We start from the raw sequence: 115,343 nt of genomic DNA, 5'->3' as shown, positions 1-115,343 counted from the left end.
GGCTGCGGGGCCCGCCCGACGGCGTACAGGAACAGGCGGGTGGTCTGGAACTGTGACATCTCCAGGGCTTCCGCGAGAAGGTACAGCTTCTCGTCGGTCCACTCCTTGAGCGTGCCCCGCTCCCAGTTCCCATAGGTGCGGGCGTTGATGTCCAGCCGGGCGGCGATATCTTCCTGGCTCAGTTCAAGGTAGTCGCGCCGCCCCTTGAGGAAGTACTGCAGCCGCTTGGCGCGTATCTCCGCAGCCAGGACCTCCCCGGTGTCTGCCAGGTCGGCCACTTGCACACTGGTGTCCACTGCGGTTCCCCCTTGACGTTGCGGCTTGTTGCTCGGCCGCCCTTGCAGCCGCTGTTGGGGCATGTGACGGGCCGTGCGGTCGTGAACAGCCCCAGTCCATCGCGTGTGTGGGCGCCGCCCCAGCGCCTGATCCGCCATCGCGAACCACCCTTCGCAGTACTTGGTCAGCCTCTGGTCTGCTCCTCGGCACAGACAGTCTTCTCCGCCCTTGCGGTCCAGGACGTCATGGCCGTGCAGGGCTGGAACTGCCTGCCGTCTCGGCGTTCGTACGACAGCGAAGGCCGTCCGCGCCAGGGACGTTGCAGGCGCGGATGGGGGGCGTGTTGGGCCTGCCCGGGTTCGGATACGCCGGACCTCGACGGTCTGCAGCACCCCTGGGGAGCGCCACGGCGAGGCCAGCACCCGGAACCACCAGCGAACCATCCATGATCGGATACCGATTCCGGCGAACATGGAGCGCCGGTATCCGAGACGATGTAAGACTCATCCGTGTCTCCCCCGTAAGGCGATGGCGCCCGGCCTCGTCACTGTCGGCCGAGGAAAGCGGCCGGCCGGGCCAGGCTCAGTTCACATCCCTGTGCGACGTGAACCCGGGCAACCGTGAGTGACCGAAGGTGGAGCCAGTCCACCGGCCGGAGGACGAAACTCCGCCCACAAGCAGCGATCCTGCTGCACCAAACCCACTGGTGTCAATTGTCACCACGACTTTCGTCCTGGACCCTGCGTCAGCTAGAAATGTCATCGCCCCTGGTGTGAGGAAGCACTCTCGGGCGCTAATCTGCCGTCCGCCGCACATGCGGGTTTGCCGACCGAAGAGCAGGAGACCGCCCGTTCATGGAGAACCTCACCGCCCCGGAGGGCGTTGCGGCCGCCCTGGCGGCAGTCAAGGCGGAGCTCGAGGAGTTGGGTCACAGCGTCGACGTGATCAACTTTGATCGTCTCGCGTACCAGACGGGCATCGCCGAGTCCACGATCCGCAAGCTGTTCGCGGGTGAGTCGGTCAGCCCCGCGGAGGTCGACCCACCCTTCAAGGACCGCCTGCGGTTCCTCATGGAAACACGGCTTCATCCGGAGGGCCGGCGATACAGCCGCGCTGAGATCGCGGCAGCCGTGAACATCGACAAGTCGATGGTTACGAACCTGCTCAACGACAAGCGGCGGCCGGGTTTCGACACCAGCCGGGACCTGGCGACGTTCTTCAAGGCTCCCGGCTTCTTCACCATCGCTCCTGCGCAGGCCCTCCTCGCCGCCCTGGAGCCCGTTCTGGAACAGGCCCGCCTGATCGCCGAGCTCAAGGGTCAGCAGGTCGAGCGCGTCGCCCTGCGGGGGAGCCTGACGGCCGGCAGCGACGAACTGTCACGGGAACTGCAAACTGCCATTCAGCAGGTTCTGGCGACCGCACGGGAGTCTGACGACGACCCTGAGCTGCGCGAGCTCACCGATACGGTGCGCGCCTTGCCAGCGAGCAGCCGTAGGGGCGTGATGGGCATCCTGCGCGGTGCGGTGGGCCACGCCAGGAGAAACGATTAGGCCGCGCGACGGCGTGGTGCCTCTTCTGTACGCAGCGGCCCGGAGCGTGGGCTACCGCGCCTGCCGCTGCTGGGCCCGCGCAAGACGGGACTGACGGGCCAGGACACGCAGCGAGGCGAGCCGTGCCGGTCCCGCCTCTCGGTGCAGGAGTTCTCCGCCCGCACGCCTCACCGCGTCGAGTCGGAGCTCCTGGACCGCGATCAGGGCCTCGAGGAACGGCCGGTGTCCGGCTGCGACGAGAGCGGGAAGCTCCCGGCATTGTGCGAGCGCGGTCTCCGCGCGATCGGTCTGCGCACGGACCAGGCGCTCCAGCGCGGGCAGGCAGGCCTCCGACTTGCTTCGCAGGTCCTCGAACTTCAGGTCGTGCCGTGCCAGTTCATCCTGCGGAATGCCTATTCGGCCGTTTGCGGCATCCTCGGCTAGGTCGGCCAGGAAGTCGCATCGCTGCCATCCTTCGATCAGTGCTCGGCAGCCGCGAACGAACGCCTCGAGATCACCGGCGCCGGGAGGAGGCGCGATCAGTGAGGCGGTCAGCATCAGGGCGGGCAGTGAGTAACTGTCCACGTATGCCTGGAAATCATCCTCCATGTCGAAGCCGTTCCATCCGGCCTCGACGCGGGCGCCGTCAAGGAAGTCACGCACCCGTGCGGCCATGTCCGGGTGACGGCGCACGGTGTCCCAGAGGGGTACCAACGTGGCCTGGTCCGGGAGGCTGCTGCTCTCGAGGGCTGCTGTGGTTTGGGTGCCCCAGGATCGAAGGGCGGCCTGGCGGACGCTCAGGTCGCCGGCGTCGATCAGCTCGTCGGTCTCATGCATGTACGCCACCGCGGCGACGACGGAAGGGTGGAGTTCGGCAGGCAGCAGCAGCCGGGCCGCCAGGTATTCGGGAAGAGCGAACTTCCGCACGGATTTACGCTGATCGTCATAGGCCTGCCGTAGATGCGGATCAGTGATTCCGGCCCTGGTCAGGGCCGCCGTCCAGCGGATCACAACGCTCCTTGCCCTCGATCGTTCGACATGGATCCGAGCCTTCAGCGGTTCATGAGCACCCTGCCTGTCCGGAGAAGGACGCCGGGACGAGAGAGGGTTCTCGGGGGCTTCCGCATCTGGACTACGTCCATGAACGCGCGGTTGAGCTCGGCGTCGCGCAGGGACGCCGAGATGATCGTGTCGCCGATCCGGCGCAGAAGGGGATAGGCGGGGGGATATGGGCCGGTGACGTGAGGCTGGGCCAGGTCCGCGGTTGTCGACAGATCCCATGCGGCGTTGACGAATCCCGCAGCCCGGCGGAAGTAGCCCCAGGCCGGAGAATGGGGCGACGCTCCAGATCGCAGATACACGGCGAGTGCCGAAGCCTGCAACGCCGCGAGCGTGAGTCCCTGCCCGTAGATGGGATTGACCGAGGCCACGGCATCGCCCACTGCCACCACACCGCCGGGGAACCGATTCACCTGGCAGAACTGGCGGCGCTGGCTCTCACGGAAGTGGAAGGTGTCAACGTCGCCCTGCAGAGCACCACGCTCGGCGACTTCTCGCAGCGGGGCAACGCAACGTCGCATGCGCGCAAGGAACGCCGCGGCGTCCCTGGTCGGCCGATGGCCGGCGTAGCCGGCCAGCACGACCATCCACCGGTCGTCTTCAACAGCTGCCAGAGCTCCCGGCTCGCAGATCTCGGGCTGGTATCCGCTGGCCGGGCCCGGAGCTGAGTGGGCGATCACCGTCCCAGGCAGTTCGTCGCCCCGGCGGAACGTTGCCGTGGCGTAGCCGAGGTCGATTCTCATTCGGTCCAGCGGCGGCACCGGCCACCCTTGTTGCTGGAGCCATGTGCTGAGCCGGCTCGATCGGCCCATGGCGTCGACGACAAGGTCGGCGTCGATCGACACGCTGGCCTCGTGCTCGGCCGGGACGTAGCGGACGGCGCGCACGCGATCCCCGCTGATGGTGAGCCCCTGGGCGCGGCCCGCGAAAGCCCGCACGTTGGGAAGGGACATGGTGCGGCGCCGTACGGCATTCTCGATGAACGGACGCGAGGCACCGAGCATTTCGAGGTCGGGTATCGAGGGGCGGGGCACACCGTCCACGTAGAACTGAACGGCCTCGCCGCGCCCGAGGAGCGCACCACCTGCGGTCATCTCGCCGGTGATCCCGGGGAACCAGCGTTGGAGCTGGAAGTGCCCCATCGCGAGCAAGGCATGCAGCTGGTGCCGGTGCGGTGCGCCTGGACCGGTGGATATATCCCCGCCGAGGTCTGGTTCCACGATGACGACGTCTTCGGCTAGGTCGCTCAGTACGCGGGCCGTCAACAGGCCGGCGTAGCTTCCCCCGAGAACAACTGCCCGCTGCACGAGGCTCCCCTCCCGAGCCCGTGTCGGCTCAGCTTCGATCTTGAGGCATTTCCGCCGCTGCCGGCAGCGGCGGCAGTGTGACACTACCTTGCCTCTGCAACGCCCTGAGAGGCCCCATCACGATCGCCGGTGGCGCGGACCACCTGCAGCGATGCGTCAACCAAGGGGTGGTGGAGAGCCCGCGCCACCCGCACCAGCCGGGGTCGTTCTTTGGAGGCGGGCGTCTCCTTTCCAGGCACCCTCAGCAGGGAACCGGCGGAAGCCGTGCCGAAGGGGCGGCCCGCCTCTTCGTGGCCGTTCTCCAATCGCTCGACCGCGTCACGCAGGACCGCTGCTGTGACGGCGGCCTCCAGCTCCAGCGGTGAGAGCCCCTTTCTTGTGAGGCCGTATCGGCCTCGGAGATTGTCGCTCTCCAGAGCCTCCTTGTGCAGAGCCACGACTGCCTGCGCCGGGTCTTCGCTGACCCAGGCTCTGCGCTCCAGTTCCCGGATGCCGTCGAGGATCTCGATCACCCTGCGGTGAAGCGTCCAACGGACGTTGAAGAAGCGATTCGGTCTGGCCTGTCCCGGGCCGGCGGGAGGCTCCTCGCCAGTGCTGCCCGGCCTGTCGCGCGCCGAGAGGGACAACTCCTCGTCGACTCCGGCGACGACGAGATCCCACAGTGGCTGCAGCACCACGATGTCCCGGCGCTCGCCCAGCCATTTACTCACTGCCGCGCCAGAGACTCCGTAGGCGGTCCCGAGGGACCCCAGGGCCCCGAAAGTGGAGCCCAGCACCCCCAGATGGTCGAGTTGGTGATGGCCGGTCGCCGCGGCGGCGATGGCGGGGGCGGAGCACACTACGTACCCGAACGTCACGAGCATGCTGCCGCCGAACCAGCGAAGGGCGTGCGTGAGTGTCTCGTCGTCGAGTCGGGCGCGGCGTGAACGGCGCCACGTGTTCACCGTTCCGCTGGTGAGCGTGACCAGGAATACGGTGAGGAACACAACGACTGCCGGCTGATCCACCTGCTCAGTGTTGAACTTCAGCGGATCGGCCGGGCCGCCGAGGTCAGCGCGGAAGAATGCGACGATCATGATCAGAAGGGCGCTGACGTAGGTGAAGGCCCAGCCCGTGACGGTGCGACGCATATTTTCTGGACGGGAAGGCGTCCACAAGATCGTCAGGAGGTGGATCGTCCCGAAGCACAGCAGAATGCCCAGGTAGATCGGAAGTGTCGGGAACCAAGGCTCGCCGACCGCTGCCCCTGTGCGCCGGTATCCCACCGGGGAGGCCATGCAGTAGACGATGGCGCCCACGGCAAAGCAGGTGGTCATCAGGGCGAGGGTGAGGGTGGGCTCTCGCAGCAGTGCGAGTCCCTTCCATAGCGCCACTGCCAGGAAGATTCCAGCCACGAACAGGTAAGCGACATTCGAGGCGCTTTCAGACACCGGTCCTCCGGTGGGTGAATGTGGAGGTGAGGCCGTTCGTGTCGGACTGGCGCAGCGCGATGTTGCGTTCCAGCATCACCGTCGCGAAGGCTTCGACCTTTCGCTCGATCCGTGAGTTGTAGTGGGAGCGCGTGAAGAACGAGGTGACGGCGTCAGGGTCGAGCGCAGGTGCCAGCTGCTTGGCCAGGTCTTTGGGCAGGGGGCTGTCGTCGCCGTCGGCCAGTGGCACTTCGGCTCCCTCGGAGACGTCAAAGAGAAAGTGCCCCAACTCGTGGGCAATCCCATTGATTTGCGTCAGCTCGTTGGCGCCGACGTCGACGGCGATGAAGTCGCGCACGGGAGTGGCGATGCAGAAGGCGCTCACTCGTGACGGCAGGGCGAGGTAGAGCACGCTGATGGGCTTCCCGCGGCGCCGGGCCACCCACTGCACCAGGCTCTCGATGTCCTGGACGTCCGAGAGGCCGAGGTCCCTGCGGATCATTCTGGCTGCCGCGTGCGTCTCGCGGAGTATCGCTAGCTGTTCGAAGAAGCGGGTGCTCCAGCGGCTCCGGCCAGCTTGCCTGCGGCAGGTCCGCAGCATCGAGCGCATGCTCAGATTCCCCTTTGGCTCGGCCCGCTGCGCCTGCTCGCCGGTCGGCCCCCTGCTGCCAGACACCCGCGAAGCGAACGGTGGGAACGTACTGTTTCGCGTACCCAGCGAGGTCGGCTGCTGGGCACGGCTGTGGCGAACGACAGCCGCAGGGTCCACACGCGGCCGGCACGGCCGGGATGACCGAGGTGCGGGGCGGCGTCCACCCAGAACCAGGAAGAGAGCCGTCGCCCACCCGCACCGACTTTCTCGCCGGAGGGAAGATGCGATCGCTGGAACGGCACGGTGAGGAAGTGCCGTGCTCCAACCTGTCGCAGATACGCCTGACCGCGAGGACCGCGCCGTGGATGGCGGGCAGATGCCGCTTCGGACTGCCGGTGGGGAACATGCCGCCCTTCGAAACTGAGCCTGGCCCCCCTGGACGTGCCATCGCCACGCGTCCACATCGCTCTCGCTCCGTCGCACATTCGGGGGCACCACACAGTCATCCGAATGCATGTTCGATGATGCGTCAAACCGTCCGGCGCGCCAAGGCCGTACAGGCGCGAGCCCTGGTCCTGACCAGACCCGCAGTTGTCGCTGATCCGTGGAGGGAGGCAATAAAGAACCTGAGGGGGCAATCCCCCTCGGGCTGGAGGCTTCGCCGCCTTCACTGCTCCCGAACTCCCTTTGCTGACTGGACGGTTGACGGAAAGATGGACGAAGATCGAAACCTTGTCCACTCGATGCGATGGGCACGACCATAGGTGCCAGCCGACCAACCTTGTCAAGTTCATTGGACGGATGCACAGGCGAATGGTGAAATGCCTAACAGGGTTGACGCATAGTTAGGGAGTAGTGATTCGGTTCATGGGTGAACGGACACCCGACAGCAAAGGGCTGATCGCCGCTCGGCTGGACCAGCTGATTCGCACCCGGCATCCGGACGGGCGCGGCCCGGGCAGCGAGCGGGAGGTCTCCCGACTCAGCCGCGCGTATGCGGAACGACACCCGGGGGCGCCGACCATCAGCCATCAGAGCGTGGCCAACATCCGCGATGGAGCCGTCACCAACCCCGGGGTCGACAGCCTGCGGGCCCTGGCCAACGTCTTCGGCGTCAAGCTGAGTTATTTCCTGGAGGAAGAGGAGCCGGCAACGCGCCAGGCAGATGACGGCAGTCCTGCGCCCGCGCAGCCGACGGCTACCACTCTCGAACTCGCGACCAGGCTGAACCGCCTGTTCACGACGCTGCACCCCCGGGGACGAGACGCCTACACCTCACAGGAAGCAGCCGAGGCCATCACCGCGCGCGGCTACAAGATCACCGAAGAGCAGGTCGAAGCCCTGCGCAACGGATCCTGGAACCCCGCCGGTCTGCAGGGCTTCGAGGCGCTCGCTACCTTCTTCGGCGTGTCGGTCGGCTACTTCGTCGACGATGACGTCGCCGCACAGGTGTCCCGGGACCTCGGCCTCGTGGACCAGCTGAAGGAGCAGGGCATCGGGCCCCGCCAAATCGCTCTGCGGGCGGTCGCCGATCTGGACGAGGAGTCACTCGCCGCCCTCGTCCCAGTGATCCAGCACCTGCAGCAGGCAGACAAGCGGCAGCGGATGTGAATGCTTGGTGCAGGGCGGTCAACTTAGCCGCCCGTGGTGAATCAGCCAGGCTGACTGGGATAGGGTCTTGTGCCTTATGCGGAGCCTCCCGCTCCCGACCGGAATCAGGACCACCGGACCGTCGGAGCGGGGAGGGACCGGCATGACCTTTGTCCAGTGGCGGTGGGCGGCCGACCAACCGGGGGGTGTGGGGATGAATGACACCGAGCTGCGTCGCTACTGCACTGACCTCGTAAAGCAGCTCGACCTCCCCGAGCCGTTCGACATCAACACTCTCGTCGATCAGCTGGAGCAGCGGCGCGGGCGGGCTATCTCCCTCGTGCCGATGGCGCTGCCGCCAGACCGCGGCCCCTGCGGCCTGTGGGTGGCAATGCCCGACGTGGATTACATCGTGTATCAGCAGAACACCAGGAAGGCCCATCAGGGCCACATCGTCCTGCACGAGATCGGTCACATCCTCTGCCAGCACGAGTCCACGCCTGCCGAACAGGACGAAGTCTCCCGGCTGCTCCTGCCGAACATCGACCCGGCGCTCGTCCGCGTCGTACTCGGCCGCACCAGTTACGACAGGCATGAGGAGAAGGCCGCCGAACTGGTGGCCTCGCTGATCCCCCTTCAGGCCGCCGGTTCAGCGCCCTTGCCGGAGACCAAGCTCCCACCGGGCATGTCCAACCTCGTCAGCCACCTGGAGCGCTCTTTGGAGCGCAGCTCCGAACGAAGGGCATAGCCGAGTGCTGTTCAACGTCGTCTACGGGGTCCTCTCGCTCATCACCTGGAGCGCCTTCTTCTTCAAGGCGAAGGACCTCGCCCGTGACTGGGGCAACAAGGAGCTGCAGCTTCTGTGCCTGGCGATCAGTACGTTCGCCGCCCCGTTCGGCTTCGCCGCGCCCGCGGTCTACGTACGCGTCGATGCCCTGCTCGGCATACCCAACATCGCCACGCTGATCATCTACACCTCCGTGGCGATCTGCCTCACCTCGTTCCTGGCCCTCCTCGTCAGCTGGTCATCCGCCCAGTCCAACGTCCGTCTTCGTCACCGTCTGATCGTCGGATACGCCATCGCCACCATCGTGGCGATGACCACCTTCTTCTTCCTCGGCACCGTCGACGACGCGGAGCACGCGATCGACTTCGACGTGCACTACGCCCAGACTCCCTACATCTCGGCGTTCCTCCTGGTCTACCAGTGCCTGTTCACCGTCAGCATGTTCGGTCTGATCGTCCTGTGCTGGCGCTACTCCAAGATCGTCGACAAGCCCTGGCTGCGCCGCGGCCTGCGGGTCGTCACCGCGGGAGCAGTTGCCGGCCTGGGCTACTGCCTGCCCAAGGTCGCCTCCCTCGTCTGGGACATTCTCGGCACCTCGCCACTGGACTTCGTCAACTCAGTCGTGGCGCCCATGTTCGCCAGCCTCGCGGCTGCCCTCTTCGCAGCCGGATTCACCATGCCTGCGTGGGGCGTCGGCCTCGGCAAGACCACAGCCTGGGTGTCCAACTACCGCACTTTCCAGCGCCGTTACCCGCTCTGGCAGGCGATCACCGAGGCCTTCCCCGAAGTCGTCCTCGACGCTCCACCCGCGTCCCGCAGGGAACTGGCACGCGACCTCGAGTTCTTCCTCGGCCGCCAGGTGATCGAGCTCCTCGACGGCGAGATGCGCCTGCGGCCCCATTACACCGAAGAAGTCAGCCGCATCGCCCGAGAAATCGCGGCAGCTCACAACATCACCGGCAGCAAGGCGGATGCCGCAGAAGAAGCCGCGCAGATCGCCGCGGCCCTTCAGGCCCAGTCCGCCGGTCACGAGCCGCAAGCCGGACGGGGCACAGACTTCGACGACAGCGCCAACGGCGACCTCGGCCAAGAAGGCGCCCGGCTCACTCAGGTTGCGGAGGCCTTCCGTAACTCCGTTGTCGTCCCCGCTGTTCTCGAACGGCTCCGGCCGGCAACAGCAGACGCATGAACGCCGGATCGCAGACCAACAGCATCCCGTCCCTGTTCGGCGAGGCACTCCTCACCGACCCGCACGGCATCTACGCCCGGCTCCGTGAGAGCGCCCCGGTCCACCGCACCACGACCCCCGACGGCGAACAGGTTTGGGTGATCACCCGGTACGCCGAGGCCCGTGCCGCCCTGGCCGACGCTCGCCTTTCCCTGAACAAGGCCAACGCACGCACCAGCGGCGAGTACACCTCGTCCATGCCGCCCGAGCTGGACGCCCACCTGCTCAACACAGACCCGCCCGACCACACGAGACTGCGCCGCCTCGTCTCCAAAGCCTTCACTCCGCGCCGTATCAAGGAACTCCGCGACCGCATTCAGTCCATGACGGACGACCTCCTCGACGCCGCAGCCGGGCCACCCGTCGATCTCATGGCTGCCCTGGCGAACCCGCTGCCGATGGACGTGATCTGCGAACTGCTCGGCATCCCGGCAGGCGATCGCCGTGACTTCCGGGCCTGGACCAGCGCCCTGCTCTCGCCCCAGCCAGGGGCCTCGACGGACTCCCGGGCAGCGATGCGGAACATGTACCGGTTCCTCGTCGACGTCATCGCGGACAAGCGCCGCCGTCCAGCCGGAGATCTGCTCTCGGCAATGGTCGAGGCCCGCGACGAGCACGACAGGCTCACCGAGCCCGAACTGGCCTCGATGGCATTCCTCATCCTGTTCGCCGGCTACGACAACGCTGTTCATCTCATCGGCAACGCGGCCCTGGGGCTGCTGATCCACCCGAAACTGCTCGGCGCCGTCCGCGACGGCAGCATCACCGTCCGCGCGGTCGTGGAGGAGACACTGCGCTGGAATCCGCCTTTCCCCCTCGGCGTGCGCCGCTTCGCGCTCGAGGACCTCACCATCGGCGGCACGGACATCCCGGCCGGCGGCCGCGTCTGGATCTCGCTCATTGCGGCAAACCGCGATGAGCGGGAGTTCGTATCCCCCGACGACTTCGACCCGGCCCATCCCCCCGCGCACCTCTCGTTCGGCCACGGCATCCACTACTGTCTCGGCGCCCCGCTCGCACGGCTCGAAGCCGAGATCGCCATCGGCAGCCTGCTGCGCCGCTTCCCCCAGCTCAAACTGGCGGTGCCAGCGGACGAACTTGCCTGGTGGCCTTCCTTTCACAAGCGCGGCCTGCAACAGCTGCCCGTCTGCTGGTAGCGCTCGTTGACGTGAACAGGCGATCTGCCCGTGGGATGGACCAACAGCGGCGGCGTCGGTTACACCGCGTCGGAAGCCGAGAGTGAGGGCTGTCGCACTACGGGACCACACCGCCGCGATAGCATGGCCGCTGCGGTACACGTACCGCGCCCCCGCACACCGGGGGTGGCACGCCCGCGGCTTCGGCGGGCCAATGCCCGGCACGGCTGCCGGGGTGAGGATCGCAACGCAGCATGCTCCCCTGCCCTTTGGCAGGGGGACCAGATCGCTGACACCTCACCCGCCCTGGCACGGAGAGCCCATGGACACCTTCAGCAAGCCTCTCGCCGACGGCCGTACGGCATACGTCACCCCGCTGATCACCGTCTTCGGCGCCATCAGCTACGAAGCAGTCGACGGCGAGGGCCAACGCATCGCCGACGGCTGGCTGTACGACGCTTCCGAGCGCGGTGTCCCGGACGAGAAGAGGCCGCCTGGGTGCACGCATATGATTCCCGCCTTCCCGGCACCGTTGTGGTTCACCCCAGAGGAGGTCACACGGCTGACCGCGCTGGGCGCGGCAGCCAAGGCCGTCTTCGACGGCTCGCCTGAAGGGCAGCAGCTCGAGGCGTGGCGTGAAAGCCAGGCCGAAGAGCGAAGGGCAATGGCCGCCGAAACGGCAGTCCTGCAGTCAGCGGAGGGGAAGGTCCTGGTGTCGGAGCGTGCCCGGCTCGCGGCCGCGGCGGGGGCTGTGCTGGATGCCGGCGAAGCCCAGCGGGAGCGTGCTCACGACGATGAAGGCGGAGACCCCGGGGCTTACTACCGCGATCAGCAGCCCAGGAACGAGGCCGCCTACGAACGTGCCTGTGACGCTCTTGCCGCGTTCGACGCCGAGCACCCCGAGATCATCGCAGCGCTGAACGCGCAGGAAGCCGCTGCCGTCCGCCGCCGTCTGGAACTCGACTGACGTGTGCGCGCGGTGGCGCCACGCCAGCGCCGGCGTGGCATGGCGCGGGAGGAGTCCGCGGTTGGACCATTGGCGCGAAATCCGGCGCCTGCGGGAGGAGTCGACTCTCCCGCAGGCGCGGCACGGCCAAGAGGGGCCTGTGAGCGTTACAGGTCCGCCTCCGCGGGCGGGAGCTCGGCATCGCTGCGGTTGTGCAGCCAGTTCAGCAGCTTGAAGCCGCGCTCGCTCTGCTCAGCGTTTCCCCACAGCGCGGCCGAGAAGGCTGCGACGGTGAGCGCCCCAACGGTGCCGAGCACGAACATCTGCGGGCCGGTGAGCTGGGGCTGGCTTGGGGTGTCCATCGGTGTCCTTCGTGTCGGGTGATGCAGCTGATCCAGCGTAGAAGCCGCTCGGGTCGGGGCGTGCAGATTTCCGATGGAATGCCCTTTGCCGGACAAAGGCGTTGCGGTCAGGGGGAGCCGTCGCTCGGCAGTGCATGCGCCAGGCGTGGCCGTTCCCGCGGTTGGTCCACTGGGACCCTTCAGGGTCCTCACCATCAGGGCCGCGGGCAACGGTCTGACTCTCACCGAGGCCGCGCACGTCGTGATGTACGACCGCCCGTGGAACCCGGCCGTCGAGGACCAGGCCATCGACCGGGCCCACCGCATCGGGCAGATCAAAATCCGCACCGCCTCTTGCCAGCGAGTTCAGCATTGAGGGCCGGATCGACGCGCTACTGGAACACAAGCGGGCGTTGGCGGACGCGGTCCTGTCCGGCGGGGAGAGACGGCACGGACCGAGCTGACCGCCGCCGAACTAGCCGTCTCGCCGCGTTGGGAAAGCCTCGCCCCGCCCGCCGATGATCCGGCCACCGCCTACCGCGCAGCCCTAGCGGCGCGACGTTCGCGTGCCGCCTCGTGGGCCTGACCGACCACGTCACAGTCTGTATGCTGTGCTGCGAGTGGCCGTCGCGCCGGCCCGATGCCCCGTCCCCGCGTCCACGCCGCTGAGGGACCCAGAGGCCAAGAGTCTCCGACTCGCGCGCCACTGAGCATGCACTCTTTGCAGAATTTGACCTCTCAGCGGCCGGTGCGCGTGGAGCACTCCTGGCTGCGGTGAGGATCTTCATGGCCAAGAACACCACCCGTGCCCACGACCGAGCAGTGCGGGCCTATCAGGCCACACACGGCGTTCCTCTGAGCGAGGCACGGCGTGCGCTCGCCGGGCCAGCGACGTCCTCCGATGACCCAGAGGCCGCGGCCTGGGACGGCTTCACCCCCAAGGAGCGCCAACGGCGGGCAGGGCTCAAGCTGTCGCATCTGGCGACGCGGCAGGAACTGCGCCTGCTCGGAGAAGTCGCCGCCGGGCTCGGTTCGTCCATGTACGCGTTGGATGTGGTGCGCTGGAACGACGAGCCCGTGGTGCTGGCCGAGCTCGATGCCTTCGACGATCACGTTGTGCCACGGCTTCCGCGGTGCAGCGACCGCCAGGACCAGGCATGGCGAGCTCGGATGGCCCGTGCCTTCTGCGACATCGCCGACGACCTAGGCGCCGGAAAGGCTCCGATCGCCCGATGCCACGCCGAAGACCTCGCCCTGATGATCGCGGCCAAGAAGGTCCGGGAAATCGTCGACCAGGCCAAAGACATGGGCGGTGACCCGCTCGCGGTCAACCCTGGGCAGAAGCCACTGGACGCCGCAGGTCACCTGGCCGATTGGTTTCCCGGCCTGGGCCGGGTGAGCCTACGACGTCGCGACGCCTTCACCTACGAGGCCCTGGAGGAAGCCCTGCTCGGTGAGGCCGAGGTCTACCTGTTGTGGGGCGACGACCAGGGCTTCGAGTGCCCTGACCATCCTGTCGGCTGGCAGATGATGGGCGAGGACATGCGCGCCGAGCGCTGGTTCGACACGTTCGCCACCACCATTCCCCGTGATCCGAACCGCGGCTTCCCCGACGACGTGTGGTCCCAACTCACCGACCACGCGCGCCGATCCCTGGCACAGGAGCCCATCTGGCTCGGCGCTGATGAACCGGACCAGCCGGAGCCGCAGGAAGGGTCGGCGGTGTGCCGCATGCCCGAGGAGGGTGCTCCGCTGGGGACGGTGTCTGCTGCGCACTTCCTGATCGCTGCGTGGCGGCAGCAGGTCCTCAACTTGATCGGCGAGGCGATGGGCGGCAAGCACCATGTGTGGCAGGTCAAGAGTCCTGACCAGGTGTGGGAGCTCGATGGTCGTGTCGTCTTCAGCGATATCCCCGCCGTGGCGCTCGACCAGGCCCGCCGGCTGCTCCCGAAGGCGGTGCCCGGCCAAGAGGGTGAACTCGTAGAGATCTACTGGTCACGCCCCGCACCGCGCGGACACTACTACGAGCCGCTGTGGTTCCGGGTGAAGGTCTGGAAGATCGAGGAACACTCCTCGGGGCCCCGTGATGTCCCCTGGATGCGGGTGCAATGGGCTGACGGCAGCCTGTCCGGCATGTCGTTCACCGACATTGTCGCGATGGGTCGGCCCACGGGCCTGGACCTCTCCCCTTGGGCCCCGGTCTCGGGCAAGCTCCACCCGATGCCGAAGCTCGAGGACTACCGTCGGCCAGAAGACGACGAACTCGGCAGTCTCGGCGCCGGCTGAGCTGGCGACGACGCGGGGTGGTCCAAGCTGCTTCTCCGCGACGCTGCGGCGTACACGACGATGGCGTGCCGGGTCCCGGTCCAGGCGTGCGCGCCCTTCTCGACGAGGCGAGCCCCGATCGCCCGGCGCACCCGGCGCCCGGCGTTGAATCCCAGCGGCTGGGGGGCGGCCTACGAGGTCGGCTCGGGACCGTCCTCGCCGAACTGCTCGCGCCAGCGCTGAAACTCGATGCTCTGCCACGTCACACCGGCCTCGATCTGGTCCGGGGATAGCCCGGTCTCCTGCGCCAGGTCCTCCTCACTGATCCGGCCCCCGTGCTTATCCAGAGCCCTGGCGATCTTCCCGGCCCAGAGCTGGGGCTCGATGAATGGCCGGTGTTTGTACTGTTTGACCAGCTCGGCCAGGTGCTCTTTCGTGCAGCCGACGACCATGCGCTTGCCGTCGAGCTTGGCGTCGACCGCGTGAATCGACGACGAGTCCGGGACCAGGGCATACCACTCGGTGCTGTCCGAGACCACGGCCCCGCACAGGTCACACAGTTCCGGCTGGCCCTCGCCCTCGACGCCACTGCCGGGCTCGCTACTGTCCGTCACTCTTCATGTCTATCTCTCCATGGCGGTCGCGCCGTCCCGACGCTCCGCGTTGCGGACCCGCCCTCGGACGAGTGCCGTTGGCCCGGGCCATGATCGCGACGTCTGCGCGATCGGGCCGTGTAGTCCGGCAGCCTCTGCCCCGGGCCGCGTGCTCGGGCTGCTCCAGGAAGCCGCGCCAGCGATGCCTGCGGCCGGGGAAAGGCACAGCGCCGGGGCCCTGCGCGGCCCCGGTGCTGTACACCCACCTTGCCTCAGCGAGCGTCGGTCTGGGCGTAGCGGTAGTCCAGGATGTCGGGCTGGCCCTTCTCGGGCAGGAACACCAGGGCTTCGCCCTGGAAGACGTCGACCGTCAGCGGGCGCGGCGACTTGTCGTACACCGAGCCGACCTTCCCCGGCGTGATCTGCAGCCCGGGCCGCAGGACGAGGCTCTCCTCGTTGTGTGCCAGGGGCACGATCGCGAGGACTCCGTCGCGGGTACGCAGGGTGTACACCCTCTCGTGAACCGGAGTGGCGGGGAAGAAGCTCACCTTGGCCTGCGGACCCAGGCTCTTGCCGCGCTCCTTGTAGGTCGTGAGGACGCTCTTGACGTTCTCGCTCGCCCGGGACAAGGCGGCGCCCTGCTTGGCGCCTCCGGTGGCGAAGAGGTCCTCCACGGCCGCGGGCACGCCGTCCGGCGCGAGCGCTCCCACGGGGTTGGCCGCCGGGGCGGTGCGGGCCACGCCGTTCGGGGTCTGCACCGGCGGCAGGGCCTTGGCGGGGAACAGGGACACGACCTTCTTCCACGTGTTGCCGGTGGCGGGCGACTTCTCGAACACCATCACCGTGTGATTCTTGCCGGTGGTGGTCGCCTGGGCCGCGAACCAGTCACCCCCCGCAGGGAGGTAGAAGGTGCGATCGGTGAAGGTGAACGGCTTGACGTACTCCTTCTGCTCCCTCTCGCTCAGCGTCCCGAACTGCTCGAACTCGGCCTTGCTGCGCGCGTACAACTGCCCTGCTTCCACGGTGGCCAGGAGCTTGGCGTCGCGGGTCGCGTTCGCGCGGTTGTTCACAGCCTGGTACGTGTCGAGGATCTTGTTGGCCTCGCTGAGGGTGACGACTCCTCGGGGCACGGGGCTCGGGCTCGCGGTGGCGGAGGAGGAGTGGGAGGCCGGTGCGCGGTCGCTCGCGGGAGCGCCGCTCGCGCAGGCGGCCAGGGTCAGGGCAGCGGTCAGCCCGACGGCGGCGGCCGCGGCCCGCGCCGCGTAGGCGCGCAGTTCGGCGGTGTGGGGCATGCGGATTCTCCTCGGTGGCGGCGGTGGCTCCGAGCAGCCTCCGGCCACCCAAGCCCCGCCCGCCGCCGGTGCCCCGAGCATTCCCGCACTGCGGGAAACGGGATGAACTCCTCTCCCCGAAGGCGGACTTACCGCACCCCGCACCGTCGCGCCCCTCGCGCTCGCCCCGGCCCGTATTCGGCTCCGTCAGCGCGGTTGCTGAGGAAAGGGACTGTGCTGCGGGTAGCCGGGTGCCGTGTCGTAGCTGTGTGGTTCGGCCGGCTGGGGCGGGTAGGGGTAGGCCGCCGGAGCGGCGGGAGGGGTGGGCGCGCGGGTGGCGAAGCCTTCGGCGACGAGCGTGCACAGGTCCAGGTAGGCCTCGCGGGTCCGGGACCGCATCAGGTCCAGGTCCACCTCGGCGCCGGTGGCCAGGTGCTCGTCGAAGGGGACCGAGACGACGCCGCGGCACCGGGCGGAGAAGTGGGCCACGATGTCCTCCACCTTGATCATCCTGCCCTTCTCCCTTACGCCGGAGACCACTGTCAGTGCCCTGCTCACCAGGTCGGCGTAGCCGTGAGCGTTGAGCCAGTCCAGGGTGGTACTGGCACTGGATGCGCCGTCCACCGACGGGGTCGCGACGACGATCAACTGGTCGGCCAGGTCAAGGACTCCGCGCATCGCGCTGTAGAGCAGGCCGGTGCCGGAGTCGGTGAGGACGATCGGGTACTGGCGGCCCACGAGGTCGATGACGCGGCGGTAGTCGTCGTCGTTGAAGGTGGTGGAGATGGCGGGGTCGACGTCGTTGGCGAGGATCTCAAGGCCGGAGGGAGCCTGCGAGGTGAAGGCGCGGATGTCCATGTAGGTGTTCAGGGTGGGGATCGCCTGCACCAGGTCGCGGATGGTTACTCCGGTCTCGCGCCGCACCCGCCGTCCGAGCGTGCCGGCGTCCGGGTTGGCGTCGATGGCCAGGACCTTGTCCTGGCGTTCGCTGGCGAGCGTGGCGCCGAGCGCCGTGGTGACGGTGGTCTTGCCGACGCCGCCCTTGAGGCTGATCACGGCGATCCGGTAGCAGGCGTGGACCGGTGTGCGGATGAGCTCCAGCTTGCGCTGCGTCTCGGCGTCCTCCCGCGCTGCGCCGAGGCGGAAACGCGAGGGTCGGGTTCCAGGGCGGGTGCTGCGCGGCTTGGGCGGGGCTCCGCGTAGGAGACGCTCGGAGGACAGCTCCGTCGCGGCGCTGTGCCCCAGCGGGGCTCGAGCCGGGCCGGGAGGGGTCTGGCGCGCCGGCATGTACGCGGGGGGCGGGGCCGCCGGTGGCGCAGGGGCTGGCGCGGCGGGTGGCATGGCGGCCGGCGCGGTGTGCTGCGGCGGCCAGGCGGTGGCCGCGGGTGCGGGCCCGCCAGCAGTGAACGCGGGCGCGACGGGGGCGGGGTGGGTGACGGCGGGCGGGTATCCGTATGCGGCCTGCGTGGGCTGCGGCCCCTGCTGCGGATATGCGGCCGACGGAGGCGGCGCTGGCGAGTGCGGTGGAGGGGACTGGACCGGCTCCGGGTGCGCAGGGTGCTGGACGGGGACGGGCTGGACGGGCCAGGAGGTGGGCCCGGCGGTGACGGGGGCCTGGTGGGATTGAGGAGGGGCCGCGCTCGGCATCGCGGGCGTGGGGGGCGCAACGGGCTGGGGAGCGGTCTGGCCGTACCAGTCCGGGCCCGTGTAGGTGACGGCGAAGGGCCCGTGGTCGGGAGCAGCGTCGTCACCGTTGGTCGGGTGGCTCTGTGCGCTCGGGACCCAGCCCACGTCTCCCCCTGCCGGCTGGTGGTCCATGGAATCCTCCTGATCTGAGCAACCGCGGCGTGGGCGGTGCTGTTCGCGGCGTCGAGCCGGGGTCGGACGCGAGGCCAGGAGGTGAGCGGCACTGCGGATTTGGCACACTGGCCGGCCCCCTTGACCGCGGCTTGTGCGCTCACGCCCGCCTGCTGCGACGTCTCCCCTTCTGGGCGGTTGGTCCGGTGCGGTCAGGGCCAGCGTGCCCGAGGAGATGCGGGTGATCGGCGTGCCGGCTCGCTTCTTCCCGGCTGGAGGAACACCAGTTGCGATCGGATCCCGCCCGGTGCCACCGGACGGACGGGGAGGCTTTCCTGGCCGCCCGGCGCATGGGTAGGTGGGGGGCGGGAGATGCCGCCCGGGTTGCGGCGGCTGCCGAGATCCGGGTGGGGAGGCACGGGATGGACTGGGTGCGCAGGCGCCGCAGGCTGAACGTCGCCGCGGGCATCGCCCGGATCGAGTTGGTGTGTGCGCCGTCGGTGTGGTCGGCGATGGTGGCCCGATGCTCCCGCCGGCACGGCACTGTTCACTTTTCCGAGGACATGCAACAGCGGGCAGGCGCCGGACTTGTGTGCGTAGCGCTCTCCGGCGTCGAACTGTCTGAGCTGATGGATGTCGCGGCGCGACGGGCCCGTTGGTGGAGCCGGGAGGACCCTCCCGGCCGCGCGCTGTGCCGCAGCGTCTATCGGGCCGCCGTCGCCGTCGTCGACGAGCTGGGTACCGGCCACCGGGCAGGCGTGCCGATCCCGTCGATTACCCTCTCCGCGGGTGCCTCTCCCTGACCAACTCCCCCGCCGCACGCGCGCTTTCGCCTGATTCTCCCCAAATGCTTGTGAAGCTGCTGGAGCGGCGGACGCCATCGGCCGGTCTCGTCGCAGAGCGGACCGAAGCAGCAGAGGCCTACACCAGTGGCCTTCCCTTTTGAGGCGAATGCCGGATTCTATAGACGCGCACCTTCCCTTTGAGCGCACATTCGCACGCCTGTCGACGACTATCTATCGACATTTCAAGCCGACAGAAACGTGAAATTTTCCCCACATTGTCACTCACAGTGGCGACCTTGAAGGCACAGATACCCGCCTATTTCCGCCACATTCTCCTAGCTACTTCTCACACTCCGTCACAGGAAGAGGGTCTTCCGGAAGGGGGTGTTCCTGGTCAACCCCACGTGTACCCAGATAGAGATCTTGTGTACCGACCAACAGCACCAACTGCCCCGGCTGACGTGCTGATTTGGCGCAACGGGGAGGGATCGTGGAAACCGGCACACGTAGTTCGCATCAGCGCAGGGAGCGCGACCGCACGAACGCAGTACTCCATGCGCTGCTGCAGCTCGGCCCAGGCCCGCACAAGTCCCGCGACATCACCGCCCGCACGACCATGGGCGAGGAAGAAGTCCGGCGGCGTCTGCTCCAGCTCTTCAAGGCCAAGGTGTGCTGCCGCCCCCGCTACGGATACTGGGAACTCCGCCCCCTCACGGACGCCCCGACTGACCTACCAGGGCTCGTGCATCCGAACACCACTCCCCTGCTGGACGCCGCCCTCCTCCTCGAAGACCTTCACAGCCGCACCCAGCAGGCCGTGCTGCTGCACACCTACTCCCCTGTCACCGGCGAGCGCCTGTGCATTGCCGCGGCCGGGGCCCACGACGTGAGCCTCCGCCGCGAACTGGCCTTCACCCCCGGCGCCGTGGACCGACTCAGCCGGGCCCCCCTCGATGCCGACGCGCCGGGCCTGGTCATGCTCGCCAACCTCGCCGGCCACGACACCCCACTACGCGAGGACCTGCGCCGGATCCGGTCCACCCAGGTCGCGCTCACAGAGTCACCGCTGCCCGGCTGGATCCTGGTCTCCGTCCCGCTCCGCCGCCTGCCCGGCGCACCGGCCATTCCCGGTGCCGAGCCTCGCGTTGTCGCCGCCGTCAGCATCCTGGCCCCCGACAACGCACAGGGCGATCCCCTGGTCGCCTACGGACGGCTGATGCGCAACGCAGTGCACGCGGCCATCAAGACCAGCGTGGTCATCGCCCGGCCCCGCTTCGCAGCAGCCCAAGCCGCGTGACCCAGCCCCGGGCTGCCTGCCCACCAGCCATGCAGCGGCCCCTCCGACGCCCGCACAGCGGTCCTCGCTGTCGGGCGCAAACGCATGTTGGCCTCAGAACAGGCCACACCGAGCCAAGGAGGACGACATGTCAGTCAGGAACGGCAGAGAACTACACGGGGAGCATCCGATGACCTAGCTCCCCGCGGTCCCGGTGCTGTCTGCCAATACACACCGGGCCCGGCCCTGCGTTCGATGCGGTGTGCCACCACCCCATCAACCGCTGGCCCTTCGTCATCGCCCGACCTGCCAGTCGAGCGAGTCCCGGCTTCTCCTTGCCGAAGGAGCCGGGCGAAATCACTCCCACTCCGGAGCTCGCGCCCCTGCCAAGGGGCCTCGACGTTCCACAACACCGGGAACGGATCACGTTCATGATGCAGCACACTGCTGCCGCTTGTCACCCACCCCTGCCCCAATCATCCCGTTACGCCCGCCGCCCAGGCCACCGTTTCGGCCCGCCGCAGGGACGTACCCAGTGCGCAGCCGGAACGCCCCAGACGCATCTGCAGGCACTCCCCACTGCCCCCTCATGGACCCCTGGGCGGGTGCTGTGATCACGGCCAGTGCGATCACCGCCAACCGCGAGACCGGAGCACCGCCGGTTCTTCCCCCACCCCGCCACTCCCCCGTCCGGACTGCCGCTGTGCACGCGCCGCAGCCCGCCCGCGGGACCCACGGGCTACCGCAGCCAACTCCGGGCCTCAGCGGTCACCGAGCGGAGCGCCCGCTGCAGAGGACCGGGCTCCTCTCTGCCCTACCGCCCCTGTCCTCGCGTATGCACAAACTCCTCGTCCTCGGGGACCAGGACGCCGCGTACGCGAGAGGCAACCTCCAACGCGGCGGGAAGAACACGGCCGCATCCGACCACGCGTGGGCGATGACTCGCGCCGTGGCCGCCGACGCCGTCCGCGCGGGATGGCAGCGCTCTTCCTTCGTCCAGGTCATGCTCGACGGCCCGTACAAGGCCGGACAACACGCCCGCGCCCTCCAGCACCGCCGCGGCTACGACAAGGCCGCCGCTTGGCTCCAGCGGGCCTGGGACGGCGCAGCGCACTACGTCCGGTCCACCGATCCCATCAGCACCCGTCAGGACTTCCACGCCGCCCTGGCGGCCTTCCGCTCCCGCATCGAGTGCACCCCCTGGAAGGGCGTCGCCGGCAAGACCGACCTGCGCAACCTCATCGCCCGCATGGAGATCTGCGCCCGGGCAGGAAGCTGGGACCACACCGTTTCCGAACGCGACCTCGCCGAGCGGATGGGCTGCAGCCGCACCACCGCACACAACTCCAACCAGCGCCTACTCCAGGCCAAGCTGCTGCGTCAGCTCGACAACGGCTCACCGACCGAAGGTGCCCGCTGGATGATCATCTCCCGTCTGCCTTCCACGACGTCTCACCACTGGTCCACCCCTAAAGGGCCGGAGGCTGGGGGGGCCATGTGTGGCCCAGGCGTGAGACGGCCCGACACCGGCGCCGACATCGACTCCCGAGCAGCCGGACAGCTGATGCACCTTGACGCCTTCGCCCACCACGGCCTGGGAGGAAGTGGACTCGCCGTCTTGGCGGCCCTGGCTGAGCGAGACGGCCAGAGCCTGACCGAAATCCGGGCGAGCGCCTCCATCTCCCGCCCCACCGCCTACCGACAACTCGGAAAGCTCAAGTCCCTCGGGCTCGTCCGCCACGAGGGAGAGCTCTACCACCTCGCCCCCACCGCCCTGGAGGGCATCGGGACAGACACCGAGGACTGCGACACCCCCGTCACCGGATGGCCCGAGACCGCCAAGAGGCTGGGCACCGCCGGAACGGGAGAACGGCGACGCCGACACCACGAGGCCCAGCGTGTCCACTGGCACCACGAGCAAGTACGCCTCGCCGAGCGCCGCCGGGCCGCCCGTCAGGCTCCCCTCCCCCACCCAGCCGTAGCGCAGGCGCAGTACGTCGGCGCCGACGGCTGCGCCATCGACCCGACCACGGGTGAGGCCATCGTGGGGCTTTACGTCGCCTTGGATGGCTGCTGGGTGTGGGCGGAGGACGAGGTTCCCCAGCGGCAACTGGCAGGCATCCGCTCAAGGAGGGCTCATTTGGACGGGGAAGAGCATCCCTCTGCCCGGGATGTGCGTCGGAGCCAGCTGTAGGTCAGCCGCTACTGCCCGCGGGCCGTTCCTTGCGCCCTGGCAGATACCTGTTCAGGCACATGGCGACGAGCTTATTGCGATCGGGCAGCCCAGCCTCTTCAGTTGCTCGGTCGAGCTCAGCCACCGTCTCCTCGTCCATACGCATGTATAGGCTTTCGGAGCCCGTACCCACGTAGTCGCGATCTTTCAGCGGACGCCCCCCGCCGAAGCGCGATGCTTTGCGCTCGGGCACCGAGGCCTTGACCACTTCCTCCCAGCCCTCCTCAGCCCCCGCATTCAGTGCCTCAAGGATGAACTCAAGGTGTCCCTTGCGAGTGCGGGTGGTAGTCAGTGCCTGAGCTTGAGCCTTGTCCAGGCGCCGGCGTACTCCCTCCGATACTTGGAAGCTGACCGGCACGCCGGTGGCTTCGTCATTTGCTGGGCGAGGAGCCCTGGCCCGAGTAGTGCGCCGGGGGCGTCGCTGCGTCCTCGCCTTCGAGGCAGCGTTCGCACCCTGAACGTCGTCATCGTCAAGGGGCTGGCCCACGGGCCCGGCGGTGTCCTCGCCTTCCGCATCAGGCGCTTCGGGCTCGGAAGGGCGCGCGGTAGGAGGCCCCGCAGTCTTCCGGCGCCCGCTCAGCGCGGACAGCGACGGCTGGGGAAACAGGTCTCCCTCTCCCCCATCGTTCGTGGTGGTCGGCTCAGTCTCGGTCGCCATCGTCAGGACTCCTCAATCTGCTTCTTGATCTGAGCAGACCGTGCGATCACCTCGTCGGTGAGCATGCGATAGTCCTCATGGACCGACCGCACGGTCTCTGGAAGGCTGTTGTCGCCGCCTTCAGCTCGATCGAAGAGGGCCACCAGTGGCTCGCCCTCGACGTCGCGGGACTCCTGGGCCACCGCCTCGCTATGACCGATGTTGGTGCGGAATTTGAAGTAGCGGGCTCCAAGGATCTCCCGCAGTCGCTTCTCGGCCTTCTGGTGGATCTGAGTCGACTTTCGCCCCGTGGCGAACAGCACGACCCCGAGGAGGGTCAAGAGCGGATTGACCTTCCGCACCTTCCGGAACTGCTCACTCATCTCCTTCACGCCGTCGAGCGAGCCGTTGTCCGTCTTGGCGGGGGTGATGATCCAGCGACCCGCACCCATCGCGAGACGCTGAAGCGGCGGGTTCTCCGGAGGGGTATCGATGAAGATGTAGTCGTAGTTTCCAGCGATCGGCAGCAGGCACTGGAGCAAGCGGAGATCGGCGTTTGCGTCGTACTTGTCCCGGAGCCGGCGATACAACTGAGCCACATCGTCCTTCAGCCACTCGCCACCCCCAGGGACGAGGTCCAGACCGGGGCGGACGGTGACTGGCTTGAGCGGCGAGCCGCCGTGAAGAGCGTCGTAGAGCCCCTTGCCATGGTCGTTCTGCTCTTCAGTAGCACCAAACTCGTGCACAGTCAGATTGCCCTGCGCGTTCAAGTCAATGACCAGAACCTGTGCGTCCGGGTCACCAGGGATGCCCCGGTCAGGATCGCCGCGGCGCAGCTTCTTGAGGATCATCAAGGCCAGGTTCGCAACGGTTGAGGTTTTCCCGGCTCCGCCCTTGTCGTTCGCCACGACGTAGACGTGCCACAGATCCAGCCAGGGCACCTCGATTGGATCGTCCTTGTCGTACTCCCTCAGCACGACGCTCTCGGGCAAGGTCAGGCTCAACTCGTCATCCTCCGCTCAGGTCTGGAGCGGTCCCGCTCCACTCAACGAACCTGCTAGCCCAGGAGCATCCAGGGCATCGCTCCGGCACGCAAGACGCATTGAACCACGATGATCAAGTCTCCGTGGTAACAACACGCTAAGACCATCGACACAGCCTCGGGTGGTCAGCCGTGAAGTACAGCATCAGCAGCGCCCTTGCTTCGTCCAGGGGAGCAACCTCCTGACACCACAGGTGACTACGTTGTGTAACGGCAAGGTTGGCCGTTCGCTCCCCTGCTCGTAGGCATGGTTAGCGTCCAGAACATCTAGACGTTCGGCAAAAGTTTCTTTGCCTCTTAGGGCACCTGACCTGCACAAACCTCCATCATTACTTCCTTCGCAACTTCCTTCATCCCTTCCTTCGTTACGTCTGCTAGATCATGCTGATCCGATCAAGGTGAGAAGCAGGTTGAAGCCACCTCACCCACTGCGAGACACCCATGACGGTTACAGTGTGTAGCTACCAGCGCTCTCCACCAGGGCCAGATCTCCGGTGACACTTACGTTTTCACAGACTTTACGTCCGTCTTGTAGATGTCGATCGGCATGTTCGCATAATTATCAGTTCAACACCTCGCTTTCCCGCCTGGAGCGAGAAACGGTTGCTCCTGAGCTTGACCATGCACTTACCCGTCGTTCTCATCCTGTGGTTTAGCATGCGCTCCTACTACCAGCATAAGTGGAGTTGCAGCCAACTTAATGAGGTTGATCGTCACTCGTTGCGAGCGATCCATTGTCATGCATGGGAACACGCGGAGTTGAACGTACTCTCAGACGGGGGGTAACCACTACGTGGAACACAATATTTACCCGCAAGACCAAACATGGGACAGAAACAAGATCTCCACTCATGCCGAGAAATACGGCAAACCTTCGCTTTCACCACCCTTGCCAAAGCGAGTCACAACCTAGCGCTCACACTAGTGATGACACAGAGCTCAAGCAGCATGCTGCTAAGGTTTCTTCTCCTATGGTTTAGCGTGCGCTTGAATTTATAGTGTCAACGCACTTGCAGCCAACTTAATGACGTTGGTCTTCACCCGTTGCGAGCAATCAGTGGACATGCATGGAGACACGTGGAGTTGAACGTGCTCTCAGACGGGGGGTGGCCACTACGTGGAACACATTATTTAGCCGCAAGATCAAACATGGGACAGAAACAAGATCTCCACTCATGCCGAGAAATACGGCAAGCCTTCGCTTTCACCACCCTTGCCAAAGCGAGTCACAACCTAGCGCTCACACTAGTGATGACACAGAGCACAAGCGCAAGGTGAATCAAAGAGATAGCCTCAGATTGAGCACGCAATGAACCATTGTGTATCCTCCAATTTCCAACCTGTTTGGCTGAAAGACTGGTGCACATGCCGGTGCAAGGTTGAATCGCACATGTTTTAGATCAAGGGTCCCACTGTGTGTTATCCCAGCAATACAACTTCCTGATCTCCCTGCGCTTGCCTAGCTGACTTTCACGGATGGATCCAATATGTTCCCTCCTGCGCTTTCCCTTCAGGTAAGAAGCAGACATCGGAGTCGATTGGACTCCTGTCGACTGTGCAAAATGCACCTTTTCTGAGCATTCGCGGCACGCCGAAAACATGCCCTGACCTGCGGAAATGCGCACAGGCGGCCGAACTCCGTCGCGCCGGGGTGAATCCCTTTGGTGGGACGCGAGAGGGCCTCAGGCGGGCGCACAGGGCCGCCATGGCATTCATCGAGGACCTCAGGGAGCGGTGAGACCACCATGAGCCGCCTCTAAGCCATGGCTCGGCAGGATCTGCCCGAACATCTTCCGAGATTCTCACTGGATGCCTGAGCCTCGACTGGAACATGTGCGTGGCACGTCGATGCGCGAGGCGTCGACTCCGATGACCGCAGCCTGCGCATCCCCGTGCCCCCCCTCGGACTGAGGGGGGGAATCCTCACAGCACGCGCGCCACCGTAGCCTGCGATGCCATCAAAGTTGCGAAGCCGTGGGGTTTCTGCGATCTCATATGCACCCGAGGCCCCACCCGGGGAGTAGGACTGCGCTCAAAGTGGCTAGCGGAGCGGTCATCCTCTTGCCGGCCGGGGGGGGGGCACTATGGTTGAGGGCCCGCATCCGCAGGGTCCCGGAAAGGGAAGTGCGACTCCACGAGTCGGCCTACCTCGATTCCGCTCCAACTCTCTCGGTCGAACCGTCGAAGGTCCGCTTCAGACCAAGGCAGACGCCCGATGCTCATTCGCTTGGTACACCGCCGCCACCGCGCGACTAGGTATCTGCGCAGCCTCGCCGGCCCTTCACCTCCGCCTCCAGCACCGGCAGCACCGCTGTGACAGCAGAAATCCGAGCTCGGCAAGGAGAAGACGGTCTCGCGAAGATCCTGCGAACACAGCCGCAGCGGGGGAGCAGCTTCCAGATCACAGCACCCGGACCGGCCGGGGGGCACTATGGTTGAGGGCCCGCATCCGCAGGGTCCCGGAAAGGGAAGTGCGACTCCACGAGTCGGCCTACCTCGATTCCGCTCCAACTCTCTCGGTCGAACCGTCGAAGGTCCGCTTCAGACCAAGGCAGACGCCCGATGCTCATTCGCTTGGTACACCGCCGCCACCGCGCGACTAGGTATCTGCGCAGCCTCGCCGGCCCTTCGCCTCCGCCTCCAGCACCGGCAGCACCGCTGTGACAGCAGAAATCCGAGCTCGGCAAGGAGAAGACGGTCTCGCGAAGATCCTGCGAACACAGCCGCAGCGGGGGAGCAGCTTCCAGATCACAGCACCCGGACCGGCCGACCAGCCGCGATGCCAACGGTCAGTGCGCTTTCCTTCTGTGCTCTGTGAACGAGGGTGCCTCATCCGAGCTCACCTCGGTGGGGCCGAGCGAGGAGGATCAGCGGCGCGAATGAACTGGGCCTACGCGCTCCCCTCGTCACCGACAGATTTCGCCGCACAACCCGAGCGAGGTGGGGCATTGGCCACCTGTGTAGCGGAGGGGGGCCAGCAATGGCACCACGGACCACACGGGAAGATTCGGCCGCGTCAACGTACTGGCTTCAGACACTCGTCGGCCATGGGTGACCTCGCTGAGGGCACACGATCGACAGGACAGCGGCGCTGAGCCGCAGCGAGCGCTCCCAATCGCCGAGAGCTTAGGTGAGTGCCACAAGCCTCTGGATGATGACGCGCACTGCCGCCTACCTGATGGGCCGGTCCTGGTCGCCGTTCGGCGAAAGCGCGGCAAGAGCTATGGGCGGCCGCGGTCCCTACTCGCTCTGGGCGAGCCCAGCTTCGGACAGCTAGATCTTCCGGTCAAGGTTCTGTTGTTCGAAACCCGAGGTCCCAGCACCGGCTTCAGCGGAGGGCTCACATCAGAGTTCGATTGACCGCTTTGTGCCTGTTTATGCATAGCGTCGCACGGCCCCTGACCTGCGCTTTCTCCGCCAGCTGGCCGATCTCGGTGTTGCCGGACTGATTGCCCATCCTCGGAGTGAAAGGCGCTCAGAAGGCGATCTACGGCTTTCAGGGGCCTCTCTAGGAGCACTATCAACGGCGGCTGAGCATCAAAGGGGCGGTGAAGAGGGAGGAACGGCTGTCGTCGGGTGCCCTCGGCTTGGCCAGCGCTGCCGCAAGCTACGAGTCTGCGGGGGCAGTGCCTCAGTTGGACTGGGCGCGGCTTCCGGCAGTACACGGCGGATCACCTACCTGTCGCAGCGCCGGCGCCCGGGAACGGCACAGTCCGTCGACTCCTCTCGGTGTACTGGCTCATCTGCGGAGCCCTGCAGCCTGCACTGCAGAGGCCGGGCGTCACTCGTCCGGGGCCGTCTGATAGCCAGCAGATCATTGGACCGGTGCGAGTTGTCCAGGGTGGCCGAATGCCAGCCTGCAGCGCCGCCGCAGGCGCCCTTGACCACTCGGAAGGGTCCTCACACTTCCCAAGCGGACGGCCCCGGCACCCGCGCCGACCGGTGAGCCAGCACCGCTGAGCGCCGTGCACGACCTTCTGGTCACCCGTTGCAGCATCTACCCCGAGCGCTACTCGGCGAATGAGGGGGGTGGCACGTATCGGCCTAGGGTCGATGCCCGCCACCCCCTCATTTTGCGTTGCTGGGGAGGATGGGGATGACGCCGAAGGCACCGGTGCCGAGGCTGTTTGGCGTACGCCTTCCGCAAGCGGCTCGGCTCACCCGTCAGCTTCAGCGAGAGCGGCATGGGAGAGAGCGAGGCAATTGACGCCTCAGTGGGGGTTGGACTCTCCGCGAGAACCAGTGGGGGAGTGGGACCTGCAAGCCCAACTCGGGTCGTCGGTTGCTCGACCAGCGGTGTGCGCGCAGAGCTGCACAGAACGCCGTGCACTTGGTCAGGTACCGGTGCAGGCCGGCCACGCTCCTCACGCTCCCCGCTGATGCGCGGAGGGAGCGGCGTGCAAGCACGCGGCTGTCGTCATCGTCAGCTGTGTCCATCGTGGCGATGATCAGCGCGGGTTCGCCACGCGAGGCTGCCCCGGACAGGAACCTGTCGTACTCCTCGGCACCGTGACCGGAGAAGTGGCTCGGATTGAGGGCCACGGTGCACGCGCTGATGTTCATGGCGAGCCAGCGCGACTCAGCCCCATGCCGGCATGAGGCCGAACCGGTACGGTCCGGTCTGCTGTATGGCAGCGGCACCGAGCTGGTCGCCGCGGTGGCCGTCGTGCTGCGCGCCGCTGGGTTCACCGTCACCGACCTGGACGAGGAACTGGGCACCCAGTCCGCGGACCCACTCGCCGTGCTGAACGGCTCCACCTGCCTGGTAGAGGTGAAGGCCGCCGCCGGGGCAGCAGGGGAGAAAATGGTCTCGCAACTCCGCGGCCACCTGGAGACCTGGTCCGAGCTGCGCCCGAACCAGCTGGTCACCGGCGCCGCCTTGATCGTCAACCATCAGCATCGTCTCGACCCCGCCGAGCGCACTGCCGAGGTGTACCAGCGCAACGGTCCGCGTCGACACCCTCCCTTTTCCCGTACTCGCCTCCGGCGACCTGTTCCGCTGGTGGTGCGCGCAGGACTGGCTCGCAGTGCAGGCCGCGGTACTCGGCCAGGCGCATCCAGGAGGAGAACAAGGTGAACGGACGGCGGGCGGTAGCAGGAACCCGGCGGTCGGCCTCAGCCGGTGCCGTCTCACCAGCGCGCGCACAAGGCTCCGCGGCTCAAGAGGGGCTGGCGGCTGGCGATCGCTGCAACCGCCCAGGCCACGAAGGATCCAAAGCTCCACGAGCTCGGAAAACCTCCGCCAGACAGTGGCCAACATCTCATTGCTCACCACGGTCCGCTGAGGCAAAACCTTGAGGCCGACATCCCCGGCCGTGGACGGCACACCGCGCATGGACGGACCCATCCATGCTCTGATCTGGGTGTATGGGGCGGTGCTCCATACAGGCCGCGATCACTGTGGTCTTCTGGATCCGGAGGAGTGTGCTCCAAGGAGCGGAGCCTCGTCGCCCTTGTGGCCGATCCTGTACCTGCGGGCCCCTCGTTCGCCGGTATAGTGGACTTACAACTTGTTGTTCAGGCATGGAAGCCCCGCCGTCGTTGACGGCGGGGCTTCCGCATTCCCTGCACGGGTCGCTCAGGCGATCCGCAAGTCTGGCTGTGCGCCCTCGGCTGGCGGCACAGCTTGGTACTCCGGGAGGAGAAGACCTGGCAGCCGACCTTCTTTCATGTCTGCAAGTGCTTTTGTGAAGGCAGCCGTCATCTCGTCCATGCTGCTGTATTTGGCAGCCAGAGGGTGGAGCCGGTACCGGTTGCCGCCCCGCTCTCCACCCCCTGAGCGCAACACAAGGTTCCGTTCAAACAGCGGTTCCATCAGCGTGCTGAGCGTCGATGGCGCCACTTTGTACTCACGCGCCATCTCTCGCTGGCTGGGAAGTACGCCGCCGGAACCGCTGCGGAAGACCAGGTACTGGAAGAACTTGACCGAGGCCGCGCCACCGGGTAGCGCCCAGATCCGGTCAGCCACGAGTGGGGACATCACTTCAAGCCCGGCCATCAGGGCTTTCCTCTCTGCTCAGGACGCTCCATGCTTCAGTTCACCCAGTGCGCCGCTTACGGGCAGGCTCCATCGACTCTCCATCCAGGTTAAGGTCCAGAGCCTCCTGATGGTGCACGATCTCGGGACCGATCCGGTCTGGGAAGCTGACCGCGGGGTTCTCGTCCTTGTGTACTTCTGCGATCTCCGCCAGGACATTGTGCTGGGCAACGCTGCTTCCGCGGAACCAGAGCTTCACGTTCAGCCGGATGCGCCCGTTTCCAACAGGCTCGATCCAGTTGTACTCACAGAGCGCGCGCACGGCACGATTGACTGTCGGACGAGTGATGAACCTCGCGTTGTCCTTCTTGGCAGCCAATTCGTTGAGACCGTCTGTGATCTCTTGCTGTGTGTACTCGGCGATCCCGGTGCCGGCGGTCTGGCCACCGGCTACGAATAGGAAGACGCACAGCTCGCTCTTCGTGATGCTGTTCGCGACCGCAAGCTGAGCCAGCAACTGAGTGAACCAGTTGCTGGCCAGGCTGTATCCAGCCCCACCAGCAAAGTCGTGGACGTCTCGAGGATCGTCGCCGTACTCAAAGTGCACGCCCTTCAGCTTGGGGCCCCGGCGAGGTCCCTGCTGGGGGGCCGCTGCACGCTGCGGTGCTGTGGCCTTCTCCATCTCGCCGCCGAGCTGGTCGGCCAGAAGCTGGATCAGGCTGTCTTGGACCAGGGCCTTGTCCGGACGTGAGGCGGATACCGCTCGGGGCCGACGCGACTCGCGCGACGGCAGGTCAGATGTCACAGGACCTCCTTGTTGTTCAGGCGGTCCGAGACTATCCCAAAAGTTCGACTGAGCCTCACTTTCATAGCGTCGCCACGCTGACAAGTACGACAGCGTCCGCAAAGTTCGGGTAGGCCGAACTTTGAGTGTCCCTACGAGTCAGAAGTTCGGCTCAGTCGCACATTGAGTGCGGAGAGCTTGGCACATTCGATCTCGGGTCGAACCCGAACGGCCGCGCGATGCGCGCTCACGAAGCAGTGCCCTGACCAGGGCGTTTCCGAAGCTAAGCGATGCGCCACCAAAGTTCGACCCACCCGAACTTTTCGCTTCAAACGTGTCCGCGCGCTTAACATCTTGGTCTCCCAAATGTGCCCGCCAGACCATGATCATCTTCTAAAGTGCCTGGTCAGAGCGTCGCACAGTGCTGTCGCCTCTTAAAAAAGAAGCACCCCATCAGTCACGCTGCCACGGGCTGTCACATGCACAACTCCCATGCCAGAACCCTCCCCACCGCCTCAGCCGTCTGAGGTGCACCGCCATACGCGCATCAACCATCCTCAAACCCCAGAACTCACCCAAGCCACAGAAAGTCAACCCCCACCAGCTGCACTTCCTCAACAAGGAGCGGAGGTACCTCAACCACCCATCCTCATCAACCACGCTCACCCTCTTTGATCGTCACGGTCGTCATCACCCGGGACGCAGCTCCGTTCCTGCCGACCACTGCCCTGGCGTAACCAGGAAGCCGCACGCGAAGCCAGCTCAGCCACCGATCACCCCCTAATGTCCGGGCAAGACGCATGTCTGAACCCGGCCGACTCTCGCAAACAGCCCGCTTCCGGGCGCGGCGCCATCTCACTGCAGACCTGCCCCAGCACCTGCCGCATCCGTGCCGCTCCTGGCGAGGGTCCGCGCTGCGGACCGCAATCCAAGATCCCTCCTCCATCGCTCCCGTCCTGCGGAATAAAGCAGCTCAGGCCCGTTTTCACGGCCTTCCCGCACAAAGCATCGGTGCTGGTGGCGCAGGAGGAGCCTCTCTAAGTGCTTGATCGTTCTGCGCTGCCCACCAGACGTGGGGAGTGTGGACGTGAATCAGTACGGGCGGCGAGCGCAGCGGCACTGGCAGGAGTTCCGGCCCGGCCGCATCGCGGAGATCGATGATCCGAAGGCCTTCTTCACCGAGCTGGGCAGTGATGTCCAGGACGAGGTGCGGGTTCGCTGGACCGCTGCGCGTCTGGCCGCGCCTGCTGTGGCGGGGGAGTCCTACCTCGAGCGTGCCGGCCGTCTGCAGCAGTTGCGTCATGAGGCCGAGTCCGAAGTTCTGCGCGAGCTGGTGCTGCTTCCTGCCGAGGACGACGTCGACCTGGCGGACGACCCGCACCTCTCCGACTCGGAGTTCACCGAGGAGCAGTGGCGCGAGCAGCATCTGCACGACCTGCTGGCTGGCCACAGCCGGCCCGCGGAATTCACTGCCGCGGAGCGTGAACGGCTCAGGGCGGGTGCCCCGGCCCGGCTGCTGGAGCTCACGGGCCTGTCGGACGACCTCCTTGGCCGTCAGGGGCTGCTGTAAATGTCGGCCCAGGAAGGGGCGTTCCGCCCCGAGGACCAGAACGATCTCGCTCCGGCCGCGCCGATGGCTCGCTTGGAGGCGAACCTCGCTGCGCTGCGTCTACTGAGGCTGATCCAGTCGGAGGGCCGTGAAGCGACCGGCGAGGAGCGGCGGGTGTTGGCCCGGTGGTCTTCGTGGGGTGCGCTGCCGAACCTGTTCGATCCGTCTCGGGAGCGGACCAAGAAGAACCGCGAGAAGTACGAGGCCGCGCAGGCGGAACTGCTGGAGCTGCTGAGCGAGACGGAGTACGCGGCCGCGCGGCGCACCACCCTGAACGCGCACTACACGGACGCGGCGTACGTGCGGATCATCTGGCGGGCGTTGCAGGCGCTCGGCTTCAAGGGCGGACGCGTGCTGGAGCCGGGCTCCGGGGTGGGCACGTTCATCGGGATGGCCCCCGAGGGGGCCGAGATGACCGGTGTCGAGCTCGACCCGGTGACCGCGGCAATCAGCCAGCTGCTGTATCCGCAGGCCCGGATCCTGAACGAGGGCTTTGAGAAGTCGCGGGTGAAGACCGGCGAGTACGACGCCGCGATCGGCAACGTGCCGTTCCACTCCGCCCGCTTGAACGACCCCCGCCACAATCCTGGCAACTTCCCCATGCACGACCACTTCATCATCAAGGCCCTGGAAGGGGTCCGGGTCGGGGGAGTGGCCGCGTTCATCACCTCCACCGGCACGCTCGACAAGTCCTCCAAGGCCGCCCGCGCGGAGATGGGCGAGCTCGCCGACCTGGTGTGCGCGATCAGGTTGCCCAACGGCGCGCACGCCGCGGCCGCCGGCACCGATGTGGCGACCGACCTGCTGGTGTTCCGCCGCAAGGCGCCCTCGCACAAGAAGCAGGGCGCGGTCTTTACGAAGACGGAGGAAGTCAAGACCGCTGACGACAAGCGGATGGACGTCAACGAGTACTTCCAAAAGCATCCGCGCAACGTGCTGGGCACCCTGGTGCCCGGGCGGGCCCGGGGCGGCAAGCACCGCCCGGAAGTTCTCGCCCGCGGCGGCGACACCGCCGCCCGCCTGGAGAAGGAACTGCAGCGGGAGATCGAGGCCGCAGTCGAGGCCGGCCTGGCCATGACCGAGAACCCGGCCCGGCGCGAGGAGGAGGTCCAGGGCCCCGACGCCCGGGAACTGTTCCAGGAGAACGCCGAACGGTTCGACGGGCGGATCATCGAGCTCGCCGACGGCAGCTTCTGGGCGGCGCGGCTGGAGGACAGCGAACCGCACCCCTGCCCCAAGACCCAGCGCGACGAGCTCAAGGCGCTACTGCTGATACGCGACGCGGTCACGGAACTGCTGGACGCTGAGACCGACCCGCATGCCGACGACGCCTGGCTGACCTTTCTGCGCTCGACCCTCAACGCGCACTACGACGCATATGTCCAGGAGCACGGGCCGGTCAGCCGATTCACCCGGCAGGAACGCACCCGCAAGCTCACCTGGGACGACGTGCCCGAGGAGCTGTCCGAGCAGCTGATGGACGCGGCCCTGGAGGTGACGGGCCGGCTCGGCTCCAAGCAGCAGGCCGCGATCGACAACCTCGGCGACGGCGTGATGACCGAAGCCGACCTGCAGGTCCTGCTCGGCTGGGACGCCACCAAGGCCCCGGCCGCGCTGCGCGAGCCGCTGGCGGACCTGCAGGCCGTACGCGATGAGCTGCGCGACGCCGGAAAGCTCAAGGTCTGGGCGCGGGTCCCGCCGCCGCAGGGCGGTTTCGCCGACGACCCGCACGCCCCGCTCGTCTACGCGCTCGAGGACTACGACGAGGAAACCGGCACCGCCCGCAAGTCCGAGATCTTCACCCAGCGCGTCGCTGCCCCCCGCACACTGCCCGAGCGGGCGGAGACTCCCGAAGAGGCCGCCGCGATCAGCCTCGACCTGCACGGCCAGATACGCCTCGACGTCGTCGCCCGGCTGCTCGAACTCGACGGTGAGCAGGCCGCGCGGGACGCGCTGTTCGGTGTGGTGTTCGAGGAACCCCACACCGGGCGCCTGGTGCCGGCCGCCGAGTACCTGTCGGGCAACGTCCGCCTCAAGCTCTCCCAGGCCCAGGACGCCGCCGCCGTCGATCAGCGCTTCGTCGCGAACGTCGCGGCGCTCACCGAGGTACAGCCCAAGGACGTGCCACCGGGGGAGATCCGCGTCAAGCTCGGCGCCCCCTGGGTGGACGCCTCCTACGTGCAGGAGTTCCTGCGCGGCCTCCTGCGCGATGAGTCGATCAAGGTGGAGCGGGCCGCCGGCTCCACCTGGACGGTCGACTGCCGCACCGAGCAGAACGTCATGACGACTGCGGTGTGGGGCACCGAGGCGATGAACGCCGTCGAGATCGTGCGTGCCCTGCTCAACCAGCGGCCCATCCGAATATCACCCTCCTTCCCCGAAGAGGCCACCGCCGCGGAGAAGGCCCAGATCCGGGCCGATGCGATGACCGCGACGACCATCGCCAACAAGTACGCGGAACGCATCAACGAGGAGTTCCGCACCTGGCTGTGGAAGGACGAGGAGCGCGCCGAGCACCTCGCCACCCTCTACAACACCCGCTTCAACAGCTTCGTCCTGCGCAACTACGACGACGCGCCCAAGCTGTCGTTCCCGGGCCTGTCGACCGAGTTCACCCCGCGCCCGCACCAGCAGGCCGCGGTCTCGCGGATCCTGAACGAGCCGTCCGCGCTGCTCGCCCACGAGGTCGGCGCCGGCAAGACGCTCGAGATGTCCATGGGCGCCATGGAGCTGCGCCGCCTCGGCCTCGCCCGCAAGCCCGCGATCGTCGTGCCCAACCACATGGCCGAGCAGTGGACGCGGGAGTTCCTGCAGGCCTACCCCGGTGCGAAGGTGCTGACCGCCTCCACCAAGGACCTGTCCACCCGCCGCAAGCGCAAGCGGTTCGCGGCCAAGGCCGCCACCGGCGACTGGGACGCGATCATCATGACGTACGGCGTCATGAAGGCGATCCCGCTCTCCGCGGCCGAGCACGAGAACTACATCGCCAAGCAGCTGTTCGAATTCGACCGCGACCTCTCCCGGCGCCGCGCCCGCCTCATCGCCGAGGGCAAGAACCCCGACGACGACGACACCGTCAAGCAGGTCGAGGGCAAGAAGCTGGTCCGCGAACAGGCCCTGCGCGCCCGGATGCGCTCCATCCGCGAGGGCGGCCTGAGCTGGGAGCAGCTCGGCATCGACTACCTGTTCGTCGACGAGATCCACAACTTCAAGAATCTGTACAACCCGTCCAATAACGCCGGGTTGTCGATTGCCGGGTCGATCCGCGCGACCGACCTGCACATGAAGCTCGAGTACATGCGGGCCAAGTACGGCGCCCGCGTGATCACCGGAGCGTCCGCCACGCCGGTGGTCAACTCCATCGCCGAGGCGTACGTGTGGATGAAGCTGCTGCGCCCCGACATCCTCGAAGCCGAGGGCCTGGAGAACTTCGACGACTGGGTCGCCAACCACGCGGAGATCGACACCAAGATCGAGATCGCCCCCGAGGGCGGCCTGCAGACCAAGTCCCGCTTCGCCCGGTTCACCAACATGCCCGAGCTGCTGACGGCCTGGTGGGTGCCCACCGACGTCAAGACCGCCGAAGACCTCGGGCTCCCGGTCCCCGCCGTGTACAAGGGCGGGCCGCAGATGATCAAGTGCCCGCCCACCAGCGTGAACGCCGAGATCGCCGAGATCGCCAAGGCCCGCGCCCGCGACATCCGCTCACGCGCGGTGGACCCCAGCGAAGACAACATGCTCAAGCTGGCGTCCTGGATGCGGCAGGCCGCCCTCGACCCGCGGCTGATCGGCTACGCCCTCGAAGAGGGCGAGCAGACGAAGATCTCGATCGCCGCAGACAAGATCGCCGAGCTGTACTTCAAGCACAAGGACGACGTCTACCAGGGACCCAAGGACGAGGCGCCCGACGAACTGCCCGGCAGCCTCCAGCTCGTCTTCGCCGACCTGGGCACCCCCTCCAAGGACGCCCTCAAGCAGGGCAAGTGGACCGTCTACGACGGGCTGTTCATGGAGCTCGCCGCCCGCGGCGTGCCCACCGACGGCATCCGCTTCATGCAGGAAGCCCAGTCCGACCGGGAAAAGGCCGCCCTCTTCCGCGACGCCCGCAACGGCAAGATCAGCGTGCTCATCGGCTCCACCGAGACCATGGGCACCGGCACCAACGTGCAGCGGCGCGCGATCGCCGTGCACCACCTGGACTGCCCCTGGCGACCCGTCGACCTGCACCAGCGCACCGGCCGAGTCGTACGGCAGAAAAACCTCAACTACGACCTCCAGCGCGAGGTCCACGTCTACAACTACGTCACCGAGAACTCCTTCGACGCCTACGTGTGGCAGCTCGTCCTGGGCAAGGCCAAGTTCATCCAGCAGCTGATGAGCGGCAAGCTCACCGACCGCACCATCGAAGACATCGCGATGGACCTCAACGAGTACATGGTCGAGGCCGTCGCCATGGGAGCCGGTGACCCGCGTCTGCAGGAAGTCGGAACCCTGCAGAACGAGATCCTCGGCATGGAGGCCGAGAAGCACGCCCACAACGCCGCCCAGTACGGCCTGCGGGACACCATCGACTCGGAGATGCTGCGCGCCGAGCAACTGGATGCCAGCATCGCCTGGCTGACCACCATCCTCGGGGACGCCAACACCCCTGGCACGCGCCGCTCCACCCGCGACACCGATTTCTCCATGACCGTTGTCGGGCGCACCGGCACCAAGCGCACATACACCAAGCGCAAGGACGCAGCGCGCGCCCTGCAATTCCGGCTCATCGACGCCATCGAGGAACTGCGCGGCCAGCGCAACCACCCGCCACTGGAGATCGCCGAACTCGGCGGCGTGCCCATCTTCGCCCGCCTGGACTTCCTCGACCTCCACCTCGACTTCGGCGCGGGCAAGCCCGTGCCCGTCGACCGCAAGAAGCTCACCGAGGAGCCGGCGTCCGTCTCCGGCACCATCCAGTCCCTCGAACACCGCCTCGCCCACCTCGAAGACGACCTCGCCCTCGCCCAGGAGCAGCACGCCCACGCCCTGGCCGAGGTCGCCAACGCCCAGCAATACCTCGGCACCGTCTACCACGACGACGACAACCTCATCGAGGCCAAGGCGAAGCTCGCCTCCCTGATGGCCGAGCTGGAAAGCGAAACAACGGCCCAGAGCAGCGGCCCCGCCGGCGCCGTGCCCAGCTACGCGGGCGGCGCCGAGGACGGGGCGGCCATGGCCCGCTCCGGCGGGGGAGGAGGGGGCGGGCGCTCCCGCAGCCGCTCCGGCCGCAGCGGCGGAGGCAGCGGTGGAGGCAGTGGCGCGTCCGCCGACGGCCCCATGGGAGGTGACGAGGAGCAGGAGGACTTCCCCCACTACACCGACCGGCTCGCCACCCTGATCGCCGAGCGGCTGATGGCCGAAGCCCTGCGCGCGGTCATCGAAAGCCACCCCGACGCCGCCAAAAGCCCCGGCGCCCGCAAACTCACCAAGGCCGTCACCCAACTGCACGAGGAAAGCCGCAGCCTGCGCGAAAGGCGCCTGGCGGGCGAGGTACTGGCGCCGGCCGCCGCGATCGTGCCGCCCGACCTGTGGCGCACCGCCATCAACGAGGCAACCCAGGCGCTCGGCCGTTCCAACCCCATGGCCACCGACCTCAAGCGGCTCGCCCGCCTGGCCGCCCTGCACGAACAGCGCTGGACCGCCACCCTCACCACGCCCCTGGCACTGGCCCAGTGGGAGGACTCCGACGAACCCCGCCCCGACCAGTCCGGCGCCGAGGACGGCCGCGAATACGTCCGCCTCGACGACCTCGGCGTGTCCGCCACGTACACCGTGGGCACCGAATCCCTCAACGCCCACGCCCTGCTGCGCCGCCTCATGCACGACAGCCCCGCCCTGCACACCGTCAGCAGCGAAGGCCGCCACCTCACCGGCCGCTACCGCGACGGGGACCGCCTCGAAGCCGTCTCCAACGACGCCCGCCTCACCGGCCTGGCCCGCCGCGCCGCCCCCTCCGCCCCCGAAACCCCCGAGGCCGTAGAGACTCCCGCGGTCGAGAGCCCGACCGAAGGCCCCCAGCAGACACCCACCACAACCAGCACTTCTCGCGCGGCCGTCACGCCGACGGCCGACGAGGCTGCACCCGCCCCGGCCGCCACCGGCGTGCCCGCCGCGGCAGCTGGGCAGCCGCCCGCCGCCGTGCCGCCGCCGGCACGCGTGCCCGTCTTCGCCACTCAGCGGGAATGGAACCAGGCCTTCGCCGAGGTCGAAGCCGCCGAGCTCGCGCTCGGCCGCGCCGCCGACCAGACCTGGGACCGCGACAGCATCCCCCAGGCCTTCACCCAACTGCGCCGCCACCTGCTCGAGGCCGTTGCCGCGCACGAGGACCGCGACGGACACGACACCGAGGCTGCCCTCACCAACTCCCTGAACCAGGCCGAGCAGCTCCTGCGCTCCCTCAAGGGCCGCGACCGCGCCACCATGCAGGCGCCCCTGAGTGAGTACACCCGCCTCGCTCGCACCTTCCTCGACCGCCACCGCGCCACCCTGGCCCAGCACGCCGGCGAGAACGACCTGGCCGCCACCATCGAAGCCGCGGCACGCGCCCAGTTCGAAGAGTTCATGGCCACCTGGAGCCAGAACAACCAGGAGCTCATCCAGGCCGTCCGCGACGGCGACGACGACACCGTCCGGGCCCTCGCCGCCGCCGACCCCACCGCCAATGGCACCCCCGCACCCCAGAACCCCACCACCACCCCTGCCCCAGCGGGGGAGCCCGCAGAGGAGTCCGGGCAGGACACGGCCACGAGCGACGACTTGGACCCCGAGGACCGCTGGATCCTCGGCGAGGACCGCCCCGCACCGTACGCCACCGACAACCAGCACGACTCCGCCGGCCGCGCACGCGAGGACCTGCATGCGCTGTACGACCAGTGGCGAGAAGACTTCGAACAGGATCTCCCCGCCGAGCCTGCCGAAGAGCTCGCCCTGGCCATCGCGGAGTTCGTCGACTCCTTCGAACACGCTCAGCGAACCCCCGATGCGGACTGGGGCCTCCAGCTCCAGGCGTACACCCGCATCCACATGGCCGCCGATGCCCTGGCGACGCAACTGGGCTTCGCCCCGGCCGACCGCCGCACCACCAACGGCCGGCTGCGCCACCTCGCGCGCACCGCGGCCCTCCACGTCGACCGCCTCGCCCACACCACGCCCGCCGAGCCCGACGAAACGTGGCTGCGCGAGACGGCCCGCCGATTCGAAACCCCCTACGCGAACGCGGCCGAGGTCCAGCAGGCGCTCGACACCCTGGCCGAGGCCGCCGCACAACGCACCACACCGAACGGACTCGAGCGCACCGAGGCACAGTCCGCTCTCCTGAAGGCACGGGTGGCCGCCGCGCGGATCCCGGGCGGCGCCGCAGCTCACCTTCACGCCCTGTCCGCCCTCGCCCGCGCCACCGGCACCGTGGACGTGACCACCGCCACCGGCAAACTCCCCACCCACCTGGGGCGCCTCGCCCGGACGATGCTCACCGATCCGGACCTGGCCGACACCCTGTGCGCCCATGCCCCGCGCCCCCTAGCGGTCGCCGCCCGTGACCTCGATCCGGCAGCGCCCTACGCACACACCGACGGACGACCCGACCCGGAGGGAGAGGAACGCTCGCACAGCGCCCGCGTCAGCTCCGCGAACCGCGCCCACGCCCAGCTCCGACCGAAGAAGGCGGCCACCGAGCGCCGCCTGTCCCGGCTCCTGGAGGAGATCGACCGCCGCCCGCTGCACACGGACGACGGCCTCATCGACCCCGTCTGGCCACACCTGCTCGACGAAGCAGCCCAGCTGGCCCGCCAGGTGAGCCGCGAACACGAACAGGAGGGCTATCGCGCCTACCGGGAGAACGACTTCGGCGCCTTTGCGGCCGAAGCCACCCACCACGCTCGCAGGCTGCACGCCACCCTCATCGAAACGGACGGGCGCCTCGACGCCGAGCTGGACACCCTCACCCAGCAGGCGCTCGCCGACCCCGAACTGCTCGCCGCGATGGGCACCCCCGCCCACCCGCTCACCCGCCACGCCCCCGTGCCCTACGCCCCGGCCCTGCTGGACTGGCTGAGCGCACGCGCCGACCAGATGAGCCCGCTGCTGCGGCACACACTGCACGCCGACTTCACCCCGCGCGGCTTCATCGGCGCCTTCGCCCGCCTGGCGGACATCGTCGCCCGGCACGCCACCGGCACCGAGCCCGCGCGCACCGGCGGCCGCCTCCCCCTCCCGCCCCAGTGGCAGCAGCACGCCGAACTCATCGACCGGCTCCTGGACGCCGCCGCGAGCGACCCGCGCACCGTCGGCGTCACCGTCAGCAACGAACCCCTGGACCGGCAGGTCGTCGACGTGGTCCGCGAATGGATCCAGGAGCAGGTCGCACAGCAGGTCGGCACGCCCGGCGACGCACACGAGGCCGCCCTGATCGACGCGTTCTTCGGCGACGACGCGGCGATCGACCTGCTCGCCGCGCACATCACCGCACACACCGCGCAGAGCGCCCGGCTCGCCCTGCAACCGCAGGACGACACCCTGTACGCCGTCCAGCGCGGCCGCGAGACGTTCGTGTGCCGCGGCGACGAGCTGCACCAGCGCCTCGGCGCCGACGCCGGCCTGCGGATCTCCTGGCAGGGCGAGGACCCGTGGACCCTGTGGTCGCGCGACAGCGGCCGAACCGGCACCCTCCAGCCTCTGGCCGCCCAGGACGATGCCGCACGCTTCGTCTCCCTGGCCCGCGGCATGACCGTCAACGACGCCCGGGCGTTCCTCGCCAACCACTACCGCGACTGGCCCGGCCTGTCCGACCTCGACACCGACACCTTCACCGCGCTCATCACCTACGCCGCCACCGGGATCCCCCCGGTGGCCGTGCAGGCGCCGGATGCCGGCACGCCCGTGCGCGCCGAGCAGGCGGGGGAGCGGGCTCTGGAAGTCCTCCACCCCAACCCCTTCCCGCCGGGCCCGGAGGCCGTCCAGGCCGCAGACCTCCTCCTGTCCGACTTCGGGCAGTGGCTGGCCGAGCACCGCTCGCTGCTCGAGGACGTCACGCCGTGGCACACCCAGGCCACCGAGGACGCCCTGGCCGACGCCGCCGCGAGCCTGCCTGAACCCGGGCGGGCTCGCGGCGGACCGGCAGAGCACTGGCGGGCCATGTCCGAGGCGCACCAGCACCTGCTGCTCCTGCGCGGCGAACTGACCGACAAGGGCGAAGCCCGCCCGATGCACCGGGCCCTCACCCAGCTCACCACCCTGCTGCGGCGCAGCGACAACTACCTGGACCGCGCCGCAGTCCGCGGCGTGCCCGACGTCCGCCGCGCCTCGCTGCGCAAGGCCGCCGGGAAGACCACCTTCACCAGCCCGCAGCAAGCGGTCGCCGCTCTGGCCGACCTGCAGTCCGCCTGGCGCGAGTGGGCCGAGGAGGTCGGCCCACTCGACCAGCTTTCCTCGGCGGAGCGGCACTCCGTCATCGCGCTGTCCGCCCTGCTGGACCCGCCGAGGCCCGGCGCGACCCCGAACGGCTGGGTGGCCCTGCTGGACCAGGTCGTCGACATCACGCGGCTGCGGGCCCAGGAGGTCTCCGACCGCATGCTCGGCTGGCAGGCCCTGGACGGTGTGGTGACGCAGATGCGGCGTCGCTGGGCGGCCACCATGGTCAACGAGCCGGACCTGGCCGCGGCCGCCGCGCGCCAGAGCGGCATCCTGCACCTGACACGCCTCGAACTGGGCCCAGCCAATCCCCCCACCAGCCATAAGGACTTCGCCGCCCGGCACGCCTACCTCATCCGGCTCGCGCAGCAGGTGACGGACTCCGGCGCGCTGACACCCGACGAATCGGCTAGCGAGCGGACGCTGCTCCGGCTCCTTCAGCACCTGACCGGCGAGCACAGCGACCTCACCTTGGGCGTCTCCCCGGTCCTGCCCGCCCTGTGCCACCGGATCGCAGAGCTGACACGGCAGGTCTGGCACGAGCAGTCCGACGAGGGCAAGTTCGGTCACGGCGACCCGCTCATGACCCTGGAGCGCACCATGGCCCGGCACGCGAGCGTCGCCCAGAGCCTCGTCGACGAAGCCGACCCGCAACTCCAGCAGGAAGCCGCCGCCCTCACCGCGCAGGCCCGCGCCGACGAACAGCTGCTGTCCACCGTCCACTACCACGCCGCGTCGACGGCCGAGGTGCCCCAGGCGCCGGCGCTGTGGGCGTGGCTGGAACAGCGCGAGCAGGACATGTCACCCCGCCTGCGGCGAGCCCTGCACAGCGACATCGGACCGATGGGCGACTTCGTCGGCCTCTTCGGCACCATGTGGCGCACCCTGCTCCGGGACGTTCCCGCCGACGCGGCAGGGCAGTTGAGCCCGCTGCCCTCCGCCGGCACCGACCTTCCCGACCGGTGGCTGCCGTGGGCCGAGCAGGTGGCCGCAGTCGCGGACGCGGCCAGCAGCGACATCGACCTGCGCCTGCGCCTGACCGGCAGCTTGGGCGACGACCCGGATGACCTGATCAGCCGCTTCACCGAGGCACACCTCGCCGCCCAGCAGGACATCCTGCCCGCCGGCCTACTCAGGCTGTACTTCGGCGCAGACGATGCGCCCACCACCGCCGCCGAACACCTCAACACCTACCTGGTCCGCGAAGTCACCGCGCGCCTGCAGGCCGCCAACGCCCCCACCACCCCCGCCCCCGGGGTGCCGGTCGAGGCAGCCGCGCTCGCCGCTTGGCACCTTCAGGACCCGCAGGGCATGGGGGACACCGAGGACCCCTACCCCGACCAGGCCGCCGCCCGCACCGGCGCCCTGCAACTCCTCGCCGCTCTCGGTGAGTTCACCCGCACCTGGAGCGGACACCAGTACATCAGCGAGAAGGCCGTCAAGGAGATCGCCGACGAAGCGGCCACCGCGCTGTGGCACGACGCGACCGCCGAGCAGATCGGCACCCGCCCCGACGCCGCCCACTGGTGCCGCACGCTCGTCGACCTCGCCCACGCCTTCCAGCTCCGCCTGGAAGACGACGGCATCCGCGAGTCCAGCATCAGCGTCCTGGCCTCCGCGGCCTACGACCACGCCGCCCGCATGCACGTCACCACCGAAACCCTGGCCGCCACGGGAGAACAGACCTGGCCCAGCGGAGCCGAGGACGGCGAGCAGCAGCGCGCCCGCACCCTCGCCCAGACCATCGCCGCCCACCTTCCCGCCTCCCAGCTGATGCGCACCGCCGGATCCCCGACCTGGGACGACACCGTCACCTACACCGCGGCCGAGCTGTACGCGATCGCCCTGCGCACCGGCACAGAGATCCCGGTCTGGGACAACGGCGTCCTCACCATCAGCGCAAGCGACAGCGAGCCGCGGATCTTCACCCCGGTGGGCGAGACGGCCGGCGACACCATGCGCCTGGCCCTGCGCCGCCCCATCGGCGCCCCGCTGGAAGAGCACCACCAGACCTTCGAGACCACCCTCACCGAGCCGATCACCATCGCGGCCGAACTCGACGAGGCCGGCGCGGCGCTGACCGAGCTGCACAAGGACGCGGTGCGCCACCTGCGCACCGTCCTTGACGACAACGAGCAGATCAACGCCTTCGACCAGGCCCTGCCCTTCATCGGCGGCGCGGGCAACTGGCACCACCAGGCCACCCAGGCACGCGAGTTGGCGACCAGCGCCAGCCGGACGCTCCACGCCGTCGAAGAAGTCATCGGACGGCACAGCAGGCACCACACGGCACAGCCCGCCCACCACGCCCTGCTCCTCGTGAGGCAGGCCGCCGAGCGGCTCGCCGACCACCTGGCGCCCGACGGCATCAGCACCACCGGCGAGACCTACCCGGCCCAGGAGATGCAGCAGGACCAGGAACGCATCACCGCGCTCGCCTACCTTCTCGACCACCTGCCCTTCGACGACGACATGCCCCCCGAGGCGGGCCACGACCTGGAGGAGGCCCTCCGCCTCACGGACGGACACCGGGGCGTCGGCGGACTCGCCGGAGAGCTCCACCGCCATCAGAAGGTCGCGGCCGCCGCCAAGACCGTGCTCAACAACAGCGGACCCCAGCGCGGCTTCTTCGCGCTGGCGCTGCACAACCTGGCGCGCCATCACGTCGACCGGCTCGCCCGCCATCTCCTCACCCTTCCCACCGACGGCGCCTCCACCCACCGTCCGCCCACCCCCGACGCACCAGCCGCGGCTGTGGCGCCGGTCCCGCCCGGCGCGCAGCCCTACGCCGGCGTCGCAGCGGGGCTCGCCGCGCAGGAGGACCTCCTGGAACTGGTGCGCGCCGCGGTGCTGGAGGGCCAGCGGCCCCTGACATCCGGGCATGCGCCGATCGTGCTGGCCGCCCTGATGCAGGCGAGCGATCACGGCATCGTCTACAGCGACCACCGCGCCCTGGCCGCGTTCGCGGAACAGCTGAGGGGCCAGGCACACCTGCGCCGCCTGGACCAGATCGACGACGCCAGCAGGCTCGAGGCCGCGGCCCGGGCCGCGGCCACGCACGCCGGGAACCTCGCCGCCACCGAGCGGGACACCGATCCCCGCCTTACCCTCGCGCTGCTCGAACTGCGCCGCAGGGCCGAAAACGATCCCGAGCTCGCCGCTCACGCCGAACCCGGCGCCGATCCACAGGCCGCCCGGCAGGCCGCGGCCGACTGGCTGTACGGCACCGCGTGGCACGACGACCTGCCCGAGGAGCAGATCACCCTGCTCACCGACGTCATCCAGCGCGGCGGGGGAGACGTTCTGGGGGACGGGCCGCTCGCCGCCTGGTGGCAGACGCTGAAGGCCAGCCGCCCGGCCGCCGTCACCGCGGCACTCCACAGCGAGTTCCCCGGCGGCACGGTGCGCCGGTCGATCACCGCGTTCCGCAACCGGCGTTCCCCGCTCCTGGACCAGATCGAAGAGGTCCTGGCACTGGACGCGGTCCGCGAGAAGCTCGCCAGCCCCCACACTGACGACCTCGGCGCGGCAGCGCTGCGCCGCCCGGCGCGCATCCTCGCCCGCGACGAGAAACTGGACGATCGCGCCAGCGCCTACCGGGCCACCCTCGACGTGGCCCGGGCCGCCCGCTACCTCGCTGAGCGGGCCGCGTACCACCAGTTGCCGGACGCCGACCAGGCGGTCATCGCCGCCCTGGCGGCATCCGCACAGGGACTGGCAGCCGACTGGATCGCCTCCGCCGACGAGCCCCGCATCTTCCCCGACGGCGCGCAGGCCCCGCTGTGCCCGCCGTCGGCGGCCACCGCGCCCACGGGCACTGTCACCGCGGCCGAACGTGATCTGGCCCGAGTCCTGGACGGCAGCGGGCTGGTGCCCGCCGCCTGGGGCGGCGGCGGATACACGCTGGCGCCGAACCTGGACGGCACCGTCGCCATCACCCTGACGATGATGCCGTTCGAGGCACCCAATGAGCGTGACGCTCGCATCTGGAGCCTGCACGATCTGGGCTGGCGGCCCGTTACCGTCGACGAGGACAACCCGCGCAGCGCCCACCGCGGCGAGGCCCGCCACGTGACCGTCACCCCGCCCCGCGGCCTGGACGCCGAACGCCATCACCTCGCCACCGAAGTCCACGCCATCCTGGACGCCCACCGTCGGCGCGGCGACCGCACCGAAACCTTCCAGGTGCGCCCGGCCACCGAACGCGACTTCCCCGGCGCCGCTGACACCGCGGCCGTCATTGCGACCGGACGCCGCACCCTCGACGCCGACCTCAAGCGCGCCGGATACACCACCGAACGCCTCGGCGCACGCGGCGTGGTGGTGCGCTGGCCACAAGGCGCGGTGCCGATCGGACCGGACAGCCCCGCCCATGCCACCCGGCCCGACGCAGTGCGCCTCGCCGCCGTGAGGGCGGCTCTTCGGCCGCTGCACACACAGCTCACCAGCCTGCTGGCCGCCGCCCAGGACGCGCACCCCAGCCTGAACGGACTCGACGCACTCAGGGACCTGAGCGCCGAACTGGACGCGCTCGACCAGGAATTCCCCCTGTCCAGCTTCCCGCCGCACGTCCTAGGCCAGTCGCCGCGCCGCCACGCACTGGAGCGCACCGTCGTCTACGGCCTGCTCGACCGGCTCAAGCGAGAGGGTGCACCGCACAACGAGACCCTCGACCGGGCCCTCGTCGAGGCCCACGGGCAGGGCGCCGACCGATACGTCCACGAGCTCGCCAGGACACTGCAGCACCTGCTGCACGAGTACGCCAGCGGCCGGGACGACTTGGCCCGCACACGACTCGCCAACCCCCGCCCCACCTGGGAAGAGGAACAGCGCAGCCGCGACCACGAGTCCACCCCCGCCCCCGCGCCTGCCCAGACGAACGCCCCGGCCGCCCAGGCGACGGCCAGCACCGCGCCGTCCAGCGATGCGCCGTCCAGCGATGCGGCGCGCGCCGAGCGCGACGCAGGGCCTGACGCGACCGACGACCAGCCGAGCGCCCTCCCACCGGCCGCCGGCGGCGGCGCCGGACACGACAACCCGCCACCTCCCGCGCCCGGAGGCAACGACGAACCCGAACAGCCCGCCGAGCGCCCCGACGGCGAACAGCCCGTGCAGCCCGTGCAGGCCACGGCCTTCACCCACTTCAAGCAGATCAGCGCACCGCGCCGCGCCCTCAACCAGGCCATCCGCGCAGTGGCACGCACCCGCCACTTCAAGCAACGGGCCAGCCAGGCGGGTCCCGAGACGGCGCTGAGCGACGCCCTGACAACCTTCACCCGGGTCTCCCTGCGCGATCCCGCCGACTTCCACGCGGCCGTCGAAGGCATCCACGCAGCCGTCACCGCCGTGCAGAGCGCCTGGCAGGAGACGCCGATGCCCGCCGACGCCGCCCAGGCGCTGTCCGACCTGGTGCAGGCAGCCGACTCCTTCACCGCCGCCTGGCGGGCCACCGCCACCTCGGACGCCTGGGAAACCCTCTACACCGGCGTGCCGCGCCCCACTGCTGCACAGGCACCGCCGGCGCCGTCGACCGCCTCCGCGCCCACGATCCCGGAGTCAGGGAGCCCGGTCGCACCTCAGGGTCTGGACGTCACCGACTGGGCCGTGCCGGGCGTCACCCTCGCTCAGCAGCACGCCGTCATCCGCACCATGATCAGCCGCTACGGAGTGCTCGCCGCCACCGAACGAGGATCAGGACTCGCCGCGTTCGTGCGCCGGCTGGACGATCCCTCCCAGTGGCACGCCTGGCGCGACGAACTGGTCGGCTCCGGCTACGGCATCTGGCTCGGAGGATCCAACCTCCCCGAGGACCTGCGCGCCCTTGGACGGCTCGACCCCGCCCCCGACGGCATCCTGATCACCACCCAGGGCACCCGCACCCACCCCCCGATCCACATGGTGATGCGCTGGGAGGAACTGCCCGCCTGGATCCAGCTGGGGCTGAACGACCAGACGCGCCGCGAACTCCTCGACGCCGACGATGAGTACGTCACCGCCGTCGCCGCCACCGGGGACGGCAGCGCCGACCGGACCCGGCTGAACAACGCCGAAGAAGCGGTCTGGGACGCCCTGCAAGCCGCCGGCGCCCCCACCTCCCAGGCCCTTGCCGCGTCCTGGAACCGCTACCTTGCGGAACCGGACTCCCTGTTCGAGCTGGAGTCCGCCTCCCCCCAGGACGGCCCCTACACGAGCCTGGAGGAATTCACCCGCGCCACCAGGAACGTGATCACCGCGGCCTGGGCGCTGACCGCTCATCCGCAGTGGCCGGCCGCCGACCCGCGCACCTCCCAGCTGCGCGAGGCAATCGCGGTGGTGCGCGCCTTGAGCCCCACCATGCCGTCCGAGGTCGTCCGCCCGATCCTGATGCTGGCCCACGCCACCCAGAACCCCGACCTGCGTGACGTCCTCCCGCCAGAGCTGGACACCGCGTTCGCCACGCTCACCGACCAAGCCCGCCTGCACGCCGACAAGACGGCCGCCACCGCATGGAGCGAAGCGTGGCGGCAGGTCTTCCCCGCCGCGCTCGAGCCCTGGTACCAGGATCCGTTCCTCATGCCCCGCCTGGGCTACCCCGATCCGCGCCAACGCCCCCTGGCCGCCCACCCCATGGAGCCGCTCGGCGACTACGAGGCCTTCGGTAACCAGACCTACGAGCAGACCACCCACCCCGGCCACCCCGACCGGCTGGCCTACCGCGTCCCCGGAACGGACGGCTACACCGTCGTCCAGGAAGCGATCTGGAGCGGCCCCGCCTACACCCTGCGCACGCCCGACGACACCATCGTGGCCACCCTCGTCAAGGAGGGCTCGGGCTGGCACACCGTGATGGGAGCGCACCTGCCCGGCCACACCGGCCAGCCGCTCACCATCCTGCCCCCGCGGCCGTATGGGCCGGACAACTTCCATCACGCGGTCCTCAACGCCCTGCGCGTCTGGGCCCAGGAGACCGGCCAGCCGCTGCCGGGCCATCCCAGCTACCCCGACGCGATGCGCGTGTCCTGGGCAATCTCCTACCTGGAACCCGTCCCCGCCGCTCTGCGCACCGCCGCCCGCCACACCTGGCCCCTCACCTACACCCAACAGCCCGCCCTCAACCGCGTCCTGGAAGCCCTGGACGAGGTCCAGGCACACGACCGGATCCAGCTCGACGACAGCCAGATCCGCACCAAGGCCGACGCCATCGAGCGCCTCGCCCCCGCCGTGGCCGCGCTGCGCACCCAGCTCGAGAACGAGCGGCAGCACTCCAGCGACCTGTACGGACTCGTGCGGGTGCTGTCCGGATACGCCCACGAGATGCCCGGCCGCCTGCGGACCTTCGCCGACAGCCACACAACCCCCGCTACCGAACCTGCACCTGCTGCCGCGCCGACGCCCGAGACGGCGGCCCCGGCACCGGAGGCCTTGATGACCCCAACCCCCGAGCCCGGCGATGAATCACGGGAAGCCCCGGTGACGGAAGGCGGCGTGTGGGACCCCCACTACCCCGTCCCCGAGACGATCGCTCAACTGTGGAAGACCGCCCAGGCCCAGGGCTGGACCATGACCCGGAGCACCGACGACACCGGCTACGGAAGCCAGCTCCTCAACGTCGAACTCGAAGCTCACACCGTGGTCGGCTACTGGAGCTTCAGCCTCGAGTGGCACCCGCGCAAGGGGAAGTTCCGCGCCGACAAGGAGCGCTCCTTCGCCGAGTGGCCCGACGGCCGTACCGGACCGCGCGGCGGTACAACGCACCCCACGGTCGCGGACGCCCTGAACGCCATGCAGCGCTACCCGGCGACCGCCGCACCCGTAAAGGAGCCCGCAGCGCCCACCGAGCAGGCAGTTGCGGCCGAGTCGACGCCTGCCGCTCCGATATCCGCAGCCGAGCAGCCGGATGCCGCGCAGCCGATGCCGGCCGAAGACCCCAGCGCGGCCACCGAGCCCGACACGAGCGCCGCTATGCCGTTCGACGCGCAGGAAATCGCGGGAATGCCCGGCTACTGGTGGCGCCTGGAGCCGCCGCGTGAGGGGGCCCGCGACGACGTCGAGCGCATCACCGTGGGATACGGGGCCGAGCAGATCGGTCACGGTCACGGCCCCAACGGCGGGGACGGCTCGGTCAGGTGGCGGATCACGGTCGGCACCAACTACATGCCCGGAGAGCGCACCCCGTCCGCCAGCGCGAAGAAGATCGCCGAGCGTCACCAGGCCCTGCAGGAGGCCGCTCTGGTCACCGGGCCCAGGCCCGACGAAGTGGTGTGGATCCACCACGAGCGGGACCACGGAGAGGAGACCCGCACCTACGTCTTCGGCGTCACCGAAAGCGACAAGGACGCCGTGGCCGCCCTCGAAGCTGCAGATTTCATCCCGATGCCCAGCGCCGGCGCCTGGGTCCAGCGCAAGGGGACCCGCCCGGAAACGCGGGCCTACAAGACGGGCCTGTTCGTCCGGCACATGCTCAAGCACGGCCGCTCCATCGCCGTCCACTACAGCCGTGACGGCGCACCCGCCGACACCACCCTGCCCGAGCTCGACAACGATCGGCGCGGCGACCTCGACGCCCTCACCGAGGACGAGCGCAGGGACTGGAGCCCGATCGAGTTCCAGGCCGGGGACCAGGTCCTCCTGAAGGGCTCGCACACTTGGTGGCACACCGTCACCGATGTCCAGCCCGGGCAGATCAGCGTGGAGCTGGAGACCGTCGTCTACGGCGATGTCCTGGCCCGCCGCCGCGGCCAGGACCTGCTCACCGCCGCCGACCCGGTCGGCGACATCACCACGGCCCGCCCCGGCAGCATCCTCCTGAAGGGCAAGGCCCCCGAGGTCCTCGAAGCCGAACAGGCCCGGCTGGAGCTGCCCTTGGCCGACGCCACGCACGCTCCCTTCGTCGAAGCACGTCGCGCCCAGATCGCGACCGAGCGGGAACGGGTCTCGGGCAACCTCGCCGCCACAGAAAAGCGGCGGGCCCGCCTGCAGGCGGTCCTCACCAATCCCAAGGCGCTCAAGGAGCACGGCGGGAAACTGCTGACCAACGAGTGGGGCGAACCTCTCGGCGCCGTCGTCAAGAAGGAGTCCATCGAGAACCTGCCGCGCATGCACAGCGCGTACAAGTTCTTCCTCATCGACCTGGACGGCAACCCTCTGTTCCCTCTGGACCGCAAGGGCGCGGCCCAGGGCGACGCAATCAAGCGCGAGGACCGTCTGAGCACCAAAGCACCGGCCGGCTGGCGGCGCAGCAGCTGGAGCCAGGTGGAGCCCGGCACCGTCATCCGCCTGCCCGAGACCGCCGAGAAGGACCTGTCGCCCGAAAAGTGGTCCGAGCCGCTCACGCTGACCGCCACGCACCGCGGCGCCGACGGCTCCCTCACGGTAGAGGGAACCCGCGACGGACAGCTCGTACGCCGAGAGTTCAGCCGCGTCCACGCCCTGCCAGGCCCGCTGCGGGAGGCGGTCGGAGCATGGGCGGTGCGCCCCGAGACCGTCGTCGCCCGCGCCGCCCGCCCCGCGCTGATCGAGGCCCTGCGGCACACTCACACCAACGTAGTGCTCCCCGGCAGCAGCCTCGAACTCGCCGACGCACTGAAAGCCATCGGGAAGGCGGAGGAGGCGCTCGACGAGCGGCCCACCCCCATCCCCGACCTGCGCAAGCAGATCTCGGCCGCCAGGGATGCCGCCGCCCGCCTGGCGGCGGATGCCGAGCGCACCGGGTGGCCCGAGGTCGCCAAGCGAGCACAGGCAGCCCACGAGGTGGCCCTTCACTGGGCCGACGCCTTCGAGGACGTCGAGGCCACGGCCCAGCAACTGCAGGGCCTCAGCACCGCCCCGGCACCGGAGCCCGAACGCGCGTCGGAGCCGTCTTCCGCAACTCCCTCCGCCGACCCGGAGCCCGCCGCGCAGACGCCGGTCGGCCGGCCCTGGACGCAGATGAGCCGCGAGGACTTCGACAGCGCCCCGTCACCGGCCACACCGGACAGCGAGGCTCTGCCGGAAGGCCAGTTGGACCTCGACCAGTCCGACCCCAGCTCCCCGCGCGACGACAACCAGCCCGGGGACGAGGCGGCAGAGGCGGACCAGGGCGCATCCCAGACGGCCGCAGAGGAGGAGACCCAGCCGGACGAGTCCGCTGCCCGCAACGCCCCGGCACAGGACCGCCCGGAGGACAGCTCGGCCTCGCTCTATGACGCCATGCGCCTCGGCGGCCAGGAGGTGGTCCGCGCCCTGCTGGCGCGCGTCACCGTGGGGGAGTTCGCGGCCGACGGCGAGTTCCTGCGTGCCAGGGTTGTGCTGGACGGCGAGGACATCGGCTCCGTCGTCACCCGCCCCGAAGGCGGATACGCGGCCACCACCATCGAGAACTGGACGTCAAAGCACCCGTTCGAGACTGTGTCCGGTGCGGTTGCCCAGGTCGTCCAGTCCTACGACGAGTGGGTCGCCACCGGCGAAGAGCGCCAGGCTCGCGCCCGCGAACTCGGGCTCGACCAGGCGCCTGCCGCCCCCGGCGGGGAACTGCCTGAGGGCGCCACGCCCGTGCCCGGCTTCCCCGACTACCACCAGGTCAGCGCCTACCCCGGCACCGTGGTGTACGGGCCGGGCAACCGGAAGATCGGCTCGGTCGAGAGCCGCACCTACAACCAGGGCAAGCACAAGACTCTGTACGGCGAAGACAGCCCCATCAAGGGTCACGACACGATCGAGCGGTCCGTCCGTCACCTGGTGGAAGTGCACGCCGAACTCAACGACGTGCCCAACAACCAGACGTGGCTGAACGTGTGGATCGAACACCACCCCGACCACACCAACGTGTGGGGTGCCTCCGAGCAGTATCGCGAGCTCGTGTCCGCGCTCGAGGTGGCCGGCGGCCCGCGCGGCTTCAACCGACGCAACGGGGTGGACGGCGCGCACCGTCAGCACGGCTCGTCCCAGCACACCATGCCGAAGAACCTGACGTACGAAACCCGCACGGAGAAGATCAACACGCTGCGGGCGCTGCTGTCGGCGCGCGGCCGCGAGATACCCGTTTTCGAGAGCCTGGAGGCCAAGCAGGAAGCCGAAGCCGCCGACAGGGCACAGACGGCCACGCCCGCGCCCACCGCACCAGCACGCGAGGTCGGTGCTGGGACTGCGGGCGACGCGGCACCGGCAGTGCAGCACGAGCGGACCGCCCCAGCGAGCCGGGCCGCAGGCCAGCCGTCTCAGGGCCAGGCCGCGCACGGCATGCCGATTGATGCGATGGACGTCGATGACCTCGACGAGACGATCGAGGCGCTGAAGGACGCCACCGATCCGCTGTCGCTGGCCTACCGGCTGCGCGCCGAGCGGCGCCGCTGGGCCGTGCTGCGCCAGGAGGCCGAAGACTGGGTGCCGCAGCCGCAGTACGACGCCGAGGGCAAGCTGATCGAGCCGTCCCGCGGGCAGATCCTGCGCGAGCGGGCCGATGGCTACCGGCTCAACCCCAACGAAGCCCAGGGTGCCGTCGCCAGCGTGGACGAGTTGCCGCCCGCGAAGCCCGGCGCATACACCGATGCCCGGTGGGCGGAGATCGCCGCGGCCGCCGCAGCGGGGGAGGCATTCCCGCCCACTCCTGAGCAGGACATCATCATCGAAGGCGCGGCCCGGCGCGGCCTGGACCTGCGGGTGATGGCCCTGGCTGGCACCGGCAAGTCCACCACCTTGAAGATGCTTTCGCGGCGCATGCCCGGCAAGTCCATCCTCTACCTCGCCTTCAACCGCTCGGTCGCCGACGAGGCGATCGAGGCGCAGCAGCGCGGCGAGTACAGCGAGAACCTCACCCCGACCACCGCGAACTCCTACGCCAACAGCATGGTCGACGAGGCCCTGCTGACCCGGCTGAACTGGCCGAAGCTCAACGAGCAGCAGCTCGCCGACCGGATGCGCTGGCGCTCACGGATCCAGGCGGGCGGCGAGTCGCTGACCCCGCAGCAGGCCGCGTACCTGGCGAGCCGGCTGCTGTCCGAGTGGGTGAAGTCCGCCGACGACGAGTTCGCCGTTCACCACCTCCCCGACGGTGTCTCGCACAACCGGGAGGCGATTTTCGCCGCGATCCGGCCCCTCGCCCAGGAGATGTGGGACAACCTCACCGACCCGAAAGCAACCAACAAGGACCGTGATCTTCCGCTGTCCTTCGACCACACCGTCAAGATGTGGGCGCTCTCCGGCCGGGTCCCCGACACGGATGTGCTGTTCTGGGACGAGGCACAGGACGTCAACCCCGTCATGGAGGGAATCGTCGCCAACGTCCGCGAAGCGGGCATCCAGGTCGTGGCCGTGGGCGACTCCAACCAGGCCATCTACGGATTTAGGGGAGCGACCGACGCCCTGGGACGGCTGCCCGCGGACGCGACCTGCACGCTCACCCAGACCTTCCGGTTCGGCGGCGCCGTCGCCGACATCGGCAACCGCTTCCTGCGCCTGGGCGGCACCCGCATGCGGCTGGCGGGCTGGGACCGCAAGACCTCCCGCATCGAGGAAATCACCCCGGGCGACGAGACGATGCTCATCGCCCGAACCAACGCGGGAGTGGTGCTCGGCGCCGTCGAAGGACTGCGGGCTGGCCGCAAGGTCGCGGTGTCCGGAGGACTGGCCGACCTGCGCAAGTTCCTGGAAGCCGCCGAAGCGCTGCGCGAGGGGGAGCGCACCAGCCATCAGGAACTGGCTCGCTTCAACGGGATGGCCTGGGACGAGATTCTGGAGACGGCCGAGAGTGAGCCCGAGCTCAAGCAGCTCGACTCCATGTTCAAGCTGATGGAGCGGCACAGCGAGGAGCTCGACGCGCTCCTGGAGTCCGTGCGGATGCCGCGCCCGTTCGTTGAGGACGACGGCGAGCGCCTTCATGTCAAATTCGCCTTCGGAGACGGCAACTTCCGGACCACGAAGGAGTGGCTCAAGAGCAAGGGCGTCGGCTTCGGATGGGACGAAGACGGCAGGCGGTGGAGCTTCCCGCCGCCGAGGAAGCCCGCCACCTCCGCGACTGAGGCCGAGCGCCACCGGCTGCGCGAGCGGGTCGAGCAGTACATCGCTGACCACTACATTGCCCCAGCCAGCGACAACGGCGGGCAGGTCGTCGACCAGGCCGCACCGCACGACCTCCTGGTGTCCACTGCGCACAAGGCCAAGGGCATGGAGTCAGAGCGTGTCCGGATCGCCGGGGACTTCTGGGGTCCCAAGGAATCGGCCAGCGGTGGCATCGACTGGGACACGATCCCCGAAGACGAGGAACTGCGCCTGGCCTACGTCGCCGTCACCCGCGCCACCGACATCCTGGACGCCGGCTCGCTCGGCTGGATATACGACGTCACCCGCGATGAGGACCCGATGCAGGAGCCGGATGGCATCTACCTGCGTGCGTGGCAAGTCAGCGACTTGGAAGCCGGGAACCGGGTCACCTTCTGGAGCGAGGACGGAGAGAGCCTCCTCGACGGGGACATCGCGGAGATCGACGGCACCACGCTCCTCGTCCGCACCGAGGACGGCCGCACCTCGCCGGTCGTCACCGGTCAGATTGTCCGTCGTGACGGGGAGGACCAGCCGCGCCTGCCCGTGGCCAGCGACGAGGAACTGGACACGGCTCTCAACAGCGGCCAGTTCGTGCCGCCGGGGGCATCCAACCAGAGCGGCACGGCCTCCCCGGACACGGAGGCGCCCAGTCCCGGCGCCGAGCGCAGCACCGGTGGCCAGGCACCGGCGGCACCGAACACGCCGCCCGCCGCCGACGGCATACGGGAGGAAGCCGCCGTGGAAACACCGGAAGCGACTGAGCCGCAAGCTCCGGCGGCTCCCCCCACCGCAGACGACACACCGCAGACGGCTCCTGACCGGGAAGCATTCAGGGCGCTCAAGCCGCCCGAGACCCATGCCCTCACAGCGCCGGACGGCACCCTGTGGTGGGGCGGCCGAGCATCCGAACGCAAGAAGGCGATGCCGCAACCAGTTCTCGTCCGGCTCAAGTTCGGTCAGCGCGGCGTCGTCGACGTCGAGAACGCTGTCACCGGCAAGAACATCGACCGCATCCGCACCGGAACACCGTTCTTCGCCGCGGCCCCGCTCACCGCCGAACAGCAGCAGGAGCCGTCCACCGGCTCCCCGGCGAGCCAGGACGCCGCTCCGGCCGAGGAGAAGACCCCCGCCGCGCAGCCCGCCACCGCAAACGGTGACGCTCCGGCCGCCGACCACGCCCCCGAACCCGCAGCGACCGCCGTGCGGGCGCCGGACACCCAGGCCCCGGCGTTCAAGGTCGTCGCCCGGGCCACGGACGCCGGCCGGCGCTGGGCCGTCGTGGACCGCGCCAGCGGGGACGTCATCTGGATCCGCCACCAGGGACAGGAACCCTTCGAAGCAGTCTTCGCGTCCAAGGACGAGGCCGAGCGCATCCGCAGCAGCCTCGCCCTCGCGCCCGACCTTCGCGTCCCCGCCCCCGACCCGGCAACTGACGCCCCCGGCACGACCGAGGCACAGCGACGCGAGCCGGGCCCCGCCCTCGCACCGGTCCTGGGCAAGGTCATCGCCAAGGACACCCGCGGCACCGACCAGCTGGTAAAGGTCCAGGTCGGCGACGAGGCCAGCGGCATGCGGGTCTACGTCGCCTGGAACCCCGTCGGCGCCGACCAGGTCCAACTCGACCAGCCGGTGTACCTCTCCGGCACCCTGGGCGCCGAGTCCGCCTTCCACGGACGGCTCGAAACCTCGGTCGAGGGCGGCACGGTGGAAGGCGAGCAGGCCGCCCACGACCGCCGCAACCTCACCCAGCCCACCCCTGAGGGCTGGATACCCGCCGACCCGAGCACCCCTTCCGCTCTTGAAGTGGGCCAGCAGGCCCGCATCCTCGACCCGCACCACCCCGCGCACGCGACCACCGGCCAGCCGGGTACGCAGCAGCTGTACAGCACGGTCACCGTGGAGCTGGCCGACGACGAGTCGTACGCCGGCACCAGCGCGGACGGCCGTGTCCTGGTCTTCACCCCGGACCAGGTGGTTGCGGTGCCAGCCACCGGCGCCGAGCGGCCGCAGCCGACCGCCCCGGCCCCGGAGCCTGCTGCGGAACAGGACGTCTCACGTGAAGTTTCCGCCGCCCTGCTCGCCCGCCTCAGGAGCAAGGAGTTCGATTACGGCAAGCGTGCTGGCCGGTGGACCGTCGCCGACCTCGAACCGCGCCCGGACGGCTCCCGGGTCGAAGTCCTGCTGCGCAAGAGCGGTGAATGGGCTCAGGCCGTCGAGGTCGGCCCGCACACCCTGCGCGACGAGCGCGGCCACTTCCACGGGCTCGAAGAGGTGCTGGCCTGGAGGGATGCCACCCAGCTCGTCACCCTCCTAGACCGCCGCGAACGTACCCCCAGCCCGGGAGCGGTGGCCCCCGTGCTGGTGCAGGACGCAACGCCCAAGCCCCCGCTGTTCTCCAGCCCGCCGCAGAGCATGGCATCCGCCGAGCTCGAAAGCCGGGCCACGGCCCTGGACCAGTGGCTCAACGCGTACGCGGCACAGGGCGACACCGGCGCCAGTGTCCGCGCCGTCGAGCAGCGGGACGCGCTGCGCACCGAGCTGGAGCAGCGCCGCCTGCGCCGGATGGACGCCGAACAGCTCGGCGGCATGGACGGCCTCCGCCAGGACCTGGCAGACCTCACCCTGGAGACGCCCGACCCCAGCGGAGTCCAAGTCGTCCTGCGCAACGGCGCCCCCCTGGGCACCGTCGTGGCGAGCGCCGAGGGCTACCGCTTCGTCCCCGACGGCCAGCTGGCCCTGGCCGAGGGCACCGCCTACGCCAGCCCCGACGGCGCCGCGGTCGCGCTCAGCCGCTTCCTGGCCGGCGTCCCCGAGAACCAGCCCCTCCACAAGCCCGCAGGGCCCGCGCCGATCCCGGCCCCGCGTTTCGTCCTCACCGACGAGGACAAGTTCGTCCACACGGCTGGCGAGTTCGCCCGCACGCCGGAGGGGAAGAGGATCCCCACCGGGGCCGACCGCAACATGCTGCTCAAGGCCCACCTGAGCGGCATGGTCCGCTACAAGGACGACCCGGACCAGCGCAGCCAGCAGATGATCGTCGAGATCTGCCGCAAGCACGGGAAGACCGAGGCCGGGACGCACCTGAGTTCCGGAGGCCGACTCGCGATCATCACGGTCGCCCCCGAGCGCTACGAAGTCCGTGCACCGGACCGGCTCACCAAGGTGTTCGGTCCCTGGGGCGAGCAGATCAAGACCCGCGAGCGCGCAAACCGGATCGCGGACGCCCTGGAAAGCATCCGCGACGAACAGGGCCGCCCCTTCCCCTGGGACATGCCCAACCCCACCCGCCGGGCCCTGCCCATGAAGGCCCTCCACTGGAAGGACCAGCACGGCCACGACATCAGGCAGGCGATCCTGCACGCCCTGGTCACCCAGGGCCTGGACGAGCGGGACGGCCGCTACGCGAAGGAGTACTACGAGAGCACCGGCCGGCGGCTGACCGCCCCCGCAGTCCAGGCCACGGCTCGGCCCGCGCCTCAGCCGACCGACCCCTCCATGCCGGCACCGGACGACTTCGTGATCACCAACGTCAAGAAGGTCCTCGGTGAGGTGGCCGCCGCGGACGGCACCTTCTGGTGGAAGGGCGAGGTCAACAACCCGCAGGCGACCCAACTGCTGTCGAACCGAGAACCCCTTGAGGTTCCGGTCCTGGTGCGGATCGAGGAATCCGCCGACACCAAGGGCGCGAGCATCGGCTGGGTCCGAGTCCTGGACGCGGCCACCGGTGAACCACTGCTGAATGAGGCCACCGGCAAACCCCTCAACGTCCGTTCCACCAGTCACGTCCTGGTGGCCGCACCTCTCGCGCCCGCGGCACCGGCGGGGGAGAGCGCCCCGGTACAGCGGCGCTTCGCCTCCCTCGGCCAGGTCCGCACCCACCTGATGGCCGCGAAGATTCCCGGGCTGCGCCCGGGACGCCGGACCGAGGTACGCGAGCTCGCCAAGAACCGCGAACTGGTGGACCTCACTGACGACGGCCAGTTCGCCATCCGTCAGACCGGCGACACCTTCGAAGTTCTGCCCGCCGGCAGCGGCCTGCCCTTCGACGGACTCCTGCCCGACCTCTACCTCACCCCCGATGCCGCCCACGACCTCGCCGTCACCCCTCAGCCGCTGGAGGGCCTGCCCTCCCTGGAGGAAGCACGCGAATTCGCCGGCCGGCTCACCGAGCTGCGAACCACCGGTGGGGAGCTGATCGACTGGAGCGATCCGCAGCTCGGCGCCCGGTTGAGCACCGCAGACCTCGTTCACCTCAACCACACGGTCCTGGAGGAGCGCGCCCACCACGACCGCGCGAACGAGAACGCCAACTCCCCCAGCGACGCCATGTGGCGGCTCTTCGAGGACCAGCCCGAGCGGGCCGCCCAGAGCACCGACATGCGCTGGGCCGACACCCTCACCCCCGGTGACTGGGTATGGCTGCGGATCGACGACGAGGACAAGGCCTGGGAGGTCATCCAGCGCACCGACACCCAGTTCGGCACCGTCGCGATCACCCTGGACGACGACAGCACCTGGCAGTTGCCCCGCAACCTGTCCGTACAGCACCCGGGCGACGACATCGTCCTCGACAACGACGGCGAGACCATCGGCCTGCGTCTGGGCGCGGACTTCGTCCTCGGCGACGACGTCATCGAGTTCGACCTCGCCCCCGACGGCACCCCGCTCGCACCGACCGGTGCCGCCGGAACGCCTCCGGCCGGCACCACCCGGATTCGCGGCCGCGCACGCGTGACCCACCACCACCCCCACGGCGGCGGCGAGCGCACCTACCTGATGGATGCCACGATCGTCAACGGCGAGGACATCGAGCCGGCCCCGGTCAAACTGGCCACGACCGCCTTCGAATTGCCCGAGCACGTCTACCGACTCTCCCTGCGCGCCCCGCTCGCACACCAGGAAGCGCAGCCACAACCCCCGTCCTTGGCCCGGCCGGTCACCGCATCGAGGCAGGGGGCGGATACCGAGTTCGTTGAGGATCTGGGTGTCAGGTTCCCGATCCGCTTTGCCAACGAACTTCAACTCTCCGCAGAGCTCAAAGCAGAACTCAAAGCAGAACTGGAGGCAGAATCCGCCCCCGATCAGGACATCGACGCAGAGCTCGACGCGACTTTGGAACTGGCAGCCGAACTCGAAGCAGGCCTGGAGGCGGAGGAAGCATCCGAACTCGCTACCGACACCGAGCCGGACTTCGACCCCGATCCGGAGCCGGAGGAAGCCCCGGAGTTTGAAAACGCGCAGGACTCTCCGAACGAAGCGGATGCCGAGCAGGACCAGGAGCAGGAAGAGGCGGGACCGCAGAATGTGACGGCGCTCCCACCCCGGCTGCCCAAGGGGGAGGAACTGCGCCTGAGTCTGTTGCGCCTGCTCAAGGCCCCAGACGCCCCCACCACACCCACCGAGCACACGGTCCTCGATGACGCCCCGCTCTACGTACGGGTTGCCCACAGCCCCCGGCACGGACGGGTCGTCCAATTCGGATTCGATCCCACAACGCCCCGCGCCGCCGCCCAGTTCACCGCTGCCGAACTTGAAGGCGCCACCGGAGAACAGGTGCTGCGCGGCGTCATGGCCCGACACCCCCAGCCCCAACCGCTCTCGGCGAATCCCGGACCGCTGACCCCCGACCGGCTGCGTGAGGACCTCCTCAAGCTCATGGACAACCCGGCCGCACCCAGCGTCCCCACCCTCCAGAGCAAGATGAGCGCCCTCGACCTGTACGTGGCAGTCACCGGGCATCCGGAGTACGGAAGCGTGCTGCGCTTCGGGTTCGATGCCAAGTCGGCACCGGCCGGCCTCTTCACCCGTGAGGACCTCCAAGGCGCCACCAGCGACAACGTGGTCCAGATCGTGGAGCGCTACGGCGAAGCCTTCGTTCAGCAGCGCATCGACACCGACCGCGCGCGTCGGGTCCGCGACCGCGTCCAGGCCGCAGCCCGGCAACGCCAGGGGCCCCAGCCGTCGTCCCCGGCCGCGCCTTCCGGACCAGGCCGTCAGCAGCGTCCGGAAGAGCACGGACGGCAGGCTGCACCGACTGCTTCCCCGAGCCGGTGAAGCAGGGCACGGACCGCCTGGGGGAATCGGCCGCCAATCTTCTGGGCCGCTCTTCCCTCCAGGCGGGAGGCCCGCCGGTACACGGCGGCCGCGCAGGGCCGTGATCCCTAGCGTCGAAAGGCACTTGATCTGCCCCAGGGAAAGTAGGCGGCCCGCCCGCCACCCGTGATCATCAACGAGGTGACACCTTGGCCACCGCTCCCGAAGAATTCCCGATCCAGCCGCACGACGCAGCCGACGTGTGGCAGGAGGACGCACCATCGGCTCTCGATGCGGTGGCCCAGGGATGGGCGAGCGATGAGGACGCCCCCCGCGCCTTGGCACCCGATACGGGTTGGGCGGCGGAGGAAGACCCGCCCTCTGGGCTGGCGCTCCCGGACGCAGCCGCCGGCTGGACCGGGGCGGACTACACCCCGCGCGTCCTCGCCTCCGAGCAGGACGCTCGGGAAGCACAGCGCTCAGCCGTGACCACCAGTGCGGGTGGCGCATGGGAGGAGGACGCTCCACCAGCGCTCGATGCGGAGGCCCGGGGATGGGCGAGCGACGAGGATGCACCACGTGTCCTTGACACGTCCACAGCGGCGCGTGCCCCCGCGCCTGCGCCTGATTCGGCCTGGGCACAGGATGCTCCATCCGGGCTGTCGGTCCCAGCACCCACTCCAGGGTGGTCCGCAACAGACGAAGTCCCGCGGGTCCTTGCACGTGAGCGGGAGGCCGGGCAAGCGGACGGTTCAGCGGCCACCACCAGCGCGGACGGGGCGTGGGGGGAGGAGGCTCCATCGGCGCTCGATGGCGTAGCCGCGGGCTGGGCGAGCGACGACGACGCACCGCGCGCCTTGGCACCTGACGGCTGGGCGTCGGAGGGAGAGCCGCCGTCGGGGCTGACACTTCCGGACGCGGTTGCCGGCTGGTCCGCGACGGACGATGTGCCCCGCGTCCTCGCACCTGACCAGCGCGCGGAGGAAAGAGGCAGTTCAGCCGTCGTAGCCAGCACGGACGACGCGTGGGAGGAGGAAGCCCCGCCGGCTCTCGACGCGGTGCCCCAAGGATGGGCGAGCGATGAGGACGCCCCCCGCGCCATGGCACCCGACTCGGGCTGGACGTCTAAGGAGCCCCCGCCGTCTGGGGTGACGCTTCCCGACGCGGCTGCCGGCTGGGCTGCAACGGACGACGTTCCGCGCGTATTCACCCCCGAACAAGACGCTGGGCGAACGGACAGTTCGGCGCCCAGCACCGGCGCGAACGGGGCGTGGCGCGAGGAGGCACCGTCGGCGCTCGATGACGTCCCCGCGGGCTGGGCGAGCGATGACGACGCACCGCGCGCCTTGGCCCCCGACTCCCGCTGGGCATCGGAGGAAGAACCCCCGTCAGGTCTGACCTTTCCCGAACCCGTCGCGGGCTGGTCCGCAACAGACGATGCCCCCCGCGTCCTCGCACCCGAGCAGGACGCCGTGGAGGCAGACGGCTCAGCCGTCCGCACCAGCGCGAACGGGACGTGGGGGGACGAGGCAGCACCCTCGGCTCTTGGCGCTGTGGCCAAGGGCTGGGCGAGCGACGAGGACATACCCCGTGTCCTGGACATGCCCGCGACGGAGCCCACGTCCCCGACTCCATCGGGTTGGGCGGCGAACGCGGAACCGCCGTCGGGCCTGGCCGCTCCGGATGCGGCCCCAGGCCGGTCCGCAGTCGACGATGCTCCTCGCGCTCCCGCATCCGGGCTGGACGCTGGGCAAGCAGACGGGCCCGCCGTCACGAACAGCCCAGGCGGCGCTTGGGGCGAGGAGGAGGCCCCTTCGGGCCTTGGCGCTGTGGCCGAGGGGTGGGCGAGCGACGAGGACGCGCCGCGCGTGTTGGACACGCCCGCAGCAGCGCCGGGTTCGATGAACGCGACCGGTTCCGGTTGGACAGCGGAGGACGAACCGCCGTCAGGGATGGCACCCCCCGCATCAGCCCCGGGCTGGTCCGCAGACGAAGACGTGCCTCGTGTCCTCGCACCCGGACACAGGCCTCCGGGTGGATCCGAACACCCCCACCTGCCGGGCCAGGACAGGCCTACCGGAGCGCACACAACAGCCCAGACGCATGGTCGTGCCGTCGCTGGGACTCCCCGCAGCGCGGCACGTAGCCCCCGCAGCACCAGCGGCCAGGGGGCGGACGCCGACGCACGCGGTGACCCAGAAGCGCTCGGAGAACCTCCTCAGCAACCCTCGACGAACGAGAGTGACCAGACGCCTTTCGCCTCCGACACCGAACCGGATGGGCGGAACGCCGCGCCGAAGCGCCAAGCCGACACCCAGCAGACGCAGCACACCACCGCCGTGTCCACAGACCCCGGGGAGGGGAGCGACCTGCCCCTGGCTCTGGGCCAGGGGCAGGAGGAATACGACGAACAACGTCACATCGCAGCCCTCATGGACGTAGCCGACCGGGCCTTCCAGTACGCGGACAAGGCGGCCGACGGGGCGCAGCGAGCTGCGTCGCGGGCCTCGACCCGCAACGAGGAGCGGCTGGAGAAGGTGATGCACGCCGCCCACGCCCACTGGCTCGTTGCTGAACGCCATCACGGCGGGGCACGAGAGGCGCACGCCGACGGACAGAAGTCGCGGCTGGAGTACCACGCGGCCGAGGTGATCAATGCAGCAGTGGAGACCCAGCGGGCGGCTGGTGTCGCCACGACTGCAGATGCCCTGAAGGAGGTTCTCGAAGGGCTCAAGCCCGCAACAGAGCGAGCCCGGCAGGCGGAAGCGCGTGCACAGCTGCAGGCAGAGCTCGACAAGCAAAAGGCAGAGCAGGACAGGGAACTGACCGCTGTGACACGCATGGACGCCGCCAACCGTGACCGGCTGCAGCAGGCTCGCTGGCGTGCCGAGAGGGCGGTGCCCGAACTGGGCTGGTGGCCGACACTCGCCGCGGACATGGCTCATGCGTACCAAGGTCGCCTCTGGCTCGACGAGACCGGCACCCCGCGTCTGCTGAAGACGACCGCCGACGGTGGCGTCGTGGCAGGACGAAAGGTGAACGCTGAGCGGGTTGCGATGCTGCGCGCGGCCGGCTTCCTGCAGACGGGTACGGACAGCGGGACCTCGACGCCCTTGCACCCCTCGGACATGGGGCGGGAAGCGTTGTACCTCGCGACGCTGTACCCGGAGGGGCTACACGCGGATGAACGCGCCGCCTATGACACGCGGTACGCGCGGGCGCGTCGGCCGTGGATGAACAACGAGGAGCGCAAATCGGCGGCCCGGCGTCTGCCGCCGTTGGACCCGCACGCGATGCGGGCCGTCCGTGAGAAGCCGGTGCTGCTGGAGGACGACCAGATCCCCCAGATCAGCACGGAGAAGGCCGCCCGGCACGCTGACATGGCGGAGTTGGCGCAGCGGCTCTGGCGCTGGATGGCAATGAGCCATGGCGAGGAATCCAACCTCATCCAAGCCCCCAGCACGGCTCCGGCCCAAGAGCCGGAAGCGTTGGCCGCTGAACTGGGGCAGGATGACGACCGCGATGGCGAGCGTGCAACTGCGGCGCCCCCGAGCGAACTGCCGCCGAGGCGGGGCCAGAACGCCACTGCCGGGGCACCCGCCAGCCCACCCGCCGCCGACGTGGCGCCCACTCAACCCCCCAACCCCGAGCTTGGAGACAAAACCGTCGAGCCGGAGGGGTGGCTGGCCGACGCACCCTCCGCCCTGGCCGAGGCGTCCTCCGTCGCGTCCCGGGACGATGACGAGGCTCCCACGGCGTTCCCCGAGCCGCTCACGTCCCAGGACGAGCCCGCCCCCGTGGCCGCTGCTGCTTCCCAAGTCACCGAGTCACCCAGCCAACTTTCCCCCGCAAGCAGTCCGCCGCCAGCCCCGGCCGAGACCGATGCGAAGACCCTGGCCACCGACTTCGAGGCACGCTTGCGCGAGAGGCTCGCGCAGAACGCGGCAGCAGGCGAAGTCCTCGGAATCGACCCCAATGCGGGAGAGAGCTTCGAGGGGTATGCCAGCCGGTTCGACGGCGACTACGACATCACCCTGCCAAGCGGCCGGTACTGCTACCGCACACCGGGAATGTCCCGCGAGAAGTACAGCGTCCGGTACATCCCCGATCCGACCCGCGACTGGGAGTCGAAGCAGATCGGCACGGTCAGCAGCGAACGCGACATCATGCCCATGGTGCGACGGCATGCCGCCAGGCATGCCGACCAGCGTGACCCGCTCGCGGTGGAACTGAACGAGCATGAGCAGAAGGCTCTGGACACCGTGGCTCGCGGGGTCATCTCCCGGTCTCTGGGGTCGTGGTACCTCCACAACCACCAAGGCATAGCCACCGAGCAGACCGACGACTGGACGACCCTCGCGCTGTGGACTCTGAGCGCGCTCGGCCTCATCCAAGTACCCCCTGTAGACCCCGCCCGGCCCAAGGACCGCTTTGCGCGGCTTTCGGAACTCGGCGAGCGGCGCCACACCGCATTGCGAGGGGGGCAGGCCGCCGACATCCGACTGGCGGGCGTCCATGAACAGACCTCCCTGTTCGCCGAACCGGGGGCCGCCGTGACAGCAGAGCCAGACGCTCAAGCCGATGCTGGAGTGGAATCCGCCTCTGCGACGGGCGACCCGGGAGCAGAGCTGCCCCGGTTTTCCCAGGAACGACGCCAGGTCCTCGCTCAGATCGCGCGCGGCACCATCAGCGTGGTCAACGGCGTGTTCATGCAGACCAACCCGCGGCGCCCCATCCGTCAAGCACCTTCACAGGGCCACTTCCGAACGGTCATGCAGGAGGGACTGGCACGCGAAGTAGACGGACAGGTGCGCCTCTCCGATCGGGGCCTCGACTGGTGCACGCTCCACAACATCACCCTGCCCTCTGTCCCACCGGACACCGAGATGGTCGATCAGGCGCCGCTGCCACCCATCGACTACGCACCCCTGTACGGCCTCTCGCTACCCGACGCAAGCGGAGGAGGCCCGCTGCCGCCTGCCCCTGCGCCTCTGCCTGCCGCATGGCACAGGAGAGGTGGCCCGATAAATGAGGAGAGCGAGGCGGCCACCTACGCCATGGCGGCCGAGGCCTCTGAACGAGCCGCTCGCTCGACGGCCCGCGATGTCGCAGCCCTCGCGGCGGGCGCAGACCACAAGTACTGGACGCACCAACATCCGCTGGCGCAATACGACGAGAACGCTGCTGCCGCGCTGGAAACCCTGTCCGACCCTGTTACCCACGGGTACGCGACCCGGGCCGTACTGAATCTGCGCACCGCGCTGGAGGAGGCGGGCAAGGAAGCGACCGACCACTACGTGCAAAACGTCCGCAGCCCGCAGTGGAAGACCAACCAGGGGGTGCAGGCGGATGACCTCCACCGGAGCCGCGTTCGAGGCATCGTCATCACATACCTCGACGCGGTCCGTGACCACGCCGAAGAACACGGCCTGGATGCCGCCACCATTGTCCACGTGCTGGAGGACGCGGCTGGCTGGACGGGAGAGCTGCGCAGACTCGGCAACACGGACGTCGGCTATCCGCAGTTGCCTGCGGCAGAGACTGTGGCCGAAGCCGCGCAGTACGTGGCCAACGCCTTGCGCGCGTACGCGCTGGGCGAGACCGACACGGTCGACACGGTGGCTGACCGCCGGCAGACCTGGCGCACCGTCGAGCCCCGTCCCCTCCCTGCCGTAGCGACAACCGCTGAAGAGCGCGCCTCGGAAGTAGCTGGCGGCGCCCAGGTTGGCGGTCAGACACCGCTCGCCCCAGTCATGCCTGCCACCGAGACCGCCGCGCCCGCACGTGAGCAAGCGCAGGAGGGCGCGCCCCTCGATCAGCCGGCCGCCGGGCCGGAAGCAACTGACGCCGATTTCGCAGGAGCAGAGGCGACTCCGTCCAACGACGGCTCCGCTTCCGGGGCTAACGCTTCGGCTGAAGCCGAAGCCGACGACGGCTCCCGCCGCGAGGAGCTACAGCGACAGGGCCCGGCCCAGGAACAGGCCGCGCAGGACCAACCCGCAACCGGCGAGGAGGTGGTGGAACAGCCGACGGAGGCTCGTACCAACGAAGTCCATCCCGAGCCTCCCCTCGCCTCGGCACCGGCCATGGCCCACGAGGCCGGCGCCGCCCCGGTGCCGCCAGCCATCGACGGACCGGCAACCGCCATGCCCGCGCTCGCCGAGATCACCCCAGAGTCGGCCGGACACATGGCGGAGGCCCCCGCGCACGAGGGCAGCCCCGACACCACCGCTCGTCCCACCGAGGCCGCACCTGCGTCCACCGGCGGGATGGAGGAGCCCGGCACCGAGCCAGCTGCACCGGAAACGGAGTTTGCAACTGTCCCCGAGCCCGGCAGCGGGTCGGAGAACGCCGTCGCCGCTTCCGAGGTCCGCCCGCAACCCCGACCGGCCGCCGTACGTGAGGAGGGCACCGTGGCCACCAGTGCTCCACCGAGCGCGGTCCCAGCCGAAGAACCTGCCGCCCCCAACCAAACCAGCTCGCGCGACCCGCAGTTTGCCCCGGAGACCGCTGCCCCCTACCCGGACGCGGCCGCGTATGCCGCGGCCCACGAGGCCCTGCTGGCAGAGCTGGACCAGCACGAACAGTGGCTGGCGCTCACTCCGGCAGCGGCGGAAGCCGCAGCCACCCTGGCCGACACTGGCGATCTCGGCATTCCCGGACTTACCGCCCTGCTCGCCCTGCAGGCCGCGCTCGGCGAGGGCCAGGACGAGGACGGCCACCGCGCGCACCTCGCACAACGACTGGGCCACCACATCCAGTGCGGGCAAATGACCATGGCGAAGATCTTCTTCGCCCGGGCCGCGCGCACCAGCAGCACGGACCTGCTGCGCGATCTGTACGAAAGGGCCGTCGAGGGCCAGTTCCTCGCCTTCGGCCAGCAGACCGAGGACGGCCCGATGGAGCTCGGCCAGTACATCCCGCTCCGCGCCCGGCAGATCACTCAGCAATCCGACGGCGCGGAGGACTTTGCCGAGCCGGCACCCCAGACGGCACAGGAGGCCACCACGATGGCTGTGGACCTGGACGACGACATTCCAATGCCCGTCCTCGAGCTTTCCGGTGAGGTCCCCCACCTGACCGCCGAGGAAGCCGCTCCGCGCCTGCTCGCCCACGCCCGGACCCACCTGGCCGGCGGGCTGCCCTCCGTTGAACAGTTCGCCCACATCTACGGCCGCCCGGTGTACGCGATGGTCATCCAGGGTGAGACGCCCACGCTCTACCTCGGTCTCACCCCGCCCGACACGGCCGGGGACACCCGGGCCGTCTCCATCCGCGGGGACGAGCTGGCGACGGTCACTGCAGAAACACTGCTGACGGCTGTGACCGGGTGGCTGAACGGGAGCGACCCCGGCGAACGCCCACTCCTCGATTACGCGTCCGGCACCGCACCGACACCCACGCCCGACCCGGCGGAGCAGGAAGCCCCTGTCCCGACGCACTCGCCCTCCCCGGCGGCCGCGACCGCCGAGCCGACCATGGCCGATGACACCGCGCAGAAACCCACCGCCCCGCAGGCTCCCGCACCTGACGGGCCCGCTGAAGCACCGGAAGCCGAGGCCACGTCACCCAGCACGCCACCGGCGCCGGAACCGGCTCCCGCCCCACCCTCTGAACAGGAGCTTCAACCGACGTCCCCGGCTCGGACGGCAGCCACCTCCACACCGGTAGCCTCCACCCCGAATGCAGCCACCGACGGGCAAGCAAGGGCCGAAGACACCGGTCAGGAGACCGTCGCCGCGCCTCCCGCCGCTCCGGATGCTGCGGCTCAGGCGGACCCCGTCGCTCAGATCACGGCACTGGTCCGCACCGCTCTGTCCGACGGCGGCGTCACCCTGGATGCCACGGGCGCCCTCACCGCCCCGGGCACCGTCACGATCACTCTGGAGACCAGCGGCACCCCCGAGCGCGACCGCGAACTCGCGGAGACGCTGCGCACCGCCCTCAACAACGCGCTGCGGCAGCACCCCGAACAGCAACTCGCCTCCTATCGCATTGACTTCGAGCACACCTCCCAGCCCGGTCAGGGCTCACTGTCGGAGTCCGCAGGCACCACGGTGCTACCTGTCCCGCGTGACCGGCTGATCGCCGTGAACAACGCGGCAGCCAAGATCTTCGCCGAGCATCTGCGCAGCGACCCGAACGCGGAACTGGCCCGCACCTACCTGAGCCAGGAGCGCAAGCTGCCCGACGAGGTACAGCAGGAATGGGGCCTGGGCTACGCGCCCTCCGACCGGGGAGCAAAGCCGAAGCGCTGGGATGTCATGGTTCGTGCGCTGAGGGAACAGGGTTTCACCGAAGACGAGCTCCTGCACGCAGGCCTCGCCACCCGCAGCAAGCCCGGTGCGCTGATCGACGCTTTCGACGACCGCATCATGTTCCCGATCCACGACGAGCACGGCGACATCGTCGGCTTCAGCGGGCGTCGCATCGACCGGCCCGGCGAGACCGAAGAACAGGCCAAGGAACGCCAGAGCCAGAAGTACTACAACACCTCGAACGACGCGGCCCTGTTCAATAAGGGCGAGCTGCTCTTCGGGCTCTACCACCCTGCCCAGGCCGAAGCCCTGGCCGGGAGCAGCGGGCCCCGGGTCAGCGTCGAGGGCTACCTCGACGTGATCGCTGTCGCGCGCGCGGCCGCCACCCTGCCGCTCGACCGGCGCCCCGTCGTCGGCGCCCCCATGGGGGCCGACATCAGCGAGCGCCAACTCGCCGAGCTGCGAGGGCTCGACCGCGACGATCCCCGCCCCCACATCATGTTCCTGGACGCGGACGACAGCGGACACAAGGTCCTGCTCCGCAAGTCGAACGAACTCCTGCGCGCCCCTGCCCCGACGGAGGTGACCACCGCCCCGGGCGCGAAGGACGCGGCAAAGCTGTGGGAGGAGGACATCGAAGCCGGCGGCGACGGTGCCGCGCCGGTGCTGGCCGCCCTCGAACAGCGTCGGCCACTCCTCGATGCCATCGTCGAGGCGGCTCTGCTGAAGCTCGCGGACGAAAGTGAGCGCGCCAACCACGCCTTCGACTCCGTCAAGGACTTGCCGCGTACCCGGTTCATCGCCGCCGAGGCCGCGCGCTACATCCACCAGGCGGTGCAGGCTCAAGCCCCCGGCGACACGGCCGCGCTCGAGCAGGCCGCGCTGACCTGGGCGAAGCGGCTACAGCAAGAGTGGGGCATCCGCGGATGGATGACCGCCACGGCGGTGCTGCTCGGGCCGGGGGAGCACCACGACGACTACGAGAACGAGGTCTACGAACAGGCCCTGGACCTCCTCGCGGCAGACCCCGAGGGCTACTTCGCGAACGACTCCCACGTCCGCAGCCGCCAATCCGCCTCCGCGGCCCGGACCACGACGGCATCCGGCGCAGAACCCGCAGCCGACCGGCGGCCCGGGCAGTGGCCCGCAGGGACAGGCGCGAACAAGCCCGTGCCCCCCACCAGCACGCCGGCCAATGAACCGGACCCCGAATCCCGGGAACTGGTACTGCGCATGTTCCTGCCCTCGCCGGTCGACCCGGTCGACGGGCCGCCGGTCGAGTACACCGACCGCACCACCGCGGCGTACGCCCTGCACACGGCCGTGCATGAGCGCCTCGGCCAGCACACCACCGAGAGCCCCGAACCCGGCCGGCTCCCTCAGCCCCTGAAGCTGGGCACCGTCCACGGCATCGATCTGAGCACGTCCGGGGATGACCAGACCAGCGAGGACCCCACCGTTGTGGTGTGGCTGGGCCCTTCACGCAACGACTCGCTGCGCCTGTCCTACAGCCGCTTCATCGAGATGACCGGCCCCCAACTGCTCGCCGCGGTGGAGTGGCGCGCCGCCCAGGCCGCCGGACTGCTCGGCACCCCACTGAGCCAGACCTGGCGCAATGCGGTGCGCAGCATCATCCCGCCGGAGTTCCCCGCCCAGCCGACCCCCGCCCAGCTCGCCGACCTCCTCGACACGATCGCCCAAGGTCCCGACGCAGGCGACGAACGCATCCGCCACCGTGCCGAACAGGCCGTCGCCCTCTACACCGCCAGCCACGCCGATCTTGCCCTGAACCACCTCGCGGGCAACGACCACATCTGGGTCCTGCGCAACGACGGCTCCTGGATCCAGGAAGAGGCCCCCGGCGCCGAACAGACCTGGGAGGAACTCGACAACGGATTCAGCCAGGAAACAGCCGAGCTCCGCGGCATCACCCAGGAAGCCGCAGCCCTTCCCCCCGGTGAACCGGTGCCGCCGGCCGCCGACCTCACCGTCGCCCACCACAGCGCGCACGAAGCCCTCGCCGCGCTGCGCCCGTACTCCATCGGCCTTCCCGGCACCCTCTACGAGAAGATCACCGACCTCGTGGCCCAGATGGACGCCTCCGAGCCCGCCCTGCGCCGCCTGCGCGGCCCGGACGGCGAGAAGCTGATGAACCGCACCAAGACCGCCTTCGTCCGGGTCCTCGAAGGTCTGGCCACGGTCGCATCCAAGATCCGCCTCACCGCCCTGAGCACCCGCCTGGAGCGCACGGTCGCCCGCCTGCGGGGACAGGATCCCGCCGCACTGCCTGCCCCGCGCGCCGTGCGCGCCGACCGGCGCATGCAGGACCTAGCCCACATCGAGCGGGACCTCGAGCGCCGCATGGCCGCCCCCACCACCACACTCGCCGAACGCGGCGAACTCCAAGAGGAGTGGATCATCAACCGGGCTCGCTGGCGCGCCCGCTACGAGCAACTCCACGGCCTGCCGCCGGAGTCCGACTTCCTGCCCGACAACGACCTCATCGCCGGAGCACCACCGGTCCCCAACCTCGTTGCCGCCCACGACCTCCTGATCGACCGGCTCACCGCCCGCGTCGCCGAACTGCGCGACACCGACCCGCACACCGGCGAGGACGGGAACCCCTACGACCCCACCGCCGACCTCTACAACGGCGTCGCCTGGGCCTACCATCAGCGCCTGATCGGCACCGTCCCGACCGGAGCAGACCCGCACGGACCCATTCCCGCAACCCAGTTGCGGCGCGCCGCCCTCCTGGTGACCTCCCACCAGGACGCCTCACCGCTCACACTCCGGCGCTCGATGAACGTCACCGCCGAGCGTGCCGACCGCCTCCTGCACCGCCTGGAGGAACAGCAGATCCTCGGCCCCTACCGGGCAGACGCTCCCCGGACGGTCCTGGCACGCCCCTCCGACATCGACACCCTGCTCGCCCGGCCGGCCACCCCGCCCGCCCTGCGCAAACCGGCCGCCGAACCGGCGCCCGCGACGACCGCCCCGGGCCCGGAACCCGCGGCAGCCGATCCCGGCGAACTCGACGAGGCCCGGATCCACAAACTGGTCAGCAAGCTCCTCGCAGACCAGCAAAAGCGCAGCGAGACCCACGGCGAGCCGGACCCGACCGACAGCCCGGCGCCCACATCCCGCGTGCGCAAGAACCAGCGCACGTCCGCGCACAAGGAAGCCGAGGCAAACGCCCTCGCAGCCGGCCAGCCCACCCCATTCGCACCCAGCCAGACGTGACGCGGAGACCGTGATGACAACACCGACCCCACTGCAGACCGAACCCACTCCGCCCGTGCCCACGTTGTCCCCCGATGCCCCGGCCGCCATGACGGTGGAGGAGCTCGAGCGCAGCGTGCGCATGGCGAGCCTTCAGCGCGGCCTGCGCCTCGCACGGACCCTGGACAACGCTGACGCGCCACCCCAGGCGGGCCCCCGCGACCTGACCGGCATCCACAACGCGTTGGCCACCGCGCAGGACAACCAGGCCTACTACTGGGGCGACCCCAGCTGGCACGCCATCCGCGACATCCGCAGCCAAGTCGACGACGTACTCTCCCGCCTCAACGAACAAGCAGAAACAACCCCACAGGCCGCAATCCACGCAGCCAAGATCACTACCTTGGCCGCAAGCCTCATCGCCCGGCACGCCGCCAAGCTCAGCGCCGTCCTCGATGCCGGCGGACAGCGCGAGACACCGGGCGGACGGGCCATGCGCCTGCTCACCCGGGTCGCAGAAGACCATGCAGCCCGGGCCTCCGGTCTGGACTCCGTACAGGCGCTGGACACCCCGCGCCTGCTCATCGCCCACGTCCACAAGCTCAACAAGGAACTGCGGCGGGCCGAGCCGGACGCCCCCGAAGCGGATCTTGGACTGGACGACCTGGACGACCCGGAACTCGAGGGCGCACTGTCCACCGGCGCGGCCGCCGCCCCGGAACTGGCCGAAGCCTCCGAGCTGATGACCGCGCTGAGCGAGATGGCCGGCCGCGCCCGCCGCGCCGGACACCGCCTCACCCTCGACGTACGCCTGCACGGCATGGTGGAGACCGCCCAGCTCCGCGGCTTCGAGATGATCTCGGGAATCGCGCGGGCCGTCATGGCGCGCTACGACAACCAGGACCGCGGCACCTCCGGGCGCCGCAATATCGCCGCCATGATCTACCACTACGCCGAGCAGCGCCTGGAACGCATGCGTGGCACCCTCGGAGCGGACGAACAGCGCGACGTCGGCCACTACGAGACCGCCCCTCCCGAGCGATACCTGGATGCGTTGTTCGAGGAGTCACGCACCGTCGTCGAGGAACTGCGCGCCCAGCACATTACGCCTCAGGAGCGCACGGATCTGCAGATCCGATTCCTCCTTGCCCAGAAGGAGATCGCCGCTGCCGGTGCCGATGGCGTCCAGGAATGGGGCACCCAAGCCTCCTTTCCGCCCAGTGAGTTCGTCGCCGGGATGCAGACCGACAGTCCGGTGGAGTCCCGCCTCGTGCTCATCGATGAGTTGCGCCGCCGGGTGGAGAACAACCCCTTCCACCGTGACGCCCAGTTCCTCAACGAGCTCGCCGACCGCTTCGCTCAGGAGATCGCGGGTCCGCGCGAACTCACTGCCGAGGCGCTGGAGGCAGACCTCAGCGCCGACCAGGTCCGTGCCGTGGCGGAGCACCTTGTCGGGCAGGGCGCGATCGCATCGCCGCTCGCGCTGAGTGCGACCGATGAGCTGAACCTCAGCCACGCCCAGGCCGAGCGGGCGCTGGCCGTGCTTCAAACCCTCAAGGTGGTCGGCCTGCCCAGCGTTCTGAAGCCGCGCTCCGTCCTGAAGGCCTCCATCAGCGAGGTACAGGCACGACTGGCGCCGCTGGAGCAGCAACTGCCTGTCCTGCTTGAGCTGCAGAAGGGCGCGGCCGCTGCGGCAACATCCCCGCCGGTCGATGCCCCGGGCGCCGCGGCCCAGCCCGAAGCCGCCCAGGGCGTCGAAGCACCTGCAGTTGCGGAGCCCGAGCAGGCACCGACGCCGGCTGCCCCTTCACCGTCGGCCACTGCCGAACCGGCCACGGCCGCTGCGCTGCCCCAGTTGCCCCGCCGCGACCGCACCGTGGAGCGCCCGCACCCGGGCAACCTGGAGACCCGTCCGGCGCCGGCCGAGCAGACCGCGACCGATCAGGACGTTGCCCAGCTACTGGAGGGCCATGAAGACCGGCTCAAGGAGGTGAGCGAGCGCCTGATCGCCGGCAAGGAGGCCCGCGAAGCCGCCCATCCGGCACCCGCCGAGACCACGCCCGCCAAGGACCCCACCGTGGACGAGGCACAGCACAACGCCCAGCAGAACCAGCAGAACGTTGGCGTCGGCGTCCGCTGACCGCCAGCGTACGGAACCGGATACGGAAGGACGCGTCGAATGGCCGAGGAACAGCACGACGAGCACAGGCGGCTGGCGCAGTTGCGCCAGCTTGAGGAGGAACGCCGCACGCGAACGGTCGCGGCGGACCTCCGGCGCCGGCAGCAAGAACGCCAGGCACAGGATGAGGCGGCCCTGGCGGACGCGCCTGCCGCCGAAGCGCAGCACTACGCACAGCTGCCCCGGCACTCCCACACCGGCATCCGCTGACCTGGGCGGCCGAGCCGCGCCCGCACCACACGGCTCTGCCCGGCCGCCCCCGCAGCTCGAGTACTCAGTTCAGAGAAGGGGGCCCCGCCGTGTGCCGGGGCTCTTCGCTTGGCTCCCGAATCTGAGGAACCAGCCCTCACTTACGGGGGCTGCCGTCCTGGTCAGGGGCGGTAGTCGGGGGATGCGACCCAGCGCGACATGGCCTCGTAGGCGTCGACGGCACGGGGGTCGAACCGGCCGCACCGCTGTTGGATCAACTTGCCGAGCTGGTCGTAGGCGTGGGCCGCTCCGCGGGCGTCGCCGCTCTGGCCGAGCGCTTCGGCGGCGTCCGTGCGTTGCTGGATCTCGTCCGGAGTCAGGGGGTCGGTGGGCATGGGTGAACTCCCGTCGGTGGCTGTTGGCTTGGTGTGTGGCCCGGTTAGGGCAGGAAATGCGTGTACGCGGCTCCGAAGATGCGGGTGAACTCGGCGTCCATGGCGTCGGCCTTCTCTTCGGCGGCCAGAGCCTCCGGGGTCGTGATGCCCTCGCCGTCGTCGCTCATCAGCTTGATCCGGAGCATGTACGCGGCCTTGACCTCGGCTGCCATCGCCTGCGCGTTCCCCGGGTTCGTCCAGCGGATCGGGATGCTGCTCATGGTGTCTCTCCTCGGATGGTGTGGTGTGGAACGCATGGGAGCCGACCGGCCCCCCTTGTCCTCTCCGGCCGTGCTCGTGTGTGTGAGCAGGGAGGCACAGCGGAAGGCAGCTGGGTTCCTGAGTGTCCGATTTGTTCCCAGGTGATTTGCTACGGGGTGTACCGGCGGCGGGTGATCCTGCGGGCCGGAGCCTGCGCGGCCGGGACGGTGCGGGCTCGTGCTGCTCCTGGTCCTGGCGCTCGCCGTCCTCGTGGCCAGGTCGCCCGCATTCCCCAGGGGCTGACGGCGCCGGGACCCGCTCGCGCCGAGTGGCGGGCCGCCGCCCTTCTGCCGGTGCGGTCCGGCGATCACCGTTGGGCCTCCGCCCCGAACACGATGCGGGCCCGGAAGGGGCGAGACGGCTACGCCAGTACGTGGGATCATCCGCCGGCGTGAGGGGCGGCCCGTGGAGGGTGCGGCGCCATGCGCTCATCTGCCGACCGCTGTAGGTCGTGGGCCTGGCTGAGGAGTTCGAGGAACGCGCCGCTCACCGGATGGCCTCTCCCCGCAGCTTGGCGACGATCGGGTACGCCGCGCTGTTGATCCAGTCGACCAGCCAGCGCACGGAGTGCTGCGCGTCGAGCGTGAGGCCGTGCCCGGCTGGTCGCCATGGGGGGCCCGGGAACTGGCCGGTGATCTGCCCGCGCACGGTCGCCGTGGCGCGTACCTGGGGGCCGCGGCCATCGTCGGTGAACGCGTACCGGTCGTTCTCCCATCGCCCCACGTGTACGGGATGCAGGGGGACAACGCGCTGTGGGTGAGTGGCAGCTCGATGACAGCAACCAGTGCGCCGGGTCCTCGTCGTGGTGCTCCAGCGTGACCCGCGTGAAGTCGGGGCGGAGGCGGACGTATCCGGGGGCCATGACCGGCGGTGTGGCGACGTACCAGGCGGCGGCTGCGAACTCTGCCGGCGGGAGCGGGTGTCGGGCTCGTCGTACTCGTGGAACGAGTCGAGCCGGTCAGCGAGGTAGGCGCCGACCCGGGACTGCTCGTCGGTCGTTTGGTCCTTGTCGTCGGCGTACGTAGGGGGACCATGCGATGGTCACGGGTGGGGTGTCCTTCCTGTGGGTGATGTTGCCGCCCCCCACTGACACCCCGCGCCGGTCAGCTCAGTGCATGACGTCCAACAGGGTGGCGATGATCCACAGAGCGACGAGGATACCGAGCAGTTTCAGGCCGCCGCCCGCGAACTCGCCCAAGCCGACCCGCTGAGCGTCCGAGACGAGTTCCTCACCGAACGGGGCCGCGCCGTCGTGGCGCGTGTTCCGGTGGTCGGCCTGGATCTCCTCTGCGTTCCTGCGCCCCATCCACGGCCATTCCTGCTGGCAGGTGCCGCACCTGTATCGCCACGCCATCCCAACTCCGTGTGTCGTTACCTGGGTTGGGTGAGACGGTACAGGGGTTCGGAGCGCGCGGAGACGGTTGCGCCGGTAGATGGGGCGGTAGATGGCGGGTAGACGAGGTAGATGAGATCCGTAGATGTGCAGGTCAGAGGCTTGTAGACGGGGTTAGTAGATAGTCCGTAGGGGCTCTGGGCGGGGGAGGAGAGGGGCGGTTTGAGAGGGGGCACGGCACACCCCCGCCGGGAGTGGTGGGCGGGGGTTGTGCCGGGTGGTCGGGAGGGGCGGTTAGGCGGCCTCGTCGGGGTGCTGGATGAGGGCGAAATCGGGGGTAGTGGGGGCGCCCTCGTCGGGGGTGGTGAAGGGCGGTGCGCCGGGGGTCAGGTCGGGGACCTGGTGGACGGGTAGCCGGGGGGTGCGGCCGAGGTGTTTGTGAAGCCCGTCGTGGCGTACGCCGAGGGTCACATCCTTGCCGATTCGGAACTTCGTGACGGGGATGCCGTCGGCTTCCAGTTCCTTGCGCAAGCGGGTGACATCCCAATCGTGGATGGCAGCCCATTGGGGAGCCTTCTTGAGGCGGGTGAGGAGGTCGGCCAGGTGGACTCCGGCACGCTTGGGCTTGCCCTGGTAGGCGGCGGCTACGGCGTATTCAACGAGTACGGGGAGGCGGAGAACGGCGTCAGCGAGGCTGAGTGCCTGGTGCTTCTCCCCCGCCGTTTTTTCATGATCGTTTTCGGTGGGGTTCTCGTCCACATCGTCCGCCGGTTGTTTGGTCAGGGTGACTGCCTTCGGCGTCTGAGTGTCTGTCGTGACCTGCTTCAGAACTGGCGCGACCATCAGGCCGAGCGACACCCAGGCGGCGGGGATCGTCAACCACAGCAGCGGATAGCGCCCTGCGGCAACCAGGAACAGCATGGAGCATCCGAGGACGATGCAACCGCGGTTGAGCGGGCTGCCTCCTTCAGCGCGGATGAACGCTGACACGCCGTAGGAGATCACTCGGGGTGCGAACCCGATGCCTCGTGCGAGGTCGGCAGGGCGCGGGAGTTGCTGAACGACCAGCGTCCCGAGATCCTGCGGCGCCTCCTTCGTCACCTTCTTCACTTCCTTCGTGCTGTTCTTGGCGCTCATGCTGCCCCGGTCTTGATGAGGATGGCGCGGGCGATGGACGCGATGATGGTCGGCAGGATGGCGGCGATGCCTCCGGCGGCGGTGCACAGGCCGGAGAGGACGAGGCCCATCCAGGCGCCCAGGGCGGGGCTGATGGACAGGTACAGGTACAGCACGAGCACGATGAGGGCGACACCGGCGACTCCGAACTGTCCCAGCCCGGCGCCGGAGAGGCCGTCGGCGGCGCCTTCGCCTGCGATGCCGATGGTGTCGGGGAGGATGTTCCACGCGGCCCCGGTGACGGTGCACAGGGCGACGAAGAAGAAGGCCAGCCAGAACGCCTGACCGCTGTTCAGCTTCCGGCCGCCCTTGCCCTTCACGCCGAGGATGAGGATCAGGAGCAGCGCGACGGCGATGGCTCCGGAGCCGACGCCCGCGAGGATCTTCCCGCTGGTGCCGATCTGGGCGGCGGGGGCGGCGAGCATGGTGAACACGAACAATCTCTCCTTCAGGGGTTAGTGGGTGCCGTAGAACCAGCAGGCGAGCGCGGAGGCGCTGAGCGGGACTTGGACGAAGAGCCAGCGGGGCGACCACCACCACAACCAGCGCTGCGGGGGTGCCCACCAGTGGGCGGTGCGGATGTTGGCCCAGATGAGGGCGCCGACCGTGCCGAGGCCGATAGCCCAGGGCAGCACCTCAGCGAGGGGGGTGCCTCCGGGGACGGTGGCGTTCTGGATCAGGTCGGGGCCGGACAGCCAGCCGATTTCACCGACGCCGAAGACCGCGGCCAAGCGGAACGCTACCGGGAACTTCATGCGGTCGCGGGGGGCGGTCGCCCACCAGCCCAGGGCCATACCGCTCATCGCGGCGAAGCTGGCCATGGCGTCGTCGCCGGTAGCGGCGGCGCTCATCCAGCCGTGCACGACGTCATCGAGCTGGAGGGTCCATCCGGCGAGCGCAGCGGACCCGTAGCGGTGGACGAAATCGCGGCGTGCGGCCAGGTCGGCGAGTTGCTTGGCGGTGGGTTTCCACTGACGCGGCTGCCCAGACGGCTGCGTGCCGCTCTGCTTGCTCACCGGCTGCTGGGGCGCTGGAGGCGGGGGTGCTGGGGGCTGGCGGGCGGAGGGCTCCTCGGCCTCCGCCTCGTCCGGCTCCGGGTGCTCAGCCTCGGGGATCTTCTGTACCTCGCCGTCGGCCGGCACGGTCAGAACGTGCCCGGTGTAGGTGTCGAGGTCCGCGTCCTGGTGCTTGTAGAGGGCATCCCACCAGGGAGGCTCGGCGTCGCGCGATGCGGCCTTGGAAGCATCCGCGGCCGTCGGCTCATCCCCGAAGACGCGCCACCAATCCGGGTCGCCGGCAGGCTCGTCGGGCGTGGGGCTCGGCACGGCCGGCGGCCTGCTCGGCATGGGCGGAATAACAGCCTTGGCCCCGCTCCCCCGAGGAGCGGTCTCACCCCCTTCTAGGGCGCTGACCTGGGCATCTACAGCATCTACAGGGACATCTACAGCCCCATCTACAGGGGTTGCAGCTGCCTGTTCCGCCGGCTGCGGGCCGCCGCCAGCACCAGCTGACCCCGGGCTGTTGTGCACCGGGACCTCGTCCGGCAGCGGCACGTGGAACGGATCGGACTGCTCTTCTGCGGTGGTCACGTGTCCTCCCTCCTCGGAGGCTCCGGTGATCCGCTCACCTTTCAGGGCGAGGTGGATCATCATGCGGATGAACTTCTCGTCGTCGTCGATGGCTTCGCAGGTCAGCGGTGCCTTGTGAGGCTTCTCGGCCGACATGTGGGAGTCGGCCGAGAAGCGGGACGGCAGACGCGTGATGGTCTGGAGTTCCTGGTCGGCAGGCTCAGCCATCCGCTGTGCCTCCGTCGTCGTCCAGCGCCTCGGAGATCAACTTGCTCACCCATGCCTCCGACCTGCCGATGCTCTGTGCGAAGGCACGCTGGGTCAGATCCGGGTCGGCTTCCTTGGCGGCGAACCACTCGGCCGCACGCCTTGCCCGCTCGGCCTTGAACCGGTTGGGCCGCCCGACGACGGCATGAACGGCTTCACGCTTCCGGCCGCTGGCAGCCTGCGGGCGCATCGGGCGGCGTGAATTCGCGCCGTCGACGTTCACGCCTGCCGCGCCGTGATTCACGGCTGGCGTTTCACGCTCGTCGGCGTGTCCCTTCACGGTTTCGTCCGTCAGCGGTTTAACGGTGTCCTGCCACCCGCTCACGCCGACGGCTTCACGCTTTGCCGTGTCGTTCACGCGCAGCGTGAACGCCTGCTTCACGGTCCAGTCGGCGCGGTTCACGCCGACGCCTTCAGGCGTGAATTCACGGAGCTTCACGCTCGGCGTGAATCCGTTCACGCTAGCTGTGACCTGCGGCTTCACGCTCTTCACGGTGTTCACGTGGGCCTGGTTCACCGGGGAAAGGCGTGAACTGGCGCTGCCTTCACGCCCGTTCACGCTGGAGCGTGAAGCGCTCTTCCATGAACCGTTCACGGGGTCGGCCGTGAAGGCCGTGAAGGCGTGAACCGGCGGTTTCACGTTCACGTCGGCACGCGGCTTCACGGTTCCCCGTTCACGATCGAGCGCTCGGTCCATGCCGTTCACGCCGTTCACGCCGTTCACGGCTTCTCGCTCGGAGCCCGGTTTCGCGAGCGTTCCCGGATTCACGCTGGACTCGACGGCACGGGCCCCGGCCGCGGGCGGAGAAGGAACGTTCATGCCCGGGCCGATGCTGGCGGCGGGCTGCGTGCTGGAGGCGATAGCGAGGGCGCCGGTGACGTGCGCCTCCAAGGCGCTGCCCTCGGCGGGGGTGTGTCCCGCCGGAGCCGCGAGGTCCTGGCCTTCGCTGAGCGGGACGCCGTAGCGGGCGAACCGCAACGGCAGCAGTTCCTCGACCGGGGCCTTCCGCCTCCACGCACGCCCGAACCGGCTGCGCAGGCGGGCCTTGTAGACCAGCCGCTCCTGCTCGAGCTTGATGACGCTGTCGTAGCTGCGCAGCTCCCACAGCTTCATCCGCCGCCAGAGCACGAAGGTCGGAGCGGGCGAGAGCAGCCACCGGATGAGGCGGACCGGCTCGATGTCCTGGCCCGCCGTGATGTTGGCCAGGCGCCCGACCGAGTGCCGCGCGGCCTCGACGGCCACGACAAACAGCAGCGGGATCACGCCGTGCATCCCAACGCCCAAAGGATCAGGCCAGGCGACGGCGCCGTTGAACGCGATGGTCGCGCCGGTCAACAGCCAGGCCGTGTGCCGCAGTAGCGGAAAGGGAATCCGCAACCACGTCACCAGCAGATCCAGGGCCAGCAGCACGACGATGCCCGCGTCGACCCCGATCGGGAAGACGTGCGCGAACGTTCCGAAGCCCTTACGGACGGCGAGGTCCCGCACGGCGGCGTACGAGCCGGCGAATCCGATGCCAGCAATCACGACCACGCCGCTGATGACGCCGCCGACGATAACGCGCTGTGCTCTGTTCAGCTCAGGCCGCCGGGCCCCGGAGTCGGGGGTTGGCGGGGAAGTCGTCGTGAGTGGTCGGGGAGTGGTGGTCACCGTGCTTCTCCTGTGCGAGGCGGCTCCGGGAGACGGAGGCGCGGGGGACGACGGAGGTTGCCCTCCGCGGTGTGCGTGCTCTCTGGCTTGAGCCGCTCTTGCCGCACCGCCGCTGGTGAAGAGACCGTCGGACTCCGTGGACGGGGCGGCCTGTGGTCGGTGCTTCGGGTGGGCGAGGGCGACTAGAGCCAGGGCAGCCGGAGGCCTTGCTGATCGATGGCTCCTGCTGGGTCAACCGGTGTCTCCCGCGGCCGCCAGGGTGGTGAGGTGGACGGTGGAGGTGCCGCAGTGGCCGAGGGCTTCGACGTAGTTGCCTGTGGCGCGCGCCTGGTCGGCGTTGATGCCCTTCAGAAGCGCCTGGAGCAGCGGAGAGGGGAGACGCCGGCCGAGATGCACGTCGACCTCCGCGTGAAGCGGAGCGGCGTCGCTGATCAGGTCAAAGATGTGGGCGACCAGATCGTCGTCGCCCAGCTCGGCGCTCGGCGGGGTCGCCGCGGGGAGCGTGATGCTCAGCAGGAGCGCTAGGGCCCCGCGCATTTCCATCACCGTCAGGACTAACTCGTCCTGTGACATGTGCTTCAGGTCGAGCGTCAGGTTGTGGCGCAGCGTGTCCCGCGCGGCCACAGCCGCCTTGACCCGGCGCTCGGCGGGGCTCATGTTCCCAAGCCGGCCGCGGGCCATCGCCAGGTACTCGGCCAGGCTGTTGGGGGCGGGCCGTACCGTCGGCTCCGACATCACTGCGCCCCCTTGAGGGCCACGGCGGCGGCCAGCTGCAGCTTGGTCAGCAGCGCTCCCGCAGCCTCAGCCGCATGGGCGCGGGTCTCGGGGGAGACAGCGTCGGCGATGGACTTGCTGTACGAGGTACTCGGACGGTCGCTCCGCGGCACTACGCGAGCCGGGCGGTCACTAATCTGAGACACAGTTCGGACTCCTCGCTCAGTGAGGTGTTCGGATCAGGCCCCGAGCGGAGTGGCGACTCCCCTCAGAGGGCCGGGGCGGCCCGGGCGCGGAGACAACTCCTAGCCCGGGCCGTCCTGTTGGCCAGACGGCCAAGGCCGCGGCACACAGCCTTCGTGTGCCGGACCTTGGTTGCCTGGACTTCTCATGCGCGCCCGAGCGGTCGGCCGTGCGGCGATCGCGATGCCGTGTGCCGAGCTGGGCGCTGAAGTCCTCTGTCCTCTGTGGAGTTCTCAAGGAACGCTGCCAGGTGGCGATTCATGCTGTTTTGCGGCGCTTTGCTTCTGGCGGCCGAGTACTGGAGGCACTCGAATCGCGCAGGGGAGCGGGTAGCGGAACCCGACTTCACTACCTTCACTAGGTTCACAAGTGAAGTTGGCTGTGACCGTAAACCGGAACCTGGCGCGCCGTCAAGCGCGCCCGCTCAGCTGCGGGTTGAGGCGAATCGGATCGCGTGAAGAGCAGGTCAGCCGTAGGCTCCAGGTGTCACTCTGCCGAGATACGACGCGTTCGCTTGCTTCACTAGATAAGTTGGCTACTCTGGCCCGCATGACAAGCCGACCCAGAGTGCAAAAACGCTGGAGCGCCCAGCAGATCGCCGAAGACCTCCGGCGCAAGATCGAGAAGGGCGTGTTCAACGAGAGCGGTCAGCTGCCGCCAACTCGTGAGCTGGTCGAGGAGTACAACACCTCCGGTGAGACGCTGCGGCAGGCCGTCCTGAAGCTCAAGAGCTGGGGTCTGGTGACCTCGCAGCAGGGCAAGGGGGTCTTCCTGCGGGCCATAGATCCCATCGAGTGGCACGTACACGACTTCGAACGAGGGGAGCGCCGCGACGACCCCTCCCGTGGTGTCGACGACTGGAAGGCATCCATCGAGGAACTCGGCCGCGTGCCGAGCCAAGACACGCCGAAAGTCACCGTCGAGGAAGCTCCCGAAGAGATCGCCGAATGGCTTGAACTCGAGCCCGGAAGCTTCGCCGTTGCCCGGCGCCGACTGCGCCGCGTCGATGGGGTGCCGTTCCAGCTGGCCGACTCGTGGTTTCCCATGGAGGTCGCGATGAACAGCCCGCTAATGGAACCGCGTGACGTCACCATGGCCGGTGGCATCCTCGCGAACATCGGGCACCCTCAGGTGCGCCGCCGCCACATCCTGCGCTCCTGGCTGGCCACCGAGGAGGAGACGAATCGGCTGGACCTCGACCCGGATGCCACGAACCCGGTCACCAGGCACGTCATCGTCGGCTACGGAGCCGACGGGAAGCCCGTGCGCTGCATGGTCACCATCGCCCCCGGCGACCGCAACGTCCTGATCTACGACTTCAAGGAATGAGCGCGTGCAGCACACGATTCGGCGTGCCACAGAAGCTGACGCAGGAGCCCTGATGGAGCTCCGGCTGGAAGCCGAGGACTGGCTCGCCGCGAACGGGATCGACCAGTGGCGCAGCCCAGGCTTCCGGGACCGGGCGCTCGACAAGTGGAAAGCCGACATAGCCGCCGGCCGCACCTATGTCGTCGAAGACGATGTCGAACGCGTCGTCGGTACCGTGACCCTGGCACAGCCCGACACAGATTTCTGGACCGAGGAAGACGACCTCGACTCCGCCGTGTACGTGGCCAAACTCATCAGCACCCGCAGCCCAGCCAGCGATCGACTCGGCGGACGCATCATCGATTGGGTGGGGGCCGTCGCCCAGAGGCAAGGCCGTGCATGGGTCCGACTCGACTGCGACCGGGCGAACACCCGCCTCCAGGAGTACTACCTCCGCGAGGGCTTCACCCACGTCCGGACGGAGAGCCCGGAGCACCGCCTGTCCGGGTGGATGGCCCAACGCCCGGCAGGCATCGCACGCCACCCGGATCTGGCGCTAAAAGAGATCAATGTTGACGAATAGGGCAACGCTACGTTGCGCAACCGTACTTGCCCCGGACCCGAGGCGTCGGCTTCCCAACCTGCCACGTCAGGAAGCGTCCATTCACCGGCGGCCTCTTCAGGGCGTTCGAGCAGGTCGAGTGCGACTCGCGCTCCTGGCAATGCGAGCTAATACGGACACCCGCGAGGGCCCTCATCCACAAGCCCTGCGGCAGACGATCCGCCGCGGCGCCAAAAGCGATTCCCCAGACTTGAACCTGACCGACTTGATAGAGGTGCGAATCCTGCTCGCCACTCTCCCTGGTGCGGCCACCAGTCGCCTCCCGGAGACCGACTTGAGCACTGCTGTCACCCGCGACAACGTCCCCAACACGCTGGTGAATTCAGCATTCCGTACGCCTTTCGCCCCAGTAGGGTTGCGTCGGAGAATGCTGGTCTCCACAGACGCGCTGCGGCCAACCGGCCGGCCTGGCGCGCTGGCCTTCGGTGGTCGATCAGGACCCCGACTTGTCACGGCCCAGACCACAGTGCCCATCGGGGAAGCCCTGGGGAGAGATGCCTCTCTCAGGGGAGAGGAGTGAGATGCGGTAGCCATCAGGGCGGCGCCGGCTTCGCCGGACTTCGAGCCGCCCCCGGTCATTGACGGTGTTGGCGCACCGTCTCCGACCATCACGTCACCGCTCGGCTGGAACCCGAGCGAAGGCCTCACGAGGCCAGCAGGAGCGCTGACTCGCGGGGCGAGTTGATCCCCACAGGATCCGAAGCCCGGAGCGGGGCTTCGTGTTGCCTGCAGATTGGAAGCTGAGGCACATCCCATGGTGCAGCATCGTGCTGCCGCTTGTCAGCCCAGGCCTGCCGTTTTCGTCGAGAATGTGAATGCTTTCTCGCCAACATGTGCCGGCATCCCGCTGGAAGCACCTCACAAAAATGCAAACTTCATCAGGTTTGCCAGATATGTCCGACTTGGGCGATGCAGGCCAGCGGACTGGGCGGCTGGTCAAGCCCCAATGCCGTGCGAGTGGACGGACGCGGCGCGCTGTGATCTGTTCTCAGGGCTGTCCAGGTGAGCGCCGCGGCTGTGCCCGCCGGCCGCCGGCCGTCGCGGCGCCGTTGGCTGCACCCGGTTCCGGAAGAAGCTGGTCCGGTCGTCAAGCGTGGTCCGGGGCATCCGTTGGCGCTCGGCCGGGATGCTCGTGCTCGTTTGGCAGCGGCCGTTCGGACCCTGCTGGACCGCCCGGGCCTTGAAGGGGTATCGGACCCGGTGCTGCTGGCGGTGTTGGTGCTGGCCGCGCGCACGCCGTCAGAGACCGGTGTGGTGGAGATCCGAGCTCGTGAGCTGGGCCGGTGGCTGGGGCTGTCCGAGTCCAGGGTTCGCCATGCCGTCATACCAGGCCTGCGTCGTTCCGGTGTTGTGGAAGTCGACACCCTTGAAGGCGAGTTCGGCCAGGACTGGGGCCTGGAGTGCCGTGTGCTGCCGATGTGGGAGGCACAGAGCCAGGTCGGGCATCCGCTGGCGTTGGCGAAGCCGGAACTCGCCACCTTCCTAAGGCTGTTGGAGGCTCTGATGGCGCCAGGGTGGGCGCACGGGGACGGCTCGGCCACTCCCGCGGGTCTGCTCGGTGGGCGTACGGGGCATGGTGCCGCACGGGACAGGCTCGCCTTGCTGCTCCTGGTGCTGGAAGCGGGGCGGACAGGCCGGGTGCCGCTGTGCGGAGGCCAGGTCAACAAGCGCTACGGCCGGCCGGTGGCGACTCTGGCCCGGCTGCTGGGGCGCTCGCTGTCGCAGGCGCAGCGGGTGCTCGAACGGCTGGAGGAGGCAGGGCTGGTGGCGCGCCCTCGGCGGCAGACCCGGTCCGGGCTGAAGCACGTGTCTCGGCTGCTGGTGCCCTCGGTAGCGGCCGCGCACGGTGGCGGCCGCTCCCGGAAGCGGCACGGCCGCCACCGGCAGAGCTCTGGTGTTGCTGATAGCCGTGCTGCCGTTGTCGTAGACCTCGCGGGTACGGCATGGCCTTGTGAGGACTCCTCAGCACCGGCAAAACCGCAGGTCGGGGGCTCGAAGGAGCCAAATGGATCCGAGGAAGAAGACCTCGCGACTACGACAGCCCTTCACACTGATCACTCTTCTATGGCTGATGTAGTTTCAAAAGCTGATGTTCGGAGTGGGTTTTCCGGCTCTGCCGCGTCGGGCTCCCGTGGTCGGCCGGAGCGCGCGGGCGCGTACGAGGACCACGTCCCAACTACTCCGGATGCGTCGCCTCAACCGGGTCGCGGTCGCTCAGAGGGCCCGCTGCGCGGGGAAAACCAGACTGAGTCTGCGGGCAAGGTCGAGACGACGAGGAGGGCGGCGAGCCACCACCCGCTGATGGTCCCGGCCGGTGCTCACCGACTGCAGCAGCGACGGCAGAGGGTGGCTGAGCTGGACGATCTCCGCCACCGTTTCGCCCTGGCTCCAGTGGCCTGGTTGTGGTCCCGGCTTGGCGGCGGCCAGCAGGCTGTTGCTCTCCGCGCTACCGATCGGGCATTGGAAGCCCTGTCGGGGATCGTGGGCGCGAAGTCAGCTCCCCAGGTGCTCGCGGCCCGGCTCACCGACCGGCTGGACGAGGAAGGCGGTGAGGCCCTGGTGCGCGATCCGATCGGCTGGCTGCTCGGTCGAGGCCTGGTCCAGCGCCCGGCCTGCCCTGATCTGAGGTGCGACGACGGTATTCGTCTGGACACCGGCAACAACTGCCCGACCTGCGGGAACATCGTCCACATCCGGCGCACGCTGCGGGCCCAGGTCGCGGCACGAGTCAAGGCCGAGATGCCGGACACGGATCCGGCCACGTACCGGACCGAGGTCGAGCAACGCCTGCGCAAGGAGACTGCCCTCGAGGAGGCCCGTGCGCAGATCCTCCGGGACCGGGCCGAGCGTGAGGTCGAGCAGCGTCAGCAGGCAATCGCCCGGCGTCGCGCCATCGAGGAGGATGCCGAGTTGGCCCGCAGACAGGCACCGTGCGCAGACTGCGGGCTGCCCGAGTGCGCGGGCCTGTGCCCGGCATGCTCCTACCGGCGGCGAACCGAGGGACTGTTGCGGGAGGCCGTCGACCTGGCCGTCGCCGTACGAGCCGACCTGTCAGACGCGGCGGCAGTCGACGAGCTCACTCAACAGTGCGAGACCGACACCCGCGCCCTGCTGGACACGGCCGTCGAGCGAGCCTGCGGCCGGGACGCCGATCCGGCTCTGGTCGCCTTCACAGTGCCCCAGCTGGCGCAGCAGCTGCGGGACGAGCGGCGCGCGGCGGCATTGCGCCGACTTCTGTCGTCGCAGGAGGTAGTGGCGGAGTCCGACGCAGCGTACGAGGCGTTTCTTCGGCACCGTGGCCGCGGCGCCGAAGAGGCTGCCGAGCATGCAGCGGACGCGGCGGGTCGCCGTGCCGCCGAGTTCCTGCTGCGCCAGCGCCTTGACGAGCTGCACGCTGCCCGCCGGCGCGGGGCGGTGGTGCGTCCGGCCACAGACAGGGGCTCGGTGGATGCTGCGTAGCTGCGGTCGCTCTGCGGGGGACCAAACAGCACGGCATCTGCCAGGGAGGGGGTTAGTGGGAAAGATGAAGGCGCACGACGAGCGGCGCTCTGCCCAAACAGCGATCCCAACCTACGAGTTCTAAGCCCGTCCGGCCGGGGGCGAAGCTCCATGTCTGGCCTGACGGCTGCGGATGCCGACCGGGCTCAGCCGTTGGACAGGCGCCCGAGGGCGAGGCCGCGGGTCACGATGAATGGCGCTGTACGGCAATCTCCGGCGCACTCGGTTGCGGCGGAAGCCGCCGCAGGGCCCGGCGATTCCGTCGCTCATCGCGGGCGGCGCGCCGCTGCTGCCGCCGCACTGCGATCGCGCGAGTGATCAAGCGCTGGCGCGCAGCTTCACGTAGCCGCTCGTCTACCGTCGCGAACGCGAGCGCCTCCGGGAGGGAATGCATTGGGACAAGTCCGTTCTGTGACCCCGTCGTCGGGCCACTGCTGCTGGCATCGATGCGTTGGTCGACGAGCGCGATGGCGCCGCGCGGCGTTGACCGGTCCTCGCAGCGGGATTCGCTGCCTTACGCCTGACTGCTGCCAGCCTGTGCGCCCCAAGCAGTCCGATCGCGCCCGGGAGGCGAAAGGCCGCGTGACGCGGGAAAGTACCTGCCCCTCCGTCCCGTGGAGAGGGAGGGAGCCCGAACAGCCGGCGTCCTCGGCGTTCAACGCCCGTTCGCGTCAGGTCGGGCCCGGTACGAATCTCCGCGCCGAGCGACAAGACCGCCAACGCGCCCCCCGCTGGCTGCAGACCTTCGCTGAGAAGTCGATGCACTGGGTCTAAGCGGCGCCGATCTACGCATCTACGCTCGCGAACTCTTGAGTGACGCTCGCCACCGCGGACGCCGCAGCATGGTCCCAAGGCCTAACGGCCAGCGCCAGAATGTGGTCCGCGAGGCTGACGGGGGGCGCCGACTGCCCCTCCCCACCCGATGGCCCGGGCATAGCAAGGTCCCCACCACGAACATGGTGGGGACCGGACTACTCGGAGGGATCTGGAGCCGGTTCTCCGGGAGAAGTCGCCTCACTCAGTCTCGGCTTCTCCCCTGCCGCCGTACACAGCCGCAGGTACTCATCCCACGGCAGCAGCATTGCCCTCGGTTCTCCGCCTCGTGTGTCCACGCGGGTCGCAGAGCCTGCATGCCGGGCAGCGCCCAGCCGGTCACTGAGCGCGGCGCGTAGCGCGCTCGCGGTCATTCGCACGTCGTCGGCCATGCGCGAAGCGTACATCTGCACCTCATGACCAGCAGAGCTAGATGTACATCACGTACAACTAGACATGATGTACGTGATCCTCTAGAGTCTTGCTTGTCGGGCAAGCGATCGAACGCCTGCAACTTGCTCTGGTTTCGCCGTGAGTTGGGGGCATAGGTCGACGGCGCGAATGCACGTGATCTCGAAACCAAACATGGGGCACGCCGAAAACCCGTGAGCCCACGCCCGCACCACAGCGAGGAGTGGGAGACGACAGCACAGAACTGTCGAGGCGAAAGAACGATGCCCCCGGAAGAGACCCACCTATCGGGACGCAACACCGATTCGTGGGCGGAACGAGGCCCCGCCCGGTGCGCAACCACCAAGGCGGGGCGCCGAGAACACCTGACAACACCAGGAGATCGGCTATGCCGAACAATACCCGCGATTGGGTGCGCCGCATCCAGCGGTCAGAGGACGCCCGCGTCGGCGCGCAGGCCGCCAAGGAGACTGCGGACCGCAGCCGCGCTCAGCGCACAGGCGGTGACCACTGATGGCCTGGACCAGCAAGCAGCAGCAGGGACAGCAGAAGCTGAACCAGCGCCTCAGCGACGCCCGCACGGCTCCCGTACAGGGCAAGCCCGTTCCCGAGCAGGCAAAGCGCAACGGCCAAATGGACGGCTGACCGGCCGGTCCGTAGTCGCCTCGGTGCCGGCACCGGCACTGACACCGCACCCCGCACCACGCGGAAGCGCACCGACACCGGCACCGGAGCGGCCACGGCCGACCGGCCGACCCGCAACCGGCGGGCAGTCCCCTCAAGGAACGGAACAACCCACGTGAACAAGCGCCTTGCCGCCGCCCTCGCGGCAGCCACCGCCACGGCGGCCCTCATCACGGTCGGCACCGCGACAAGCGCCGCCGCCCACAACGGCACCTACGCCGATGAGTACTTCGGCACCCCCAAGTCCGGGACGGGCGGCCTAATCCTGCGTACCGTCAACGGCGCCCCCACCAACAGCGGCATCAGCGAGGGAACGCGCTTCGAGTTCCTCGGCCGGTGCGTACGTGCGGGCGGTGTCGACCTGATCAAGGTTCACCAGACCGAGCCCGGCGGTTGGGGCCCCTCCTACACCGGCTTCGTCCGGCGCGCGTTCGCGAACGTGCCGCCGAACATGCCGTGCTGACCGGCTGAAAGACCGGCGGCGCACAGCCGGGCGAGGGCGGTGCCGCCTCAGACGAGCCATCGCCGCCGACCGCTGATCGTCCGCTCGACGAGACCCCCGCCAACGGCGGGGGTCTCGTCGTCTGATCAGTCCTTCGGCCGGACACCGACCCGTACGTGACGTGTGCCGCTGATTCAGATGCGCCGATGGGCTCGGAAGAGACGGACGGAAACGGGGTTGCCCTCATCGGGCGCGTCAAGGACATCGACTGCGTCGACGAGGAGGCTGTTGTCGACGAGGAGGTCCTCCCACAAGGTCGGTGAGAGCACCCACATGTGGACGGTCAGCGGGGCGCCGCCGGCAAGCGGCAGTACCTCCGGGCGTGCGGCGACGCTCGGTGAGGGGCCGCGGCCGTCGGAGTTGGTGTGAAGTACGGAGAACGCGAGGCGTCCGCCGGGCTTCAGTGCGTTGCGGAGGGCCGGGAGCAGCCGGTGGGGGTTTATGTAGGCGAAGCCGTGGACGGAGTAGATCGCGTCGTAGGGCTCGGCGTTCGGCAGGTGCTCGACGGCATCGGCGTGGATCAGGTTGAGCCCTGGCAGGTTGCTGTACCGGGCGACGGCGCGCTCGTGTTGGGTGGGGGAGGTCTCGACGGCGTCGACCACGGCCTGGTGCTCGCGTACGAGATGGGCGGCGACCTTGCCCAGGCCGGAGCCGAGGTCGAGTACGCGCCGGCCGGAGAGGTCGCCAAGGACTTCGGCGCCGGGCCCCGTGGGCCAGAATCCCCAGGTCACGCGGTCGACGTCGGGAACTTCCGTTCCTCTTCGGAGGTGATGCTGGCCGTAGTCCGTCCAGGCGCGGGCGTTCGCCGCTTCGTGCTCTGAGCCGTCCATGGTGCTCCTGGTCAGGCGTAGGGGAGGGGCGAGGGGGCCGCGCCGCGGTGCGGCACGGCCCCGGAGTTGGTGGTCAGCGGTCTTGAGCGAGTGCGTAGAGCTCGCTGAGGAGGCTTCCCTCGGTCGCGATCAGCTCGTCGAACGTGCCCTGCTCGCGGATGCGCCCGTTCTCGAGAACGATGATCCGATCGGCGAGACGCACATTGTCGAGGCGATGGGTCACCACCACTGTGATCCGGTCGGCCGCGTGGTGCCGGAGCTGGTGGAAGATCTGGTGCTCGCCGCGCGGGTCCATCTCGCTGGTCGGCTCGTCGAGGACGAGCACGGCCGGTTCCCGGTACAGGGCCCGGGCTCAGGCGAGTCGCTGCCATTGCCCGCCGGACAGCTCGTGCCCGCCCCATACGGATCGGGCCAGCAGCGTGTTGAGTTGGTCGGGCACGTTGCGCAGCACGTCGCCCATGCCGACTCGGTCGGCGGCCTCCCAGACCCGCTCGTCGCCGTGCTCGCGGGGCTGGCCGAGGGTGATGTTCTCGCGCGCGGCCAGGGGCCACCGGCCGTGCCGCTGAGGAACGAGCCCGACGTGCCGCCATACCGACTCGGCGTCGGCGGTGGCCAGATCGATGTCGTCGTCCCACACCACTCTTCCGCTGCTCGCCACGGTCAGTCCGGTCAGCAGCCGTACGAGGGTCGACTTGCCGGCGCCGTTCTCACCCACCACTGCGACTACTTCCCCGCGGCGCAGCGTGAGTGAGATGGGGTGCAGCGCCGGGGCGTCCTTTCCGGGGTAGGTGTACGAGGCCTCCTCCAGCCGCACCTCGCACGGGGCGCTGGCTCGCGTGTCGCCACGTTGCACGGTTGAGGACCGATAGGTGTCGATGAACTCGACGTAGTCGTGCAGGTAGAGGCCGTGGTGGAACATCACGGCGCCGTAGCGGACGATGCTGTTGAGGGCGCGTCCGGAGGTCTGCGAGGCGACGACCGCCGTCCCGGCAACGGCCGTGCTCATCGCGCCGGCCAGCACCAGGCCCGCCAGAGAGGCCCACATGCCCAGGGTGAAGATCCCGGCGAGCGAAGCCGCGAGCAGCGTGACCAGCAGGTAGGGGCGGGCACCGGCGAGCTCGCGGCCTTCTACCCTCTCGCACATCGTGCGGTACCAGTAGTAGAGGTACGGCCGCATGGTGTTGGCGCGCAGCTCGTCAGCGAGCTCCGGGGTCGTCAGCCACCACCGCATCATTCCGCGGACGTTGCGGGCCGAGATGGTCCGGTCATGCACCCGGTAGTCGATCCGCGCGGCGATGACGCCGCCCAGGCCGCGCGGGATGACGGACAGCAGCAGCACGCCCAGGAGTAGAGGGTGCAGGCTCGTGAGCACGCTCGCGGCGGAGACCAGCTGGACGAACCCCTGGGTGAGCGTCTTGGCGTCGTCGGCGAGGTCGACGGCGCGCATCGATCCGATCTCGGCGGCCTGGCTCGCGTCCTTGAAGCCTGCCTGGTCGTAGGCGGACAGCTCGACCCGCATGTGCAGGTCGATCATGGTCAGGTCGGCGGCGGAGGCGACCTGGGGGTTGAGGCGTCGGGTGGCCCAGTCCGCCAGAATCCAGGCAGCGGAGCCGCCGGCCATGGCCGCGACCGCGGCTGCGAGGGCGGGCAGCGCCTCCTCGAGCCCGGCGCGCGGGTCGTCGGCTTCCAGGAGTTGGCTCAGAGCGTGTGAGACCGAGGTCAGCATGATGAAGGTGCCGATGCCGGACAGTAGCTGGCACACCACGATGGTGATCACCATGCGGCGGTCCACGGACCAGGCCAGGCGGGCGGTCTGCGCCAGCGCCTGCGGGATGCGGCGGGCCATCTCCCACAGGGTGGCGTCCTCCATCGCCCGGCGGTGCTTGCGCCCGTTGTAGTCGAGCTCCGGCGGCGGTGACGGCTGGGGCGGCGACTGCCGCGCACCAGGGACCATCACGGTGGAGGGGGTGGCGTCTTGCGGGTCGCCGGTCAGGGGCTGTGTCACGCGCCCACTCCCGCCATCAGCCGGTCCAGGGTCCGGCGCCCGCGGTCGGCGACCTGCAGGTCACCATGGTCCGGCGCCCACGCCAGGCAGCTCACCGCGTCCAGCGCTGCCAGACACAACAGCGCGTGATCCTCCGCCGCGCTCAACTCGCGTCCGTAGCCGCGCAGGCAGGCCGCCCGGGCACCGGGATCGTTGGCCCAGGCACCGCAGTACAGGGGGACGAAGTCCTGGACGATGGCGCCGAAGCGGGACCTCTCGAAGTCGACCCATGCCGCACGGTGGGACCACAACAGGTTCCGGTCCCAGGCGTCACCGTGCAGGAACCCCAACGGCACCGGCCCGAGCCGAAGGAGTTCACCTGCGAGGCGCCGCACGAGACTCCTCTCGGCCTGACTCACCCGCTCGCCAGCGGTTGCCAAGTGCTTCTCCGCTCCGAGCGCCGCACGCTGCAGCGCCTGCTCCGCCTCCCTGCGATGCTCGCCCCGCAGTTCACCAGCAGGGTGCAGCCGGGCGAGGAGAGCGCCGGCCTGGCGGTAGGCCTCGCGTCTGTGGGCCACGGGCACATCCAGCGTGGCGAGCGGACGGCCGGGGATCGCCGTCAACAGCAGTCCGAGGTGCTGCGCGGTCGACTCGACCAGCTGGGGCGCGGCGCCCGCGCCGAGGGCCGGAACTGCGTGCCGGTAGGCGAAGGACTCCCGGCGGTAGGCCACCGGCCCCGACGCCACCTTCAGGTAGACATCGGGGCGGTCGCCGATCTCCAACTGCCACACGCGGGAGCCAGGCCGCGGATGGGAGACATCCCGTACTGCCCTGATCGGACCGACCTGGCGCTGCGCCCAGGCCCGCAGCCCGGCGGGGGTGATGGTGGGGTCGGTCATGCATCCCACCTCGATGACAGGCGTGCTGCGGATGCGAAGGCGCGGCGGGCGTCAACAGGACGCCGAAGAGCAGCGGGCTGCCCGAGGGGAACGGGAGCCTGGAGATGTTCGAAAGCAGGACGAAGGGCAGCGAGCACGGGCGTGGGATTCATGGGGTCCTCCGCGGTGAGGGAGATTGGGCAGAGCAACCGGACAACGTGCCTGCTCATGGAGCCGACACGGGTAACTACGGGCGATACTTCGATACTGAGTTCGAGTGCATACCGGTCCGCCAAGGGGCAGCGGAGCGGCGGCCCGCTCGGCGTCAGTTCGATTCACTCGTCAGAGTCGGAAAGCATCGCTGTAACCCGCACGGGCGATTGCATGGCGTACGGCGGCGAGTGCATCGTTCGTCCTCCGTCGAGGTTCTGGTCCGGGTGCGGTGAAGCACTCTGGCGGGAGCCACTGACAGCCGATGGGGACGAGGACGGGAACCGGACAACTTCCTCCGCGCACACCCGAGGTCTGAGGCCGTGCAGCACGGGGCGCCTCGAGCGAGGGACAGTTCCGCTGGTCGCGCCTGTATGGGCGGGACGGGTCTTCGGGCTCGCAGGGACAGTGTCGGAAAACAGATGGAGGGGCATGAACAACGAGTCCGAGGGGGATTACGGCATGCAATCCTTCACTCCCGGTCAGACGGTCCAGCGACGGGACATGTGGCAGGGCCGTGTCTGGAGCACCCAGACCTTACGCGTGATCGACGACTCCGCCACGGCCCTGGTCACCGCCGCATGGCCCGGGGCTGAGGCACGGGTACCCGACAGTTACGCGCGGGCCCGCCGCTCCGGCAGCACGGCCGAGCGAGGCGAGGCGGTCCGGCAACTCGCATCCGACACCTGGAAGCTGACCGCAACCGTCCGGGAGGAAACGGTGCTCCTGCTGTGGAAGGCACCGCTCGCGCACTTCAGCGTCAACGCCTTCTACAGCCTCGACGGCGGCTGTTCCCTGAGGAACTGGTACATCAACTTCGAGCGGCCGAGCGTCCGCCACGCCTCCGGGTTCGACACCTTCGACCTGTTCGTAGACCTGGTCGTCGACGCGGACCTCTCCACGTGGCGCTGGAAGGATCAGGACGAGTACACCCAGGCCCGGCGGCTCGGTATCGTCAACGACACTGAGCACGCTCAGGTTGAGGAAGCCCGGGCCCAGGCCGTGGCGTGGGTGACGGAGCGCAGCGGCCCGTTCGCGGAGGCCGACCGGTGGGCGGCATGGCGCCCCGATCCCACCTGGCCCACACCGATTCTCGCTCACATTCCAGCGGAGTGATGGGGAACGCAGGGCGCACTCCTAACAGATCAGCCAGAGCAGGTCACCACAAGGTCAGGCCCGGCTCCGGCTCGGGGGCTCCAGCAGCCCGGAAGGCACGGCGGGCGCCTGGCTGTTCCAGATGGACTTGCCGACCATCCTGCTGAGCAGATGCGACCGGAACGTGGTGACGGGATGAGCCGGCACGATCGGATACCCCCGGCATCGGCGTCGCTGCGGTGCCCAGGGAGCGCCACAGTCCTGGAAATCGCGTGGTCGGCTGATGGCGCTGCCGGCAACTGCTCGCGGAACCGTGCGGAAGGGGGCGCACAGAGGCCGGCGCGTGTGCCCATGTGCTTCAAAATGTAGGCGGCAACTGGTTTATGAAGCTGAAATGCGTTTGGTGATCAATCGGCATTCGGAAATGGCAGAACTTCGCTGGCGACAAAGATAGTGTCTCTCGCTATTATTGCGGCATGACGCGCCCACAAATATCCGAAGAGGCGGCAAGTCACCCACCCCAGAGCCATGCGCTGGCCGTACCGAACGTGCGCAACTTCCGGGACGCTGCAATACCCCCGATGCGAACCGGGCAACTCTACCGGTCAGGATCTCTCAACCGGCTCACAGAAGAGGGTGCAGAGCGCATCAACCAGCTCGGCATTCGTACCGTCATCGACCTGCGTGGTAATGCGGAGACGGCTGTATGGCCGGTCAACGGTCACATCGCAGGCGTTGAATGGGTCGCGCTTCCCGCGCTCCCCAACCGGGCGGGTCTGCTGGAGCTCGGCTTCACGGACTTCTCTGGATTCGACGGCAAGGACTGGCCGGTCGATCCCGCACGGCTGTACCCCTTCATGGCGGTGTACGCCGGGCCGGCGATCGGGCACCTGGTGCACCGGCTGATCCGCCCGGGCGCCCTGCCCGCGATCATCCAGTGCGCCGTCGGCAAGGACAGGACAGGCCTCGCGGTCGCCGTGATCCAGTCCCTCCTCGGGGCTCCGTGGCCGGACATCGTCGACCACTTCGTCCAGTCGAACGTCGAGTTAATGCTGACGGCCGGTCCCACCCCCTTCACCGACGAATCAGGGGTCACCCGCTACTCGCACCCCGTGACCGAAGAACTCCTCCGATCGGCCATGGGAGCGATCAACCACACACACGGCAGCCTGACCTCCTACATCGAGGCTCACGGAGTCACCTCCGCAGATCTGGCTGCGCTCCGCTCGCTCCTGGCGCCCTGACCTGGTCCCTGCTGGCGTGCCCTCGGCGTGATCGCCGGGGGCACCTGTGTTGCGCCAGTTAAGGACGAGGGACGAATCTGAGCCATCCTGCGCAAGAGCCCACCGACGGAGACGATGTGCGCGACCAGGAGACCTCTGCGTCATTCGCCCTGGACAGGCCAAGCGACAGTTCGATCCAGCGTCGTCATCTGCGGTCTGGGGATAGTCTGATTCGATCTTGAAAGCGGCGCAGTTTCATCACTCTGCACCCACTTCTGCGATCCTTTCGTCGCCGCGGGCTCCGGCTCCGCTAGCATCGCTCGGGTTGCAGGACGGGCTCTCGTGCTCCTACGTAAAAGAGTGCTGCGTGATGCCCGCGTGGGTTCTGATGATCAATGTGCAGGAGTGGCAGCCATGAGTGACGTGTTGACCGGTGCGGTTGCCCTTGAAGGCGGTCGAATGGCGGCGGGCGTGGTGCGGGTCGATGACACCGTGCGAAAGCCTGCAACGGAATCATCAGAATTTATGGCTCGCCTCCTGAAATTGTTCGAGCAGCAGAGTTTCGACAATGCCCCGAGGTATCTCGGACAGGTTGACGGTAAAGACCTCCTCGGCTTTATCGAAGGAGACGTTCCCGAACGCTTCCAGCCGTGGTCCGATGCTCAGGTGCGAGCCGCAGCGGTTTTGCTGCGGCAGGCGCACGACGCCACCCGAGGAAGTGAACTCGCCGGCCGCTTCGACGTCGTGTGTCACCACGACCCCGGCCCGAACAACTTCGTCTTCCAGGACGAGGTGCCCGCGGCAATCATCGACTGGTCCGAGGCCGCGCCGGGCAGTCGGCTGGAGGACCTCGGATACCTTTCCTGGACTTGGTCCATTTCGTCGAAGCAGCGCATGCCGCTGGAGCGCCAGGCGGAACAGGTCCGGCTTATCGCCGATGCCTATGGCCTGAGTGAGGCCGAGCGGCATGCGCTGGTCGACTGCATCCTCGAACGCCAAGTGCGCAACGTCCGGTTCTGGTCCGAGTTCCTGGCTCAGCCGGAGACAGCGCCTGCCGCTCCCGACGTGCTGAGCGACCGGATCGAGTGGAGCCGGCGGGAGCACGCCTTCACCTACGCGCACCGGGACGTGTTCGACACGGCGCTCGCCTGAGGGTGAACACCTGGTCAGCGGGGTGAGGCGGCCGCAGCGGGATTGCTGGGTGCCGTCGGCAGCCCGAACATGGCTCCCTTGGTGCGGGCGAGTTCGCTGATGTCTTTAGGGCTGTTCTCTCGGGTGACGTAGGGCGCCACGGGTTGGTCCAGAGGCGGGTTTGCCAGGAACAGGACGGTCATGCGCCGGGGGAGCTGGTGGTTGCGGACCCGGTGGTAGAGCGGGGGGATGTCGTCCCCGGTCATGGCCGTGAGGAGGCTGCCCGGCATCACCAGCAGCCGGTTGTCGTGGACCGGGACGGGCTCCATGGCGCCGCCGACTTCGATCTCCAGGCCAGGGCCGTCGGCGATCGCGAGGGTGAGCAGGTGGCCGTCCTCGTGCCGGTCCTGGAGCAGGTCGCGGTCACTGGGGTGGTACCAGTTGATCTCCAGGTAGGAGTAGTCGCTGAACGGCAGGGCGTGCTGCGGGTGCCCGTAGTGGCCGGACAGGTCGGCGAGGACGGTGGACGTGATTTCGGCGGCGACGGCCCAGTAGTCCCGCAGTGCTTTCAGGAACGGTGCGATGGCCTCGGCGTCGTGGTGCGGGATGGTGGCGGGGCTGTCCGCCCAGTAGGTGAAGCTCTCGTTCATGTCGGGCCGGTCGGGGCTGACGGAGTACTGGCGGCCGTAGGGGCGGAAGCCGTAGTTGAAGTCGGCGCTGCCGTGGGCGCGCTTGGCCGCCTCGTCCAGAGTGAAGAAGCGGGCGGCCTCGGTGCGCAGCGCGGCGAGCGCGGCGGCCGCGTCCGGGGCGAGGTCGACTGTCGTGCGTGCGTCGGCGAGGAGGCTGGCGGCGAGGGTGGGGTGAGGCACGGTGCGCTCCTGTCGGATCAGGTGGTTCAGAGGAAGTAGAGGCGGCTGAGCGGGGTGGCATCGGCGGGCGGGGAGCTGAGCGGGGTGCCGTCGAGGCTGACGCGGCCGGTGGACGCCTCGACGCGGACGTCTGCGGTGCGGTCGTTGCGGAGCATGGTGGGCAGGCCGATGCTGCGGGTGTCCCGGACGGCCACGCGGCGTCGGCGGGTGGGCAGCTGATCGGTGGCGCTGTCGTGGGCTGCCTGGCTGACGAAGGCGACAGAGAGGTCGGCGGCGGTCTCGCCGAAGGACCCGAACTGCGGTCCGAGTACGAGGGGTTGGCAGCTCTCGGTGGAGGCGTTGGGGTCGCCGGTCACGCCGTACGCGGGATATCCGGCCTTGAGGATGAGGTGGGGCTTGGCGCCGAAGTAGGCGGGATCCCACAGGACGATGTCGGCGAGACGGCCGGTGGTCAGGGCGCCGATCTCGTGGGCCATGCCGTGGGCGAGGGCGGGGTTGATGGTGAGTTTGGCGAGGTAGCGCAGGATGCGCTCGTTGTCGTCTGCGGCCGGTTCGGGGTCGAGTGCTTTCATCTTGGCGGCCACGGCGAAGGTGCGACGTACGGTCTCGCCGATGCGGCCCATGGCCTGTGAGTCGGAGGAAGTGATGGGGATGACGCCGAGATCGTGCAGGACGTCTTCGGCGCCCAGAGTGCCCGGGCGGATGCGGTCGGCGGCCAGGCGCAGCGCGTCGGGGTTTGCGGGGTCGAGCCGGTGGACGGTGGCGATCATGTGGAGGTGCTCATCGGCGGTGTCGCGGGTGTACGGGAGGCCGGGGTTGGTGGAGGAGCCGATGATGTTGGCGACACCGGCCAGCTGGAGCACGTTGGGGGCGTGGCCGCCGCCGCAGCCTTCGACGTGGAAGGCGTGCAGGGTGCGGCCCCCGATGACAGCGAGGGTGTCGTCGACGTAGAGGGCCTCGTTGAGGGTGTCGCTGTGGAGGGCGACCTGGACGTCGTGTTCGTCGGCGACGGTGAGGGCGGTGTCCAGGGCGCGGGCGTGGGCGCCCATGTCCTCGTGGACCTTGAAACCGGAGGCTCCGCCTTCGGTGAGGGCCTGTTTAAGGGGGCCGGGGTGGGAGCTGGAGCCCCGGGCGAGCAAGGCGATGTTGACGGGCCAGGCGTCGAAGGCGCGCAGTGCATGGTGGAGTTCGGTGCGGGTGGTGATGCCGCAGCCCCAGGTCGGGCCGAAGTTCTGGGAGACGACCGTGGTCACGCCGGCGGCCAGGGCGGCGTTGAGGACGCGCGGGGAGACGAGGTGGACGTGGGTGTCGACGATGCCGGGGGTGGCGATCAGTCCCTCGGCGGCGATGACGGTGGTGCCGGTACCCACGACGACGTCGACTCCGTCGAGGGTGTCAGGGTTGCCTGCTCGCCCGATGGCGTGGATGCGGCCGTCCTTGATGCCGATCGAGGCCTTGCGCACGCCGAGGACGGGGTCGACCAGGACCGCATTGGAGACGACGAGGTCGCACGTGGCGTCAGTGGGTTTGGCTTTCATGTGCATGCCGTCGCGGGCGGTGTTGGCGTAGCCGGTGATGAACTCGTCGCCGGAGCGCTGGGAGTCGGCTTCGATGCGCAGGAGCAGGCCGGTGTCGGCCAGCTGGAGGCGGTCGCCGGTGGTCGGGCCGTGCAGGCGGCTGTTCATGGGGTGCCTTCCTGGGCGGTAGTGGATCCGGTGTCGAGGTAGCCGGCGACGTGCGCGCGCTGGAGCGCGGCTTGGAGTTGGCCAGGGGCGTCCAATGGGCCGTCGACCAGGCCGGCGAAGCCGATGACGATGCGGTCGCCGCCGATCGGGGTCAGGGTCACGGTGCGTGCAGACCGCGGGGGGAAGACGGCGACCTCACCGACCGCCAGGGCGAGGCGGCGACCGTAGGCAGCGCTGCGGTCGAAGGCGAGAGCCCGATTGGCCTCGAAGAAGTGGAAGTGGCTTGTGACGGTGATCGCCACCGGGCCGGTGTTGGTGACCTCCACCTGGACAAGATCGGGAAGGGTGACGGCAGCTGGCTCGCCCGGCAGGACCGCCCCCGGGATGGCCTGCCCGGCCGCCGCCGTGTCGGGGTCGGGGATCGGGTCGGTGATGACGATGAGCTTGGTGCCGTCCTCGAAGACGGCCTCGACTTGGATCTCCGTCAGGATCTGGGGCACGCCGGGCAGGACGTCGTCGGCGGTGAGGACCTGGCGGGCCGCAGACACGGCTTCGGCGAGGCGGGCGCCGTCCCGTGCTGCCTCGCAGGCGGCATGGGCGATGAGCGCGGTCGCTTCCGGGACGTTGAGGCGCACGCCGCGTGCCCGGCGCTCCCGGGCGAGGAGGGTCGCCAGATACAGCTGCAGCCGGTCGTGTTCTGCCGGGGTCAGACGCATACCTGCTCCTTGAGGACAGACGGGGCTATTCGCCGATGACGACGCCGCACGCCTTGGCGTGCTGACGGATGGCCGTGCGGGCCTGGGCAAGGTCGTCGAAGTCCAGGTCGGGCATGAGGGCGCGGGCGTAGTCGCGCATGGCGTCCTCGGGCGGTACGACGGCTCGCCCGTTCCAGCGCTGCGCGACGTCATTCAGGACCGGATCGTCGGCGATGGGCAGGCCCAGGCGTGCGGCTGCGGCTCGGGCCGCTTGGGGCGTGGTGAGGTAGGTGTAGTCGCGGGCGCCCGGCTGGGGGGAGAGGACCTCGACGTCGACGGCGGAGAAGACGCCGGTCGTGGCGCCCTCGCTGATCAAAGCCAGGATGCGTTCCACGTTCTCGTCGAGGAGCTGGCGGGTCATGCCGATGTGGCCGACGACGAAGCCGGCGCGGATGAGCAGCCCGTGGTCACGGGCGACCGTGATGGCGCTGGAGTTGAGCCGGTACAGCGTCTCGGCTTCGGCGAGGACGTCGCGGCGGCGGCCGCCCAGGGGCTTGTTCATCGCGGCGAGCGACAGGGGCGCGCCCGCGTCCATGCCGATCATGATCTGGCGGACACCGAGACCGGTGAGCAGCGCGGTGCGGCGCGGGTCGGCGATCCCGTCGGCCCGTCCGTAGCCGACGAGCACGGGCCGCTCCTCCTCTGCGAGGGCGGACCACCAGCCGGGCCGGGTCCCGTCCATCGCGGTGAGCAGCTTGGCGAACGTCATGGGCAGTTCGTCCGCGGTCAGGTAGAGGTAGTCGTAGCCGGCGGTGAACGCCGCCTCGAGGACGGCCCAGGCCTCGAGGGGACCGACCTGGTTGCGCCACAGCTGTCCGGCGTGGATGGAACAGAACGTGCAGGCGTCGTTGCCGGCGAATTTCACGCAGCCGCGGCCGATTTCCACGGGGACGCCGGCGGTCACCTTTCGGCCCAGGAGCTCGTGCACGCGCGGCGCGATCCGGCTCTGGAAGTTCCCGGTGTACAGGGCCGTGTGCTGGAAGGCGCCGTCGACGTGGCCGTAGTCGAAGCCGGTGAAGACGGGCTCCCGCGACGGAGGGGTCAGCCGCGGGCCCTCGCTGGTGCGATACACCAGCCCGGGCAGCGTCTCGGGCTCGACCGTCTTCCCGGCGCGCAGGGCGGCGATCAGGCGGTTGAAGGGGCCGACGACTTCGTTGCCGACGAACCCGAAGTCCAGACAGGAGGCGGCGGTCATGCACTCGGACCACAGCGAGCTGAAGTGGTCGTTGCCCGCCACGGTGGCGATGCGCGGGTCGGTGATCTTGGCGTGCTGAGCGATGAGGACCCCCGCCTCGAAGTTGGCGGTGAGCACGCCCACACAGACCGCGAGGATGTGCTCGGCGTGGTCGGTGATGTAGGCGAGGACCTCGTCCAGGGAGATGACCGTGCCGTCGATGTAGGCGGGCGAGATCTGCGGGTTCTCCGCTAACGCGCTCACAAGAGACAGCGCTCCCAGGCACAGGAAGTCAGACCAGTCGCTGTGTTCCTCGGGGCGGGTCACGGTCAGCAGCCGGCCGTCGATGACGGTGTTCGAGTTGGGCGGGACGATGACCAGAACTTCAGAGCGGGACATGCGGGTTCACCTTCCAGACGGTCGAGCGGGGTCGGCGGGGCGGTACGGCGGAATCAGGGCCCGTTCATCTGCGGCCACAGTTGCTGGAGTTCGGTGACGGGGCGCATCAGGGCGGTGTGCGTACGGGCAGGGTCGGCGGGCAGACGGCCGGCGCGCTGCCACCGGAACCGGCGTAGCGACACGAGGACGGCCGCATACCGGGCGCAGTCCATGACGAGGCGCGGATCGAGGGCATGGCCGCTGCCTGCTGTGTAGCCGCGCAGCAGACGTCGGGCGCGCGGCAGCGAGAATCCGTCGGGGCAGCACAGCCCCAGCAGCGCCATACCTACGTCGATCGCGGGGAAGTCGCGGGAGCCGTCCTCCCAGTCGATGAAGACCACACCCCGGCCGGGCTGCCCTGCCAGGACGATGGTGTTGTCGGGGAACAGGTCGGCGTGGACCGCAACCATGGGCACGGTCTGCCGGGTGACGTAATCGGTCTCGCGCAGCGTCGTACGGGCCCATCGGGCGAAGGCGTCGTCAGGCAACTCGGCCAGAGCAGCGGCCTCGTCGACGCGCAGACGCAGGTGTGGGGGCAGCGCGCAGCCCACGTGGGCGGCGAGGCGGTGCACGCGGCCCAGGGCGGCGCCGGCCTCCTCGACCAGATGCGGGGGCATGACGGTGTACTGACGGCCGTCGATGAAGTCGGCGACGATCACGGGATGCCCGTCGTGCACGCTCACCCAGCCGCCCGCGGTGAGCGGCCGCAGCCGCGGCACCGGGGCGCCCGCAGTGCGCAGGTCGGCCAGGAACCGCGCGTAGTGCTCAGCCTCGTGCCCAGTCTTCTTACACAGGATGGTCACCACGACCGCCCCGCTGGGGGTCTCGGCCCGGTAGTGGAGGTTCTCCATGCCGCCCGTGAGCGGGCGGACGATCGATGCGCACAGACCGTAGCTCTCAAGGAGCGTGACCACGTCGACGGCGGCGGGTGCCGCGTCGCTGGCGGGAGCGGTCATGGGCCCACCTCCGGCCGCGGATCGGGCTGGAAGGAGGCGATGATCTCGGCCAGGGTGCGGTGAGACACCGCGACGCCGCGCATGGCCCGGTCGAGGTTGTCCAGACACATGCGGACCCGAGGCGGGCCGAAGGCGGCACTCTGGCAGGTGAGCGTGCCGACCAGGCCGCGGTGTTGTTCCTCGAGGACCCAGCGCTGCTCGATGCTGGTGGGAGCGTCGCGGGGACCCGGCCGGTCCGGGTCGAGATCGCGGCAGTCCGCGCCGTCCAGCGTGAGGGAGCCGGTGCGCATCGCGTTGAGTGCGACGGTGACCTGATAGAGGGGTGTGCCGTCGGCGGCTTCGTGGCGGCTCAGGGCGGCCGCGACGTCCTGGATGGGCAGGGCCTGGTGTTCGAGGGCCTCGCTCACCGCGGCGTTCGCGGCGCCCACCAGCTCCGCGGCCGTCTGGCCGGGGTGAAGACCAAGACGGATCACCGCGGTGTTCACGAAGTACCCGATCAGATGCTCGGCCTCCGGCCGGGCCCGGTTGGAGATCATCATGCCGATGCGGATGTCGGTGGCCGCGCTCTGGTGGTGCAGGACCAAGGCGAGCGCGGCCAGGAAAGGACCGGCCACAGGACCGCGCTGATGGCCGGTGCGAGCACTGGCACGCAGAGCGTCGACCACGGCGGGAGGGACACGGACGGGCGTGACGTCGACACGACGCAGCCCGGTGTAGGGGGCAGCGTTCTCGTCGGTGAAGGCGAGCCGTGGCCGGGGCGGTGACAGGCGGCGCCGCCAGTAGGCCAGGCCTGCCTCCGCAAGGGGGCTGCGGCGTTCGCGATGCATATCCCGGCTCAGGGCGGCGAAGCTGCGTGGCAGGGGCGGCAGTTGGGCGGGCCGACCGGCACGGGCGGCGTTGTAGAGCGCGGACAGGTCGCGGTAGAGCACGCCGATGGACCAGCCGTCACTGACGAAGTGGTGGATCTGCAGCAGCAGGACGTGCCGCTCCGCGCCGAGCCGGACCAGGTGGGCACGGAACAGCGGGTCGGTGCGAGGGTCGACGTGCGGAGGCGGGGCCTGGGCCGCGAGGACGTCCGGTGTCACCACGGTGCCGGCGGGCAGGGAGCTGCTGGTGACCGCGTCGGGCAGGTGGGCGGCGACGAGCTGGACCGCAGTGCCGTCGGGCAATCGGTGCAGGCGGGTGCGCAGGGCGTGCTGGCGTTGGACAAGTGCCGAAATGGCGCGCTGGAGGGCATCGTGGTCCAGCGGGCCGTCGATGCGGATGGCGGCGGTATCGATCGGCCGGAGCCGGGTTTCCTCACCGAGGGAGGGCCAGCCGCCGTCAGGGCGGAGGAATTCGGCGTCGATGAGGCGTTCCTGGCCGGGGGAAAGCGGAGCCGTCTCCACGATCACGGGCGCCGGACCAGACGGTTGTGGCGCGGGATGGGTCATTCCTGCTCCTGGGACCGAGTCGCGGGGATGCCGCCGAGGAGGGTGTGCAGGAGGACGAGCCGGTCACCGTCGGGCAGTAGCCAGCGCACCGTGTCGAAGCCGATGCCGTGGACCGGGCAGAGGCTGAGTCCCGCCTCACGGGCCCGTTCGCACAGCAGCTGTCCCATGTAGCCGGCGTTCAGCAGAGCGAGGGGTTCGGCGTCGGCGCCGTAGAGGGGTGCGGAGTCGGCGGGATCGGTGACCAGCCACAGGGTGAAGGCCGCGCTCTCGGCTAGGGGCCGGTTGACGGGGCCGAGATGGAGGGCGGCGGGATCGAGGTCGATGCCCGGCGCTTGGGGGACCAGGTCGTGTGCCTCGGGATGGTAGGCGTACACGCCGCCCTCCAGGTCCTCCAGGCGTCCGGGGCGGATGTGGATGTAGAGGTGGACGCTGTACAGGCCGCCGGCGGAGGGGTACAGGAACCCGGTGCGGCCGGGAGTTTCGACGCGGCGCAGGCTGTCCAGCAGGTGGCCGAGGGACTGGGCGTTGACCGGCTGGCCGGTGAACTTGCGTGGGCTGAAGCGCTGTTGGCGCACGTCTTGGCTGTTTGGGGGCGTGGCGGGGAGGATCCGTCGCGTGGGGGTGGTCGGGTAGGCGGGACGGGCGGCGCGGAAGGCGGCCCGCTCGTCGGGGCTGGTGAGCTGGGTGTGACCGCCCCACGGCGAGGCCGCGGGCGCGTGCCGGTCACCCGCTGGTGCCGGGGCGCCGGTGTCCTGGAGGAGCGTGCGCAGTGTGGGCGTGCGGTAGAACGCCGCGAGGTCTGGGCGGGGCAGGCCTTGTTGCTCCACGGTGTTGGCCAGGCGGATGACGTCGATGCTGGTCAGGCCCATGTTCAGCAGGTCCTCGTCGAGGCCTGCGGGCGCGGGCAGCAGGGCGGTGAGCGCAGCGTGCAGCAGATGCGTTCGGTCCGCGTCTCCGGCTTCGCGGGGGCCGGGCGTGCTCTGGGGAGGGACGAGGGGGAGGGCTTCGCGGGCCAGGGCCGCCCGGTCGATTTTGCCGGTGGCGGTCGTGGGCAGCTCGACCCGCGGGGTGAGGGTGGCCGGGAGCATGTGGGCTGGCAGTCGCTCGGCGAGCTCGGTCCGCAGTGTGGCTGGGGGGCGGCTGGTGACGACGAAGGCGTGCAGGCGCCGTTCGGTGCGTTCGCCGGTGACCACCACGGCGGCCTGCTCGACGCCGTCGAGAGCGCGCACCGCTGCCTCGACCTCGGGCACCTCGACGCGGTAGCCGCGGATTTTCACCTGGTCGTCGCGGCGGCCGAGGAACTCGATGGTGCCGTCGGGTCGTAGCCGTCCCCAGTCGCCCGTCCGGTACAAGCGCCGTCCGGTGCGGCCGTCGAAGACGAAGGCGGCGTCGGTCAGTTCGGGGGCGTTCCAGTAGCCGAGGGCGGTGCCGTGGCCGCTGATGTGGATCTGACCGGGTGTCCAGGCGGGGCAGGGCAGTAGGTCTTCGTCGAGGACTTCGACCCGCTGGCCGGTCATGGACCGGCCGTAGGGGATGCTGGTCCACTCAGGGTCGGCGTCACCGATCTCGTACAGGATGGACCAGATCGAGCCCTCGGTGGCGCCGCCGAGGCTGACCACCTCGCCCCCGCCGATGCGGTCGCGGAGCCGGTCGGGCAGGTCGAGCGGGATCCAGTCGCCGCTGAGCAGGCACAGCCGTACCGAGTGCAGGGCCCCGTCGTGTGGGGGCACGCTCTCCAGCAGCACTCCGGCGAGGGTGGGGACGGAGTTCCACACGGTAACCCGCTCGCGGCGGACGAGATCGGCCCAGGCGACCGGGTCAGCGCGCTGCTCGCCGGTGGGTACGACGAGCGTGGCACCGGCGCCGAGAGCACCGAACAGGTCGTAGATGGCCAGGTCGAAGGTGAACGGCGAAACGGCCAGCAGGACATCGTCACTGTTCACGCTGAAGCGGCCGTTGATGTCGAGAACCGTGTTCAGCGCACTGCGGTGGGAGATCATCACGCCCTTGGGCCGGCCGGTCGAGCCGGAGGTGAAGATCACGTAGGCGAGATCGTCGGGCCGCCGCAGCCGCGCCACCGTCCTCTCCGGCGGCGTGTCCCCGGCGTGGGCAGGCGGCGAATCGACGACGAGGACATCCGCATGGTCTGGCCAGGGGTGACGGTCGGCCGCGGTGCGGTGGGTGAGCAGCAGATTGGCGCCGGTCGCGGTGAGTAGCTCCGCGATCCGCTGTTCGGGCCAGGAGGCGTCCAGCGGGACGTACGCGTACCCGGCCAGGAGCACGCCGAGAGCCGCGACGGCCTGCTGCCAGCCCGGGTCGCAGACCAGCGCGATCAGTTCGCCCTGCGGCCGGGCGGCCGTGATCCGGTCGGCGACGGCGCGGGCCCGGGAGTGGAGATCGGCGTAGGTGTAGTGCTGGCCCTCGCAGATGAGGGCGGTCCGCTCGGGCTGGGCGTGGACCCGGTCCAGGAACGGCTCGTGCAGCAGCTGATCGCCGCCCAGGGCGGTGGGCGCCGTGGCCGGCGGGGCGGGGACGAGGAGGCGGGGTCGCTGCGGCGCTGTGGGGTCCTCCAGCAGGCAGCGCAGTACGGCGGCGTGGTCGTCGAGCATGTCGCGGACGAAGCCGTCCGGCAGGGCTCCCTGGACGGAGTCGAGGTTGATGACCAGGCGGCCTGCGGCCTCGTAGGTCTGGTAGTCGAGCAGGACCTGCGGGGTCTGGCCGATGCCATAGATGATCTGGCCGGGCAGCGGTGCCGGCGGTGCGCCGGGCAGCTGGAGGTCGAGGGTGCTGGTGAACACGACTGGGGCGCCCGTCGCCGTCCCCGTCATGTCGCGCAGGTCGCGCAGGACCTCCACTCCGCTGTAGGTGGCGTGGTCGAGGTCGGCCCACAGCTGCCGTTGCAGGGCGCGCAGCCGGTCGGCGAACGTTTCGCCGGACAGGTCCACGCTGGTCAGGACGGTGGAGGTGAAGTCCCCGACGATGTGGTTGATCTGGGGGTGTATGGGGGGCCGGTTGTAGACGGTGACGTTGATCAGGAACTGGCGACTGTTGGTGAAGCGGCGGAGCGTCTCGTTGAAAGCGGCCAGCAGCAGCGCGGACAGTGTGATGCCGTGGGCGGCGGCGACCGCGCGCAGCTGGGTGAGCTCGGAGGGGGAGTAGGTGATCTGTTCGCGCGTGAACCGGGCCGGGGCCTGGGCGTTCCGGGTGAGGACGGGAAGCGGGGGCGGGGCGGGCAGTGCGGTGATGCGGCCGCGCCAGTACTCCCGGTCGCGGTTGTAGCGGCTGCTGGCGGTGATGGCCTGCTGGTGGGCCACGTAGGCGGCGAAAGTTGTGTGGAGTTCGGGCAGTTCGGCGGTGGGCTGGTCGTAGAGGGTGCGGGCTTCGCGGTAGAGGATCTGCCAGCTCAGGGCGTCGCCGATGAGCAGGTCGAAGCTGAGGAACAGGCGGGTGGTCCGCTGGTCGGGCAGCAGGGCGGCTTCGATGGTGAACAGCGGCCACACGGTGGTGTCCCGGCGTGGGTGGGACAGCCGCTCACGCATGCGCTGAAGCTCACCGTCGGCGTCGGGCGACTGCCGTAGGTCCCAGGTTCGGATGGCGTACGGCCGTACCTCGGCCAGGGTGCGTTGCCGCCCGTCGGCGGTGATCACGGCGCGCAGCATGGGATGCCGCGCGATCAGCAGCCGCCAGACGGCGGTCAGGCGCTCCATGTCCAGGTCGGGGACGTCGACTTCGGTGTAGAGGTGGGAGTCGACGCCGCCGAGGTCGAAGTCGTCGCGGCGCCCGGCCCAGTACGCCTGCTGGATCCTGGTCAGGGCGAACGGCTGGTCGTCCTCCTCACTGAGGGCGGGCAGGTTGGGCAGCGGCTGCGGCGGTCCGTCCGGGTCCTGCGCGATGAGCTGGAGGACGTGCCGGGCCAGGGCGGCCGGGGTGGGGGCCTCGAACAGTTCGGTGAGGGTGAGGTCGACGGCGAGGGCGCTGCGCAAACTGGTGACCAGGCGCAGGGCGAGCAGGGAGTGGCCGCCGGCTTGGAGGAAGTCGGTGTCGGGGCCCGCCGGTTGGCCCAGCAGCTCGGTGAAGTGCCCGGTGATGACGTCGACGAGGGGTTCACGTGCGCGCTCGTCGTCGCCGTGGCCGACACCGGCGGCTATCTGTGGCGGGCGCTCTGTGAAGACGGCGAGCGTGCTCAGCGCGTCGGTGAGGGTGGCGACGGTGGCGTTGCTGTCCGGCGCGAGGTGGGCCAGCAGCGTACACAGCGCCTCGAGCGCGGCGTCCGCCTGGTCGTCGGGCACCTGGGTGCGGTCGTTGACCAGGCGCAGCCGCAGCCCGTCGGTCGGTTCGACGACCAGGGTCAGGGCCTGGCGGGTGCGGCCTCCCTGCGCGCGGATTGCGGCCGTCTCCAGCGTGAGCCAATGCTCCTCGGCGCCGTCCGGCACGCCGGCGGGCGGCTCGTAGGGGTAGTTGGCGATGGCGATGACGCTGTCGTACAGGGCCTGCCCCTCGGGCACCTTGGCCCAGGCATACAGTTCGGCGGTGGAGCAGGCGCTGTGCTGATCGGCGTGGGCGAGGTCGGCGTGCACGCGGCTGATCCACGCGCCGACGGGCTCTTTCGGGCCGGGCCGGGTGCGCAGGGGGACGGTCGTGGCCAGCGGGCCCGCGACACGCTCCGCGTCGGGGTAGGGGTGAGTGCGTCCGGAGACGGTCACGCCGACGGCGATGTCGTCCCGGTCGCGGTGGCGGGCGGCGATCAGGCTCCAGCACGCGATCAGGGCGGCCGCCTCGGTGATGCCGTGAGCCTGCGTGAACAACGTGAGCGCCTCGGCACTTGGCCCGGTCAGGACGCGCGTGTGCTGGCCGAAGCGGTCCTGATCCGTCCCTGCCGCCGGTGACTGGGGGGCCAGGAGCGGCGCGTAGCCGTCCAGCTCCTTGGTCCAGTGGGTCTGGGCGCTCTCGCGAGGCTGTTCCGCGAGCCACTCGGCGTACGCGCCGAAGGGCCGCAGACCGGGAGAGGGCGCCGCGCCGGTGTTGTAGCGGTGGAGGAGTTCGGTGACGAGCAGCAGGTGCGCCCAGCCGTCCAGGATGGCGTGATGGTGGGTCCACACCAGCTGGTGTCGGGTGGGGCCGAGCGTGTGGACGGCCAGCCGGAGCAGCGGAGGCCGGTTGAAGTCAAAGGGCGTGACGAGATGGGCGCGGGCCAGCGCGGTCAGGGCTTCCCGTTGCTGGGGCGCGGTCCTGGTGCTGCTGTCGAGGACCTCCACGGTCACCGACGCGTCCTCCAGCACCACTTGGCAGGGGTCGGTGGCAAGGTCCCAGGCGAAGCCGGTGCGCAGGATCTCGTGGTCGGTGACCAGCGCGTCCACCGCGTCCTGCAGCCGGGCTGGATCGAGCCGGCCGGTCAACTCGAAGAGGGTCTGTTCGGTGAACACGGCGGTGCCCGGGCTGGTCAGGGTGCCCAGGACGAAGCCCTGTTGCGCGGGAGTGGCGGGGTAGAGCGCGGCGATGGGAGCCCTCATGATCCCTCATTTCCGAAGGCAGCGGTGATCCGGTCGAGGTCGCTTTGCAGGAGAGTGCTGGGGCCAGGCGGCCCGGGGGCGATCGCGGCATAGCGGGCGAAGGCATCGGTGAGGCGGGCGAGAGTGGCATCCGGCATCCAGCCGGGACACGCCCGCCACCGAACCTCGAACGCACCAGCCCGGGTGAAGCAGACGACCTCCAGCCCGAACAGCGACACGCCCGCGTCGGTAGGCCGCAGATCCACCTCACTGCACGGCGCCAGGTCGCCGAGGTAGTTCAACGCGACCGGCGGCAACGGCCCGGCCGGCGGGGCGGACGGGGGCAGCTGGCCGTGCAGGGCGGCGGTCAGCGCCGGCGGGTCGGCAAGGAGCGTCCGATGCGCGTGAAGGGGACGGAAGGCGGTGAGCCAGCCCACGGTAGAGGCCAGGTCATGCCCGGGCAGGTCACGGCCGTGGAGTTCCACGCACACGCTGGCTGGCAGGTCGGGGCGGACCTCGGCCAGCGCGCCGAGCAGGGCACCCGCCAGGAGGGCGACCGGCCACCGGGGCCCCCTCTGCCGGGCCTCGACGAGTGCCTCCAACGCGCGCGCGCCGAGACGGCTGGCTGTCGTGCGCCGCGGCTCGGATGTCCAGGCACCTGAGGCAAAGACGGGACCAGGGCGCGCGCCCGCCGCAGCCAGCCAGGCCAGGTACCCGTCGTCGCGCAGGAGCCCGGGCGGTGCGGGATGGGCGTAGGCGTGCCACAGCTCCTCGGTGAGGATCTGCAGGGACACCAGATCGGCGACGAGGTGATGGACGACCCACGCGATGCGCGCGCGGCGCACTCCGTCCTGAATCAGGACGAGACTGACGAGCGCTCCCGCCAAGTGGAGGTGCTGTTCTTCCTGGTCGAGGCGGGCGCGCACCAGCCTCTCCTGCTCGGCCGGCGTGCGGACGTCGTCGAGCCGAAGCACGCCGAGCGGGAGGGGCGAGGGCGCCCGCAGGCTCGCGGACCAGCCTGACTCGGTGCGGGTGAAGGCGGAACACAGCGCCGGGTGTGCCCGTACGACGACGGCGAGCGCGTCCTCCAGCCGGGCGGGATCGACCACAGTCTCCGGCGCGTTGTCCAGGTAGCGCAGCGTCCAGTGATCGGCGCTTGCGCGGGCAGTGAGGACGGCGGCCTGGACGCCGGAGAGCGGAATCGGACCGGGTGCGGCGGCTGCGCTGGTCTCCGCGGAGCCGGTTGCGGACGCGGCGTGGCAGGCGGCCGTGATCTGAGCGAGGGTCCGCTGCTGCAGGACGTCGTGCACGGTGAGCGGCAGGCCTTCGCGCTGGGCCCGGCGCGCGAAGAGCACAGCCTTGAGGGAGTTGCCGCCGTCCGCGAAGAAGTTCGCCGCCCCACTTGCGGGCGGACGGCCCAGGACGTCCTTCCAGAGCCGCGCCAGCAGATCCGCTTCGGGGTCGCCGCGGTCAGGCAGTTGGCCGTTCTCGGCCGCGGGGGTCATGGCTTCAAGGGCTCGGCGGTCGATCTTCCCGCCGGGCTGCATCGGAATCTCGGGCAGGACCAGGTAGCGGTCGGGGCGCCCGTAGAAGGGCAGCTCGTCGGCCGCCAGGGCCTGGGCACGCTCGACGAGGGACGCGGCATCCGCGGACGGTGCGGCGACGAGAAAGGCGGCGAGGAGCGGCGAGTCGTCGTACTGCGGGCGGGTGGCGAGGACGACGGCCTGCGCGATGTGCGGGTCGCGGGTGAGGGTGGCCTCGATCTCTCCGGGCTCGACGCGGTACCCGTGGATCTTCACTTGCTGGTCGATCCGTCCGAGCATCTCCAGTTGGCCGTCCGGACGTCGGCGCGCCAGATCACCTGTGCGGTAGGCGCGGGCGCCGCCGGCCGTGATGAAACGGGCGGCCGTCTCTTCCGGCCGCTGGTGATAGCCGTCGGTCACCTGGGGGCCGAGCACTACCAGCTCGCCGACGCAGCCGGGCAGTACCAGGTCATCGCTGTGCGGCGTGCGCAGCTCGATGGTGGTGTTCCACACGGGGTGTCCGATCGGCACGGGATCGGACACCTCATCGCCTAGGCGGTAGGTGTAGGCGGTGCAGCCGACGGTTGCCTCGGTCGGCCCGTACTCGTTGGTCACCAGGAGGCCCGGGACGTCCAACTCCTTCAGCCCCGGGCCGGTCAACTGCTCGCCGCCGACGACGAGATGCCGCACGGAGCGTGCCAGCTGCTCGCCGGTCAGCAGCTGGGGCAGTAGACGTAGCAGACCCGGGGTCACCTTCAACGGGCTGATGTCTCGTAGCCCGGCGAGGACCTGGGCCATGGCGTGCAGATCGTTGGACGGTACGAGCGTGACGCACTGCCCGGTCAGCAGCGGCAGGAACAGGCTGGTCACGGTCATGTCGGCGGCGATGGATGAGTGGACCACCGTGCCGGTGCCGCCCGGTGTGTCGTAGCGCTCGCGGGACCAGCACAGGTAGTTCATCAGTGCGGCGTGTGTGATGGGCACGCCTTTGGGGCGGCCGGTCGACCCCGAGGTGTAGATCAAGTAGGCGGTCCCCGCGGTGCGGGAGCCGGAAAGAGCCGTGGCGGAGCTCAACGGCGCGGACGAATCCCGCAGGGTGCTGTCGACGTTCAGCACGGTCAGCCCCTCGACGTTCGCGGGGGCACCCAGAGCGGCGGTGTCAGCGTCGGTCAGCAGCAGCCGGGGCGCGGCATCGCGCAGCAAGGCGCGGATACGACTTGGAGGCAGTGCCGGGTCGAGCGGGACGTAGTGGGCGCCGCACCGCCACACCGCCAGCAGCGCGGTCAGCAGCCCCACCCGACGGCTCATCAGGACACCAACCAGGTCGCCGCTGCCGACGCCGGCCGCCGCCAACTGGCCGGCCAGGGTGGTACTGGTGACCTGTAGTTGCTGGTAGCTCGCGGTGGTGCGGTCGTCGGAGGCCGCCCGCGCCTCGGGAGTGCGGGCGGCCTGGGCGTCGAACGCGTCCAGCGCCGTCACAGCAGGCACCGGGCGTTCGGGCCCGGTGAGGCGGCTGTCGGACACCGGCAGGCAGGTGAGATTGGAGGTGACCGGGGTTGAGGCCGAGGGCTGGGCCATCCGGGCGAGGAGCTGGCCGAGCCAGTCCGCGAGCCGAACGGCGACGTCTGGGTCTGCCACCGCGGTGTCCACGTTTACGCACAGATCGAGATCGCGTCCGCGCTGCAGGGACTGCACTTCGACGGCGATACGGTCGATCGGGGCGTCCACGGCCTCGAGCACCGCGTATCCATCCGGACCGAGGGCCAGGACGTCCGGGGTGGTGAGGTGGCGGAAGCCGACCGTGAACGGCTCGTCCGCTCCCGAAGCGGCGAAGAAGTCCCCGAATTCCGTGGCTTGGGCCACCCGTTCGGCGGTCTCACACATCAGGTCGGGAAGCAACTGGGTCGGCGTCTCCGGCACGGCGCGGACCGGCACATAGCGGCCCAGCACCCCGATCGTGTGCGGGAGTTGGCTGGTTGGGCCGGCGACGAACAGGGCGACTGCCCCGTTTTCCTCGGGGGCTACGCGGGCGAGCAGCAGGCGCCATGCGGTCAGCACGACCCCCTCCAGACTGCCGCCTGCAGCGTCGGCCAGGGCCCGCAGGCCGTTGAGGGTCGTCCCGTCCAGACGAAGCGGCACGCTCCTCCGGTGCTGCCCTGGCGACGTCGGGCGCAGTGCCAGGGCCCGGGCGATGTCGCCGGCGACGAGCGGGTGGTGCTCCTGCCAGTAGGTGCGGCCGGGCTGTCCCTCGGGGGTGGTGAGCAGGTCGGCGAAGAAGGCCTCGACCGTCTCTGGGGCCGGATGCGACGGGATCGCTTCGCCCGGGCTGCGGTACGAGCCGGCGATGGCCTGCGCGGTGCGCAGCAGCCCCGTGCCGTCCACCACGCCCGCAGCCGGTCGAAGTTCGAGGTACAGGCCGTCGGAACTGGCCCACAGGCGGGCGAGGGGCACGGCATCGGGGCGGCCGGTCGTGCCGGTGGTGTGCTGGGCGGTGTACACCTCCGGGCCGGGCCGGGAGGAGTGGAGGCGTTGACGCAGTGAGGTGTGCGCGCCCAGGACCTCTTCGGTGGCTGAGCGCAGGCGTGTGGTGTCGACGTCACCGCAGATGCGTAGACGCAGTAGGGCGGTGCCAGCCGCGGCGGCGCGCAGATGCTGGGGAGCGGTGGCCGGGCGGCGCATGCCCTGAATCGACGGATGGATCTCCCATGCGGGCGCCGTGGCCCTGGGGGTATCAGACATCGGAAGCGGCCTCTCTTCCGGTCAGCGCTCGCAAGCGTGCTTGAACGAGCTGCTGGACATCCCGGTCCGGCGGCCGCAGCACGGCGCGCAGGTGTTCCAGGTGCAGGCCCGGCAAGGTGCACACCGCGGTGACGACCAGGGGGTACGCCTCGGCGATCCATTCGGCGCTCGCCGGCATCACGGCGTGGGCGTCGCTGCGGAGCAGGCCGCTCGCGCCGCCGGGGTGTTCCTGGAGGTCGAGCATCAGAGGGAACGGCAGCGGCCACAGGTCCGGTTCGGCCCAGGCGCTCGCGCAGCCGGGCAGGTCAAGAGCGTGTTCCGGGGGCGGTTGGAGGGTGAAGAGGTTGTCGAAGAGCCCTCCCACAGACGGCTGGCCTTGAGTGAGCAGCCCGTAGGGCACCTCGGCGTGGTGCAGTGCCTCGGCGCTGGCCGCCAGGGCGGCGGTTACGTGGCTGCCGATGGTGGCGGACCAGTCGACCCGCAGCGGCACCGGCACCAGGTTGGCGAAGAACCCGACGGTCTCGGCGTACGACGGATCGGTGCGGTTGGCCACCGGGACGCCGCTGACCACCGTTTCGCTGCCGGCAGCGGAAGCCAGCAGCAGCTGGTAGGCGGCGAGGTAGAGGTGGAAGGGGGAGGTGGAGCGTGCC

At 69.4% G+C, this 115,343-nt stretch carries 62 protein-coding genes and 1 pseudogene (2 of these 63 only partly in view); 26 read left to right on the top strand and 37 right to left on the bottom strand.

Features of this window, described 5'->3' with window-relative positions:
• Window positions 1–296, bottom strand: partial view of a helix-turn-helix domain-containing protein gene (locus tag ACIRQF_RS31015; protein WP_404097203.1) — the beginning only. It extends 622 nt beyond the left edge of the window; only the first 296 of its 918 coding nucleotides appear in the window; it begins with the start codon at window positions 294–296; its stop codon lies beyond the left edge, outside the window.
• Between the two features lie 834 nt (window positions 297–1,130).
• On the opposite strand from ACIRQF_RS31015, the gene ACIRQF_RS31010 reads away from it, so the two are divergent.
• Complete coding sequence (locus ACIRQF_RS31010; protein ID WP_404097200.1) at window positions 1,131–1,826, top strand: helix-turn-helix domain-containing protein; 696 nt, start codon at window positions 1,131–1,133, stop codon at window positions 1,824–1,826.
• A gap of 51 nt (window positions 1,827–1,877) precedes the next feature.
• Here the strand turns inward: ACIRQF_RS31010 and ACIRQF_RS31005 are convergent, their stop codons facing one another.
• The 4 genes from ACIRQF_RS31005 to ACIRQF_RS30990 all read right to left on the bottom strand — a co-directional run bounded on the left by ACIRQF_RS31005 (window position 1,878) and on the right by ACIRQF_RS30990 (window position 6,190).
• Window positions 1,878–2,816: a squalene/phytoene synthase family protein gene (locus ACIRQF_RS31005; protein ID WP_404097198.1), complete on the bottom strand. Its 939-nt coding sequence runs from the start codon at window positions 2,814–2,816 to the stop codon at window positions 1,878–1,880.
• Between the two features lie 41 nt (window positions 2,817–2,857).
• Window positions 2,858–4,171, bottom strand: coding sequence for a hypothetical protein (locus ACIRQF_RS31000; protein WP_404097195.1), 1,314 nt, complete (start codon window positions 4,169–4,171; stop codon window positions 2,858–2,860).
• A gap of 83 nt (window positions 4,172–4,254) precedes the next feature.
• Window positions 4,255–5,601 (bottom strand): MAB_1171c family putative transporter, encoded by a 1,347-nt coding sequence (locus tag ACIRQF_RS30995; protein ID WP_404097192.1) that lies wholly within the window; start codon window positions 5,599–5,601, stop codon window positions 4,255–4,257.
• Window positions 5,594–6,190 (bottom strand): hypothetical protein, encoded by a 597-nt coding sequence (locus ACIRQF_RS30990; RefSeq protein WP_404097189.1) that lies wholly within the window; start codon window positions 6,188–6,190, stop codon window positions 5,594–5,596. The genes ACIRQF_RS30995 and ACIRQF_RS30990 overlap by 8 nt, the downstream gene beginning before the upstream one ends.
• 849 nt (window positions 6,191–7,039) lie before the next feature.
• Here ACIRQF_RS30990 and ACIRQF_RS30985 point away from each other — a divergent pair.
• The 5 genes from ACIRQF_RS30985 to ACIRQF_RS30965 all read left to right on the top strand — a co-directional run bounded on the left by ACIRQF_RS30985 (window position 7,040) and on the right by ACIRQF_RS30965 (window position 11,880).
• Window positions 7,040–7,783: a hypothetical protein gene (locus tag ACIRQF_RS30985; protein WP_404097187.1), complete on the top strand. Its 744-nt coding sequence runs from the start codon at window positions 7,040–7,042 to the stop codon at window positions 7,781–7,783.
• A 142-nt stretch (window positions 7,784–7,925) separates the two neighbouring features.
• A complete protein-coding gene (locus ACIRQF_RS30980; protein WP_404097185.1) occupies window positions 7,926–8,510 on the top strand; it encodes a hypothetical protein in 585 nt (194 codons plus the stop codon).
• 4 nt (window positions 8,511–8,514) lie between these two features.
• Window positions 8,515–9,738, top strand: coding sequence for an MAB_1171c family putative transporter (locus ACIRQF_RS30975; protein WP_404097182.1), 1,224 nt, complete (start codon window positions 8,515–8,517; stop codon window positions 9,736–9,738).
• On the top strand, window positions 9,735–10,934 hold the full coding sequence (locus ACIRQF_RS30970; RefSeq protein ID WP_404097179.1) for a cytochrome P450: 1,200 nt from the start codon (window positions 9,735–9,737) through the stop codon (window positions 10,932–10,934). Before ACIRQF_RS30975 ends, ACIRQF_RS30970 begins: the two co-directional genes overlap by 4 nt.
• Window positions 10,935–11,235: 301 nt before the next feature.
• On the top strand, window positions 11,236–11,880 hold the full coding sequence (locus tag ACIRQF_RS30965) for a hypothetical protein (RefSeq protein ID WP_404097177.1): 645 nt from the start codon (window positions 11,236–11,238) through the stop codon (window positions 11,878–11,880).
• A gap of 146 nt (window positions 11,881–12,026) precedes the next feature.
• On the opposite strand, the gene ACIRQF_RS30960 is transcribed toward ACIRQF_RS30965, so the two are convergent.
• On the bottom strand, window positions 12,027–12,221 hold the full coding sequence (locus ACIRQF_RS30960; RefSeq protein WP_404097174.1) for a hypothetical protein: 195 nt from the start codon (window positions 12,219–12,221) through the stop codon (window positions 12,027–12,029).
• A gap of 145 nt (window positions 12,222–12,366) precedes the next feature.
• On the opposite strand from ACIRQF_RS30960, the gene ACIRQF_RS30955 reads away from it, so the two are divergent.
• Both ACIRQF_RS30955 and ACIRQF_RS30950 read left to right on the top strand, forming a co-directional pair.
• Complete coding sequence (locus ACIRQF_RS30955) at window positions 12,367–12,576, top strand: C-terminal helicase domain-containing protein (RefSeq protein WP_404097171.1); 210 nt, start codon at window positions 12,367–12,369, stop codon at window positions 12,574–12,576.
• Window positions 12,577–12,986: 410 nt separating this feature from the next.
• Window positions 12,987–14,486, top strand: coding sequence for a hypothetical protein (locus ACIRQF_RS30950; RefSeq protein ID WP_404097168.1), 1,500 nt, complete (start codon window positions 12,987–12,989; stop codon window positions 14,484–14,486).
• 170 nt (window positions 14,487–14,656) lie between these two features.
• Here the strand turns inward: ACIRQF_RS30950 and ACIRQF_RS30945 are convergent, their stop codons facing one another.
• From ACIRQF_RS30945 to ACIRQF_RS30935, 3 genes and pseudogenes are all read right to left on the bottom strand, one after another.
• Complete coding sequence (locus ACIRQF_RS30945; RefSeq protein WP_404097165.1) at window positions 14,657–15,079, bottom strand: hypothetical protein; 423 nt, start codon at window positions 15,077–15,079, stop codon at window positions 14,657–14,659.
• Between the two features lie 251 nt (window positions 15,080–15,330).
• Window positions 15,331–16,350, bottom strand: a complete 1,020-nt coding sequence (locus ACIRQF_RS30940; RefSeq protein WP_404097163.1) for a hypothetical protein — start codon at window positions 16,348–16,350, stop codon at window positions 15,331–15,333.
• Window positions 16,351–16,536: 186 nt separating this feature from the next.
• Window positions 16,537–18,075, bottom strand: a pseudogene (locus tag ACIRQF_RS30935) (AAA family ATPase); the annotation flags it as partial.
• Window positions 18,076–18,548: 473 nt separating this feature from the next.
• Between ACIRQF_RS30935 and ACIRQF_RS30930 the strand changes: the two are divergent.
• The 3 genes from ACIRQF_RS30930 to ACIRQF_RS30920 all read left to right on the top strand — a co-directional run bounded on the left by ACIRQF_RS30930 (window position 18,549) and on the right by ACIRQF_RS30920 (window position 22,381).
• On the top strand, window positions 18,549–18,929 hold the full coding sequence (locus ACIRQF_RS30930; protein WP_404097160.1) for a hypothetical protein: 381 nt from the start codon (window positions 18,549–18,551) through the stop codon (window positions 18,927–18,929).
• A 472-nt stretch (window positions 18,930–19,401) separates the two neighbouring features.
• Window positions 19,402–20,208 carry a hypothetical protein gene (locus ACIRQF_RS30925; protein WP_404097157.1) on the top strand — a complete coding sequence of 269 codons (807 nt, stop codon included), beginning with the start codon at window positions 19,402–19,404 and terminating at the stop codon, window positions 20,206–20,208.
• A gap of 814 nt (window positions 20,209–21,022) precedes the next feature.
• A complete protein-coding gene (locus tag ACIRQF_RS30920) occupies window positions 21,023–22,381 on the top strand; it encodes a helix-turn-helix domain-containing protein (protein WP_404097154.1) in 1,359 nt (452 codons plus the stop codon).
• A 1-nt stretch (window position 22,382) separates the two neighbouring features.
• Here ACIRQF_RS30920 and ACIRQF_RS30915 read toward each other — a convergent pair whose 3' ends face one another.
• Both ACIRQF_RS30915 and ACIRQF_RS30910 read right to left on the bottom strand, forming a co-directional pair.
• The gene (locus ACIRQF_RS30915; RefSeq protein ID WP_404097151.1) at window positions 22,383–22,778 is read right to left on the bottom strand and encodes a hypothetical protein; all 396 of its coding nucleotides are present in this window, start codon (window positions 22,776–22,778) and stop codon (window positions 22,383–22,385) included.
• A gap of 302 nt (window positions 22,779–23,080) precedes the next feature.
• Window positions 23,081–24,061, bottom strand: a complete 981-nt coding sequence (locus ACIRQF_RS30910) for an AAA family ATPase (protein WP_391223283.1) — start codon at window positions 24,059–24,061, stop codon at window positions 23,081–23,083.
• A 4,581-nt stretch (window positions 24,062–28,642) separates the two neighbouring features.
• Between ACIRQF_RS30910 and ACIRQF_RS30905 the strand changes: the two genes are divergently transcribed.
• On the top strand, window positions 28,643–29,176 hold the full coding sequence (locus ACIRQF_RS30905; RefSeq protein ID WP_404097147.1) for a hypothetical protein: 534 nt from the start codon (window positions 28,643–28,645) through the stop codon (window positions 29,174–29,176).
• A 501-nt stretch (window positions 29,177–29,677) separates the two neighbouring features.
• Here the strand turns inward: ACIRQF_RS30905 and ACIRQF_RS30900 are convergent.
• Both ACIRQF_RS30900 and ACIRQF_RS30895 read right to left on the bottom strand, forming a co-directional pair.
• Entirely contained in the window at window positions 29,678–30,097 is a 420-nt protein-coding gene (locus tag ACIRQF_RS30900) for a hypothetical protein (RefSeq protein WP_404097144.1), read from the bottom strand.
• Window positions 30,098–30,137: 40 nt separating this feature from the next.
• Window positions 30,138–30,881 (bottom strand): hypothetical protein, encoded by a 744-nt coding sequence (locus ACIRQF_RS30895; protein ID WP_404097141.1) that lies wholly within the window; start codon window positions 30,879–30,881, stop codon window positions 30,138–30,140.
• 1,066 nt (window positions 30,882–31,947) lie between these two features.
• Between ACIRQF_RS30895 and ACIRQF_RS30890 the strand changes: the two genes are divergently transcribed.
• From ACIRQF_RS30890 to ACIRQF_RS30870, 5 genes are all read left to right on the top strand, one after another.
• Window positions 31,948–32,430: a hypothetical protein gene (locus tag ACIRQF_RS30890; protein ID WP_404097138.1), complete on the top strand. Its 483-nt coding sequence runs from the start codon at window positions 31,948–31,950 to the stop codon at window positions 32,428–32,430.
• Window positions 32,431–60,969, top strand: a complete 28,539-nt coding sequence (locus ACIRQF_RS30885) for a UvrD-helicase domain-containing protein (RefSeq protein WP_404097135.1) — start codon at window positions 32,431–32,433, stop codon at window positions 60,967–60,969. It begins immediately after the preceding gene.
• A 2,318-nt stretch (window positions 60,970–63,287) separates the two neighbouring features.
• Window positions 63,288–72,449, top strand: coding sequence for a hypothetical protein (locus ACIRQF_RS30880; protein WP_404097132.1), 9,162 nt, complete (start codon window positions 63,288–63,290; stop codon window positions 72,447–72,449).
• 13 nt (window positions 72,450–72,462) lie between these two features.
• Window positions 72,463–74,568 carry a hypothetical protein gene (locus tag ACIRQF_RS30875; RefSeq protein WP_404097129.1) on the top strand — a complete coding sequence of 702 codons (2,106 nt, stop codon included), beginning with the start codon at window positions 72,463–72,465 and terminating at the stop codon, window positions 74,566–74,568.
• Window positions 74,569–74,607: 39 nt separating this feature from the next.
• Window positions 74,608–74,817, top strand: a complete 210-nt coding sequence (locus tag ACIRQF_RS30870) for a hypothetical protein (protein ID WP_404097126.1) — start codon at window positions 74,608–74,610, stop codon at window positions 74,815–74,817.
• A 161-nt stretch (window positions 74,818–74,978) separates the two neighbouring features.
• Here ACIRQF_RS30870 and ACIRQF_RS30865 read toward each other — a convergent pair whose 3' ends face one another.
• The 10 genes from ACIRQF_RS30865 to ACIRQF_RS30820 form a co-directional block, all read right to left on the bottom strand.
• Window positions 74,979–75,191 (bottom strand): hypothetical protein, encoded by a 213-nt coding sequence (locus tag ACIRQF_RS30865; RefSeq protein ID WP_404097123.1) that lies wholly within the window; start codon window positions 75,189–75,191, stop codon window positions 74,979–74,981.
• Between the two features lie 44 nt (window positions 75,192–75,235).
• Window positions 75,236–75,451 (bottom strand): hypothetical protein, encoded by a 216-nt coding sequence (locus ACIRQF_RS30860; protein WP_404097120.1) that lies wholly within the window; start codon window positions 75,449–75,451, stop codon window positions 75,236–75,238.
• 526 nt (window positions 75,452–75,977) lie between these two features.
• Window positions 75,978–76,214 (bottom strand): hypothetical protein, encoded by a 237-nt coding sequence (locus ACIRQF_RS30855; RefSeq protein WP_404097117.1) that lies wholly within the window; start codon window positions 76,212–76,214, stop codon window positions 75,978–75,980.
• A gap of 385 nt (window positions 76,215–76,599) precedes the next feature.
• Window positions 76,600–76,797: a hypothetical protein gene (locus ACIRQF_RS30850; RefSeq protein WP_404097114.1), complete on the bottom strand. Its 198-nt coding sequence runs from the start codon at window positions 76,795–76,797 to the stop codon at window positions 76,600–76,602.
• Between the two features lie 321 nt (window positions 76,798–77,118).
• The gene (locus tag ACIRQF_RS30845; protein WP_404097111.1) at window positions 77,119–77,961 is read right to left on the bottom strand and encodes a hypothetical protein; all 843 of its coding nucleotides are present in this window, start codon (window positions 77,959–77,961) and stop codon (window positions 77,119–77,121) included.
• Window positions 77,958–78,434 carry a hypothetical protein gene (locus ACIRQF_RS30840; RefSeq protein WP_404097108.1) on the bottom strand — a complete coding sequence of 159 codons (477 nt, stop codon included), beginning with the start codon at window positions 78,432–78,434 and terminating at the stop codon, window positions 77,958–77,960. The genes ACIRQF_RS30845 and ACIRQF_RS30840 overlap by 4 nt, the downstream gene beginning before the upstream one ends.
• 21 nt (window positions 78,435–78,455) lie before the next feature.
• Window positions 78,456–79,796: a hypothetical protein gene (locus ACIRQF_RS30835; protein ID WP_404097105.1), complete on the bottom strand. Its 1,341-nt coding sequence runs from the start codon at window positions 79,794–79,796 to the stop codon at window positions 78,456–78,458.
• Window positions 79,789–81,414, bottom strand: a complete 1,626-nt coding sequence (locus tag ACIRQF_RS30830; RefSeq protein ID WP_404097576.1) for a DUF2637 domain-containing protein — start codon at window positions 81,412–81,414, stop codon at window positions 79,789–79,791. The genes ACIRQF_RS30835 and ACIRQF_RS30830 overlap by 8 nt, the downstream gene beginning before the upstream one ends.
• 303 nt (window positions 81,415–81,717) lie before the next feature.
• Window positions 81,718–82,221 carry a hypothetical protein gene (locus ACIRQF_RS30825; RefSeq protein WP_404097102.1) on the bottom strand — a complete coding sequence of 168 codons (504 nt, stop codon included), beginning with the start codon at window positions 82,219–82,221 and terminating at the stop codon, window positions 81,718–81,720.
• Window positions 82,221–82,406 (bottom strand): hypothetical protein, encoded by a 186-nt coding sequence (locus ACIRQF_RS30820; RefSeq protein ID WP_404097099.1) that lies wholly within the window; start codon window positions 82,404–82,406, stop codon window positions 82,221–82,223. The genes ACIRQF_RS30825 and ACIRQF_RS30820 overlap by 1 nt, the downstream gene beginning before the upstream one ends.
• Before the next feature lie 586 nt (window positions 82,407–82,992).
• On the opposite strand from ACIRQF_RS30820, the gene ACIRQF_RS30815 reads away from it, so the two are divergent.
• Entirely contained in the window at window positions 82,993–83,772 is a 780-nt protein-coding gene (locus ACIRQF_RS30815) for a GntR family transcriptional regulator (RefSeq protein WP_404097096.1), read from the top strand.
• Between the two features lie 4 nt (window positions 83,773–83,776).
• The gene (locus ACIRQF_RS30810; RefSeq protein WP_404097093.1) at window positions 83,777–84,334 is read left to right on the top strand and encodes a GNAT family N-acetyltransferase; all 558 of its coding nucleotides are present in this window, start codon (window positions 83,777–83,779) and stop codon (window positions 84,332–84,334) included.
• Window positions 84,335–85,612: 1,278 nt separating this feature from the next.
• On the opposite strand, the gene ACIRQF_RS30805 is transcribed toward ACIRQF_RS30810, so the two are convergent.
• Entirely contained in the window at window positions 85,613–85,819 is a 207-nt protein-coding gene (locus ACIRQF_RS30805; RefSeq protein ID WP_404097090.1) for a hypothetical protein, read from the bottom strand.
• A gap of 900 nt (window positions 85,820–86,719) precedes the next feature.
• On the opposite strand from ACIRQF_RS30805, the gene ACIRQF_RS30800 reads away from it, so the two are divergent.
• The 4 genes from ACIRQF_RS30800 (at window position 86,720) to ACIRQF_RS30785 (ending at window position 90,242) form a co-directional block, all read left to right on the top strand.
• Window positions 86,720–87,832: a hypothetical protein gene (locus ACIRQF_RS30800; RefSeq protein ID WP_404097087.1), complete on the top strand. Its 1,113-nt coding sequence runs from the start codon at window positions 86,720–86,722 to the stop codon at window positions 87,830–87,832.
• Between the two features lie 1,651 nt (window positions 87,833–89,483).
• Complete coding sequence (locus ACIRQF_RS30795; protein WP_404097085.1) at window positions 89,484–89,609, top strand: hypothetical protein; 126 nt, start codon at window positions 89,484–89,486, stop codon at window positions 89,607–89,609.
• Window positions 89,609–89,740: a hypothetical protein gene (locus ACIRQF_RS30790; protein WP_404097082.1), complete on the top strand. Its 132-nt coding sequence runs from the start codon at window positions 89,609–89,611 to the stop codon at window positions 89,738–89,740. The genes ACIRQF_RS30795 and ACIRQF_RS30790 overlap by 1 nt, the downstream gene beginning before the upstream one ends.
• 154 nt (window positions 89,741–89,894) lie before the next feature.
• Entirely contained in the window at window positions 89,895–90,242 is a 348-nt protein-coding gene (locus ACIRQF_RS30785; RefSeq protein WP_404097079.1) for a hypothetical protein, read from the top strand.
• A 173-nt stretch (window positions 90,243–90,415) separates the two neighbouring features.
• On the opposite strand, the gene ACIRQF_RS30780 is transcribed toward ACIRQF_RS30785, so the two are convergent.
• The 4 genes from ACIRQF_RS30780 to ACIRQF_RS30765 all read right to left on the bottom strand — a co-directional run bounded on the left by ACIRQF_RS30780 (window position 90,416) and on the right by ACIRQF_RS30765 (window position 93,994).
• Window positions 90,416–91,111, bottom strand: a complete 696-nt coding sequence (locus tag ACIRQF_RS30780; RefSeq protein ID WP_404097076.1) for a class I SAM-dependent methyltransferase — start codon at window positions 91,109–91,111, stop codon at window positions 90,416–90,418.
• 73 nt (window positions 91,112–91,184) lie between these two features.
• The gene (locus tag ACIRQF_RS30775) at window positions 91,185–91,436 is read right to left on the bottom strand and encodes a hypothetical protein (protein WP_404097073.1); all 252 of its coding nucleotides are present in this window, start codon (window positions 91,434–91,436) and stop codon (window positions 91,185–91,187) included.
• 27 nt (window positions 91,437–91,463) lie between these two features.
• The gene (locus tag ACIRQF_RS30770; protein WP_404097070.1) at window positions 91,464–93,116 is read right to left on the bottom strand and encodes an ATP-binding cassette domain-containing protein; all 1,653 of its coding nucleotides are present in this window, start codon (window positions 93,114–93,116) and stop codon (window positions 91,464–91,466) included.
• Window positions 93,113–93,994 (bottom strand): phosphotransferase, encoded by an 882-nt coding sequence (locus ACIRQF_RS30765; RefSeq protein WP_404097067.1) that lies wholly within the window; start codon window positions 93,992–93,994, stop codon window positions 93,113–93,115. Before ACIRQF_RS30765 ends, ACIRQF_RS30770 begins: the two co-directional genes overlap by 4 nt.
• Before the next feature lie 651 nt (window positions 93,995–94,645).
• Between ACIRQF_RS30765 and ACIRQF_RS30760 the strand changes: the two genes are divergently transcribed.
• The 3 genes from ACIRQF_RS30760 (at window position 94,646) to ACIRQF_RS30750 (ending at window position 97,653) form a co-directional block, all read left to right on the top strand.
• Window positions 94,646–95,299 carry a DUF402 domain-containing protein gene (locus tag ACIRQF_RS30760; RefSeq protein ID WP_404097063.1) on the top strand — a complete coding sequence of 218 codons (654 nt, stop codon included), beginning with the start codon at window positions 94,646–94,648 and terminating at the stop codon, window positions 95,297–95,299.
• Between the two features lie 455 nt (window positions 95,300–95,754).
• Complete coding sequence (locus ACIRQF_RS30755) at window positions 95,755–96,522, top strand: tyrosine-protein phosphatase (RefSeq protein WP_404097060.1); 768 nt, start codon at window positions 95,755–95,757, stop codon at window positions 96,520–96,522.
• Window positions 96,523–96,915: 393 nt separating this feature from the next.
• A complete protein-coding gene (locus ACIRQF_RS30750) occupies window positions 96,916–97,653 on the top strand; it encodes a phosphotransferase family protein (protein ID WP_404097057.1) in 738 nt (245 codons plus the stop codon).
• Window positions 97,654–97,667: 14 nt separating this feature from the next.
• Here ACIRQF_RS30750 and ACIRQF_RS30745 read toward each other — a convergent pair whose 3' ends face one another.
• The 9 genes in view from ACIRQF_RS30745 to ACIRQF_RS30705 are tightly spaced (at most 53 nt apart) and all read right to left on the bottom strand, a layout consistent with a single transcriptional unit that may run on beyond the window.
• Entirely contained in the window at window positions 97,668–98,501 is an 834-nt protein-coding gene (locus ACIRQF_RS30745; RefSeq protein WP_404097054.1) for a 2OG-Fe(II) oxygenase family protein, read from the bottom strand.
• A gap of 26 nt (window positions 98,502–98,527) precedes the next feature.
• Window positions 98,528–100,186 carry an urease subunit alpha gene (locus ACIRQF_RS30740; RefSeq protein ID WP_404097051.1) on the bottom strand — a complete coding sequence of 553 codons (1,659 nt, stop codon included), beginning with the start codon at window positions 100,184–100,186 and terminating at the stop codon, window positions 98,528–98,530.
• Window positions 100,183–100,902: an urease subunit gamma gene (ureA, locus tag ACIRQF_RS30735; protein ID WP_404097048.1), complete on the bottom strand. Its 720-nt coding sequence runs from the start codon at window positions 100,900–100,902 to the stop codon at window positions 100,183–100,185. Before ureA ends, ACIRQF_RS30740 begins: the two co-directional genes overlap by 4 nt.
• Before the next feature lie 25 nt (window positions 100,903–100,927).
• A complete protein-coding gene (locus ACIRQF_RS30730; protein WP_404097045.1) occupies window positions 100,928–102,514 on the bottom strand; it encodes a B12-binding domain-containing radical SAM protein in 1,587 nt (528 codons plus the stop codon).
• A 53-nt stretch (window positions 102,515–102,567) separates the two neighbouring features.
• Complete coding sequence (locus tag ACIRQF_RS30725; protein ID WP_404097042.1) at window positions 102,568–103,509, bottom strand: phosphotransferase; 942 nt, start codon at window positions 103,507–103,509, stop codon at window positions 102,568–102,570.
• Complete coding sequence (locus tag ACIRQF_RS30720; RefSeq protein ID WP_404097040.1) at window positions 103,506–104,942, bottom strand: condensation domain-containing protein; 1,437 nt, start codon at window positions 104,940–104,942, stop codon at window positions 103,506–103,508. The genes ACIRQF_RS30725 and ACIRQF_RS30720 overlap by 4 nt, the downstream gene beginning before the upstream one ends.
• Entirely contained in the window at window positions 104,939–110,452 is a 5,514-nt protein-coding gene (locus ACIRQF_RS30715; RefSeq protein ID WP_404097037.1) for an amino acid adenylation domain-containing protein, read from the bottom strand. Before ACIRQF_RS30715 ends, ACIRQF_RS30720 begins: the two co-directional genes overlap by 4 nt.
• The gene (locus ACIRQF_RS30710) at window positions 110,449–114,693 is read right to left on the bottom strand and encodes an amino acid adenylation domain-containing protein (RefSeq protein ID WP_404097034.1); all 4,245 of its coding nucleotides are present in this window, start codon (window positions 114,691–114,693) and stop codon (window positions 110,449–110,451) included. Before ACIRQF_RS30710 ends, ACIRQF_RS30715 begins: the two co-directional genes overlap by 4 nt.
• Window positions 114,686–115,343, bottom strand: the 3' end of a protein-coding gene (locus ACIRQF_RS30705; protein WP_404097031.1) for an FkbM family methyltransferase. Its footprint extends 3,716 nt past the window's final position; the window shows 658 of its 4,374 coding nt (coding positions 3,717–4,374); its start codon lies off the right edge, out of view — the gene reads right to left on this strand; its stop codon occupies window positions 114,686–114,688. The genes ACIRQF_RS30710 and ACIRQF_RS30705 overlap by 8 nt, the downstream gene beginning before the upstream one ends.

This window comes from Streptomyces sp. NPDC101191 (assembly GCF_044767915.1).
Lineage (GTDB): Bacteria > Actinomycetota > Actinomycetes > Streptomycetales > Streptomycetaceae > Streptomyces.
The sequence above is the reverse complement of the archived record's forward strand: the minus strand, read 5'-3'. Positions and strand labels throughout refer to the sequence as shown.

Excerpts from the sequence above, each read along its gene's own strand:
- ACIRQF_RS31010 (WP_404097200.1), top strand. The coding sequence starts at position 1,131 with ATGGAGAACCTCACCGCCCCGGAGGGCGTTGCGGCCGCCCTGGCGGCA.
- ACIRQF_RS30990 (WP_404097189.1), bottom strand. The coding sequence starts at position 6,190 with ATGCGCTCGATGCTGCGGACCTGCCGCAGGCAAGCTGGCCGGAGCCGC.
- ACIRQF_RS30985 (WP_404097187.1), top strand. The coding sequence starts at position 7,040 with ATGGGTGAACGGACACCCGACAGCAAAGGGCTGATCGCCGCTCGGCTG.
- ACIRQF_RS30980 (WP_404097185.1), top strand. The coding sequence starts at position 7,926 with ATGACCTTTGTCCAGTGGCGGTGGGCGGCCGACCAACCGGGGGGTGTG.
- ACIRQF_RS30970 (WP_404097179.1), top strand. The coding sequence starts at position 9,735 with ATGAACGCCGGATCGCAGACCAACAGCATCCCGTCCCTGTTCGGCGAG.
- ACIRQF_RS30965 (WP_404097177.1), top strand. The coding sequence starts at position 11,236 with ATGGACACCTTCAGCAAGCCTCTCGCCGACGGCCGTACGGCATACGTC.
- ACIRQF_RS30960 (WP_404097174.1), bottom strand. The coding sequence starts at position 12,221 with ATGGACACCCCAAGCCAGCCCCAGCTCACCGGCCCGCAGATGTTCGTG.
- ACIRQF_RS30950 (WP_404097168.1), top strand. The coding sequence starts at position 12,987 with ATGGCCAAGAACACCACCCGTGCCCACGACCGAGCAGTGCGGGCCTAT.
- ACIRQF_RS30940 (WP_404097163.1), bottom strand. The coding sequence starts at position 16,350 with ATGCCCCACACCGCCGAACTGCGCGCCTACGCGGCGCGGGCCGCGGCC.
- ACIRQF_RS30930 (WP_404097160.1), top strand. The coding sequence starts at position 18,549 with ATGGACTGGGTGCGCAGGCGCCGCAGGCTGAACGTCGCCGCGGGCATC.
- ACIRQF_RS30920 (WP_404097154.1), top strand. The coding sequence starts at position 21,023 with ATGCACAAACTCCTCGTCCTCGGGGACCAGGACGCCGCGTACGCGAGA.
- ACIRQF_RS30900 (WP_404097144.1), bottom strand. The coding sequence starts at position 30,097 with ATGGCCGGGCTTGAAGTGATGTCCCCACTCGTGGCTGACCGGATCTGG.
- ACIRQF_RS30885 (WP_404097135.1), top strand. The coding sequence starts at position 32,431 with ATGTCGGCCCAGGAAGGGGCGTTCCGCCCCGAGGACCAGAACGATCTC.
- ACIRQF_RS30875 (WP_404097129.1), top strand. The coding sequence starts at position 72,463 with ATGACAACACCGACCCCACTGCAGACCGAACCCACTCCGCCCGTGCCC.
- ACIRQF_RS30870 (WP_404097126.1), top strand. The coding sequence starts at position 74,608 with ATGGCCGAGGAACAGCACGACGAGCACAGGCGGCTGGCGCAGTTGCGC.
- ACIRQF_RS30865 (WP_404097123.1), bottom strand. The coding sequence starts at position 75,191 with ATGCCCACCGACCCCCTGACTCCGGACGAGATCCAGCAACGCACGGAC.
- ACIRQF_RS30860 (WP_404097120.1), bottom strand. The coding sequence starts at position 75,451 with ATGAGCAGCATCCCGATCCGCTGGACGAACCCGGGGAACGCGCAGGCG.
- ACIRQF_RS30850 (WP_404097114.1), bottom strand. The coding sequence starts at position 76,797 with ATGGGGCGCAGGAACGCAGAGGAGATCCAGGCCGACCACCGGAACACG.
- ACIRQF_RS30845 (WP_404097111.1), bottom strand. The coding sequence starts at position 77,961 with ATGAGCGCCAAGAACAGCACGAAGGAAGTGAAGAAGGTGACGAAGGAG.
- ACIRQF_RS30835 (WP_404097105.1), bottom strand. The coding sequence starts at position 79,796 with ATGGCTGAGCCTGCCGACCAGGAACTCCAGACCATCACGCGTCTGCCG.
- ACIRQF_RS30825 (WP_404097102.1), bottom strand. The coding sequence starts at position 82,221 with ATGTCGGAGCCGACGGTACGGCCCGCCCCCAACAGCCTGGCCGAGTAC.
- ACIRQF_RS30815 (WP_404097096.1), top strand. The coding sequence starts at position 82,993 with ATGACAAGCCGACCCAGAGTGCAAAAACGCTGGAGCGCCCAGCAGATC.
- ACIRQF_RS30805 (WP_404097090.1), bottom strand. The coding sequence starts at position 85,819 with ATGCCCGACCTGGCTCTGTGCCTCCCACATCGGCAGCACACGGCACTC.
- ACIRQF_RS30795 (WP_404097085.1), top strand. The coding sequence starts at position 89,484 with ATGCCGAACAATACCCGCGATTGGGTGCGCCGCATCCAGCGGTCAGAG.
- ACIRQF_RS30790 (WP_404097082.1), top strand. The coding sequence starts at position 89,609 with ATGGCCTGGACCAGCAAGCAGCAGCAGGGACAGCAGAAGCTGAACCAG.
- ACIRQF_RS30780 (WP_404097076.1), bottom strand. The coding sequence starts at position 91,111 with ATGGACGGCTCAGAGCACGAAGCGGCGAACGCCCGCGCCTGGACGGAC.
- ACIRQF_RS30765 (WP_404097067.1), bottom strand. The coding sequence starts at position 93,994 with ATGACCGACCCCACCATCACCCCCGCCGGGCTGCGGGCCTGGGCGCAG.
- ACIRQF_RS30760 (WP_404097063.1), top strand. The coding sequence starts at position 94,646 with ATGCAATCCTTCACTCCCGGTCAGACGGTCCAGCGACGGGACATGTGG.
- ACIRQF_RS30755 (WP_404097060.1), top strand. The coding sequence starts at position 95,755 with ATGACGCGCCCACAAATATCCGAAGAGGCGGCAAGTCACCCACCCCAG.
- ACIRQF_RS30750 (WP_404097057.1), top strand. The coding sequence starts at position 96,916 with ATGAGTGACGTGTTGACCGGTGCGGTTGCCCTTGAAGGCGGTCGAATG.
- ACIRQF_RS30740 (WP_404097051.1), bottom strand. The coding sequence starts at position 100,186 with ATGAACAGCCGCCTGCACGGCCCGACCACCGGCGACCGCCTCCAGCTG.
- ureA (WP_404097048.1), bottom strand. The coding sequence starts at position 100,902 with ATGCGTCTGACCCCGGCAGAACACGACCGGCTGCAGCTGTATCTGGCG.
- ACIRQF_RS30730 (WP_404097045.1), bottom strand. The coding sequence starts at position 102,514 with ATGTCCCGCTCTGAAGTTCTGGTCATCGTCCCGCCCAACTCGAACACC.
- ACIRQF_RS30725 (WP_404097042.1), bottom strand. The coding sequence starts at position 103,509 with ATGACCGCTCCCGCCAGCGACGCGGCACCCGCCGCCGTCGACGTGGTC.
- ACIRQF_RS30720 (WP_404097040.1), bottom strand. The coding sequence starts at position 104,942 with ATGACCCATCCCGCGCCACAACCGTCTGGTCCGGCGCCCGTGATCGTG.
- ACIRQF_RS30715 (WP_404097037.1), bottom strand. The coding sequence starts at position 110,452 with ATGAGGGCTCCCATCGCCGCGCTCTACCCCGCCACTCCCGCGCAACAG.
- ACIRQF_RS30710 (WP_404097034.1), bottom strand. The coding sequence starts at position 114,693 with ATGTCTGATACCCCCAGGGCCACGGCGCCCGCATGGGAGATCCATCCG.